Consider the following 114646-nt stretch of genomic DNA (forward strand, 5'->3'; position numbering starts at 1 on the left):
GCTGCGCCATGCGCGCACTTGTTTCCACCCCGATCACGCCAAGCGTTTGATCTGACTGGTGAAAACGTGGGGAAACCTCAGGGTCAGGTTCACTTCTGAACTACTGACCCCAATCCTGGCTCCGTGTTGTCGCGGGCTACATCACCCGCACTTGCTGTACCCACAGTTCAAACACGTCGCACACCCGTCCATCAGCACCAGCGCCTTCGTGCTGCACTTGTGGCACATCGTCGCGGACGGCGGGAAGCTCGCGCCGTCGCCGGTGATTGCGATGTCTTCGGGGTGATCGTCGGTAGATGCGAAAGCGCCCTCACCCCGGCCCTCTCCCGCCGATGCGGGAGAGGGGGAAGATCGGCTTACATCACTGTTTTTTTTTGAGCCTTCGCGCAGCGCGATCTGCTTGCGCTTCTCGGCGATCAGGGCTTTCTGCGCGTCGGACATTTCCGGGTCGTGCATCATGCCGATGGACTTCAGATGGTCCTCGACGATCATGCCGAGCTCGGCGACCAGCGACGGCATGTACACGCCGCCGGCCTTGAAGTAGCCGCCCTTGGGGTCGAACACGGCGCGCATTTCCTCGACGAGGAACGTCACGTCGCCGCCCTTGCGGAACACGGCGGACATGATGCGCGTCAGTGCGACGATCCACTGGAAGTGATCCATCGACTTGGAGTTGATGAAGATCTCGAACGGGCGGCGCTGTTCGTGCTCGGAACCGGCGTTGAGCACGATGTCGTTGATCGTCACGTACATGGCGTGTTCGACCAGCGGCGACTTGATCTTGTAGGTGCTGCCGATCAGCACTTCCGGGCGCTCGATGCGCTCGTGCATGTGGATCACATCGGCCTTGGGGAGTTCCGCCTCGACGACCTCGCGCGGGACGGACGTCGCTTCGACGGCCTTGTCTTCCGGTTTGACGACGGCGTATCCGGTGATCTTGCGGTCGATCTTGACGGCCATGGCGGGTGTCCTGGGTGGGGCTGTGTTGGTGTTGGCTGGTGGGCGTTTGGGGTTGCGGGGGACTGCTGCCCTCACCCCAACCCTCTACCTCGGCGGGCACGTAGTCCCAGGGGGAGAGGGGCTTTGAAACTGAGTGGGTGGAGATTGGGACGTCGTTCTTCCCTCACCCCAACCCCTCTCCCAGAGGGAGAGGGGCTTTGAGCTACCGCGCGCTCATCGAGAGCGCGGCGTTGAAGCGGTTGGATCAGGCCTTCTTCGACGCGCGCTTGGCGGCGCCCTTCTTGGCGGCGACCGAACGCTTGGCGGTCTTGACCGTCTTCTTGGCGACGCCCTTGCGGGCGGCGACGCTGCGCTTGGCGGTCGCGGTCTTGGCGGCGGCCTTCTTGGCGACCTTCTTCACCGCTTTCTTGACGGTCTTCTTGGTGGCGTTGACCTTGCGGGTGGTCGCGGCCTTCTTGGCGGCGGTCTTGCGGGTTGCCGACTTCTTGGTGGCGGCCTTCTTCGCCGATGCCTTCTTGGCGACCGACTTCTTGGCGACGGCCTTCTTCGCGGTGGCCTTCTTCGCCGTCGTCTTCTTGGCGGTGGTCTTGGTCGCCTTCTTCGCGGTGGTCTTGCCGGCGCCCTTGCGCTTGAGCGCGGCGATCTCGGTCGAGGCGGCGGTCTTGGCGGCGGCGAGCGACTTCTTCACCGCGGTCACGCGCTTGCTGACGGCCTTGCTGGCCGTTTCGGCGCGCTTGGTCGCGGCCTTGCGCACCTTGGTGACGCGCTTGGTGACGGTCTTCTCTGCGTCCTGCGCGCTCTTCTTCGCGGATTTCGCGACAGCGCTGGCGCGCTTCTTGACCTCGGCGACGATGTCTTTCGCCTTCTCGGCGACATCTTCGGCGGCGTGCGTCAGGGTGTCTGCAACCCCGTTTCCGTTACTCATTCTGGGTGTCCTCGTCAGTGATCTTTACGGAGCACTTCGTCCGCGGCGGAAATGTAGCGCGAAGCCGGTGCACAGGGGAGCAGCAATTGCGGGTGCAGCGGTGATGCGAGTGCGGCGTGGGTTGCCGTTTCTGCGCCGGCGTTGCCGCCGACGCGTCGGGGCAGTGCTCAGAACTTGCCGTAATACCCTTCCTTCAACGCATCGAACAGATTGGCGGCGGTGTGCATTTCGCCGTCGTATTCGATCTGTTCGTTGCCGGCGACCTCCAGCACTTCGCCGCCTTCCAGCTCGAAGCGGTAGGTGGTGTTGGCGAGATCCGCTTCCTTGACCAGCACGCCCTGGAAGGCGGCGGGGTTGAAGCGGAACGTCGTGCAGCCCTTGAGGCCCTGCTGGTGGGCGTAGCGGTAGATGTCCTTGAAGTCCTCGTAGGGGTAGTCCGTCGGAACGTTCGCGGTCTTGGAGATCGAGCTGTCCACCCAGATCTGCGCGGCGGCCTGCACGTCGACATGCGCCTTGGGGGTGATGTCGTCGGCGGCGATGAAGTAGTCCGGCAGCTGCGCGTCAGGATCTTCCGAGTACGGCATGGCCTTCGGATTGACGAGCTCGCGGTAGGCCAGCAGCTCGAACGAGAAGACGTCCACCTTCTCTTTGGACTTCTTGCCTTCGCGGATCACGTTGCGGCTGTAGTGGTGCGCGAAGGACGGCTCGATGCCGTTGGAGGCGTTGTTGGCCAGCGACAGCGAAATGGTGCCGGTGGGTGCGATCGAGCTGTGGTGGGTGAAGCGCGCGCCGGACTCGGCCAGCTGGTCGACGAGATCGGGCGCGACCTCGGCGATCTTCTGCATGTAGCGCGAGTACTTGGCGTGCAGCACCTTGCCGGGAATCTCCTGGCCGATCTTCCAGCCGTCGGCCGCCATTTCCGGGCGCTTACGCAGCATGGCCGCGGTGACTTCGAAGCGTTCTTCCATGATCGGCGCGGGGCCTTTTTCCTGCGCCAGCGTCAGGCCCATTTCCCAGCCGGCGACCGCCATCTCGCGCGCGATGCGCTCGGTGAACTCGCAGGAATCGGGCTCGCCGTACTTCATCTGCAGCATGGTGACCGTGCTGCCGAGGCCGAGGAAGCCCATGCCGTGCCGACGCTTGCGCATGATCTCGTCGCGCTGCTTCTGCAAGGGAAGCCCATTGACCTCGACCACGTTGTCGAGCATGCGGGTGAACACGCGCACGACTTCCTTGTATTCCTCCCAGTCGAAGCTCGCTTCGCGGGTGAACGGCTTGCGGACGAACTTGGTGAGGTTGACCGAGCCGAGCAGGCAGGCGCCGTAGGGCGGGAGTGGTTGCTCGCCGCACGGGTTGGTCGCGCGGATGGTCTCGCACCACCAGTTGTTGTTCATTTCGTTGACGCGGTCGATGAGGATGAACCCCGGCTCGGCGTAGTCGTACGTCGAGACCATGATCATGTCCCACAGGTGCCGCGCGCGGACCTTGCCATAGACCTTGCAGGCGACGAGGCCGTCTTCGCGCGACACGTAGCTGCTGGTCTGCGGCCATTCGCGCCAGATCACCTGTTCGGGATCGGCGAGGTCGAAATCGGCGGCTTCCTTCTCGTTGATCGGGAACACCAGCGGCCAGTCGGCGTCGGTGTCGACGGCTTCCATGAAGCCGTCGGTGATCAGCAGCGAGAGATTGAACTGGCGCAGGCGGCCGTCTTCGCGCTTGGCGCGGATGAAATCGCGCACGTCGGGATGGCTGACGTCGAAGGTGCCCATCTGCGCGCCGCGGCGACCGCCGGCCGACGACACGGTGAAACACATCTTGTCGTAGATATCCATGAAGGACATCGGGCCGGACGTGTATGCACCGGCGCCGGCGACGAACGCGCCCTTGGGCCGCAGCGTGGAGAACTCGTAGCCGATGCCGCAGCCGGCCTTCAAGGTGAGGCCGGCCTCGTGCACCTTCTCGAGGATGCCGTCCATCGAATCGACGATGGTGCCCGACACGGTGCAGTTGATCGTGCTGGTCGCGGGCTTGTGCTCGAGCGCGCCGGCATTGGACGTGATGCGGCCGGCGGGAATCGCACCGCGGCGCAGCGCCCACAGGAAGCGCTCGTGCCAGTGGCGCTGCTTCTCGACGGTGGTCTCGGCATCGGCGAGCGCCCGGGCCACGCGCTGGTAGGTGCCGTCGATGTCGGCATCCACGGCCACGCCCTGCTTGGTCTTGAGGCGGTACTTCTTGTCCCAGATGTCATCCGACGCGGGCTGCATCGGAATGTCGGGACCGGTATCGGACTTCACCGCCGCGAGGCGAACCGTGCTCATGCTGCTGTGCGCTCCTGGAATCGCGCCGGCCTGAGCCGGGCGCCTGTCGTGTACGTCGTGCGAATGCGATGCAACCGGGGACGCATCAGGCGCCGTCGGTCGTTGCGGATGTCGAAAGCGGGGAATGCCTGTGGACGCAGCGCCAGTGGCGGCCGGAAACCGTCATTTCCTTGGCATTCGAGCCCATCGCGTGCATCCCCTTTGCTGCGAAGTGTCGCTGATCGTGGAAAGCCCCACGTGTTGGGAATTTCCAACGCCGGCACCCAATATGTAGTGGCGGCAACGGGGGTCCACGCTACGCCCGCACTCCGACCGGTGTCAACCTGAAACCGGGGCGACCGGCGATTCCCCGCGCGCCGGATGACAGCCGTCGGACCGCGCGCGGATGAATGCGACTTTCAACACCGATTCAAATGCCGCGGCGCACACTGGCACGCCTCGACGGCAGCCGTTAGGGTCGCCCGTCGAACCACATCCATGCAGGCGTCGACCACGACGCATCGCCCAGGGGACGTTCCATGCGCGCCAAGACCACCCTCCTCGCCCTGACCTGCGCCGCCGCGTTCGGTGGCTTCGCCGCCACTGCGATCCGCGATGTGGTGCAGCAACCGGCCGGCGCCACGCCCGGCGGGCTGACCGCGGTGCCGACGATGGCCGCGCTGCCGACCGCGGTCGATGGCGCGCCGCTGCCGTCGCTGGCGCCGATGCTCAAGACGGTGACGCCGTCGGTGGTGTCGGTGCATACCAAGCAACGCGTGCGCGTGAGCCCGTTCGGCAACGACCCGTTCTTCCGCCGCATGTTCCCCGAGCTGAGCCAGGAGCGGATCAACGAATCCCTGGGCTCGGGCGTGATCGTCGATGCGCAGCAGGGGTATGTGCTGACCAACCACCATGTGATCGAAGGCGCGGACGATGTGTCGGTGACGCTGGCCGACGGGCGCACGGTGGAAGCGGAATTCATCGGCTCGGACATGGACACCGATATCGCGCTGATGCGGATCAAGGCCGACAACCTCACCGCGATTCCGCTGGCGCAGGATGCGAACCTGCAGGTCGGCGACTTCGTCGTCGCGGTGGGCAATCCGTTCGGCTTCGGGCAGACGGTGACCTCCGGCATCATTTCCGCCGTCGGCCGCAGCAACGTGCCGGGCGTGGGCTTCCAGAATTTCATCCAGACCGATGCGTCGATCAACCCGGGCAACTCGGGCGGCGCGCTGGTCAACCTGCGTGGCCAGCTGGTCGGCATCAATACCGCGAGCTTCAATACGCAGGGCAGCATGGCCGGCAACATCGGCCTGGGTTTCGCGATTCCGATCGGCCTGGCCCGCAACGTGATGACCCAGCTGGCGACGACCGGCAGCGTGCAGCGCGGCACGCTGGGCATCGACACGCAGACGGTGGATGCGCGCATCGCCCAGGGCCTGGGCCTCGATGACCCGCGTGGCGCCGTGGTCACACGCGTGTACGGCGGCTCGCCCGCAGCGCGCGCGGGCCTGCGCACCGGTGACGTGGTGATCTCCGCCAACGGCCAGCGCATCGACAACAGCGAATCGCTGCGCAACTTCCAGGGCCTGCAGGCGATCGACACGCCGGTGACGCTGGACGTGCTGCGCGACGGCCGCACGGTGAAGGTGGACACGCGACTGACCGCGTTGCCACGCGACGGCGCCAGCGTCGACGCGCGCCTCACCGGTGCACTGTTCGCCGACCTGCCCGAAGCGCTGCGTCGTCAGAACCAGCGCGCCGGTGGTGTGCTGGTGGAGAAAGTGGAACCGGGCAGCCGCGCCTTCCAGAGCGGTCTGCGCGATGGCGATCTGATTTTCGCGGCGAACAGCGGGCAGTTCCGCGACCTCGCCGGCTTCCGCGACTCGCTGGCCGACCGCCCGGCCGATCTGGTGCTGCGCATTTCACGCCGTGGACGCATCAACGACGTGATCATGCGTTGACGCCATTACCCCCGTGCCTCGCCTTCCGCGGGGCATCGTTCAACTGACAGGAGCACGACCATGAGCCCCACTTCGACCGACGCGGTGAAGACCCATCTTGGCGAGGCAGGTTCGCACCTTGCCCAGGCCGCCCGCGATGCAGGCGCCGCAGTCAAGAACGCCGCGAACGTGGCCGGTGACGAGCTCAAGCTCGGCCGCGCGACCGTGAAGTCCGATCTCGCCGATTCCGCGATCGCCGGCGTTGCCGCATTCGAGGAAGGTGGCACCGCCGCCAAGGAACAGTACGACGTGCTGCTCGACAAGGGCCGTGACTTGGTCGAAAGCGCTGCCGACCTGATCCGCGAGCGTCCGATCGCTGCGTTCGGCACTGCGTTTGCGGCAGGCTGGATCATCGCCAAGCTCGCGCGCAGCAAGTAAGCGCGGCGTTTCGTGACCGAGCGCGTGACCGGGGAAGACCCGCGCGAGGAACCCGCCGGCAGCGCAGAGCGTGCGCCCGGCGAAGCCCCACACCTCGACGAAAGCATCCGCCGCATCCGTGCGGCGGCCACTGAAACCTTCAGCTCCGGACTCGACAGCGGCCGCGCCCTGCGCAAGCTGGTGTCGGCCGACTTCGCCTTGTCGCGCAGCGCCCTCGGGCGTGCGCTGGCGTGGGCGGCGGTGTCGGTGGTGTTCGGTGCATCGGCATGGCTGCTGGCGATGGGCGCGGCGATTGCATTGCTGCAGTCGTGGGGCCTGTCGTGGCTGGCGTCGATTTCCATAGCGACGCTGATCAGCCTGATCGTCACCGCGATCGCCGCCTGGCGTGTCTCGGTGTTCTTCGACTACGCCGGCATGCACGCAACGCGTCGCCAGCTCGCGCGGCTGGGCATGTTCTCCGAAGCCGGGCACGACGATGACGACGAGGAAGCAGGCCTGCCCGCTTCCACGGGCGCATCCGACAAGGCGAAGACGCCATGAATTTCGAAGGCCTCAAGAATCGCGTCGATCGTGCCGAGGCGCTGGTCGATGGTCGCGTGGTGCAGACCACGGACCGCTACCGCGCCCTGCGCACCAGCTGGCGCGAAGCCTGGACACCGCCGCGCATCCTGATCGCCGGTCTGGTGATGGGATTTGCGACCGGGCATCTGGAACCGCGACGCGCATTGACCAAGCTCGGCAAGCTAGGCGGACCGAAGTCCATCCAGTTGCTCAGTGCATTGTCGGGACTGCTGACCTCGGTGCAGGCGACCGTGGCAGCGGCCACTGCCGAGAAGGCCGCAGAGACGGCGGACGATGCGGCGCAGACCGCGGACGAGGCGGCCGACAACGTCGCGGCGAAGACTTCCGGCACGACCGATACGCAAGCGGCCGCCGCTGCTGGTGCCGCTGCGGCGGTGCAGGTGCAGCAGGCCGCCTCCGGCGCGACGCAACACCAGTCCGCCGGCGCCCAGACGCAGTCGGGCGCGCCCCCCGCTGCAGATGCATCGACGCCGCGACCCGATCGCAGACGTCCCGATCCGGTGCTGTCGGAACAGCCACGTCCCGCTGAAGCGGCGACTGAGCTGTCGGAATCCGGGCGCTGAGCAGCGCCCGCTTCCCTGACCGCCTGGAATCATCGCGATGAGTGTGCCCACCGTACCGCCGCCGGACGACGACGCGCCGCTTCCCGTGCCGATGCCGGTCGAACCGCGGCCGCGCGCATCCACGGCACTGGTGGTGCTGACCACGCTCGCGGTGCTGGTGACACTGTGGGCCGCGCAGGGCGTCTTCCTGCCGGTGCTGCTGGCGATGTTCTTCGCGCTTGTCGGCAATCCCGTGTTGCGGGGTCTGCGCCGGCTGTGGATCCCGCGCTTTCTCGGTGCATTGCTGGTGCTGTCGGCCGGCCTGGTGGCGGCCGGCGCGCTCGGCGTGCAGCTCTATGGGCCGGCCAGCGAGTGGGTGCAGCAGGCACCCAAGCAGCTGCGCACGCTGGCACCGAGGCTGCAGTCGATGACCCAGCCCGTGCACCAGGCCAACCAGGCGGCCGAATCCTTCGCGCGGGCGACCGAGAACCGGCCGCAGCGGCGTGTGCAGTTGGTCGAGATCCAGGACAACGCCTCGTGGCGCACCCTGGTCGCGACGCCGAAGATGCTGGCCTCCGTACTGGCTGTCGTGTTGCTGACGTTCTTTTTCATGGTCTACGGCGAAAACCTGCAGCGCAACGCGATCGCACTGCTGCCCGACCGGCAACGCCGCAAGCTCACGGTCGACATCATGCATTCGATCGAACGCGAGATCTCGCGCTACGTCCTGACGATCTCGATCATCAACACCCTGCTCGGTGCGACCTTCGCCGGTGTCCTGCTCTGGATGGGGTTCACCCTGCAGGACGCCCTGCTGTGGGGCACGGTGGTCGCGCTGCTCAACTTCGCGCCGTACGTGGGCCCGTTGATCGGCCTGCTGCTGATGCTGCTGATGGGCTTCATCAGCTACGACGGCGCCTGGCCCACCGCGGCCTGGGCGCCCCTGGTGCCGGCGGCGATCTATCTGCTGTTGCACACGATCGAAGGCCAGTTCGTAACGCCGATCGTGCTCGGCCGACGCATGGCCTTGTCGCCACTGTTGCTGGTGCTGGCGCTGCTGGTGTTCGGCTGGATGTGGGGCATCATCGGCCTGCTGCTCGCCGTGCCGCTGCTGGTCTGCGTGAAGCTGGTGCTGCAGCGCGTGGAAGGCTTCGACGGCTGGGCGCGGCTGCTTGGGTGAGCCATGCCGGCGGTGCCGGCATGGGTCTAATCCTCACCAGCTGAAGCCGGCACCTGCCGACACGCTGCTCTCGCCGCCAGCGACAGCGCCACCGAACGAAATGCTCGCGCGATTGCCGATTGCACGCTGGTAGCCGACCGCGATCGCCTGCTCACCGCCTTGTCCACCCACGCCCACGCCCACGCGGTTGCGTCCGGCCAAGCCCGAGGTGTTGAGCGCCATGCCCGCGTACGCACCACTCATCGCGCCCATGCGATCAATGCGACGGTCCTGGTGGCGAAGCCGGTCGTCGATCTCGCCGCGCAGGGCAGAGAAGTTGTCATCCCAGGCGGCGAAGCGGCTGTCGGTATAGGCGTTGGCGTCCTGCAGCGTGCGCGCATCCCCAGCATCCACCTGCGCGACATTGGCAGCGTCAGTCTCACGGATGCCTTCGGCGACATTCGTGATGCGACGCTGTTGCTCGGCGTTGCCGACCGACACCGTATCCGCTTCGTCGGCAATCGACCCCTGACCGAGCGCGACCGCACCTTCGGCGCTCACGCGCGCATCCTGTCCGACGGCGGTGCCTGATGCCGCCTCCACGCGCGCGTCGGCTCCGACCGCGACCGCATTGGATGCGTCCGCAGTGATCGACGCGTTGCTGCCGAGTGCAGTGCCGCCCTCGGCCTCGACGACCGCGCCATGTCCGACCGCGGTGTCGTTGCCGTCGACCGCGACACTTTCATTGCCGACCGCCACGCCGTCGCCGCGTCCAGACGGCGGCGCGTTGACGCCACCGCCACCGCCGGTTTCCAACGCGCCGATCCGCCCATCGAGGCCGGCGATCACGCCGTCGAGCGCGCCCAGCGCGTCGCCGACATTGCCGTAATGGCTGCCCTGGACCGTGAACACACTGCCGATCAGGCGACCGCCGGCGTCGACGACGGTGCCGCCGCCGAAGGCGGTCGCGACCGATTGCATCGACGCGTGCACCTGCGCGCCATTGACCGCATCGCGGCTCGATGCATTGATCGCGCCGGCAGCCACATTGCCCAGTCGCGTGCCGTCTTCGCCTGCCAGGGTGACGCTGTCGCGATTCTCGCTGTCGTAGGCCACCGCGTTCGCGGTCACGCCCTCGATATCGCCAATGCGATCTTCGATGCCGTCGACACGGCCTTCGACCGCGCCCACGCGCTGGTTGGTCTCGAACAGCTGGTTGCCGGTCACCGCATCGGCACTGTCTGCCGCGACTTCGCCATCGGCGAGGTTGGTCAGCAGCGTGCCCTGCTCGCCGGCGAACGTCACCTGGCCGCGGCTGGCATCGTCATAGCCGATCGCGTTGTCGGCGACTTCGCCCACACGCGCGGCGACCGCGCTGAGCTGGTCGAAGTTGACCGCATCCGTGCCCTGCGTGCCGGCACCCACATTGACCAGTTGCCGCTCCGCGCCCGCGGCGCCGATCGACACCGTGCCCGCACGATCGGCGACGGCGTTGGCACCGAGCGCCACACTGCCGGCCGCGATCGAAAACGCATCGGCGCCGAGCGCCATGCTGCCATCGCCCAGCGCGAGACTGCGGAACCCCAGTGCCACGCTCTGGACACCATGCGCTTCGGCCACCTGGCCGATCGCCGTCGCGCTGTCGGCGAACGCACCGGCGCCGCCGCCGACTGCCAGCGTGCGCATCGCACCGGTCCTCGCTCCTTTGCCGATGGCGGTCGAGTGATCGGCGCCCGCGGTCGCCATCACGCCGACTGCGGTCGACGAGTTCCCGATCGCACTGCCGCCAACCGACACCGACTCCTCACCACCGGCATAAGCACCTGCACCGATCGCCGTCGACTGATATTCCAGCGCGCGTGCACCGGCGCCGACCGCCGTGCTTTCGCGACCCGACGCAGTCGTCGCGAATTCCTCCATCTCCCAGGTTTCGCCGTTCATCACGTACAACTGGCCGCCAATTGCGGTCGCGCTGTCGGCTGCGGCCTGGGCACCGGCGCCGAACGCGCTGGCGTAGTCGGCGGACGCCGCACTGTTGAAGCCCACCGATGTCGTGTGCTTCTCGTACGCGAACGCACCGCTGCCAAAGGCCGATGCGCCGAGCGACGCGGCCAGCGCGCCGGATCCTGCCGCCGTCCCGTAGTCGCCCATCACGGTCGCGGGTTGCTGGTTGTCCGCGTCACCAGTGGCCTCGAAGAAATCGGCGTATCGGGTCGCGTCGCGCAGCTGGGCGAGATTCACCGCATCGGTGTCCTCGGTACCTGCCGCCACGTGGATGATCTGGCGGTCGATCGCCTCGACGTCCGTCGGAAAGGGATTACCGCCGAAATGCTGCCGCGCGTGCGTGCCGACCGACACCGCGTTGTCGCGATCGACATACGAGCCCGCGCCCAGCGCCACCGCATTGTTGTAGCCATCGGCCACCATGGCATTGCGCCCGAGCGCCAGACCACCGGCGCTGCCCGGATGCACGATGCTGTTGGACCCCATCGCCACACTTCCGTGACCGCCGGCAGCACTCCAGTTGCCCAGGGCCAAGCTGTTCTCGCCGGAGGCGTAGGACAACAGGCCGAACGCCGAGCTACGCGCGCCGTGCGCCTCGGCGCTCGCCCCCACGGCGGTCGAATGGTCGGCGTAGGCACGTGCTTGTCCACCGATCGCAATACTGTCTTCACCCCGGGCGGTACTTGCGGCGCCCAACGCGGTCGCACCGATGCCGCTGGCCTCGGCCGCCATGCCGACCGCGGTGGCGTTGGACGCGGTCGCCTGCGCAGCCGCGCCAATCGCGGTGCTTGCGTGGCCCGAGGCGACCGTTGAAACGTCCACCTCCACCCAGTCCCATTCGCCCGGCGAGCCGATCAGCATTCTCAGTTGCCCACCGACGGCCACCGCGCTCGTTCCCGTCGCCTCGCTGAAAGCGCCATAGCTCGTGCTCCACTGCTCGGACGCCATGGCGTTGTAGCCGCTGGCGGTGGCGAAGTCGCGGATGGCGAGCGCGCCACTGCCGAATGCGGAGGCGCCCAGCCCGCCCGCGACCGCGCCCGAGCCGGCGGCGGTTGCGAATTCGCCCGCTGCCGAGGCGCCGGTGTCTCCACTGGCCTGGAAGTAATCGCCGGCGTCGGCCGCAGGATCGTCTTCGGCAGCGTCGACGGTGTTGGTTGCCATCGCCCCGGTGGGGGTCTGCGTGGTATCGACCGTATCGACCGGCCCCACCAGATTCACGTCCGCGGACGCATCGGCGCCTGCAGCTCCATGGTTGACGATCGCGGTGTCGCCGGAAGCCGGGAATCCGACTTGGGGCGTCTGCGCCTGTGCGTGCGGTAGAGCGGAAACGAGTGCGGCAATGGCCAGCGCCAGGGTCGTACGGGTCATGTTGGGCCTTCCCTCGGAATAAGGCGGCGGAGCGGGGGCTCCACCTGCTCGCCGCGACACGCGGCACTCCCGATCCTTGGCGCGCGGCGCCGGAGAACGCCATTCCTGGCCCATTACCGATCCGTTACATCTCTATTTTTCCGTTGTCCTTCAACGGCCTGCATCATTCGTCGATGGCGGCGCCTGCAGCTCGACCGGGATGGCGCGCTCGCCGGCCAGGCGCTTCGCATCCTGCAAGGCGATCGACCAGGCATCGGCCTGCCCCAACGCATGAAGCAGTCGGGTCTGCAGCAGTGCCAGATCGAAATCCTGGCGCGCCCACGGCGCGATGCGCCCGACCAGCGCGGTCGCTTCTGCGCGATCGTCGTGCGCCAGCAGCCACGTCGTGCCGGCATAGACGGCCTGCGCGACTTCCTCCGGCACGCCATCCTGCTCGGCGCGTGCCACCGCGATGCGGTAGGCCCGGCCCGCATCGGCATCGCGGTCCTGCGCCTGTGCGGTCATCGCCACCAGCAACCAGTCCCAGGCATAGCCGGTGTCGGCCGACGCCGGCTGCGGCGCGGCATCGGCGCGCAATGGCAGGCCGGCTTCCAGCGCGGCTTGGTGCCGCATCCATCGCACCCGGAACAGCCGCTCGGCCCGCGCGTCTGCGTGCCATCGGGCCAGCACGCCGTCGGCGATCCGGACCGCCGCCGCGGGGTCACCACGCCGCCACGCCATCTCGACCCGCAACGCATCGGCGCGATGCAGGTCGCTGGCCAGGGTCGGGCCGTCCGCATGGGACTGCAACATCGATTCGGCGGCGGACAACTGGCCCTGGCGGACCATCGCCTCGGCGCGGCCCAGGGCGATATTGGTCAGCTGGCTCGGGTCGGAAATGCGCGCACGCAGCGCCCAGGCCTGCTCCATGCTCGCGCGGGCTTCGTCGGGCTGCAGTAGCAACAGCTGGGTTTCGGCCAGCGCGACCGACATCGAGACCAGTTCGTAGATCGCACCGAAGCGGCGGAACTCGCCGAGCGTGCGGGCGATGTATTCGGCGGCCTGGGCCGGTCGGCCACGGACCTTCTCGAGAAAGCCGAGGCTGGCGTCGACCCGGGCGACCGCCAGCGGATCGCCGGTCCGGGTCATGAGGATCCGCGCCCTGCCCAGGTCCGCGAGCGCGCCCTCGTAATTGCCGAGCAGCGCCCGGGTCATGCCGCGCCCGTTGAGCGCATCGCCCTGCAGCGCGACGTCGCCGTCCGCTCCGACCAGCGCGAGGACTTCGGTGTAGTCGCGCTCGGCCGAGGCCCGTTGATCGAGCCGCCGGTCGATGCCGGCGCGCAGCAACAGCACGTCGGCGCGGAACAGCGGATCAACCGCGGCCTCGGTCGCGAGCAGACGCTCGACGTCTTCGCGCACCTTCCCGTAGAGCCCTGCGCGGAAGTCGATCTGGGCCATGCGCAACCGCAGCCGAGGATCCGCGCGTTGCGCCGCCGGCGCCTCGGCCAGGATCCGTCTGGCGGCCTCCAGTTCATTGCTGAGCAACGCCGCCTGCGCCCGCTGCAGACGCTCGCTGAGACTGGCATCGACATGCGGCCCATCGGCGTTGCGTCCCAGTGCCGCCAACAGGCGACCCGATGCCTGATCGGCCGCATGCAGTAGGTCGGCATGCTCGCCGAAGGCGTGCCGCGCTGCGGCGTCGCGTCCCTCGGCGGTGATCTCAACACGCCATCCGGCACCGCGCCGCGTCGCGCGACTGCGGATCACCCAGTCGCCGGACACCTCATCGCGCAACTGCGCCGGTGTGAAATCCACGCCCTGGTGGGCGTGCAGCAGCGACAGCACGCTCTCGCTGCCGGCGACCGGCAATCCCGCGCGCCGCAGGCGATCACCGATGAAATCCATCAGGCCCAGGCGCGCCCATGCCACGTCGGGCGCCTCCACGAGTTCGGCGGGCAGCACGACGATCGCACCGGCAACCGCCGCCGGATCGCCGTCGGGGGCCGATCGCGGCAGCGCCCACCACGCGAGTGCGGCGAGCAGGCCGAGCACGACCAGTGTGGCAGCGCTCCAGCGCATGAGGCGCCCGTGCCGTGGCGCGGGTCGCGCCGATTCGATCGCACTTTGAGGACCCGGATCGCCCGTCGGCACCGGACCGTCGGGCAGGTGTGGCTGTGCGTCCTGCACGATCGGCGCCACAGATGCAGACGGCGATGCAGCGTCGGGCGCCTCCAGCACTTCGACCTCGGCGACCCAGCGGAACCCGTAGCTGGGCACGGTGCGGATGACCCGCTGCTCCTGCCCGTCGTCACCGACCGCCCGGCGCGCACGCAGAATGATCTGGCTCAGCTGCGCATCGGAGACGTTGTCACGCGCGAAGACGGCCATCGCCAGCTCGTCGCGCGCCACCGCCCGCTCGCGGTGTTCGAGCAGATGCTGCAGGCATGCGAACACGCGCGCCGGCACGGCGACCGGCCGGCCGTCACGGCGCAGTTCGCGTGCGTTGCAATCAAGGAGGTAATCGCTGAATCGATAGGAATTCGACATGGGTTCCGGAAGGCGAACCGTCCGATGGCGCCGTGACTCGCCGGATACGGTTCCGGCCACCTTCGAGTATGACCGATGGCAACAAGCGCCTCCGGCTGCTCGCGGATACGGCGCCGCGCCTTTCGACGGCGCTCGCAGTCATTCACGACGCGGATTCGCCCCACCGCCGAAAGGCGTTTCGCACGCACTCGTTACAATGCCCGCATGACCTTCCCGATCCGCGCCATCACGCTCGATCTCGATGACACCCTGTGGCCGTTCGCGCCGATCGGCGCGCGGGTCGAGCAGACACTGGATGCCTTTCTGCGCGAGCACAGTCCTCCGACCGCGGACATGTATCCGATCGAGAAGATGCGCGACCTGCGCACGCGGGTGTTCGCCGAGAACGCGCACCTGATGCACGACCTGTCCGCGCTGCGGCAGCTCACCATCGAACACGCGCTGCGCGACAGCGGCGGTGATCTTGGTCTGCTGGATGCGGCGTACGAGGTGTTCTACGCCGAGCGCAACAAGGTCGAGTACTACCCCGACAGCCTCGCCGCGCTCGAACGCATTGCGGCGCAGGTGCCGGTGGCGGCGGTGACGAACGGCAATGCGGATCTCGACCGCGTCGGCATCGGCCATCTGTTCGCGTTCACCCTCGGCTCGCGCGAGCACGGCGTGGCGAAGCCGGACGCGAGCATCTTCCACGCCGCCTGCGATCGGCTGGGCTGCGCGCATGGCGACGTGCTGCACGTCGGCGACCACATCGAGATGGATGTCGCCGGCGCCGCGCGTGCGGGGCTGCGCACCTGCTGGATCAACCGCGAAGACCGGCGCTGGGAACACCCGACGCTCGCGCCCGATCTCGAATTCGACACGCTCACCGCGCTCGCCGACTGGCTCGATGCCGTACCGACCGTCGCCGACCGCGCCTGACACGCTGCACTTGAAACAGGTTCCCCCAATGACCGACACCACGACCGACCTCTTCGCCACCACCTCGCAGGACGCACGTCCGCTGCACATCGTCGCGCGCGACGGTTACGCCGCCTGGCGCGACACGCAGCCGGCTTCGGTGCAGGCCTGGCTCGACGCGCAGGCCTTCGATGCGGCGCCGGGCGCGCTGGCCCTGTTGCCGGGCGATGGCGGTCTCGAAGGCGCGGTGCTCGGCATCGGCGACGCGCTTGATCCCGACAGCTACGCGCATGCGGTCTACGGCCTGCCGGAAGGCGACTGGCGCGTGGCCGGCGCGCACGACGCGGCGACGCTGCAGCTCGGCTGGGGCCTGGGCGCATATCGCTTCACCCGCTACAAGACGACGGCGCGCAAGCCGGCGCGGCTCGCGGTCGATGCGCCCGATGCCGAAGCCGTCGACGTGATCGCGGCGACTACGCGCGTGCGCGATCTGGTCAACACGCCGACCGAGCACATGGGTCCCGAACAGATGGAAGCCGTGGTGCGCGAGATCGCGGACGCACACGGCGCGCGCTTCGAGAGCATCGCCGGCGATGCATTGCTCGAACAGAACTTCCCCGCGATCCACGCAGTGGGCCGCGCCTCGCATCGCGCGCCGCGCCTGCTGCACCTGCGCTGGGGCGAGGCGTCGCATCCGCATGTCGCGATCGTCGGCAAGGGCGTGTGCTTCGACACCGGCGGACTCGACATCAAGCCGGCCGACGGCATGCGCAACATGAAGAAGGACATGGGCGGCGCGGCCCATGCGATCGCGCTGGCCGAACTGGTGATGGCGCGCAAGCTGCCGCTGCGCATCACCTTGCTGGTGTCGGCGGTGGAAAACGCGATCGGCCCGGATGCGTTCCGCCCGGGCGACGTCATCGCCACGCGCAAGGGCATCAGCGTCGAGATCGACAACACCGACGCCGAAGGCCGGCTGGTGCTGTGCGATGCACTGACGTTCGCCGGCGAGCAGTCGCCGGATGCGATCCTCGATTTCGCCACGCTCACCGGCGCTGCGCGCATCGCGCTGGGCCCGGACCTGCCGGCGCTGTTCTGCAACGACGATGCGCTGGCGAATGCCTGGATCGCCGGCGGCGAAGCGACGCGCGATCCGGTATGGCGCATGCCGCTGTGGCGGCCGTACCTGCGCTACCTCACCAGCGGCATCGCCGACATCGCCAACGCCGGCTCACGCATGGCCGGCTCGGTCACCGCCGCGCTGTATCTCGAACGCTTCGTGTCGGCCGACACGCCGTGGGCGCACCTCGACACCTATGCCTGGAACGACAGCAGCCGCGCGGGCCATCCGCAGGGTGGCGAGGCGCTGGGCCTGCGCGCGGCGTGGGCGATGCTGAAGTCGCGCGTCTGAGGCGGCGTCAGCGCAACCAGCCGCGACGTGCGGCGCCGCGCGCGAACAGCCAGACCGCGGCGACGACCAGGATCAGCAGCAGCGGGAACCCGAGGCCGCGCAGCCCGGTCAGCGACCAGACCGGCGTCAGCGCATAGCTGGCCAGCATCTGCACGACGATCGCAACGAATGACACCCGCAACATCGGCTCTGCCCAGCGACGCGCGAACAGCAGCGCAACCGAACCGGCCGATCCCGCCAGCGTCGCCAGACCGAACAGCCCGTAGATCCAGACCGGCATCGCCGCGTTGATCTGCTGCTGATCGAGCGGCAGCGCGGCACGCTGTTCGGGCGTCATCGACACCTGCAGCGCGAACACCAGCAGGCCGAACAGGTTCCACAGCAGCGCGGTCAGCGCGACCACACGGGCGCCCAGCGGCATTCGGGTCTGCATCGGGTGGTCCTTGGTCTGCGGCAACGATGCATAGCGTAGCAGCGAGGGACTTTCGGCCCATCCAAGGGCCGGCGCCTGAAGCGGACACGACGCCGTTGCGCGCGAAGTTCCCGAAGCCGCCGCCGGCAGGCGAAAATGGGCGCTTCGCCGGGCACCGCCCGGTCCTCCATCCGGTCCCCGATGAACGCTTCGACGCAGCTGTCCCCCGACGAGATCCGCAGCCTGTTCGCGCAGGCGATGTCACGCATGTATCGCGACGAAGTGCCGCTGTACGGCGCGCTGATGGAACTGGTGTCGGAGGTGAACGCTGCGACGCTGGCCGACGACCCCTCGCTCGCCGCGCGCCTGCAGCGCAGCGATGCGCTCGACCGGCTCGATGCGGAACGTCATGGCGCGATTCGCGTCGGCACGCCGCGCGAGCTGGCGACGTTGCGGCGCCTGTTCGCGGTGATGGGCATGCAGCCGGTGGGCTACTACGACCTCGCCGTCGCCGGCGTGCCGGTACATGCGACCGCGTTCCGCCCGGTCGAGGCTGCGGCGCTCGCGCGCAATCCGTTCCGGGTGTTCACCTCGCTGCTGCGGCTGGAACTGATCGAGGATGCTGCGCTGCGCGAGGAAGCCGCGGCGATTCTCGACGCGCGCGAGATCTTCACCCCGCGCGCGCTGGCGTTGATCGAACGCTTCGAGCAGGCCGGCGGGCTGAGCGCCGATGAGGCCGACGAGTTCGTCACCGAAGCGCTGGAGACCTTCCGCTGGCACAGCGAAGCGACCGTCTCGCACGCGACCTACCAGGCACTGCTGTCGGCGCATCGCCTGATCGCCGATGTGGTCTGTTTCCGCGGCCCGCACATCAATCACCTGACTCCGCGCACGCTCGACATCGACGCCGCGCAGGACGCGATGCAGGCGCGCGGCATCGATGCGAAGGCCGTCATCGAAGGGCCACCGCGCCGCCGCTGCCCGATCCTGCTGCGCCAGACCAGCTTCAAGGCGCTGCAGGAGCCGGTGCTGTTTCCGGCCGGCGACAGCGCCGACGCCGGCACGCACACCGCGCGCTTCGGCGAGATCGAACAGCGTGGCCTCGCGCTGACGCCCAAGGGCCGCGCGCTCTACGACAGCTTGCTCGCGCGTGCACGCGAGTCGGATGGGGCCGGCAGCACCGGCGATTATGCCGCGCGCCTGGCCGCGGCATTTGACGAATTTCCGGACGACGACGACACGCTGCGTCGCGACGGGCTGGGCTATTACCGCTACGCGCTGACCGATGCGGGACGTGCGGATCCACCGGCCGTCGCGCGCGGCAATGTGGACGATGCGATCGCAGCCGGCCTGGTGACGGCCGACCCGGTGGTCTACGAGGATTTTCTGCCGGTCAGCGCGGCCGGCATCTTCCAGTCGAACCTCGGCGGCGGCGAACAGCGCGCGTATGCGGCGCAGGCGAACCGCGACGCGTTCGAAGCGGCGCTGGGTGCGAAGGTGCATGACGAATTCGGGATCTATGCACGGATCGAGCGGGATTCGCTGATGGCGGTGGGGCTGGAAGGCTGAGGCGCTTTCAGCCCTCCCCCGCTTGCGGGGGAGGGTTGGGTGGGGGCAATCCGTCCGACGCTTGAAACCCAGGTACGTTCGTCGACCCCAGAGACCAAATGGTTTCTCCGCAACCTGGCCTTTCGCCCCCATCCCATCCTTCCACCCGTAAAGGGCGCAATGCCCCGCGAGCGGAGGAAGGCGCCTGTTAGTCGCACGCGTCAGGCCACGCGTGATCTACAACCACCCTTTCTGCCGCGCCAGCCGATACGCCTCGATCCGGTTCCCCACACCCAGCTTCCCGATCGCCTCCGACAGGTAGTTGCGTACCGTCCCGTGTGAGAGCTTCAACTGCGCGGCGATCTCGCTGGCGCTCATGCCCTGCCCGGCCAGTCGCAACACCTGGCGCTCGCGTTCGCTCAGCGGATCGGGTTCGCTCCAGGCTTCCAGCGCGAGCTGCGGATCGATCGCGCGGCCGCCGTCGTGCACGCGGCGCAATGCCTCGGCGAGTTGTTCGGCCGGTGCGTCCTTGAGCAGGTAGCCGCCGACGCCCGCATCCAGCGCGCGGCGCAGGAAGCCGGCGCGGGCGAAGGTGGTGACGATGACCACGCGCACCGGCAGTTCATGGCGCTGGATGCGCTGCGCGAGTTCCAGGCCGGTCAGGCCTGGCATCTCGATGTCGGTGACGAGGATGTCCGGCGACAGGCGCTGCAGTTCGCGCCACGCCGATTCGCCATCGCCGACGCTGCCGACCACCGACAGATCGTCTTCGAGATTCAGCAGCGCGGTCAGCGCGCCACGCAGCATCGCCTGGTCCTCGGCGATGAGGATGCGGATCGGCGCTTCGGGGGTGGGCATACGCGGCATGGCGAAGACGGTAGCAGGCAAAAATCGGACGAAGGACGAACGACGGCTTTTGATGCGCTTCAGTGGTCCCCCTGCGTGAGCGTCGGGCCCAGCGGAATGACCGCATCGATCCGCGTTCCGTCGGCGCCGCTGTCGACGCGCAACTGGCCACCCACTGCCTCGATGCGCTCGCGCATTCCGGACAGGCCATTGCCGGGCACGATCGCACCGCCGCGCCCGTCGTCGCTGACCTGCAGCCGGATCGTGTCGCCTTCGCGCGTGAACTGCGCCTGCGCGGTGTGCGCGTGGGCGTGGCGCTGCAGGTTGGTGACCGCTTCGCGCAAGGTCATCGCCAGCGCGGTCTCGACATCGGGCGACAGGCCGGCGCCCGCGACGTGTTCGTCGAGGCTGTAGGCGAACGCCACGCCGTCGGTTTCCAGCAGCAGGCGCGCGGACGCGAGTTCCGCCGCCAGGCCTGCGGCGCGGATGCCGCTGACGGCCTGTCGCACCTGCGCCAGCGCATCGCGGGCGATGCCACCGACCTCGCCGATCTCGCGCTGCGCCCCATTGGGATCGCGCTCGACCAGCCGCGCGGCGAGATCGGCCTTCAGCGCGACCATCGACAGGGTATGGCCGAGCAGATCGTGCAGGTCGCGGCCGATGCGCTCGCGCTCGCCGACGGCGGCCAGTCTGCGCACCTCGTCGTGCGACAACCGCAGCGCGGCGTCCTGGCGGTTCTTCAGCCGCTCCACGTGCACCAGCAGGCCGATCATCACCGTCGTCACCGGCATCCAGGCCAGCGCCGCCCAGGGATAGCCGAGCGCCCGCGCCCAGGTCAGCAGCACCGCGTTGAAGACGATCAGCGCCAGCACGTAACGCCAAACCGACGTGCGCGACAGCGCGCCGAGGAACACGCAGCCGAACACGAAGTAGCTCAAGCCCGACACGTACCAGGGAAGCAGACCGAAACACAGCGCGATCATGCCCAGCGCACACCACGGCGAGCGGCGCGCCGGCAACAACAGCGCGCCGGCGAACAGGGCAATGAAGAGCGGATACGACAACAGCGTCAGCAGCAGCCACTGCTGGTCGTAGCCGCGCGGCGAGAACATCGGCACGACGAACACCCACACCGACCAGAACACGTGGATGCCTTCGCTCCACGCCGGCCGGCCCTGCCGCAGCGCGGCCCCGATGACAGAATCCGGCGCTGCCCGCAGGCCTGCGAAGGTGCGCATCGTCGCCGCCGTCGGGTCGGTCTTCATGTGGGGCAGCGTAGCCATCTCAGGCCCCGACCAGAAGCGGCGCCGGTCGCCGGCCCTGCATACCGATGCGCCGGCCGCGTCCGCGTGCCGGCGTCACTGCACATGCCCGGCCGTCGAAGCGGACACGCTCAGACCGCGCGCGCGAGGCGGCGCAGCGCGAGCACGCAGCAGGCCACGGTCACGAGCCCAAGCACCAGCAGGTGCAGCCACGGCGATGTGGTGCCTGCCTGCCCGGTCACGCCCAGTGCGACCTGTGCCAGATGCCAGGCCGGCCACAGCGGCGCGAGCTTCGTGAACATATCGGGCAGCATCGACAGCGGCAGCCACAGGCCCGACAGGAAGGCCATCGGCAGGAACAGCAGATTGACCCACGCCGGCGCTGCGTTCGCACTGGCAATGCTGCCCAGCAGCAGGCCGATCGCGCAGAACGGCAGCGCGCCGAGCACGGTCACCGTCCACAAGGTCGCCCATTGCCCCGGCGCCAGCGATACGCCGCCGAATACCGTCGCCAGCAGTGCAAGCTCCAGCACGATGCCCAGTGCGAACAGCATCGCGATCAGCATCCGCGCGACCAGCCATGCACTGGGCGGCGCCGGCAGTGCGCGGCGCAGGGCGAAGAAGCCACGCTCGCGGTCGATCGCCAGCGTGACCGAAAACCCGAACAGGCCCGCGCCCATCGCACCGAACACGCCGTAGGTGGCGAGCAGGTAACGCGCCGCCTCGCCGCCGCTGCGCCCGCCCATCAGCAGACCGAACATGGCGTAGAACAGCGCTGGAAACAGCAGCGTGGGAATGATGTACATCGGCTCGCGGAGCAGCCGCAGCAGTTCGCAGCGCGTGTCGAGCAGATAGCAGCGCCTCAAGGACACGCGCGTGCCGGTATCGATCCTGGTGTCCATCACGCGGCCTCTTGCTTCGAATCGGACATGGGTTCGGCGGGCGCAGTCATCGCGACAAAGGCCTCGGCGAGCCCGGCGCGCTGCACTTCGAGATCGCCGAGCTGCGGATCCGCATCCAGCAGCCGGCGCAATACGGATTCCGCATGCTCGGCCATCACCACGAGTTGCCCGTCGATGCGCTTCGCAGTGCGCACGCCGGGCCAGCTCGCGACGACCTCGGCCGGCACGACGCTCGTGCAGCAGATACGCCGCTGCGCGACCTGCGCCCGCACGTCGCCGACGCTGCCGTCGGCGCGCACGCGTCCCGCATCGAGCACGACGACGCGATCCGCCAGCGCTTCGGCCTCTTCCAGGTAATGCGTGGTCAGCAGGATGCCGACGCCGTCGGCGACCAGGCTGCGGATCGCGCGCCACACCTGCTGTCGTGCGCCGATGTCGAGCCCGGTGGTCGGTTCATCGAGGAACAGCAGCTTCGGCCGCCCGCACAGCGCGAGCGCGAACTGCACGCGCCGCTGCTGCCCGCCGGACAGCCGACCGTAACGCCGGTCCAGCAAGCCATCGAGTCCAGCCAGTGCGACGCAGTCGGCCACGCTGCGCGGCTGCGGGTACCAGCTGCGCGTCAGCGCGAGCAGCTCGCCGACCTGCAGGCGTTCCGGCAGCTGCGCCTGCTGCAGCATCACGCCGATGAGGCGCCGCGCGTCGAGATCGGATGGAGGCCGGTCGAGCAGCGTGACTTCGCCGCTATCGGCCGGCTGCAGGCCGAGCAGGACCTCGATCGCCGTGGTCTTGCCGGCGCCGTTGACGCCGAGCAGCGCGGTGACCTGGCCGGCAGGCAGCGCAAGATCCACGCCATCGAGCGCCTGCACGGCGCCGCGGCGACGGCGTACGCCCGTGAGACGGGCCAGTGGCGCAAGTGGCGTTGCATTCAGGGCCATCGACCTGCCTCCGGTGAGTAGGCGGCCAGTCTTTCGCCCCAACGACGGTTCCGGCAGTCGCGTGCGTCACATCCTGCGCATGACAGTCGTCAGGTGTAGCGGGACACGGTGATACGCACACTGACGCCGTCGTTCCGAATGCACCGACCGGGTCACGTTGTGACGTCCGGCAGGTTGGAAACCACGAGGATGCGCGGTCACACTGGCCCCGCTCCTTCCGTCCAGGGTTGCAATGAACACGAACGCCGATCTGCTGAAGGAACTCCGCATCGACCGCAGTGCGCCACCGCCGCCATCGCGACGTGGCCTGTGGATCGGCCTCGCGGTCGCTGCGCTGCTGCTGGTGCTGCTGGTGGTCGGCGTGCTCGTGCTGGGCAATCGCGCGATCGAGGTCGACACCACCGTCGTCGCCGCGCCCGTCGCCGCAGGCGCGGCCGGCGGTTCGGTACTCGATGCCAGCGGTTACGTCGTCGCCCGGCGCATGGCCACCGTGTCGGCCAAGATCACCGGCCGCGTACGCGAGGTGCGCATCGAGGAAGGCCAGCGCGTCGAAGAAGGCGAGATCCTCGCCACGCTCGATCCGATCGATGCCGATGCGCGGCGCGATCTCTCCGCCGCCCAGCTCGACGCCGCGCGCAGCCAGGTCGCCGGCGTGCAGGCGCAGCTCACCGAAGCGTCGGCGAACGCCGATCGTCTGCAGACGCTGGTGGGCCAGCAGCTGGTGTCGAAGGCGCAGTACGAACAGGCCGTCGCCCAGCGCGATGCCCTGCGTGCCCAGCTCACGACATCGCGTCGCAACGCGACGGTCGCCAGCGAACAGCTGCGCATCTCCGCGATCGGCGTCGACGACACCTTCGTACGCGCGCCGTTCGCCGGCGTGGTCATCGCCAAGGCCGCCCAGCCGGGCGAGATCGTCTCGCCACTGTCGGCCGGCGGCGGCTTCACCCGCACCGGCATCGGCACGCTGGTGGACATGGAGTCGCTGGAAGTCGAAGTCGATGTCGGCGAGTCCTATATCGGCCGGGTCAAGCCGGGCATGCCGGTGGAAACCACGCTCAATGCCTATCAGGACTGGAAGATTCCCGGCAGCGTGATCGCGATCGTGCCGACCGCCGACCGCGGCAAGGCGACGGTCAAGGTGCGCATCGCGCTCGACGCGAAGGACGGGCGCATCGTGCCGGACATGGGCGCGACGGTGAGCTTCCTCGAGCAGGCGCGCCCGGCCCAGGACGGCGACGCGCCGCGCCTGCCGCGCGTGCCCGCGGCGGCCTTGTCGGAGCGCGACGGCGCGCAGGTGGTCTTCGTCGTCGACGGCGACGTGGTGCGCCAGCGGGCGGTGGAACCGGGCGAACGTGTGGGCGGCAATGTGGAGATCGGCAAGGGCGTGAGCCCTGGCGACGAACTGGTACTCGACGCACCGGATGCGCTCGAGGATGGCAGCCGCGTCCGGGTGAAGCCGTAACGAAGTCTCTTGTAGGCGCGCGCTTGCGCGCGAATGGCATTCCCGGTAACGCCCATCGCGCGCAAGCGCGCTCATACAGAAGCAGCAGCACTTCCAGATCACAAAGGGGAATGACGATGGCACTGGTGTCGATCCGCAACCTCACCAAGACCTACCAGCGCGGACCGGAAAAGGTCGAAGTGCTGCACGGGGTGAACCTCGATATCGCCGAGGGCGACTTCGTCGCACTGATGGGCCCGTCGGGCTCCGGCAAGACGACCCTGCTGAATCTGATCGGCGGCCTGGATACGCCGAGTTCGGGCGAGATCGATGTCGCCGGCGAACGCATCGACCGCATGAGCGGCGGGCAGCTGTCGGGCTGGCGCAGCCGCAACGTCGGCTACGTGTTCCAGTTCTACAACCTGATGCCGGCGCTGACCGCACAGAAGAACGTCGAACTGCCGTTGCTGCTGACGAAGCTGTCGGGCGCGCAGCGCAAGCGCAATGCGGAGATCGCGCTGACGCTCGTGGGCCTGGCCGACCGTACGAAACACAAACCCAACGAACTCTCCGGCGGCCAGCAGCAGCGCGTCGCCATCGCACGCGCGATCGTCTCTGATCCGACGCTGCTGATCTGCGACGAACCGACCGGCGATCTCGACCGCCAGTCGGCCGAAGACATCCTCGGCCTGCTGCAGACGCTCAACCGCGAACATGGCAAGACCATCGTCATGGTGACCCATGATCCGAAGGCTGCCGAGTACGCCAGCCATACATTGCATCTGGACAAGGGCACGCTGGTCGGCGCGCACGACGCGGCGGCTTGAGGGATCCAGGCCCGCCCCCCGCCTGCGGGGGAAGGCGTCGATCCGGCCTGATTCAAGGTCGCTCTCTTCTGAAAGCACAACAGCAGGACATCCGATGAAATACCTGCACCTGATCTGGGCCGCGCTGATGCGGCGCAAGACCCGCACCGCGCTGACGGTCGCGTCGATCGTCGCAGCGTTCCTGCTGTTCGGTCTGCTCGACGGCATCCGCGTGGCATTCACCCAGCTTGGCCAGAACGCCGATGGTGCACAGCGCCTGCAGACATCCTCGCGGCTGTCCTTCATCGAAACGCTGCCGCAGGCGTTGGGCAAGCGCATCGAGATGGTCGACAACATCGAGGCGGTGACCTACGCCAACTGGTTCGGTGGCACTTACCAGGGGCCGCGCAACCAGCTTTTCAGCTTCGCGGTGGCGCCGAACTATCTCGATCTGTACCCGGAGATCGTCGTCGACCCCGCCGAGCGCGATGCCTTCGCGCGCACGCGCACCGGCGTGCTCGTCGGCGAAAAACTGATGCAGCGTTTCGACTGGAAGGTGGGCGACCGCATCCCCCTGCAGTCATCGATCTTTCCCAACAGCGACGGCTCGCTGAACTGGTCGTTCGACATCGTCGGCGTGATGCGCAACGAGGACGCCAAGGCCGGCGGCTTCAACGACCGGCTGCTGCTGATGCACTGGGAGTACTTCGCCGAATCCACGCCTTACGTCGACAGCGACGTGGGCTGGTACATCAGTCGCGTATCCGACGTGCGCCGCGCCGACCGCGCGGCCAAGGCGATCGACGCGCTGTCGGCGAACTCGCCCAACGAGACCCGCACGATGACCGAGGCCGCGGCGTTCGCCTCGCAGCTCAAGCAGATGGCCGACATCGGCCTGATCGTCGGCGCGATCATGGGTGCGGTGTTCTTCACCCTGCTGCTGCTCACCGGCAACACGATGGCGCAGGCGGTGCGGGAACGCACCTCGGAACTCGCGGTCCTCAAGACCATCGGCTTCTCGAGTACCAGCGTACTGATGCTGGTGCTGGCCGAGTCGGTGGTGCTGGTGCTGTTCGGCGGCGTGCTCGGCCTTGGCCTGGCCGCGGTGGCCAGTGCGCTGGTGAACGTGGTCGCCGGTGACATGATCCGTCTGCCGGGCATCGGCTGGCACAGCTGGGCCCTGGGGCTCGGCCTGATGGCCGCCATCGGTATCGTCGTCGGCGCGCTGCCGGCCGTGCGCGCGATGCGCCTGAATATCGTCGACGCCCTCGCGGGCCGCTGAGGACACTGCGATGCCTTCCCTGATGAAATCCGTATTGCAGAACACCGGCCTCGGCTTCGGACTGCTGATCGCGCTGGTCGTGTGGATCCTCGCGCCCTGGTATGTGCTGCTGGCCTTCGCCATTGCCGCCGTGTTGTGGATGCTGCTCAGCCGCGGCGGCCGCCAGGCGGCCTCGGTCAGCCATGTCGGCATCAGCACACTTGGACAGCGCCTGGGCGCGTCGTCGGTCGTCGTGATCGGCATCGCCGGCGTGGTCGCGGTGCTGGTCGCGCTGTTGTCGATGGCCGAGGGCTATCGCCACACCGTCGGCAACACCGGCGATGCGTCGACGGCGATCGTGCTGCGTGGTGGCTCCGCCGCCGAGGTCATGTCGGTCATGGACCGCGCCCTGATCAGTACCGTGATCCAGGCGCCCGAGATCGCGCGCGATGCGGAGAACCGCCCGCTGGCCTCGCCGGAACTCGTCGTCGCAGCCAACCTGCCGCTGCGCGGCGGTGCGCCCGACGACGACGGCAGCGTGCAGTTCCGCGGCGTCGGCGAAATGGCGTTCCAGGTGCGGCCGAATCTGCGCATTGTCGAAGGCCGCATGTTCGAGACCGGGCGCCGCGAACTGATCGTCGGGAAGGGCGCGCGCCGACAATTTGCCGGTCTCGAACCCGGACAGACGGTGCGACTGGGCAGCGATACCTGGGACGTCGTCGGCGCGTTCGAATCGAACGACGCGATGGATTCGGAAATCTGGGGCGATGCCGAAGTCGTTGCGACGACCTACCGCCGCGGCGCGAGCCGCGCGTCGGTGACCGCGCGCCTGACCAGCCCCGATGCGTTCAAGGCCTTCAAGGCGACGCTGGACGCCGATCCGCGCACCCAGGTCGAGGCCAGCACCACGCTCGACTATTTCGCCAAGCAATCCGAGGGCATGAGCAAGGTGCTGCGCATCATCGGCATCGTGGTCGGTTCGATCATGGCGGTGGGCGCGGTGTTCGGCGCGCTCAACACGATGTTCGCGACCGTTGCCGCGCGTGCACGCGAGATCGCCACGCTGCGCGCGATCGGCTTCCGTGGTCTTCCGGTCGTGGTCGCGGTCATGCTGGAGACGATGCTGCTCGCCCTCGCCGGCGGCCTGCTCGGCGGCTTCATCGCCTGGGTGGTGTTCGACGGCTACGGCGCTTCCACGCTGGCTGGCGGTGTCGGCCAGATGACGTTCGAGTTCCTGGTCACCCCCGCGCTGCTGTGGAGCGGCCTGAAGTGGGCTCTCGCGATTGGCTTCGTCGGCGGTCTGTTCCCGGCGGTGCGCGCGGCGCAACTGCCGGTGACCGCGGCCCTGCGCGCGGCATGAACGTGGCCGATCCGGATACGTTGTCGAACGCCGACATCGCACGCGAGATCCAGTCGTTGCAGAGGCGCGCGTTCGAGCGCTACGAGGACGCCGCGCTGCGCGCCGAGGCCGATCCGGCGCGCGCGGAGGCTATCTACGCCCAGGCCGAACGCGACACCGCCCCGTGGATCGCACGCGCCACTGCGCTCAACGACGAACGCGTCGCCCGCTATCGGCGGCGTGCGAAACGCTGGCGCAACGCAGCGCTGGTGATCGGTGTCGTCGGTGCGGCGTGCGTGGTGTGGATGATGGCGCGTGCGGGCTGATTGGCACCCGTAGGAGCGCGCTCGCGCGCGATGTGTCGATCCGGGAAATCTGCACGCATGACGACAGAGGGGTGACCACGCGCCTGATGCTTGAAGACGCCATCAAAGCGCCGCAACGTCTAGCACGTTAGACCCCGCGATCCAGCAACCCGTCCGCCAGCGCCTGCTGCACGTCATCCGATGTGTCGATGTCCTGCGCGAGCGACGGCGCCTGCAGCCGGAACAGTTCCTCTTCCGGCAACGCCGCCAGCAGGGCGCCGAATCCCCGATCACCTTGCAGCGCATCCACCTGCGCGAACAGCGTGTGCGACAGCACCGCCGGCGCGCCGGGGCGTTCGCCGTGCATCACCGCCGCGCAGCCCGAACGCACGCTGCGCGCGCCATCCAGCAGCGCGCGCAGATGAAGCGCATTGAGCGCAGGCTGATCGATGCCGGTCACCAGCACCGGCCCGCGATGCGCCTGCAGCGCGCGCGATGCGGCGACGAGGCTGGCGGACAACCCTTCGCGCCAGTCCGGCACTTCGTGCAGTTCGACGACGCTGTGCGGCGACGGCGCGAGTTCGGCCGCGACGGCGTCGTGATACGCGCCGAGCATCACCACGAGCCGGCAGGGATGGGTGTCCGCGACCAGTCGCACGACACGCGCGACCAGGCTTTTGCCATCCTGACGCAGCAGTTGTTTGGGCCGGCCGAGCCGCGTGCTGCCGCCGGCGGCGAGCACGATCGCGGCATGCGCAGCGATCATCAGATGGGTCCGGGGCGAGAGGTCGACATGGCCGCACTGTGCCAGAAGCCCGGTGCAGCGACCGGCGCACATCGATGAACGGCGACCGTCTGTCATGCAGTTGTCATCGCGGTGCGATAGCGACGCCCGGGGACGCGTCGATAGTCTGCGCGGCCGCCCCGCTCCCGCCCCCCGCCATGCTTCGCCTTGCCGTCCTCCTCGCCGCCTGCCTGCTCGTCGCCGGATTTTCGTCCTGGCCGGGCATGGCGTATTCGCTGGCATCGAAGCTGGTCGCGCCGCCGGGTGCATCGCCGCTGTTGCAGACCGATCGTGTCGACGCCGCTTTTGCGCGATTGCCGAACCGTAGCGGACACGTCACCACGTCCGCCGGCGTGCCGCTGTTCTGGCGCGCGCTCGATCCGGGCGACTACGGCATGGATTACGCGTGGACGCGCCCGGTGGACGATCCGCACGGCGTCGACTTCTCGCTCGATTTCCATGCCCCCTCCGCGCCGTCCGCCACGCCGCGCGGCACGGTGGTGCTGCTGCACGGCTGGATGATGGATGGCGGCTCGCTGCTGCCGTGGTCGATCGCGCTGGCCGAAGCCGGCTATCGCACGATCACCCTGGACCTGCGCAATCACGGCCGCTCGGGCCATGCGCCGTCGGGCTATGGCACGCGCGAGGCCGGGGATGTCGTCGACGCGGTCGTCGCGCTCCGCGATCGCGGCGAGATCATCGGCCCGTTGCATGTATTCGGCGTGTCCTACGGCGCCGCGACCGCGCTGTTCGCATCGGCCGATCCGCGCCTGCAGGCCGAACGCGTAGTCGCGCTGGAATCCTTCGACAATGCCGGCGCCGCAATCCGCGACATGGTGCCGCACATGCTGGGCGAAACCGGCGGCAGCTGGCACGCGCAGCTCACCCGCCGCTGGCTGCGCTGGCGCATCGATGCCTCGGTGCTGGATGCGGCGATCACACGCGCAGGCGACACGCTGTCACTGCCACTCGACGGCGTCGATGTCGGCACCGCCCTCGCACAGGCGCCGGGCTGCGTGCTGCTGGTGCACGGCGATGCGGATCGCCACGTACCGGTCGAACACGGCCGTGCGCTCGCGGCCGCGATGCCCGGCGCACGCTATCTGGAACTCGCCGGCGAAGATCACCTCAGCCTGCCGATGCGGCTCGACACGCTTGCGCCGACCGTCGTCGACTGGTTCGACGCGCCGGCCTGTCCGCAGACCGCGCTCGCTGCGCGCTAGACCCGACTGTAGGAGCGCGCTTGCGCGCGATGGGCCTTCCCGGAGAGCTTCATCGCGCGCGAGCACGCTCCTACGAAGGGCTTCAGGCAGATGTCCCGAATGCAGACCTCACGCCTGCTGCGCGACGATCCGCCGGCGCGACTGCAGATAGCCGTCCACTGCAAACACCACCAGCCCCACCCAGATGAAACCAAAGCCGACCGCACGGTCGATGCCGAAGGCCTCGCCGAAGAAGAACACGCCCAGCAGCAACTGCAGCGTCGGCCCGATGTACTGCAGCAGGCCGACGATCGTCAGCGGCACGCGTCGCACCGCATAGGCGAAGCAGATCAACGGAATTGCGGTCAGCGCGCCACCGAGCACCAGCAGCACATCGGTCCAGCCACCCCAGCGCAGCGAGAAGAAGCCACCGCCGCCCTGGGTTTCGAACCACACGAGCGCGAGCAGCGCGGGACCGAACACGAAGAGGTTCTCGACGCCCAGTCCCTGCACCGCTTCGACCGCCGCGAACTTGCGGATCAGTCCGTACAGTGCGAACGAGGTCGCCAGGCACAGCGCGATCCACGGAAAACTGCCGTAGTTGAAGGTCAGCCACGCGACGCCGCCACCGGCGAGCGCGACCGCGATCCACTGCGGCAGCGACAGCCGCTCGCGCAGGAAGACCACGCCGATGACCACGTTGAGCAGTGGATTGATGAAGTAGCCCAGGCTCGCCTCGACGACGTGGCCGCTGTTGACGGCCCAGACGTACAGCGCCCAGTTCGCGGCGATCAGGCAACCCGATATCGCGAGCATGCCGGCGAGCTTGGGTTGCGCGAGGATCTCGCGCAGCCAGCCGCGGCCCTGGCGGACGGTCAGGAACGCGGCCACGAGAATCGCGCACCAGATCGAGCGGTGCAGCACGATCTGCAGCGACGGCACGTCCCGCAACAGATACCAGTACAGCGGCATCAGGCCCCAGATCACGAAGGCTGCGACCGCGATCCACAGGCCGCGGCGGCTCTGCGCGGCGTCGATCATGGATCCTCTCCAGCGACTGCCGCGGCCGGTGTCGGCACCGGCTTCTTCGCGCGCGCGCGGCCCAGCGTGATCGCGACCACGGCGACCAGGATCACCGCCATCGCACCGAGATCGTTGACGTGGAAACGCTCCGACGCGAGCCACGCACCGAGCAGCACCGCGATTGCCGGATTCACGTAGGCGTAGCTGCCGGCGAGCGTCGGGCGCACGTTGTGCAGCAGCCACACGTAGGCAGTGAAGCCGATGATCGAACCGAAGGAGGCGAGATACGCGACCGACAGCGTGCCCTTGAGCGTCGGCAGTTCGTGGAAGCGTTCGCCGATCAGCAGGCCCACCGCGAGGATGATCACGCCGCCGGCGAGCATCTGCGCCGCGGCCGCCATGAACGGCGACGGCAGATCGCGGCCGCGGCTCCATACCGAACCGAAGGCCCAGGCGAGCGGCGCGATCAGCAAGGCGATGAGACCGGTCGGGGTCGCGGTCAGCGAACTGCCGGCGTTGAGCCACAGCACGCCGGCGAACCCGACCGCGAGGCCGGCCCATTCGATGCGCGATGGCCGATCGCCACGGATCGCCGCGAACAGCGCGATCCAGATCGGCGCCGACGCGACCGCGACTGCCGCGAGACCCGACGACACGCTCTGTTCGGCGATGCAGACCATGCCGTTGCCCAGACCGAGCAGCAGCACGCCCATCGCGAGCAGGGTCTTCCACTGGTTGCGCGTGGGCGCCGGCACACCGCGCAGCCGCAGCGCCGCGTACATCAGGCCACCGGCGACGATGAAGCGCATGCCCGCCATCAACAGCGGCGGATAACCCCCCTCGAGGGCGAAGCGGATCGCGAGATAGGTCGACCCCCAGACGAGATAGACGGCCGCCAGCGCCAGCGCGATGGCCAGGACCGAGGCGGGACGCGACACCGGCGCGACGCTCATGGGGCTTCCGAAAGAGGAGACGACCGCGGATGCGGGAGCGGAATTCTACGCCTGCGGCCCGTTGCACGGCTGGAACGGTGGTGTTGCAGTCCTGCTGTAGGCGCGCGCTTGCGCGCGATGCGGCGTTACCGAGGGAAGCCCGATCGCGCGCAAGCGCGCTCCTACAGATATGAAAAAGCCGCCGCGATCACTCGCGGCGGCTTCGTTTTCGAACGTGTCAGCGGATCAGCGCGCCCAGCGGCCCGGCGCGGTCGAGACCGGCAGCACCGTCGCCGACAGGTCGCGGTCCGCGTTGAGCAGACGCACCGCGTCGGCCAGGATCGCCGCCGACTCGCGCAGCAGCGGATCCGGGCGATCTTCGGCGGCCTTCTCGAGGCGGTTCTGCTGGGCGATCGCACGCTCGCTGGCCTGGAGGCCGTCGTCGTCGGAATCGTCGGCCAGCGGATCGAGTTCCAGACCCAGCGCGCGACGCTCCTCCTGACGCACCTGACGCTTCTCGGTCTGGCGGTCACGCTCGGCGCGGCGCTCGGCTTCGTTGAGCGAGACGAACTTCTTCTCGCGCTCGGCGCGGAACTCGGCGATGTCCTCGGCCCACCACACGAATTCCTTGTCCGTCGCCACGCGCGTGTCGTGCAGCGCTTCAAGACGCGGCAGCAGTGGCGCGAAGTCGCCGTACTGGGTGTGCGGCACGGCGGCGATGCGCGTCCACGGCAATGCATTGTCGTAGGTGCTCTCGCCGAACTCGGTCGCATCGACCGTCACCGGGAAGTGGATGTCCGGCTCGACGCCCTTGTTCTGCGTGCTGCTGCCGCCCGGCAGGAAGAACTGCGCGATGGTCAGCTTGACCTGGCCAAAGCGCTTGGTCTCGTTCGCCGGCCAGCGGTCGAGGTCGACCAGGTTCTGCACCGTGCCCTTGCCGAAGGTGGTCTCGCCGATGATCAGGCCGCGGCCGTAATCCTGAATCGCACCGGCCACGATCTCCGACGCCGAGGCCGAGCCGCGGTTGATCAGCACCGCCAGCGGACCGTCCCAGGCCACGCCGGGATCACGATCGCCCTGCACGCCGACACGGCCACCCGATTCGCGCACCTGCACCACCGGGCCCTGGTCGATGAAGAGGCCGGTCAATTCGACCGCCTCGTTGAGCGAGCCGCCACCGTTGTTGCGCAGATCGAGCACGACGCCGTCGATGTTCTTGGTCTTGAACTCTTCCAGCAGGCGCGCGACGTCGCGCGTTGCCGACGCGTATTCGCCATCGCGGTTCCGGCGACCTTCGAAGTCCTGGTAGAAGGCCGGCAGCTTGATCACACCGATCTGCTTCTCGCGGCCACCTTCGGTGTCGGCCGGCAGGGTCAGCGTCTCGGCCTTGGCCGCCTGTTCTTCCAGGCGCACGCGGGCGCGGGTGAGCGTGATGCGCACCGGCTCGCTGTCGAGCGTGGCCTCGGCCGGCACCACGTCCAGGCGCACCTGGGTGTCCTTCGGGCCCTTGATCTTGTCGACGACATCATCGATGCGCCAGCCGATCACGTCTTCCATCGGCCCGTTGGTGCCCTGGCCGACGCCGACGATGCGGTCGCCCGGCTTGAAGCGGTTGCTGATCGCAGCGGGACCACCGGCGATGACCTCGCGGATCACCACCACGTCGTCCTGCTTCTGCAGCTGCGCGCCGATGCCTTCGAGCGACAGCGACATGCTCTGGTTGAACAGGCGCGCCGCGCGCGGATTGAAGTAGTCGGTGTGCGGATCGATCGAGCCGGTGTAGGCGTTGAGGAAGCTGCTGAAGGCGTCCTCGTCGTTGAGCGAGGCGACCGTGTTCGCGGTGTTGAGGTAGCGACGGTCCAGCGTCTTGCGGATCTCGTCATCGGCCTTGCCTGCGAGCTTCAGGCGCAACCAGTCGTTGCGCACTGACTGGCGCCACAGGGTGTCGAGCTCGCTGGCGTCGGCCGCCCAGGGCGCGTCCTCGCGGTCGTATTCCCAGCGGTCGCTGCCGCTGAAATCGAAGATGTCCTGCTTGAGCAGTTCACGTGCGCCGGTGATGCGCTCGGCGACGCGCTGCTTGTAGAGCGCGAACACTTCCAGGGCCGGTGCCACGTTGCCATCACGAACGGCCGCGCCCATGCCAGTACGCAGCGGTTCGAAGCGGGCGATGTCCTGTTGGGTGAAGAACAGCTTGCCGGCGTCGAGGTTCTCGAAATAGCGGTCGAAGATCTCGCCCGAGAGGCTTTCGTCAAGCGCGCGCGGGCGGTAGGCGTAGCGGCTGTCGGACAGCAATCCGTAGACCAGCTTCGACGCGGCCACCTGGTCGGCGTTCGGCGTCGCCGGCACATTGGCGATGGCATCGGGCCTGGCCATCAACGCGAGCGGCACCGCCAGCGCGAGAGCGATCAGGGAGCCGGAAACGACGCGGGAAGCTTTCATGCAGGGTCCTGGATTGCGGATACGGTCATCATGCGACATGCCTTCGAGCCTGTCGCGTGAACAGACGCGTCGACAGTGCCGAAAGTTGCACGTTGCATGCAACGGACTGTACGGAAACCGGATGAATCGCCGCTGCGTTCATCGCGGCGTCATTCGAGCGGGGCGGATCGGAAGCCGGCTGGAGCGTCCCACTCTCTCGACTTTCTCGCACGCACCTGCGCCGTTTAATCGAGGTGCCCCACGGAAGCGGATAAGGGCGCAACCTGGAATGTCCCAAGACGTCCCCGCCCTCACCCGACGCGCTCCGCGCGTCGACCTCTCCCAAAGAGAGAGGTATGAGGTTTCTGCCCGAGTCTAGATGACGCGTAAACGAACTGGGCCGATATACGGATCAGGCGGCGACGCCGGCGTCCATCGCCTGCTGGTCGGCGTGGTAAGACGAACGCACCAGCGGGCCGGAGGCGACGTGGCTGAAACCCAGCGCCATGCCGTAGTCCTCGAGCGCGCGGAACTCGTCCGGCGTCCAGTAACGCAGCACCGGATGGTGGTGCGCGCTGGGCTGCAGATACTGGCCGATGGTGACCATGTCGACATCGTGCGCGCGCAGGTCGCGCAGCGTGCCCTGGACCTGCTCCATGGTCTCGCCGAGGCCGAGCATGATGCCCGACTTGGTCGGCACGTCCGGATGCTGGGCCTTGAACTTCTTCAGCAGGTCGAGCGACCACTGGTAATCGGCGCCGGGACGCACGTTGCGATAGAGATCCGGCACCGTCTCGACGTTGTGGTTGAACACGTCGGGCGGATTGGTCTTGAGGATCTCCAGCGCGCGCTCCATGCGGCCCTTGCCGCGGAAGTCGGGCGTGAGCACCTCGATGCGGATGTGCGGCGACTGCTTGCGAACTTCGCGGATGCAGTCGACGAAATGCTGGGCACCGCCGTCGCGCAGGTCGTCGCGGTCGACCGAGGTGATCACGACGTACTTCAGGCCCATGTCGGCAATCGTGTTCGCCAGGTTCAGCGGCTCGCTCGCATCCGGCGGCTTGGGCCGGCCGTGGGCGACGTCGCAGAACGAGCAGCGGCGCGTGCACACCTCGCCGAGGATCATGAAGGTCGCGGTGCCGTGGCCGAAGCATTCGTGGATATTCGGGCAGCTGGCTTCTTCGCAGACCGTGACCAGACGGTTCTCGCGCAGCTTCGACTTCAGCGCGGCGACCGCGCCGTTGGACGGGATGCGCACGCGGATCCACGAGGGCTTGCGCAGCACGGGGGCGTCGGCGAACTGCACCGGCGAGCGCGCGATCTTGTCGCCCGCCACCTGCTTGACGCCGGTCTGCAGCGACGCCGGCGGCGGCGCGGAAACCACCTGCAGCGGGATCGATTTGTCGACGGAAGAGGACATGGCGGCCAGGACTGCGGGCGGAGGTTCATTGTAGGCCCCTGCCCCGGCAGTGTCTTGCCGGGCGCTGGGGACGCTGCGTGTCATTCAGTGGGTGCGAGCGTCGGCGGCGGGCCGGCGGTCATCGCCAGGCCGAACTGCGCGGCCAGGTTTTCCAGCAGCATCGGCGCAACCGCATCCGCCGAGGACGGCCCGCCGAGATCGGCCAGCGACACCACCTGCAGGCCTGCATACCCGCAGGGATTGATGCGCTGGAAGGGCTCGAGATCCATCGCCACGTTGAACGCCAGGCCGTGGAAGGTGCAGCCGCGGCGCACGCGGATGCCCAGCGCGGCGATCTTGGCGTCGTTGACGTAGACGCCCGGCGCGCCATCGCGACGCACGGCTTCGATGTTCCAGTCGCCGAGGGTGTCGATGATCGACTGCTCGATCTTGCAGACGTACTCGCGCACGCCGATCTTGAGCCGCGGCAGGTTCAGCAGCGGATAGACCACCAGCTGGCCCGGGCCGTGATAGGTCACCTGGCCACCGCGATCCACCTGCACCACCGGAATGTCGCCAGCTGCCAGCACGTGTTCGGGCTTGCCGGCCTGGCCGAGGGTGAACACCGGATCGTGCTCGACCACCCACAGCTCGTCGGCGCCGTCGGCGCCACGTGCATCGGTGAAGCGCTGCATTGCCCGCCAGACCGGAGCGTAGGGCTGTCGGCCGAGCTGGCGGACGATGGCCGGCAAGGTCACAGCACGCGCTCCAGCGCCCGCGCGCAGCCCAATCCACCGCTGGGCACCGGCGCACCGTGCAGGAAATCGCGCATCGCCGCGGCGACACGATCGTTGCGGGCAGTCTCCAACCGCGCGAGCGCCTGCGTATCGGTCTCGATGCCATCGAACAGCGGCGTCTCGCCGTCCATCAATGCCTCGCTCCAGGCCATGCGCGAGCCGGGCAACAGCGGGGCGGTGCGTTCGGCGCGGACCATCAGACGTACCTCGCAATGGCGGGGATCGGACGCGATCCGTGCATACAGCGCGTCGACGGCCTCGGCCGGACCTTCGAGCAACTGCATGAACAATCCGTCCTGCAACAGCAGCATGCCGCCGATGCCATGACGCGCGTTGTAGGCGCGCGACTTCAGCAGCAGACGTGTCATGTCGGCCGCGGTGAACTCGAACAGCTGGCCGCTGCGATAGAGCAGCTGGCGGATCATGCGCTGGCTTCCGTTCGAGGCGTTACAGCGTCCACTTCACTTCGGGATGGTCGCGCAGCGCCGCGTGCGCGGCGTCGTACTGCGCGCGCGAATCGGCACGGATGCTGAGCTTGATCGACACGTACTTGCCGCCGCTCGACTCGCGCGCAGTGACCGTTTCGTGGAGCACAGCGATACCGGCGGCGGTCAGCAGGCGCGGAATTTCCACATCGAGCCCGGCAGCGGCCGGCCCCATCGCGGTGATCTCGAATACGCCGGGGAACTGGAAGCCGTGGTCGGGGTTGTCGGAGGTGATGTCCATCGCGGGATTATCGGGGCAGTGGCGGCCGAACCCAAGCGGTGGGTGCCGGATTTTCATGACCGGTTGGAGTTATCTCGCTGGCGCCGCCGGACGCTCTACAGCCAGCACCTCTCCCTCTGGGAGAGAGCCTGCCCCGGACCTGATCCGGGTCGACGCGCGCAGCGCGTCGGGTGACGGGACGGGGCCTCAGCAGAAGGCTCTGAAAAGAGCGCCCTCATCCGCCCCCCCGCCTACGCGGGGGCAGGCTCTTCGGGCACCCCGTATCAAGTACGGGGCAGGCTCTTCCCCCAGAGGGGGAAGGGTCAGAGCAAGCCTGGCGACTTCTGCCAGACCGCGAAGCACCCGCTCTTACGCGTTCCACCACATCAGGAACTCGTGCCACAGGCGCTTGAAGAAGCCGGCCTCTTCCACCGCTTCCAGCGCCACCAGCGGACGCTCGGCGATGACCTTGCCGTCGAGTTCGACGCGCACTGTGCCGATGGCCTGGCCCTTTTCGATCGGGGCTTCCAGCGTCTGCGGAATGTCCATCGACGGCTTGAGCTGTGCGTACTTGCCGCGCGGCATCGAGACCAGCATCGGCTCGGCGACGCCCAGCTGCACTTCGTTGGCCTTGCCCTTCCAAACCTTCTGTGTGGCGACGGCCTTGCCGGCGTCGTAGACGGCATGGGTCTCGAAGAAGCGGAAGCCCCAGTTGAGCAGCGCCAGCGAATCGGTGGCGCGCTGCGCCTCGCTGGTGGAGCCCATGACGACCGAGATCAGGCGCTGGTCACCGCGCAGGGCCGAGGCCATCAGACAGTAGCCAGCGCCGCTGTGGTGGCCGGTCTTGATGCCGTCGACGCTGTCGTCGCGCCACAGCAGCCGGTTGCGGTTGTGCTGGGTGATCGGCCCGACGGTGAATTCCTTGATCTTGTTGTGCGCGTATTCCTCGGGGAAGTCGCGCACCATCGCGCGGCCCAGGATCGCCAGATCGCGCGCGGTCGAATAATGCTCCGGGCCGGACAGGCCGGTCGCGTTCTCGAAGTGGCTGTTCTTCATGCCGATGCGCGCGGCGTAGGCGTTCATCAGCTGGGCGAAGGCTTCCTCGCTGCCGGCGACGTGCTCGGCAAGGGCGATCGCGGCGTCGTTGCCCGACTGCACCACCATGCCGATTTCCATGTCCAGCAGCGGCGCACGCTGGTTGACCGGGAAGCCGCTGTAGCTGCCGTCGGTGCCGGCGCCGCCCTTGCGCCAGGCGTTCTCGCTCATCAACACCTGGTCGTCGGTCTTGATCTTGCCGGCGGCGAGTTCGGCGGCGATCACATAGCTGGTCATCACCTTGGTGATGCTGGCCGGCTCGACACGCTCATCCGGGTTGTCGCCCGCCAGCACCTGGCCGGTGGCGTAATCCATGATCACCCAGGCGGTGCCGGTGACGGTCGGCGGGGGCGGCGTCGGCAGGTCGTCGCTGAGCGCGGGCGCGGCGGCTGCAGGCGCGGCAGGCCGGGGCGCGGGCTGCGGCGTGGGCGCGGGATCCTGCGCGACGGCGATCCCCACCGTGGCGGCGGCCAGCGCGGCCAGCAACAAGCGCGAAACGACTACGGACACTTTCATGTAATGCACAACTCCGGGGAACCGGCCGCGTCGACCGGCGGTTGATGAAAAGGATTCAGTCGCGCACGACGGTCGGCGCGCCGAAGCCGAGACCGGCGACGCGCGAGGACACATCGGCGACCTGGGTGGCCTCGACCGGACCCACGCGCAGGCGCCAGACCGGCTTGCCGGCGGCGGTGCCGTCCTGCAGCTGCGCGGCAGCGATACCGGCGCCGCGCAGCGTCGCAAGCGCGCGCTCGGCATTGGCGCGGGCGCCGAAGGCGGCCACCTGCAAGGTCACGCCGCCCAGGGCGGCGCCTGCCGTGCGAACCGGCGCAGGTGTCGGCGCGGCAACAGCGGCGACCGCAGTCGGTGCCGCGGCGACAGGCGCGGCAGCTGGCGTAGCGGCGGGCTGCGGATGCAGCGGCACCTGACGGCCGTTTTCGAGCTTGATCCCGCGCGAGGCGAGCCAGGCGTCGAAATCGTCGGCGGTCATGACCTTGCCGTTCTGGTACATGTTGAAACGGCCGTCCGCCGGATCACCCTGCGGCGCAGGTGCCGGGCGTTCGCCGGCCTGGGCGGTGGCGATCGGCAGGGCTTCGACGATGGCGTCCATCGCGCTGCCGGCGGCCGAAGGCGTGGCAGCGGGCGTCACGGACGCGGTGGCGGTCGCCGGAACGGCCGTCGCGCGCGGCGCAGCGGCCGGCGGCGCACTGGCGACGGCGTCGTACTCGTTGCGGGCGTTCTCGCCCGGACTCAGCGCGCGCACTTCCACGCGGCCGGTGCCGGCCGGATGGATGCCGATCTTCACCGCCGCGGCGTAGCTCAGATCGACGACCCGGCCTTCATGGAACGGGCCGCGATCGTTCACGCGCACGACCACCGACTTGCCGGTATCGAGATTGGTCACCCGCGCGAAGCTCGGCAACGGCAGCGACTTGTGCGCGGCGGTGAACGCGTACATGTCGTAGACCTCGCGGTTGGAGGTCAGGCGGCCGTGGAACTTGGCGCCGTAGTAGGACGCGGTACCGGTTTCGGCGAACTCGCTATGGTCGTCGAGCACGCGATAGCTCTTGCCCAGCACCTGGTAGGGGCTGCGGTTGCCGACCGGGGAACGCGGCAGATCGACGACCTCCGGCTCCGGGATCAGATCCACATTGGGCAGGTAGTCGGGCAGGCTGTCGGGCACGCCGGGGCGATACAGGCCGCCGGCGGTGTAGTGACCGCGGGTGTTCGGATCTTCCTGCGCGGGCGCATACGGCGAGACGCCGCGCTGACCCGATGCCGGCCGGTGCGTACTGCCGCCATGTGCCGGCGGCGCGGACGCGGTGCCGCCCGCTCCAGGCGCATCGCCGCGCTTGGCATTCCCCGCGCAGCCCGCCAGCAGGGCCACCGCCGCCAGCGGCAGCAGCCATCGGATCACGGACCGACCCCGGCCCGGATCGCCTGCGCGAGCTGGTGCACCGACAGCGAATACATCGGCGAGCGGTTGTAGCGGGTGATCACGTAGAAGTTGCGATACGCCAGCCAGTACTCCATGCCGGCCTCGCCATCGAGCGACAGCAGGGTCGCGCCTTCGCCGGTCGGCTGCCCCGGCGCCGGCGTGTAGCCGCGCTTGGCCAGGTCGGCCAACGGATACACCGGATCCCAGTTCTCGGGTTTGAAGTCGGCCGCCGACTGGTCGCGCAGGGCGCGGGCGACGACCGGGCCGCCTCGCTGCCAGCCGTGTACGACGAAGTAGTTGGCGATCGAGGCGAACACATCGGGTTTGTGGGTCAGCAGGTCACGGCGGCCATCGCCGTCGCCGTCCTTCGCCCACAGCCGGTAGCTCGATGGCATGAACTGGCCCATGCCCATCGCGCCGGCGTAGCTGCCCTTGAGTTCGAGCACATCGAGCTGCGGCTCGGCCTTCTCCAGCGCGAACAGCTGCGCGAGTTCGCCGGCGAAGAACGGTGCGCGCGGCGCGTAATCGAATGCCAGCGTGTACAGCGCGTCGAGCACTTTCCAGTTGCCGGTGATGCGGCCGTAGCTGGTTTCCACGCCGATGATCGCGACGATGTATTCGGCCGGCACGCCGGTCTCGGCGGCGACGCGGTCTAGGGCTGCGCGGTTCTCGCGGTAGAACGCCACGCCGCCGTTGATGCGCGCGTCGTTGATGAAGATGGGTCGGTAGTCGCGCCACGGGCGCACGGCTTCGGCCGGGCGGCTGATCGCGGTGAGGATCGGCTGCTGCACCTTCGCCTGCGCCAGCACGCTGCGCACGTGCGCCGGATCGGCGCCATAGGTCTGCACGGTGTAGTCGACGAAGTTCTCGACACGCTGCGCGCGCGGGATTGCCGGATCGGTGACCGAGGTCGGCGCGACCGGGCGTTCGGGCGGCTGCGGCACCGGGGCCAGCAGGGCACCTTCGGTGCGCGCAGGCTCGGGCAACGGCTTCACCGCACCGTAGTCCTCGGCATGGCCATCGGACGGGTTGACGGGGGTCGCACACGCTGCCAATGCAATCGGCAGCGCGGCCACGGCGAGTCGGAAAAACGGGCGTCGGCTCATCGGCGGCGAGGTTAGCACGCACGTGCGCGCGGCATGCACCGTTGCGCCGATGCAGTCAGGACCGGTAAGGCTTGAGAGGTGACTCAGCGACGCCGCGTCGCGCTCGCCTGCACGGCCATCACCACACCAAAGCCGGCCAGCAGCGAGACCGCCGCGGTGCCGCCGAAACTCAGCAGCGGCATCGGCACCCCGACCACCGGCAGCAGGCCGGAGATCATGCCGCCGTTGACGATGACGTAGACGAACAGCGCCAGCCCGAGGCTGCCGACCAGCAGACGCGAAAAGCCGTCGCGCGCCTCGCTGGCGATCCACAGGCAGCGGCCGACGATAAACAGGTACAGGCCCAGCACGACGCTCACCCCGAGCCAGCCGAACTCCTCGCTCAGCACGGCGAAGATGAAATCGGTGGTGTGCTCGGGCACGTAGTTGAGGTGCGACTGCGAACCGTCGCCCCAGCCCTGCCCCGAGAACCCGCCCGAGCCGATCGCGATCTTCGACTGGATGATGTTCCAGCCGGTGCCCAGTGGATCGGATTCGGGATCGAGGAAGGTCAGGATGCGGTCCTTCTGGTACTGCTGGAAGTACCAGAACCAGGCCGCCGGCGCCGCCACCGCGAAGGCCGCGGCCCCGCCGATGAACCACCACCACGACAACCCGGCCAGATACAGCGCGAACACGCCCCCCGAGGCCACCAGCACCGCGGTGCCCAGATCGGGCTGCAGCAGGATCAGACCGGTCGGCAGTCCGATGATCAGCGCGGCGACCGCGACCGTCCCCAGCCGCGGCGGCGTGGGCTGCTGGCCCAGCCACCAGGCCGCCATCATCGGCAGCGAGAGCTTCATCAGCTCCGCCGGCTGCACGTAGAACACGCCGAGGTTGATCCAGTGCTGGCCGCTGCGCCCGGTACCCATGAACAGCACAGCGACCAGCGGCAGCAGCGAAGCGACGTACGCGGCCGGCGTGAAGCGGCGCAGCTGCACTGCGGGAATGCGCGACAGCACCCACATCGCGCCGAGGCCGATGACGAAACGGCTACCTTGGGATACGACCATCGCCACGTTCTGGTTGGTGGCGCTGTGCAGGACCGCCAGGCCGATGCACATCAATGCGAGCAGCGCGGCAAGCAGCGGCCAGTCGAGAGTGCGGGTGAAGCGCTGCAGCATTTCCAGTAGCCAGCGCAGGATCACGTTCATGGCGTCGGCTCCGTCGGCGCTGCATCGCCGTTCGAAGGCGCGCTGGTCGCGGGCGCGCTCGCCGGCGGCACACCGGGGAACTTGCCGTTCGCATCCCGCGGGGCGGTGCGCACACCGGCGACGACCGCCTCGAACGACGGCTCGGGCGCAAGCTCGGCTTCGGGCACGATCGCGGCCACCGCGGCCGGCGCGCCCGTCGCGGCGTCGATTTCCACTTCGGGCATCTTGCCGAGCAACCAGGCATCGAAGATGCGACGCGCGATCGGTGCAGCCGTGCTGCCACCGTAACCGCCGTGTTCGACCGTGATCGCCACGGCGATCGTCGGATTCTCGGCCGGCGCGTAGCCGACGAACAGCGCCTGATGGCGCAGGTGATACGGCAGGTTGCGCGGGTCCGTGCTGGCGTTGCCGCGGCGGCTGACCCGCTGCGCGGTGCCGGTCTTGCCGGCCATGCGGTACTCGGCGCCGATGGCCATGCGCGTGCCGGTACCGCGGCCGTGGATCGTGGTCACCATGCCTTCCTGCACCGCGCGCAGATGCGCGGGGTTGTCGGTGATCGAGGTCGATGGTGGCCGCGGGACCAGTCGCCACGGCGCGTCGAAACCGTCGCGGCGTTCGTTGGCCAGGTGCAGGGTGTTGAGCTGGCCGCCGTTGGCGATCGCCGCGGTGCCGCGCGCGAGCTGCAGCGCAGTCGCGATCCAGTAGCCCTGGCCGATGCCGGCGATCACCGTTTCGCCGGCGTACCAAGGCTCGCGCGTCCGCGAGGCCTTGAAGCGCGGCGACGGCACGATGCCGGCGTTCTCGCCGAGCAGATCGATACCCGTGGGCTGTCCGAAGCCGTAGCGCGTCATGTACTGGTCGAAGCGCTCGATGCCCATCTCGTAGGCGAGCTGGTAGTAGTAATAGTTCACCGAACGCGCGATCGAATCGCGCAGGTCGGTCCAGCCGGCGCCACGCGCGGCATCGCGATAGCCACGGCGCTGTCCGGGAATGAAGAACTCGCCGGTCGAGAACACACGCGATTCCGGCGTGCGCAGGCCGCTGTCGACACCGGCCAATGCGACCAGCGGCTTGATCGTCGATCCCGGCGGGCCGCCGCCGAGCACGTTGCGGTTGAACAGCGGACGCGCCGGATCGTCCATCAGGCTGCGGTAGTCGTCGTGCGAGATGCCGTTGACGAACAGGTTGGGGTCGAAGCTCGGCAGGCTGACCATGCCGAGGATGTTGCCGGTCGCCGGATCCACCGCCACAGCCGAGCCATGCAGGCCACCGAAGGCCAGCACCATCGCCTGCTGCAGGTCGGCATCCACGCTCAGGCGCAGGTCGGCGCCGGCCGTCGCGGGCAGCAGACCGAGCCGGCGCAGCGCGCGGCCTTCGACATTGGTCTCGACCTGTTCGTAGCCGATCTTGCCGCGCAGCGCTTCGTCGTAATACCGCTCCAGGCCCGTGCGCCCGGTCTGTGGATACAACAGATGCGCCTGGCCGTAACGCGTGACGTCGCTTTCGTCGGTGCGGCCCACGTAACCGACCACGTGCGCGAACAGATCGCCATATGGGTAGTAGCGGTTGAGATACGGGACGACTTCCACGCCCGGGAAGCGCCAGCGGTCGAGCGCGAAGCGCGCCATCTCGTCCTCGCTGATGCGCAGTTTCAGTGTGACCGCGCGGAAGCCGCGCTGGGCCTTGCGCTCGCGATCGAAGCGGGCGATGTCGTCGGGCGACAGCGCGATGATCCGCGACAGCTCGCTGATCAGCCGACGCGTGTCGCCCGCTTCCTCGGGCGTGACTTCGAGCCGGTAGGCCTGCTCGTTCTCGGCGAGGATGCGGCCCTTGCGGTCGAGAATCAGCCCGCGCCCCGGCACCACCGGCCGCGGCTTGATGCGGTTGGCTTCCGAACGCTTGGCGTAGATGTCGTGGTCGACGACCTGCAGCTTGAAGTACCAGCCTGCCAGCACGCCCAGCGCGAGCACCACGGCGCCGAATCCGATCACCGCGCGCGTACGGAACGCCGCGGCCTCGGCAGCGTTGTTGCGGATGTCGGGACGGCGCCCGCGCCTGGCCATGCCTAGGGCCTGTCAACGCTGATGACGCATATCGCACCGGCCCTGCGGACATGCGCAGCACGAAAGAGCGACGGCGCGTATGTCGATACGCAACGGAGCGATGACACAGCTGAGCGTGTCCGCAGGGTCGGCCCTTCGGGTGCCTTCCCACTGGCCGCCATGCGGCGCCGCGCGGCTTGACCTGACGGCCAGTCAGGCGCTGCGCCACGCAACATCACCTGACGGCCAGTGGGAAGGCATGCGATATGTGTCATCAGCATTGGTAGGCCCTCCCCTACGACTTGCGCCCGAAGCGCAGTGCGTCCATCACCAGATACAACGGGGCCCACAGCAGCATGCCGATCAGCGGCGCCAGCCAGTAGGCCCACGGCAGCTGCGGCACGCCGAGCGCGACGTGGATCGCCGCGCTGACGATGCGGTCGTTGAGCAGCAGGCCGCCGATCGCCAAGGCCTGCTGCGTGACGGGAAAGAAGCGCAGCTGCGAGCGGAAGCGCTGCAGGATGAAGGCCATGATCACCAGACGCAGCGCCTGCTCGCCAAGCAGGCCACCGAACGCGAGATCGGCGATCAGGCCCATCGAGAACGCGAAGCCGAGGCCCGCGCGGTCGGGATCCTCGATCACCCAGTAGGCGACGACCAACGCCAGCCAGAACGGCCGGAACGGCTGCAGGCCGGGCGGCAACGGCAGCAGTCCCAGCAGCAAGGCCACGAACAGGCTGACCGGCAGAATCCAGGGATTGCGGCGACGGCTCATCGCTGCGGCACCTGCGCAGGGGGTGTCGCCGACGGCGCCGGGGCGTCGTTGGTCGGCGCCGGTGGCACGTCGGTTGGCGGCGAATCGCCGGCATCGGCGCCGCCCGCCCCGGCGCCGTCTGCGGGCGTGGCTGCAGCGTCCGCGTCGGCCTGCGCGCGCGCGGCCGCTTCGCGTTCGACCGCCGCAGCTTCGAGGTCGGCGGTCGTCACCGGCACCACGACATCGCGCAGCAGCAGCACGTCGCGACCGCGATCGAGCTGGGCCGCCGGCGCCAGATCGCCGATCAGGAATGCGCGACTGTCATCAGGCTGCAGATCGGTGATCGTACCGACCGGAAAGCCCGGCGGAAACCGCCCGCCCAGGCCTGAGGTCACCACGGTGTCGCCGACTTCCACATCCGCCGACAGCGGCACGCTGCGCAGCGCGAGATGATCAGCGCGGCCGCTGCCGTAGGCGACCAGGCGCACGCCGTTGCGGGCGATGATGACCGGCACCGCGTGTTCGAGATCGGTCACCAGCAGCACGGTCGAGGTCAGCGGCGTGACCGTGATGACCTGCCCCAGCAGCCCGCCGGCATCAATGACGCTCTGGCCGACCCGCACACCGTTGCGGCTGCCCGCGTTGAGCAGCAGACGCTGGCGCGTGGGGTCCTGGTCGACATCGAGGATCGGCGCCAGCTGCACGTCGAGACTGCCCTGCTCCACCGCGCCGAGCAGCGCGCGCAGCCGCGCGTTCTCGACCGCCTCCACGCGCAGCCGCGCCTGGCCGGCGTTGAGCAGCAGCAGTTCGTTGCGCAGGCGGCGGTTGTCGGCCGACAGCTGGGTGCGCGTGGCGGCATCGTTGCGCATGCTGTCACCCAGTCGCGACGGCAGACCGGCCAGCCACCACAGCGGTTGCATCGCCACGCTGGCCTGCTGGCGGAACTGCGACAGCCAGCCGCCCTGGTGATCACTGACCACCAGCGCGCACGACAGCGCGAGATAGGCGAGTAGACGCAGCGTGCCGGCGACGTCGCCGGGCCTGGGCGCGGGAGAGCTGGCGTAGGAGGACATCAGGGGCGGTCGCTCGGCGTCATCTCGGACGTGGGCTCAACAGTCGAAGGCCGCATTGTCGTCGCCCCAGCGCAGGCTGGGGCCCATCTTGATCCTGGGAGCAGCCCTTGCCCGGACAGCCAGCCGCCGGTTGAACACCAGCAGTACCGCGGGTCCTGCGAACGCGTCGCAGCGTCGGCGCTGGAGGACATCGACGACCGGGTGGCGACCAGAACTTCGCGCCGATCGCCGGTTCCGATGCCATCAGTCCGCGAAGAACTCGTTGCCGTGCAGGTCCAGCAGTTCCAGCGCCCGACCGCCACCGCGGGCGACGCAGGTCAGCGGATCCTCGGCAATCTGCACATGCAGGCCGGTGGCCTCGCTGATCAGGCGGTCGATATCGCGCAGCAGCGCGCCACCACCGGTCAGCACGATGCCGCGCTCGGCAACGTCGGCGCACAGCTCCGGCGGGGTCTGCTCCAGCGCCTGCTTCACCGCTTCGACGATGCCCGACAGCGGCTCGCGCAGCGCGTCGAGCACTTCGTTGGAGCTGATCGTGACGATCTTCGGCACGCCCTCGGCCAGATGGCGACCGGAGACTTCCATCTCGATCGCATGTTCCTGCGGATACGCGCAGCCGATCTCGAGCTTGATGCGCTCGGCGGTGGATTCGCCGATCAGCATGCCGTGGTTGCGGCGCACGTAATTGATGATCGACTCGTCGAAGCGGTCGCCGCCGATGCGGGCCGACTGCGAGTAGACGATGCCGTTGAGCGCGATCACCGCGACTTCCGTGGTGCCACCGCCGATGTCGACGACCATCGAGCCGCGCGCCTCGGTGACCGGCAGACCGGCGCCGATCGCGGCGGCCATCGGCTCTTCGATCAGCGACACGTCACGCGCGCCGGCCTCGAGCGCCGAATCCTTGATGGCGCGCTTCTCGACCTGGGTGGAGCCGGCCGGCACGCAGATCAGCACGCGCGGGCTGGGCCGCAGGAAGCGCGACTTGTGCACCTTCTTGATGAAGTACTTCAGCATCTCCTCGGTGTAGGTGAAATCGGCGATGACGCCGTCCTTCATCGGGCGATGCGTGGTGATGTTGCCGGGCGTGCGGCCGAGCATCTGCTTGGCCTCCGAACCGACCGCGGCGACGACCTTCTGGCCGGCGGTGCGATCCTGGCGCACGGCGACGACCGACGGCTCGTTGAGCACGATGCCCTGGCCGCGGACGAAAATGAGGGTATTTGCAGTGCCCAGGTCGATGGACAGGTCGTTGGAGAAGAGACCGCGGAACTTCTTGAACATCGGGAGAGGGCGTCCGGCAGAGAGGCGAAACGAAGCGGATTAGCCTAGCAAAAAACAGGGCACTCCGCGGCCCCGGGACACCCCCAGTTGCGCGCCCGCCCAGGCACTGTTGCGGTCCGGTGCGACGCCGCGCAGCGGGCTTCGCGCTGGCCTCGCGCCCCCCGCGCCGGTACCCTGTGCGGCCTTTCCGCGCGAGCTTCCGCCCGATGTCTGCACTGATCTGCGGCTCCCTGGCCTACGACACCATCATGGTGTTCCCGGACCAGTTCAAGAACCACATCCTGCCGGACAAGGTGCACATCCTGAACGTCTCGTTCCTGGTGCCGCGGATGCGTCGCGAGTTCGGCGGCTGCGCCGGCAACATCGCCTACAACCTGAAGCTGCTCGGCGGTGACCCGATCCCCATGGGCACGGTCGGCCAGGACTTCGGCCCCTACCGGGAGTGGTTCGAGGAACACGGCATCGACCTGTCGCAGGTTCGCGAGATCCCCGACCTCTTTACCCCCCAGGCCTTCATCACCACCGACCTGGACAATAACCAGATCACCGCCTTCCATCCGGGCGCGATGATGCGCAGCCACGAGAACCACGTGAAGGACGTGCCCAACGTGACCATCGGCCTCGTCGGCCCGGACGGGCGCGACGGCATGCTGCAGAACGCCCAGGAATTCCATGAGGGCGGCATTCCCTTCATCTTCGACCCCGGCCAGGCGATGCCGCTGTTCAACGGCGAAGAGCTGCGCAACTTCATCGAGCTGGCCGACTATGTTGTCGTCAACGACTACGAGTCGAACCTGCTGCAGGAGCGCACCGGCTGGGACGAGACCGTCATCGCCGGCAAGGTGCGCGCCTATATCTGCACGCGCGGCCCGAAGGGCGTCGTCATCCACGCCGAAGGCCAGACCCACGACATCCCGCCCGCCCACGAGCGCCGCGTGACCGATCCCACCGGCTGTGGCGACGCCTTTCGCGCCGGCCTGCTGTTCGGTATCGAAAAGGGCTGCGACTGGCTGACCATCGGCCGCATCGGCAACCTGATGGGCGCGCTGAAGGTCGAACACCCCGGCACGCAGAACCAGCGTTTCGATTACGCCGAGTTCTCGCTGCAGTTCCGGCAGCAGTTCGGGTATGCGCTGGAAAGCAAGACGACGGCTTGAGTTGGGGCGCTATCGCGAAGAGATACAAACAGGGCGCCCCTCGGGGCGCCTTTTTTTTGATCGATTTAACGTCAGCCGCCGAAGAGTGACGCGTCCAAATGCGTTTCGCCAGCCCAGCCACCAAGGAATAAAGCGTTTGGCCATCGCCGGCTGTCCACGTTACATCCTGACTTCCGCCGTATAACGCCGCCCACTGGCGCTTACGTGATAACGCAGCCAGCCCCGCGAACACAAAGACGGGCATACACGCGGCAGGTCATTGAATCTGTGGATAAGCCCTCGCCTTTGCGACGGGCCCGCCTCCAACGCATACTCGACGCAACACCCCGCATTCGGGGTCGAATACTAGTTAGCCATCATGACAGAACCGAGCAGCAAATTTCGAATCAGCGAGAATGCTTGGCTCACGACCATCCCCGTCGTGGCAACGTATTTGGTTTTTCTCTTCCAGAGTATTTACTTCTCCTACTTCGGCGTCCCAGTTTCGATGGTGGACGTAGACGTGCCGAAGATCATCTTCTCAACGGCAGCCTTAGCACTTGCGGCGGTCTTCTTGATTGTCCTTTTCGCCGCTGTAGCTGATCTTCTGAGTTCGCAGAACCCTGTAGTGCAGATCGTCGGCAAAGGCCTTACGGGTGTGGTCATCTTCCTGCCATTAATTCTTGCCTCGAAGAGCGTCTTTACTACAGCGCAATTGACCACTTATGGAATCATATTCTTTGGCCTTTGGCTTACGAACTTCTGGCCACCCGCGCGTAAAGAGGGCGAAAGCAAGAGCTACATCGAGCGCCTTCGCGCGCAGGAAGAGGCTTACACGAAAGCGATCAAGTCAGAGCCTCGCAATATCAAGCAGGCAGTCGGAACTAACGTCCTGGGCCCCTTTTCGATCCTGTTCTTTCTCTCAATCTACGTGATGATGCTTGGAACGTACTGCGCATCAGTATTCGGTGGGGGCACCTACCTGAGGGAGAACCCGGATGCCCTGTACGTGGGAAGGACAGGCGGTGCGTACATCTTCACGATTGTGGACCCAGAAACGAACACGTTTGGAAAAGAAGTGCTGCTAAAAGATGCCGGAAGCACCATCGAGCTAATTCGCTCAGAAAGGAAGGCGAGGCGCGAGTGACGGCTAACAATTCACTCAAGCCGATGCCGCTTCGCGGCACGGCTTAATTCTGGCGTTAGCTGTGATGGATGATTCCGGATTCTGGTCCGAAGTTCGTAGGCGACGGAACCACTTCTTCTTATGGTGGCTCGCTTGGATACCGGCGGTTCTCGCCTTCACAACCGCTTTCGACCTGATATTTGGGCAACCACCTTCCGCGCCTTCACTAGTCGCATTTGGGTTTGTTTGGTTCAGCGCATGGATCTACCTTGCGCTTCGTATTTCGTTCTTGCGCTGCCCCCAGTGCGACAATCGCGCTATCTCTCATCCTATATTTTTCATGAAGCACGCGCGCTGCAAGAGTTGTGGGTTCGCTTTCTCTGCGCTCGCGGGAGCAAGCAAGGATGTCACTCACAGCTAACAATTCACTCAAGCCAACGCCGCTTCGCGGCGCAGCTTAACTCAAGCGTTATGCCGCAGGAGATAGATCATGAAAGATTCAACAGCCGTTTCAGGGCGAAAGATCGCAAGGGTCTTTGTTCTGAGCGTCCTCGCGGCATCTGCAGGCACGTTGCTGGCTCATCTATTTGGTTCAACTCTGCAAACCTCACCAGCCTGGCTTGGCCCTGCAGTCGTCATTGCTGCGCTCACAGCGCTGATTGGCGCTTTGCTGTTGCTGCCTACATTCGTACGGGCCCTGAGGGCCAATGGACATGGGCCAGCGGCCTAACGATTCGTTCAAACCGAGCACGCATCTTCGCTGCCTCGACCTGATGGTCGGTCAGTGCGGGCCGGCTTAACTCAGGCATCAGGAGCCAGTTGGGGGGTACCGGCATGCGAGTTCTTGCAGTCCTTGTCACGGTTGCGCTTTCGGGTTGCAGCACAAGTCTTCCATTCGCACTAGCACCCGAAACGACGGTACACGTGAGGTTTCTTGGCAACGCGAGCCACGAATGCGTCATTGAGCCTTTCAGCGACGCACATCGCAAGCTTCAGAACTGGATTTCTGAGAATCAAGCTGGTTGGTCGCTGCTCTATTACACACCGCCAACTGGAGGGATTCTCCTATCCGCTCCAGAGATACATCTCCACCTCTTTGGGGATACCGCGTATGCCACCATCCCAACGGGCATCCTCACAAAGCAGATTTCGAAGTCTGAGTATGCGTTTGTCGTCTGCTAGTCTGGCGCCCAGCAGTTCATTCGGGCCGCCGCCGCTTCGCAGCGCGGCTTAGTTCGGGTGCTGGACCGCACAAGCTTCCGTGGACTCCCACATGCTTAAAGAACTTTACTGGAACGCGCTCGTACCCGAACTCACGGTCGACCAGATTGAAGTCTCACTTCGCTTCTACACAACTGCCGGATTTTCTGTTCGATTTAGGCGGCACGACCCCGCATTCGCCTACCTCGAACTCGGGCAAGCTCAGCTGATGTTGGAACAACAGCACGAGCGCGGATGGAATATCGCCCCTCTTGATCGCCCGCTTGGGCGGGGCATCAACTTCCAGATCGAGGTGCCGGACGCCGATGCGGTCCGTGCTGCCTTGGTGGCTATCGGCGCGACCATATTTGGAGAAGTCAAAGATACGTGGTACTCGGTCGCACCCGATACACAAAAAGGGCAGCGCGAGTTTCTCGTTCAAGACCCGGATGGCTACCTACTTCGTTTCGCGCAGCACCTCGGGAGTCGTGGTGCGGCCTGACAGTTCGTTCAAGCCAAACCTGCTTCGTTCCGGCAACGGCGTGGCCGAAAATCTTGCCACGCCGCCACCTGCACTACGCAGGTCGGCCCAACTCAATCGTTAGGTAGCCAGGGAAATCACGTGGAAGGCCCAACCAACAAACTCCTTATCGTGGGCGGCGCACTGAGTGGCCTTGCAGCTCTGATGCATCTGGCGTGCCTAGTAGTGGGAGCGCCGCTCTTCCGCCTTTTGGGCGCCGGAGAGCAGATGGCGCAGCTTCACTCTGCAGGCCACTGGTACCCCACAGTGATCACGCTCGCGATCGCCACCGTCCTCGCTGTCTGCGGCGCGTATGCACTCTCGGCCGCTGGCGTACTCCGGCCGCTTCCGCTGCGTCGAACAGTTCTTACTGCGGTCACAGCTGTTTACATCGTTCGCGGTGTGGCGTTCGTCCCGGTCATGGCCTACTTCCCAGGCAACAGCATCACGTTCTGGGCGGTGAGCTCGTCGATCTGTCTCGCCATTGGTCTGGTGCACCTCGTGGGGCTTCGCCAGTCGTGGAGCCGGCTCCGACGGCATGCGGCCTGACAATTCGTTCAAGCCGACGCCGCCTCGCGGCGCGCTCAATTCAGCAAATTCTCGTGCTTCTCGGCACACAAAGGCGCCTTTGGATCCGGGACGACTCGGCAACCACTTCTCCCGCTCCACGCATCTTGCTCCTGGCCACGCTTCGACTGGCGAGCGCAATGCACAGCGTGCTGGCCGGGGCATATGCGCCGCCGTGACTGACGGCAGGTTCCGTGCGTAGCCAGCGAGGGCATGTTGTCCTGACCTGGAGACCTGGAGATCTGGCGTGCGGCGATGCATACAGAACGTCACGCTGCTGGTGACGTGCGGGCTGGCGAGCATGGCGGGGGCGCAAATGCCCGTGGGCCTGATGGCGGTGGACACCCGTGAGCCGGTCACCGATACCGCAGTGCCGGCCGCGGTGTTCTATCCCGCGCTCGCTTCAGGCGAGCACGCGGGATCCGTGATGGCGGGCCCGTATCGGGTGGAGGCCACATCGGGCGCTGCGCCGGCGCCTGGCCGACACCCCTTGCTGGTGCTGTCGCATGGCAATGGCGGCACTCGTTACGGACATCATGATCTGGCGGTCGCGCTGGCCCGCCAAGGCTATGTGGTGGTCGCGCCCGAACATGCCGGCAACCACCACGGCGACCAGAGCGGATTCGGGACCGATCGGGTGTTGCTGGGTCGCGCATGGCAGGCCAGTCGTGCGCTCGACGCGGTGCTGTCCGACGACCGACTGGGCCCGCACGTCGACGCAGCTCGCATCGGTGCCGTGGGCTTCTCTGCCGGCGGTTACACCACGTTGCTGCTTGCCGGCGCGGTACCCGACTTCTCGCGCTTCGACCGATTCTGCGAGGCGCATCCGGGTACGCCGGAACTGTGTGACCCGCCGCCTGCAGGCGGCATGCACACGCTGTCGAACCCGCCGCCGACCGCAGACCGTCGCGTGCGCGCGGCCTTCGTCATGGCGCCGCTGGCGCTGGTGTTCGACAGCGCCGGCGTGTCCGCCATGCACGCGCCTGTCTTTCTGCTGACCGCCGAACACGACGAGGTGCTGATGCCATCTGCCAACGGCGATCACCTGCGGTCGTTGTTGCCCGATCTTGCAGGGTCGCGCGAGATCGCCGGCGCCGGCCATTTCGTGTTCCTCGCGCCATGCCCGCCACCACTTGTAGACGCGCTCCCCCACCTGTGCGTGGATCCCCACGGGATCGATCGCGAGGCCGAGCACGCCCGGATCGCAGCCGATGCGTTGGCGTTCTTCGACCGCTATTTGCCGGCGGAAGGGTAAATTGATGGGGCTGCGGTGCCGGATCCGCTCACGGCAATACGAGTGCCAGCAAGACATTGGGCGGCTATCGAAGACGCGTCCCGTCTGACAAGCGCGTGCCCACCTGCCTTCAGGCCGCCCGTCGCTTGGTGGCCCGGCATGCGGCAAGCATCAGGTGGTGAATGTTCTATCGAAACAGAACCCGAAAGAAAGACTTGAGTGCCGCATGGGCAGCTGGATATGTCTTGCTCGCTGCGCTCGGCGTCTATTCGCTCTACATTGGCGGCGCTGCCATCGCATCGCTTGAGGTCGCGACTTTTACGCGCTTCAACCGGGACGTCATCGTGTACGCCGTGCAGCCCGTTACGTTCTGCCTGAACGTCATGCTTTGGTTGGCCGGCGGGCTTTTCCTGATCGGGCTTGCCGTGTTTGGTTGGCGTACGGCGAGCACCTGAAGATGTTTCCAAGCGGTGCCATCGCGCAGCGCAGGAACCGCCGCCGTTTTCAGGGCGCGCAGGTTTCGGCGCCCCAGGCGGTGACGGCGCGACGCTTACACTAGCGGCATGCAGTGCATCACCAGCCCTCTTGACGACACGGATCGGGCAACACTTCACGTCGCTCTCCGGCGCGAGCGCCTTTACGCTTTCATGCACCTGCTCGGTGCCTTCGGCGCCGCGGCGCCGGCGATCGTGGTGGCATTTCTGGAGACCGGTCTGCCTTTGGCGCTTACCGTCGCTGCGGTCGCGACCGGCGTGTGCGCGTGGCAGCTGCGGCGTTTTTTTCATTGGCGCACGACGTCGGCGCGCTTGCGTCGCGCCTTGGCGATGGGCATGAAATCCACCACGCATGGCGCGCTGTCTGGCGTCGAGGTCGTGCAGCCCGGGCAACTGCGTTATCGCGTCGACGGCGATGTCCTGATCCTGCGCCCGCTCGCCGCCCCGCTCGAGCAGGCCGACACCGCGGCGCATATGCATGTCACCCGCTTCGAGCATGTACAGGCCACCGACGTGGTGCTGCACTGGGTGCCGCTGACTGACGGACGCGGCGCGCTGCTGGGTGTCGAGTATTCCGCGCTTCCGGCGCCGGAGCGTGTCGACGTGACAATGGACGCCGCCGCCGTCGAGCGCAGCGGCTGGCAGGTGCGCCAATTGGCGATCCTGCTGAGCGTGGGGCTGCTGGTCGCGATGTTGACCCACGGCATGAGCTATGGATTCGGCTTGAATCAGCTTCTGCAGACGCTTTGTATCGCCGCGGGCGCCGGGGCCGTGATCTTCGCGTGCAATCGCGTGCGCGTCCGACGTCTGCTTCGGCGCGGCACGCAGATGACCGTCATGCGCGGGGTGGTCAGCGAAGTCCTCAGTGCCCGCGTCCGCTCGGGGCGGAAGACGCTGCACCACACCTGGTATCGCGTCGGCAACATGCTGGTGTGCCCTCCCACCTCCATGCGTGGCGCGTTCGGTGTCGGCAGCCCGGTCACGCTGGAGTACATCGCCAGCGACGCTCCCGGACTTGCGGGCACGCTGGTGTCGCTGTCTTTACGTGCCTGACGAAGACGCGCGGTCGATGCCAGGTGCACTGGAGTAACGCACTGCAAATCCGCATCAACGCAGATTGACGAACCCGTCTGCGTCGACATCACCTGCCGCGATGCGATTCCGCATATCCGCGGTGCTCAGGCCGCTGTCGAGCTGGAAGTGCGGGCGGTCGACGAAGGTGGTCCAGTTGCCGCCCCACTCCAGACCCATGTCGGTGCCGACGCGGCCGATGGCCTGCCAGTCGGGGCTCCAGTTGATGCTACCGTCCGGGCGCACTTCGACCACGTCGAAGGCGGTGCCGAAGTTGTGGTTGCTGTAGCCCGCGGGCACCTGGGTGACGATGCCGCCAGGTGCGGTACGGCCCTGCGCGTAAAGCGCGTCCTGCTCGGCATACGTACGCATGCCCGACGTCACGCGCAGGGTAATGCCGAGTTCCTGTTCGACGCGGTTGACGAACTCGGCCGCTTGGCCGCGGAGTTCGGGATGCAGGGTGGCGATGCGGGCGTTGCTCGGGCCGTCGGTGACCTGGGCGACTTCACCCGGCGCGACCGGTTCGGCTGCCGGCGGCGTCTCGACCGCAGGCGCGCCGTTGAGCTGTGCCCAGGTGTTCGGGCCGACCACGCCGTCGACCTCGATACCGCGGCTGGCCTGGTAACTGCGCACGGCGCTCTCGGTACGGGCGCCGAAGATGCCGTCGGCCGTGCCCGGACTGAAGCCCGCGGCCGCCAATCGGGTCTGCAGATCGGCGACGGCCGGGCCGCGATCGTCGCGTTCCAGCGTCGGCGTGGCCGATGCCGACGCGCTTTGCTGCACCGGCGCCGCACCTTCGGTGCGGGCGCCGCCATTGAACGGTGTGCCCAGCAGGCCCTGCGCCTGCGCGTCGGCCACGGCAGCGCGAGCTGCGGGCACATCGGTGTTGTAGGTATTCGCCAGCCCCCTGTACGCGCCCCACGGCGAGAGGTCGGTGCCGTTATTGGACAGTTCGAAGGCGACGCGCGCATTGGTCTGCGGGTCGAACAGCTGCTCGTTCGAGGTCAGGCCGAAGGCCTCGCGGCGCTCCGGGCCCATGCCGTCGAGCATGTTGATCTGGGTCAAGCCATAGGACTGGTCGCCGGTGGCGCGGTTGCCGTTGAACGCGGCCGGATCGCCGGTGGATTCGCGCATCGAGATCGCGACCATGCTCACCAGGTTCTCGCCGCGGAAGCCGGCTTCGTGGAACAGCTGGGCCAGCTGGGTACGATCCAGCGGTCCGCCGGAGTAGGTGCCCTGAGGCGTGCTGACCGGCGCTGCGCCATGCACCGATCCCGCGTGCCCGCCGAGCGGCTGGGTGCCGGCAGGCAGGACGATCGCCTGGTCGGGATAGATCACATCGGGATTGTTCACCTGCGGATTCGACGCCAGCAGGCCTTCGAGGCTGATGCCGTGGGCCTTGGCGATCTCCGACAGCGTGTCGCCGCGCTGGGCGATGTAGGACTGCTTCGGGTCGCCCGCAGGCGGCAGGTCCTGCAGGCGCTGGGTGGTGTCGGATGACGAGACGGCGTTGAGACTCACGGCAGGCTCCTGATCGATTGGGCACATCCCCGATAGATGCAGTTTCCCGACACCGGAGCGAGCGCGACAGATGGGGGGTGCCCCAGCGTGCAGGGGTCACAGTTCGGGCGGTGGCCGTTTGGAGCCCTCCCCTGCTTGCGGGGCATTGCGCCCTTCATGGGTGGGGGTCGGGTGGGGGTCGGGTGGGGGCAAACCTTTAGACGTGAGCGGACATCAGGTTCCAAACGGCACCTTTCGCCCGAATTTGAGAACAGAGTTCGCCACGACTTGGCCGTCCGCCCATCCCAACCTTCCATCCATGAAGGGCGCGATGCCACGCAGGCAGGGAAAGCGCTGATCTTGGCCCCGCCCTCACCCGAAGCGCTATGCGCTTCGACCTCTCCCAGAGGGAGAGGTGCTTTAGCAATGCGGCCTGTTCTTGACAGGGCAGTTTCACGTCAGGGGCCCGCGCATCCTCACCGCACCGCGATCCGCTTCCCGATTGAATGCGCGGATGCCGAAACGCCGATCTGCCGCCACCCCTGCCCGCCCGGGCGATCTGACCCGGGGAGCGATCGGCCCCACCCTGTTTGCGTTCGCGCTGCCGATCCTCGGTGGCAACGTCATGCAGTCGCTCAACGGCTCGGTCAACGCGGTCTGGATCGGGCGCTTCCTCGGCGAGGGCGCACTGGCGGCGATCGCAAACGCCAACAACATCCTGTTCCTGCTGCTGGGCGCGGTGTTCGGTGTGGGCATGGCGGCGACAATCCTGGTCGCGCAGGCGATTGGCCGCGACGATCTGCCGGGCGCCAAGCGCGTGATCGGCACCAGCGCGACGTTCTTTCTGACCGCCTCGGTGCTGGTCGCGCTGGTGGGTCTGCCGCTGTCGCGCCACGTGCTGCTGTGGATGGGCACGCCGGCCGATGCGCTGCCGCATGCGGATGCCTATCTGAAACTGATCTTCCTCGCGGTGCCGTTCCTGTACGCGTTCGCGTTCCTGTCGGCGATCCTGCGCGGCGCCGGTGATGCGCGTACGCCGTTCCTGTTCCTGCTGCTGGTGGTCGCGCTCGACATCGTGCTGGTGCCGATGCTGATGCTCGGCGTCGGACCGCTGCCGGCGATGGGCATGGCCGGCGCAGCACTGGCGAGCCTGATCGCGAACGCGCTTGGGCTCACCGCCCTGCTCGCCTGGCTGCGGCATCGCCGGCACCGGCTGTGGATCCACCGCACCGAGCGGCATCTCTACAGGCCCGACTGGACTATCGTGCGTGCGCTGCTGGCCAAGGGCCTGCCGATGGGCCTGCAGATGGTGATGCTGTCGGCGGCGATGATCGCGATGATCTCGATGGTCAACGCACACGGCGTCGACACCACCGCGGGTTATGGCGCTGCGCTGCAGCTGTGGACCTATGTGCAGATGCCGGCGATGGCGATCGGCGCGGCGTGTTCGACGATGGCGGCGCAGAACGTCGGCGCCGGCCACTGGGACCGCGTGTCACGGATCGCCGCCACCGGCGTGGGTTTCAACGTGTTGATGACAGGCGCACTGATCGGCCTGTTGCTGCTGCTCGACCGCGCCGCGCTGTCGCTGTTCCTCGGCGATGCCAGCGTCGCGCTGGACACCGCGCGCCATCTCAACCGCATCGCGATCTGGTCGTTCCTGTTCTTCGGCGTGACCTTCGTGCTGTTTGGGGTGGTGCGCTCGACCGGCGCGGTGCTGCCGCCGCTGGTGATCCTCGCGGTCACGCTGTGGGGCGTGCGCGTGCCGTTCGCGACGCTGCTGCAGCCGACGCTCGGCGTGGATGCAATCTGGTGGAGTTTCCCGGCCAGTGCGCTGCTGGCAATGCTGTTGTCGATCGGCTACTACCGCTGGGGCGGCTGGCGCCGCGCGCGCATGCTCGACGGCGTGGCGCGCGAGCCGGTCGCGATGCCGGCCGAAGTGCCGGCGCAACCGCCGGCGCCGCTGGCGAGTTTCGATCCGAATGACACGCAGGACGGGCGTCGCCGTGCACTTTGATGGTGTGCCAGCCGGCCCGCGCCTGAACCTGTGGACCGCGCTGCATTGACCTGCCTGCATGGCGACGGCATCTAGAACGTTCGAACGCGATGTTCTGCGTGTATCCGGACCGTTCCATGCGCACTCCACTTCTGCTGACGCTGCTGATGGCCACCGCGATTGCGCCCGCGTTCGCGCAGCAGCTTCGCAATCCGGCCGATCCGCCGCCGCGTGCCGCCCCGGCGCTGCGTCAGGTTGAGGCCTCCCAGCGTCTGCCCACGCATGTCGGCGCGAATGCCGCACGCGATGCCGCGCATGACCGCTGCGTGCAGACCGCGTCGCGCACGATCCAGCCGACCAGTGATGCTCGTGTCGCCAGCGCGCAGCGTCGCGCCGCGGCCATCGAAACCAGCGCGCCGCGCGCGGCGGCGATGCGCGCGACCCCACCGATCAAAGTGGCCTGCGCGCGCAGCGCGATGCGCAACAACGTGCTGCGACGCGCGAGCGCAATGCGGCGAGCCAGCGACTGGCCATCGCGCAGGCCAACTGCCGCTGAGTCAGCGGCGTGGCAGTGCGCACCACGCGAGCGTCAACAGCGTGCCGTAGAGCGTCGCTTCGCCCGTTCGCTGCAACACACCGCGTATGGGTTCGAACGGGGGCAGGACCATCGCGAAGAACAGCAGCAGCCACAGAATCGCCACAACCAGCAGCAAAGCGCGCGTGCTCGATCTCAGCCCGGTGCCGCAGGCCAGCAGCACGACGCCCACGCATGTCCCGAGATACGTCAGCAGGCCGAGCAGGTTGTGCAGCTGCTGGCTCAGTGATCCGTCCGCTGGACAGCCGGCATCGCAGGGTGCGAATGCCGACCCGATGTAGGCGACGGCTTCGAGCAACAGCATCCAGTAGCCCACGCGGGCGATGCCGCGGATCGGCAGCAGTGGCGCCGCGAGCATCAGCAAGATTGCCAAGAGCAGCCCGAAGGGCACGAAGCCGAACAACCCGATCTGCCAGGCGTGGGGCGTGCCGATGGCGTTGAGCTCGCTGATGTATTGGGAGACGTGCGAGTAACCGGGCTTGAAGGCACTGCTGCCGAAAAGCATCAGCAGCCAGGCTGGCACGACGGCGAGGATGGCGATGCGGGTCAGGCGGATGCGGGTGGCGCTGTGCGTTGCGGGCAGCGGTGGCGGGTGCATGCGTGCCTTCCGGGATGGCTTGGGGTGAGGCTAGGTGGCATCAGGGGCTGCGGCGTGTGCCATTGGGCATGTGGTTCGTCGCGCGCTTACGTTGTCACTCCGATTGCGCATCACCCCGGCGACTCTGCCGTCATCCCGGCGAAGGCCGGGATCCAGTGCCTCTGCCTTATGTCGAAGGGCCCGTCAGATCCGCTCATGCGGCATTGCGTGAAGGACCAAGGCGCTGGATTCCGGCGTTCGCCGGAATGACGGATTCAAGGATGGCGGCGAACTTGAAGTAGTTACGACGCCCAGGGCGCCAAGTCACACATCTCGTCATTCCAGCGGCTTTCAACAGCCGAATGGCTGTTCAAACTGAAATCCAATTTCGCGGGGGCTCTTGCCACCCACGTCAGCTCGCGAACCAAGGAATCAAATTGGGTTACAGCGTCTGCTACGAGCCATCAGCGTGCCAAGCGATTAGCAACGAAGATCAAGATGGGTGACCAGCACTTCGTGCTGTTGAACAGCGCTTCCAGCTTTACCAGACATGCGTCTGTTAAAAGCCGCTGGAACGACGGAATCGGAACTCTGACAAGCTTCAAGGCGGGCAGCACCGCTTACCCCCACTTCGGCAACTTCCCTCGATCCAACCCCGCCACCTCGAACACCGCGGTCCGCGTGCCACCCGCCTTCACCGGAAACTCGATCGACACCGTCTTCGCGCCGTCGAGCAGGCGCCACAGCGCGCGCTCGTCGTCGATGAACATCGCGATGGCTTCATCGGTCTGCGGTCGGTTGGCGGCCATGCGGCGTGGTTCCCCGTCGTCGACGCGCACGCTGACGCGGCAACTGGGGTAGCAGTCGAAATCGCCGGCCTGCAGCACGAGGTAACTGCTGCGGCCCCAGGACGGGTGGTCGCGAAAGATCAGTTGCACGCGCTTCGCGCCGGTGCCGTCAACGTCGATGGTGTCCTTGGCGTAGATCGCCGCCGACAGTTGCTCGCCGCCTTCGACGTTGGCGGTGTTGTAGCTCCACAGGGCCTGGGTACGCGCGTCCTCGCGCACCGCGTCACCCTTCGCCGCAACGTCGTCGAACTTCGCGCGGACGCGCTCCGCGGCGGCGGTGTCGGGATAGCGGGCGAGCAGCACGTCGGCCTGCGCCTTGGCCAGCGCCCAGTTCTCGATTGCAACGGCGGCTTCGAAATCGCGCTCGCCGGCTTCGGCCTGCGCTTCGGCCGCGGCGGCCTGGGCCTGCGCCTGGGCGGCGGCCTGGGCCTCGCGGTCCTGGCAGGCGACCAGCGGAAGCAGCGCGGCGAGCAAAGCGGTGGCGAGCAGGTGTCGGGATGTCATGCGGGCGTTCCTCGTTCGATCAGCCAGTGCACCGCGTCGGCGACCTCGCGCGGTTGCTCCATCAGGGTCATGTGGCCGCTGCGGTCGAGCAGGACCTGACGCGCCTGCGGCATGCGTTGAGCGTACAGGGCCATCGCGCTCGGATCGATCACCGCATCGTGCGCGCCCCAGATGAGGACGGCCGGCTGGCGGATGTCGCCGGCGGCATCGCCGGGCGCGAACCGTTCGTCGCTGCGACCGATGCGGTCGAGCACGGATTGTTCGAACGCAGCCTCGGCGCGGCGATGGCGTACGAACGCGATTGCGCCCGGCCACGGCAGCGGCGGCCGCGCGCTCCGCTCATGGAACAGCACGGACATGTACTGCTCCATCGACGCGGTGTTCTCGATGCCGAAGGGATTGCGACCGTCGAGCACGGCGAGACCGAAGGCGTTGTCCTCGAAGTGCACGCCGGCCGCATCGAGCAGACCGACGCGTGCGACGAGATCCGGATGTTTCGCAGCGACCAGCGCTGCGATGCCACCACCCATCGAATGCCCCAGCAAAACGACCGGGCCGGCATCGAGATGCCGCAGGAAAGCGGCGACGTGCGCGGCTTCGGCGACGAAGCCGTGGTCGGCATCGGCAATGCGTTCGCTGTCGCCCCAGCCCGGCAGGTCCGGCATGACCAGGCGATAGCGTGCATCGAGTTCGGGCACCAGCCGGTACCAGTTCTCCTTGCTGCCGGTGTAGCCGTGCAGCATCACGAGCGTTGGCGCGGATGCGTCTGTACCCGTGCGTTCGGTCCAGCACCAGCGCAGGCCGTCGATGCGCACGCGATGCACGGCCAGCCGCAACCGTCGACGCTGGCGTCCGTACTCGGCGCGGATCAGTTGCCGCGGCTGGCGCAGCAGCACCCACACGAATACAGCGACACCGATGACCACAACGCACGCGGCCGCCACGAGGGCGGCCGCGAACGGTTGGCTCAATGCCTGCATCGCCTCAGTTGGCGGGCGCCGGCGCCGCCGCATCGGCAGGCGCGGCCGCATCGGCCGCAGGCACCTCAGCCGGTGCCGGTGCGGGTGCCGGCTTGGCCTCGTTGATCAGCGTCTCCACCGAACCGGTCGTGATCGGGTGATACCCCGGACGCGCGGTTTCGAAGATCTGCTTGGCCAGCGCGAGGCCGGCTTCCGTCTGCACCAGTGCGGTGTAGATCGGCATGATCAGCTTGCGACGACCGACGCGCGCGGTGAACTCGGTCAACGCCTCGTTCGCCTGCGTGTAGCCACTGCGCACGGCCAGCGGGTACCAGCGCATCGCGATCTCACCGTTGTCGGTGCCGGTGAAGGTGTAGGCCTCATCGAGCTGGGCCAGCTGTTCGACGGTCAGCGTCGGCGGCAGGCTTTCGAGGAAATGCAGCCACTCCTGCGTGGACCACGCGTCGGCGATCTGACGCGGCGGCAGCTGCGCGCTGCCCAGCCACGCCAGACGCGCGGAATCGACGATGCCGAAGTTGCGCGACATCACCTGCGGCGCGTAACCCGGAATGCCCGGCGCGTAGACCCACTCCTGGATCTCGGCATCGGTCACGGTGTCGGGGAACTTGTCGAACAGGTTTTCTTTCGCGTAGGCGAGGAACTGCTCGGTGGTGATGCTCTGGAACGCGAAGTGGTCGAAGTAGCCACGCAGGAACGTATCGAAATTCTCGCGGCCGAACCGCTGCTCGAGGAACTGCAGGAACCACGCGCCCTTGTCGTAGGACACCGCGCTCAGCGCGTCGTCGGCATCGAGTGCAACATCCGGCTTGACCGCCAGCGCCTGCGTGCCCTCGGGCATCGACGCGATGTTCTCGCGCAGGGAATTACGCGCGATCACGTACTCCATGTCGCTGACTTCCTTGCCGTACAGCGATTCGACGATGCGGTTCTCGACGTAACTGGTGAAGCCCTCGTTGAGCCAGCCGTGCTTGGCGCTGGAGAAGGTCACCAGGTTGCCCGACCAGCTGTGCGCGAGCTCGTGCGCGATCAGCGAGACCAGCGACTTGTCGCCGACGATGACGGTCGGGGTGATGAATGACAGGCGCGGATTCTCCATGCCGCCATACGGGAACGACGGCGGCAGGATCAGCAGGTCGTAACGCTCCCAGCGGTAGGGGCCGTAGAGCTGCTCGGTGACCTCGATCATCTTCTCGGTGTCGGCGAATTCCGCCACCGCGCGATCGATCATCGCCGGCTCGGCCCACACGCCGGCGCGGCCCGAGATCTCCTGGAAGACCAGGTCGCCGGCCGCGATCGCCATCAGGTACGACGGAATCTTCTGCGGCATCTTGAAGCTGTAGTCGCCGTCGCGCTGGGCGGCCGGATCGTTGTCGGCGCTCATCAGCACCATCACGTCCGGACGCGCGGTGACGTGCGCGGTGTAGGTGTAGCGGATCGCCGGCGTGTCCTGCAGCGGCACCCACGAGCGCGCATGGATCTGCTGCGACTGGCTGAACATGAAGGGCAGTTGCTTGCCTTCGGTCATCTCCGGCGTGAGCCACTGCAGGCCCGACGCGTCCGGCGAGGTCACGTAGGTCACGCGGACCTTGGCGTTGCGCTCGGGCGTTTCGATGGTGAGCTTGCTGCCGAGCGTCGCGTCGGCATCGGCCAGTGCGTACTGCAGCGGCTGCCACTGGCCGCCGGCGGCTTCGCCTTCGACTTTCGAGATGGTCAGGTCGCGCGTATCGAGCACCAGCTGCGTCGCCGCCTGGTCTTTCCACTGCAGCGTGTAAGTCGCGGTACCGGCGATGGTCTTCGCATCGAAGTCGAGCGCGATATCGAGCGCCAGGTCTTCGGTGACCACCTTGTCGGGCTCGGCGTAGGAGTGCTCGTCGCGGTCGACGGCGGCAGCCTGGGCAGGCGGCGTGGCCGGCTCGGCGGCAGGCGCTGCATCACGGTTGCATGCGGTCAGCGCAAGAACGGCCAGTGCCAGCAGGCCGGCGGCGGAACGGAATGGGCGCATCAGGAAATCCACGCGGGGGACAAGCCGCCGATTCTACCGTGCGCCCTGCCCTGCTCTCCTGCCGCAGCGCCGCGTCAGCGACGCGAGGTCGTATTCAGGCCTTGTACCCGTCGTGGATCGCGACGATGCCGCCGCTGAGATTGCGGTACTTGCAGCGCGCGAAACCGGCCGCTTCCATCATGCCCTTGAGCGCGTCCTGCGGCGGATGCTTGCGGATCGATTCCGACAGGTACTGGTAACTGTCGCTGTCGCGCGCGAACAGCTTGCCCAGCCGCGGCATGATCTGGAAGGAATGGAAATCGTAGATCGGCTTGAACCACTCGGCCTTCACTTCCGAGAATTCCAGCACGCGCGCCTGGCCACCGACTTTCAGCACGCGCAGCATCTCGCGCAGCGCGGCGTCCTTGTCGGTCACGTTGCGCAGGCCGAAGGCGATCGTCACCAGGTCGAAACTGGCGTCCGGGAACGGCAGCGTCTCGGCGTTGCATTGCACGTACTCGAAGCCGCGCACGTTGCCGCGATCGGTCATGCGGTCGCGGCCGACGCGCAGCATCGAAGCGTTGATGTCGCCGAGCACCAGTTCACCGGACTCGCCGACGCGGGATTTGAGCAGCGCGGCGATGTCGCCGGTGCCGCCAGCCAGATCGAGCACGCGGTCGCCGGTGCGCACCTGCGCGGTGGCGGCGAAGTAGCGCTTCCACACCCGGTGGATGCCGAGGCTCATCAGATCGTTCATCAGGTCGTAGCTGCCTGCGACCGAGGAGAACACCTCGCCGACCAGCTTCTGCTTCTCGCCGGTGGGCACGTCGCGGAAACCGAAGTGGGTGGTGCCGGGCTTGCTGGAGTCGTCGTTCATACGTCGATTATCCCTCATCCGCCGGCGCGCGCCCGTGTATGCCGGCTCGACCCCGCGGGCCGCTGCGGTCAGACTCATGCGCCATTCGCCGAGGATGTGCCCGATGATCGCCACGCCCGACTACCGCGCCCTGCTCGACACCGCCATCGCCGAAGCCCGCCAGGGCCTGGCCGAAGGCGGCATCCCGATCGGCGCCGCGCTGTATCACCAGGACGGCCGCCTGCTCGGCTGCGGCCACAACCGCCGCGTGCAGGAAAGCGACCCGTCGATCCACGGCGAGACCGATGCCTTTCGCAAGGCCGGGCGCCAACGCTCGTATCGCGACACGATCATGGTCACGACCCTGGCGCCGTGCTGGTACTGCAGCGGCCTGGTGCGCCAGTTCGGTATCGGCACCGTGGTCGTCGGCGAATCGCAGACCTTCCAGGGCGGCATCGACTGGCTGCGCGAGAACGGCATCGAGGTCATCGACCTGCAGAGCCAGGAATGCGTGGACCTGCTCGGCGGTTTCATCGCCGCGCATCCCGAAGTCTGGAACGAGGACATCGGCGAGGACTGAGCGCCAGCCGCGCGACGACGCGCGGCACCCTCGATTACACTGCGCGCCTCGACGATGCCTGCGTGGCATCGGCCCGCCGCTCCGAATCCCTGCCTTGATGACGATCACGCCGCCATAGCATCCGACGCCTGCCGCTGACGCGGCCGTCTCCTGCTGGCTGCATTTCGATCTCACACCCCGGACCCGCGTCCGGGCGTTACCAGGGCATTCCATTGAATTTCTCCCCCACGCTGCGCCAGGAATGGTTCGGCAATATCCGCGGCGACCTGCTCGCCGGGCTCGTCGTCGCGCTCGCGCTGATTCCCGAGGCGATCGCGTTCTCCATCATCGCCGGCGTCGATCCGAGCGTCGGCCTCTATGCCTCGTTCTGCATCGCGGTGGTCATCGCCTTCACCGGCGGCCGCCCGGGCATGATCTCGGCCGCGACCGGCGCGATGGCGCTGGTGATGGTCACCCTGGTGCGCGACCACGGCCTGCAGTACCTGCTGGCGGCCACGCTGCTGACCGGCGTACTGCAGATCGTCGCCGGCGCGCTGAAGCTCGGCGTGCTGATGCGCTTCGTCTCGCGCTCGGTGATCACCGGCTTCGTCAATGCGCTGGCGATCCTGATCTTCATGGCGCAGATCCCCGAACTCATCGGCGTACCGGCGCTGGTGTATCCGATGGTCGCGCTGGGCCTGACGATCATCTACGGCCTGCCGTGGCTGGGACGGCTGACGTTCCCCGGAGTGGGTTTGTTGCTGCTGGTGATCGGTTTCGCGCTGACCTTCGGCAGCATGGAGCCGCGGCTTCTGTACGTCGTCGCGGTGCTCGGCCTCGCCGCCGTGGCGCTGCTGTTCCGCTGGACCCGCAACCTCGTGGTGCCCGCGCCGCTGGTGGCGATCGTGCTGCTGACCGGGCTGGCGCTGTACTTCGGACTGGTGGTGCCCACCGTCGGTGACAAGGGCGCGCTGCCCGACAGCCTGCCGGTGTTCCTGTTCCCCGACGTACCGCTGACCCTCGAAACGCTGTGGATCATCCTGCCGGTCTCGCTGACGCTGACCGTCGTCGGTCTGCTGGAATCGCTGCTGACGGCGCAGATCGTCGACGATCTCACCGACACGCCCAGCAACAAGAACCGCGAATGCGCCGGCCAGGGCGTGGCCAACATCGCGGCGGGCTTCCTCGGCGGCATGGCCGGCTGCGCGATGATCGGCCAGTCGGTGATCAACGTGAAATCCGGCGGCCGCGGACGCCTGTCGTGCCTGGTTGCCGGCGTGGTGCTGCTGATGCTGGTGGTGTTTGCCGGTCCGTGGGTCGCGACGATCCCGATGGCGGCGCTGGTCGCGGTGATGGTCATGGTGTCGATCGGCACCTTCAGCTGGAGCTCGATCAAACAGTTGCGCACGCATCCGGGCACGTCGAGCATCGTGATGCTCGGCACCGTGATCGTCACCGTCGCCACCCATGACCTCGCCAAGGGCGTGCTGACCGGCGTGCTGTTGTCGGCGCTGTTTTTCGCGCGCAAGGTCAGTCGCGTGCTGCACATCGGCTCCACCGTCGACGCCGACGGCGCGGCGCGCACCTACGTCGTCACCGGCCAGGTGTTCTTCGCCTCGTCCGAGCGTTTCGTGTCGGCCTTCGATTTCCGCGAAGTGCTCGAGCGTGTGACCATCGATGTATCCGCCGCGCACTTCTGGGACCTCAGCGCGGTCGGCGCGCTGGACAAGGTGGTGCTGAAGTTCCGCCGCGAAGGCACGCATGTGGATATCGTCGGCCTCAACGAAGCCAGCGCCACCATCGTCGACCGCCTCGGCGTGCACGACAAACCCGACGCCGAACGCCTGATGGGCGGCCACTGAGGAGCGATGCAGATGACTGACGCACCCCTGATCCCCACCGGCGGCCGCGTGCTGGCCGCCATCGACGCCTCCGCCCACGCACGCGGCGTCGCCGACCTCGCTGCCTGGGCCGCGCAGCGTCTCGGCGTGCCGCTCGATCTGCTGCATGCGATCGAGCGTGACCCGGCCTCGACCCCGCCGGCCGACTTCAGCGGCAGCCTGTCGCTGGGCAGCCAGGAAGCGCTGCTGGCCGAGTTGGCCGCGCACGACGAACAGCGCGGCCAGCTGGCGCAGCGCCACGGCCGGGCGCTGCTCGACCAGATCCGCGCCCACCTGCGCGACACGGCCGGACTGGAAGCCGAACCGCGCCTGCGTCACGGCGCGCTGGTGGATGCGTTGACGGATGTCGAAGCGGATGTGCGCCTGTTTGTGCTCGGGCGCCGCGGCGCCCATGCCGACGGCGCCAGCGGCCATCTCGGCCGCAACCTGGAACGCGCGGTCCGCGCGGTGCATCGCCCGGTGCTGGTCGCCACGCGCGCGATGCAGCCGATCACGCGCTTCGCGATCGCCTTCGACGGCAGTGCCACCGCACGCCGCTGCTTGGCCATGGTCGCGGCGAGTCCGCTGCTGCGTGGACTCGACTGCCACCTGATCACCGCAGGCCGCGAGGATGCCTACGCCGCCGAACGCGCGGACGCGATTGCCGAGCTGTCCGCGGCCGGTTTCCAGGCGCAGACCCATTGCGTTGATGGCGACGCCGAGTCGGTGCTGCCCGCCTTTCTCGACAGCCACGCGATCGACCTGCTGGTCATGGGCGCCTACGGGCACTCGCGCATCCGCAGCTTCATCGTCGGCAGCACCACGACGCGGGTGCTGCAGACGAGTGCGGTGCCGGTGCTGCTGCTGCGCTGACCGACTGTCGCCAGGCCGTCCGCGGGGCGGCATGGCGATGCCGCGTGGATACTTGCGTCAGTCGTGCATGACGCCGGCTGCAGCGGCCGTCGCGCCGAACACGTCGCGCCATGCGGCGTAGGCAACCAGCCCCAGCGGCAGCAACAGCGGCAGGATCCAGGGCTGATAGGCCAGGCCCAGCAGCAGGCCGACGTTGGCGATCATCCAGCCAAACAGCGGCGCCGGATTGCGCCGCAGCAGCCGCAGGTTCTCGCCGATGGCGGTGAACACCGGCACGCCGTCCAGCACGATCCGGCTGCCGGCGAAGAACAGCAATGCGACGGCCGGTATCGCCCCGGACGCAATGCTGATCGCCCCGTCCAGTCGGGTCAGCGACGTGAGATTCGCCGGATCGGGGGCGATGAGCGCCATCGCGCCGGCAGGCCCGGCGAGCAGAAGCAGCACCAGCCACTGGAATGCAAACACTGCCGCGCTCAGCAGGACGAGCCCCGGCAGCGACCGGCGGATCCGCCACAGCGCGCGTAGCGCGCCTGCCGCATCGGCACGTTGACGCGTGATCACCCCGTGCGCCATCAGCACGGCCCATGCCGAGAACACCGGCACCACCAGCTTCGACAGCACGACGCCTGCACGCGGCACACCGACCTGCAAGACAATCTCGACCAGCATCGGCAGCACCGCCAGCGCATACAGGCGGATCGGCGCGCCGCGGAACAGGCGCCAGGCGTCGGTCAGCCAGTCGCCCAGGCGGCGCAGCGGCCAATGGTGGGATCCGGCACTGGAAACAGGGGTGTACAACATTGGCGCGCTCCAGCTTGGAATGTATGGACAAGACGCGGGCGACGCGCGCGTTGTGACCGGCGTGGCGTCGTCCGCGCTTCCTGTTGACGTCATCGCTCCGTGAAATCCGCGGCCGGCGCCGCCACAACGCTGCATGCCGCGTGGGCGGCTTGCTCGCCTTCGAGGCCCCGCCCAGACTGGTGCCATGTCGAGCCCGCCGCCCTCCATGCCGCCCTCCGCGGTTCCGGACCAGGCCGTCGTGCGCGCCGACCGCTATGCCCCACGCGAGTGGGCGCCGCACGAGCGGCCGATGATGCCGGGCTCGCCCTCGACGCCGCTGCACTCCACGCGACGGCGCATTGCGTTCGGCCTTGTCGGGTTCATCGTCGCGATCACCGGTGGCCTCGGCAATGCATTGGTCACCGCGAACCTGGTCAACCTGCAGGGCGCGCTCGGCGCGTACGCATCGGAGATCGCATGGCTGCCGGCGGCCTACGTGATGACCAACGTGTCGATGAACATCCTGCTGGTGAAGTTCCGCCAGCAGTTCGGCCTGCGGCTGTTCACCGAGGCGTTCCTGATTCTCTATGCGCTGATCACGCTGGCGCATCTGTTCGTCAACGATCTGGGCTCGGCGATCGCGGTGCGCGCCGGTCATGGCATCGCCGGCGCGGCGCTCAACACGCTGGGCTTGTACTACATGCTGCAGGCGTTTCCGCAGAAGCATCGCCTGCGCGGTCTGGTAATCGGCCTCGGCATCGGGCAGCTCGCGTTGCCGCTGGCGCGGGTGTTCTCGACCGATCTGCTGGAGTTCGGCGAATGGCGCGGGCTGTACATGTTCGAACTCGGGCTGGCGCTGGTCGCACTCGGCGGCGTATTGCTGCTGAAGCTGCCGCCGGGTGATCGCCACAAGGCCTTCGAACCGCTGGACTTCGTGACCTTCGGGCTGTTCGCACCCGGCATCGCGCTGCTGACCGCAGTGCTCGCGCAAGGGCGCCTGGCGTGGTGGACGGAAACCGCGTGGCTGGGCTGGGCGCTGTCCGCATCGGTGGTGCTGGTGACGGCGGCGATCGCGATCGAACATTTCCGCGCGCGGCCGCTTCTCAATACGCGCTGGCTCGCGACCGGTCCGATGCTGCGGCTGGCGCTGGCGATCGTGCTGATCCGGATCGTGCTGTCGGAACAGGCGACCGGCGCGGTCGGGTTTCTGCAGGCGCTGGGTCTGGGCAACGAACAGATGCGCACGCTGTTCGTGATCGTGCTGGTCGGCAGCGTTGCCGGGCTGGCGACCAGCGCGTTGACGATCGATCCGGCGAAGACCTGGCAACCGGTGCTGATCTCACTCGCGCTGATGATGACCGGCGCGCTGATGGACGCGCAGGCCAGCAACGTCACCCGGCCCGAACAGATGTACGTGAGCCAGTTCCTGCTCGCGTTCGGCAGCACGTTCTTCCTCGGGCCGATGCTGATCGCCGGCATCGGCCCGGTGATCAGCCAGCCGCGCAACCTGATCAGCTTCGTCGTGCTGTTCGGCATGACCCAGAATCTCGGCGGCCTGCTGGGCTCGGCGCTGCTGGGCACATTCCAGACCATGCGCGAGAAGTTCCATTCCAGCGTGCTGACCGAGCACCTGACGCTGCTCGATCCGCTGGTCGCCGCGCGCGTGCAGGCCACCGCGAACGGCTACGCCGCGACCATTGCCGATCCCGCGCAGCGCAACGCACTCGCGGTACGCGCGCTCGGCAGCGCGGCCACGCGCGAGGCCAATGTGCTGGCCTACAACGATGTCTTCCTGCTGATCGCCTTCATCGCGTTCTGCACGCTGTTGTGGATCATCGCGTCACGGGTCTGGGCGCGTCTGCGCGCCACGCCGGCGACGCCCGCACCACCGCCTTCTTCCGCACCGGAGTCCGCATGAGCGCACCCGCCCCGTCGCCACCACCCGAACAGCCGGCCGCGCCGCCGCGTCGCCGTCGCGTGCTGCAGATCGCCGCGTTCGCCGCAGTCGCGCTGACCGGCGTACTGCTGGTGCTGTATGCCTGGCGCCTGCCGCCGTTCGGCAGCAGCGTACAAAGCACCGAAAACGCGACTGTGCGCGGCCGCGTCACGTTGATCGCGCCGCAGGTCTCGGGTTACGTCACCGAGGTCGCCGTGCAGGATTTCGAGCCAGTAAAACGCGGCCAGCTGCTCGTGATGATCGATGACCGTATCTATCGCCAGCGCTTCGAACAGGCGCAGGCCAATCTGCGCGTGCAGCAAGCAGCACTGGCGAACGCCACGCAGTCGCGCCGCAGCGCCGAAGCCGGCATCACCCGCAGCGCGGCCGACATCGCCGCGACGCGTGCGCAGTCGGACGTCGCCGCGATCGATCTGCGCCGCATCGAAGAGCTGGCCGCGCAACAACTGATCTCCGAACACGACCGCGATCTCGCCCGTGCCAGCAATGCGCAGGCGCGTGCATCTGCAGCGCAGGCCCGTGCATCGCTCGACATCTCCGAGCAGGACGCGCGCAGCGTCGATGTCAATCGCGAGAGTCTGGAGGCGGCGGTCGCCAGCGCCGAAGCCGCGGTGCGGCTGGCGAAGATCGATCTCGACAACACACGCATCACGGCGCCCGACGACGGCCTGCTCGGCCAGGTCACCGTGCGCCAGGGCGCACTGGTCAACGCCGGCACGCAGCTGATGGCCGTGGTGCCGGCGGATGTCTGGGTACTGGCGAACATGAAGGAAACGCAGATGGTCGACATGCGCGTCGGCCAGCCGGCGAGCTTCACTGTCGACGCGCTCGGTGGCGCGCGGTTGACCGGTCGCGTCGAACGCATTTCACCGGCGACCGGTTCGGAGTTCAGCGTGTTGCCCGCGGACAACGCGACCGGCAACTTCGTCAAGATCGCGCAGCGGATTCCGGTGCGGATCGCGGTGGACCGCGATCAGCCGCTGGCGGCGCGGCTGCGGCCGGGCATGTCGGTGGAAGTGAGTGTGGATACGGGGGCGGTGGTGCGGGAAGACGCCGCCGATGCGCCGACGTCTCCCGCGCGTTGAGGCTATCGCTCTTGCTCGTCATTCCGGCGGCTTTCAACGGACGCATGTCCGGTCAGGCCGGAGGCGCTTCTAAACAACGCGAGGCGTTGGTCATCCAGTGACTTCAGCGCGACTCGCGTCATGCCATCGATATTGGCCTCGGTTCCAGTAAGACACTGGATGACCGGACATGCGTCCGTTGGAAGCCCGGCTTTCGCCGGAATGACGGGGTCCGAGGGGCGACGGGTAGCCAGAGGACGCGGCATCCAAGCCGCCCTAGAAACCCAACGCCGCTTCCAGCACCGGCTTCGCCCACTCCGGCGTCTTCGCCAGCGCCTCCAGATCATCCGCATCCGGCACCACCAGCGCGCCGTCGATCACCTCCAGCAGCAGCACCGGATCCGGCACTGCTTTGCCGCGCGCGACGTCGACGCTGTTGTCGTAGACCTGCAGCTGCGCGAGCACCGGCATCAGCGCGATCAGGTTTTCGCGGGCGCGGGTCCAGCGTGCGCGGATGCTGGCTTCGGGAATATCGTGCCCGCCGACCGCGACCCGTGCCTGCACGCGCGCGATGTGCTGCTCGGCGGACGACAGACCGCAGAACCACATCAGCACATCGTGCGTGCGCGTGGCCTCGGCGATGCGCGCCGGCACGGTGTTGCCGCCGAGCGTGGTTTCGAATGCGTAATCGTGACCCTTGGCCAATGCGACATCAAGCCGGCGCATGCCTTCCTGCCAGGCTTCCGCATTCGCTTCGGTCATCGTGCAGGTGGTCGCCGCGGCCAGTTCGCGCGCGAAGGTGTCCGGGTTGAACCACGTCATGCCGGCGCGTTCGAGCAGATGGCCGCCGACCGAACTCTTGCCGGCGCCGTTGACGCCGGCCAGCACGTAGAGGACCGGACGCGCCACGTTCAGCAGGTCGCGCCGGCCTTGACCTTGCCACGCAGCCGCGCAGGGCCGCGCATCGCAGCGCGCAGGCGCGCGCCGGCGTCATCGGCCTGCAGCGCGGCCAGACGCGCGTCGAAACGCGTGCGCAGGGTGTCGAGCGCCGAACGCTGGGCCGCACCGGCCGCGTCGAGCGCCTGCAGGATCGCGCTGTACTCTTCGGCCGAGAGGATCACCGCCTCGGGCGTGTTGTGATTGGTCACGACAACCTTGCCGCCGCGGGCGATGGTCTTCATCACGCCGCGCCAGCCGAGTTTCTTGACGTCGGAGGCCGGCGTGCGCGGCAGCGCATCGAGGGCATCGAGCTTGAGGGACATCGTCATCGCGGTCGCTCCTGCGGCGGGTATGGGCAATATACCCCAATTGGCCTATTTTCCCTTTTGTATCCCGCCAGGCATTCCGGTCCGGCTCAGCGGCGGGCGAAGCGCAGCACCAGCCACAATCCCAGGGCGAGCAGGTTCACGCCCAGGATCGCGGTCGAGGGACCGGCGAGCGCCAGCCGGAACGCTTCCGAGGGCACTGCCCAGTCGAGGTCGAGCACCACGTTGCGCCCGAACCGGAACTGCAGCGGCACGGTCGCGCCGGCATGCCAGGCGTAGCTCAGCCACGGCGTGGCGATGACCGGAATCTGCAGGGCCAACGCGATCCGCGACAGACGCTCGCCGAGCGCGTCGCCTTCCAGCAGCAGCACGCCGGCGATCATCGCGAACGTCGACAGCAGCAAGCCGATCACCAGCACCAGTACCGCGCCGCCACCGGCGCCGCCGGAAGCCAGCCGCATCAGCGTGCTGGCGAGGCCGTAGAAACCACCGGCGATCTGCAGGATCGCGACGAGTCGAAGCAGGACGGACATGGGCAACGCACCGGACAGGGCGGGCGATTGTGGCAACGTCGCCCGACGGGCTCAAGGCACGTGGGCAGGGTCGGCCACGCGCCACAGCACCGGCCAGTCGTCGGCGGCCAAACCACCACACTGCTGCATCTCGGCGTAGTGCGAGAGCTGGAACGCCTGCCCGTCGAACTGCCAGGCCGCCTCATAGCCGCAATCACCGATGCCGCGGCCCTTGGCGAACTGGGTCAGCGTGCCGGTAGCCGAATCAAAGCCCGGGCTGACCAGCAGGTCGAAATCTTCGCTCACATTGACGCTGTCGTCGGAGAGCTTGGGCGCCGGCAGCGTCAGAGCCACCACCTCGCTGCCGTCGCGCGACGCGCGGAACACCAGACTCGAGCTTTGATAGGCGCCGCTGTAGCAGGTGATGAAGACCAGCGCATGATCCGCATCGAGCGGATAGGCGGCGTCCTGTTGCGACACATCGAAATCGCCGCCCGCATCGTTGCATTCGTGCACGCGGAGCGCGGCGGTCTGCGTATCACGCACGCTGCGCATCAGGCGCGTGGCGGCGGCTTCGGGCAGCGCAGGCGGCTTCGATACGGTGGGTGCGAGAACGGGCAGCGCCGGCGCGTCGGGGACGGCCGCGGCATCCCGCTCGCCACGTCGCGCCCACGCATCGGGCGTGTCGAGTCGCTGCTGATGGTCGTCGATGTAGAGCAACGCAGCGTTGAAACCCGACAGCGACACGCTGCGCGCCTGGTTGTCGCCCAGACGCGCGCCATCGCGCACCAGATCGATGAAGCGCGCGATCGCCGCCGGATCCTTGATGCGCAACGCTGCGGATTCGCCTGCGTCGCGCTGCCACGGCAATCCGGCAATCGCGGGCGAGGCGACATCATCCAGTCGCAGCGTGGACACATCGAGGTCGGACCCCGGCGCGCGCAACAGCAGCGCCTGCGCGCCGTCGGCGCCCGCATCGCGGACCAGCAACAGCACCAGGCCCGACGCGCTGTCGTTGACGCCGATCGCGGCGCAGCGGCGGATGTTATCGCAGGCCACCACGACATCGCGGAAGGTGCGGTAGACCGGCGCGGTCGGTCTGCCGGGCGGCGCGGCCTGCAAGTCGGACGCATCTACGGAAGACGCCGCGTCGGAGTCCGGTGCCGTCACGGGCTCGGCGGCGGATCCCGGCGCCGCCGCATCGCGCTGTGTGCACGCAGCCAACGAGGCCAGCAGACCTACCAGAACAACTGTCTTGCCCGCAGCGTTCGACATCAGAGGATGTAGCGGCTCAGGTCCTGGTCCTGCACCAGATCGCCCAGTTGCTGGTCGACATACGCGCGGTCGATGCGCACCGTGCCGCCCTTGTCGGGCGCCTCGAAGCTCAGCGAATCGAGCAGGCGCTCGAGCACGGTGTGCAGGCGACGCGCACCGATGTTCTCCTGCCGCTCGTTGACGTGCGCGGCGATCTCGGCAAGCCGCTCCACCGCATCCGGCGCGAACGTCAGGCCGACGCCTTCCGTCTTGAGCAGTTCCACGTACTGCGTGGTCAGCGCGGCCTTGGGCTCGGTGAGGATGCGGACGAAATCGTCCTTGGTCAGCGCGGTCAGTTCGACGCGGATCGGGAAGCGGCCCTGCATCTCGGGAATCAGGTCACTGGGCTTGGCGAGGTGGAACGCGCCCGAGGCGATGAAGAGGATGTGGTCGGTCTTCACCGAGCCGTACTTGGTGCTGACCGTGCTGCCTTCGACCAGCGGCAGCAGATCACGCTGCACGCCTTCGCGGCTGACATCGGCGCCGCTCGCGCCGCCCTCGCTGCGCTTGGCGACCTTGTCGATTTCGTCGATGAAGACGATGCCGTGCTGCTCGCAGGCTTCGATCGCGGCCTCGCGCACATCATCCTCGTTGACCAGCTTGCCGGCTTCTTCCTCGATCAGCTGCGGACGCGCGGCGCGGATGGTGAGCTTGCGCTTGTGGGTCTTGCCGCCGCCGAGGTTGGCGAACATCTGCCGCAGCTGCTGGCCCATTTCTTCCATGCCGGGCGGGGTCATGATGTCCATGCCCTGCCCCGCGCTGAGTTCGAGTTCGATCTCGCGATCGTCGAGCTCACCGGCGCGCAGCTGGCGGCGCAGCTTCTGCCGCGTCTCGGATTCCTTCGACGACGGTTCGGCGCCAATGTCGACGGTCGCGCTTTGCGCGCCGAAACCGAACGCGGGCTGCGGCGTCTCGCGCTTCGGCAACAGCGCATCGAGGATGCGGTCTTCGGCGCGCTCCTCGGCCTGCGTGCGCACGCGCACCTTGGCCTGTTCGCGGTAGAGCTTGACCGCGGTGTCGGCGAGGTCGCGGATGATCTGCTCGACGTCCTTGCCGACGTAGCCCACTTCCGTGAAGCGCGTCGCCTCGACCTTGACGAATGGTGCGTTGGCCAGCGTCGCCAGACGGCGCGCGATCTCGGTCTTGCCGACGCCGGTCGGGCCGATCATCAGGATGTTCTTGGGCATGACCTCGTTGCGCAGATCGTCGTCGAGCTGCGCGCGGCGCCAGCGGTTGCGCAACGCGATCGCGACCGCACGCTTGGCGGCGTTCTGGCCGACGATGTGGCGGTCGAGTTCCTGCACGATCTCGCGCGGGGTCATGGAGGAAGAGCTGGAATTGGACATAGGGGATTCTGGTTTCGTAAGGGCGGAGGGTCGCGCGACTCGGGATCCGCGGACGGGATCGGCGGTTGCGAATCCCCTATCCCGAATCCCCAATCCCGCCTCAGAGTTCTTCGACCACCACGTTGCGATTGGTATAGATACAGATGTCGCCGGCGATGTTGAGCGACTCGACCGCCACCGTGCGCGCATCGAGTTCGGTGTGCGCAAGCAGTGCGCGCGCGGCCGACAGGGCGTAGGAGCCACCGGAACCGATCGCGATGATGCCGTCGTCGGGCTCGATGATGTCGCCGTTGCCGCTGATGATCAGCGAGGTCTCCGCATCGGCGACCGCGAGCAGCGCTTCGAGCTTTCCGTAACGGCGGTCGGTGCGCCAGTCCTTGACCAGCTCGACCGCGGCGCGCACCAGCTGTCCACCGTGCTGCTGCAACTTGCCTTCGAAGAGCTCAAATAGGGTGAACGCATCAGCCGCGGCGCCGGCGAATCCGGCAAGCACCTTGCCGCCTTCGCCCAGGCGACGCACCTTGCGTGCGTTGCCTTTCATGATGGTGTGGCCGAGCGTGACCTGGCCGTCGCCAGCGACGACCACCTTGCCGCCCTTGCGGATCGACACGATGGTCGTGGCGTGGAATACGTTGGGATTCTGGCTGGGGTCCATGCGGCCTCCAAGGATCGAATCCACTGGATGGGGCCGCGGCCACGCGGATCAAGGCATCCGGGGCTGCGTCATTGCGTCGCGTCGGCCGCAGGCCCGCACACGTGGCGGTCGCGCCGGGGTCCCGCGCACGCCCAGCACGGTTGTGATGCCTGAAATGACGATCGCCATCGCGTTCGCACTCGCCGCCTTCGCGTAGGTGAACTTGCCCGCCAACGAGGCGCTGCACCACGAGCACGCTCGACACCTCGCCCATCGCCCACCGCCGCTTGCATGAACCGCTGCCGCGCGGCAACGACACCACACGTTCCACGCCCGCAATGCGATCACCCCCGCTTGCAGCGCGGTCGACACCGGCGCCACGCCGGAGGGCAGCGGCGAAAGACGCGGCCAGCATGCCGAGCATGCTTCTACAAATAGACCGACATCGCGAGGCCCATCACAATGCGCAGGTTCGTAGGACGGCTCAGATAGATGTACAGGCGGCGTACCCCCACGCCGAATCAGCCGCCGACGGGAGACAGACAGGATTGAGCGGCGCCCCCGGGCACTACCGTGTAGCCGAGTGTCTGTCGACCGTCGAGGTGCTCACGTTCAATGCGATAGCGGCCGGGCGTCAGCCACAGCAACGCCGAGCGGGCACCCTTCGGAACGCGCACCTGGTCGCGCGCGATCGCAAGCGCTGGATCGCCCGGCGAGAACGCGCGCAACAAGGTTTCAGTCTTCGTCGGCGCGATGCAGATCCGCGTCGGCGCGCCCAGTACCGACTTCGCGTCGTCGACTGCTGCGGGTGGATGCAAGACCATCAGATCGGCATGTCCCGAACCGCGCATCGGCACGCCAGCGCGGAACGCGACTAGAGCCGATGCCGACTGGACCGGCCATTCGCCCGCAGTCTCCGGACAGGCCGTCGCGGACTGCTGGATCGTCAGCGGGTCGATGCCCGTGTCCGCGATGAAGCGCGCGGCCATCCAGCCGTCGTCGGCCACTTTGGAGATGTGGGAGCCACCGGCATACACCAGCAGGCGACGCTCGGGATTGCGTTCGAGCCAGTCGGCGAGATTGCGCGCCTGCCCCGCCTCGCGCGCGGCGCGATCGTTGTCGCGCATCGCCTCGTAGTGGACGAAGTCCCAGCCCAGCCCCTGTGCGCGACGCATCGCAGCGGCGAACACGGGGTCCGGCGTGTAGAAGCCGGTGTCCACATCCACCGGGCCGTTCCGGAGTTGCGAAGGTGCCCTGCTGTTCAAGGTCTCGGCGGCCAGCGCATCGAAACCCTGCGCATGCAGGCGTTCGATCACACGCAGCAGGAAGGCGCGATGCACCGTGCGGAAATGCGATTCGTTGAGCATCACCACCCGGCGCCCGGATGCGGCCTCCGTGATGGTGTCGAGTGCATCGCGATACTCGGCGTCTTCGGGAAACGCAAGCCTGCCGAACAGGGTGCAGCCCCCTGTCTCGTCACCGACGAACACGCCGATCTGCGCCGCCACCTGATCCATCCCCGGCATCTGCCGCACACCGTGCAATGCGGCAAGCGGGCGATTCTCCTGCAGACGCTTGTACCAGTCGGACGGTGGTTCGGCTGCTGTCGCAGTTGCGCACGCGACGATCATCAGAAACGCGACCCGCAGCGCTGCGGTTGGGGATATCGGCATTTCGGCTTCCTCCATGAAGCATGAGCGATCAGGCCTTGCGTCGTTTCGCCCGCGGATGCGCAGCGTCGTAGACCTTGGCCAGATGCTGGAAATCGAGATGGGTGTAGATCTGGGTGGTCGCGATGTCGGCGTGGCCCAGCAGTTCCTGTACGCCGCGCAGATCGCCCGACGATTCGAGCACGTGGCTCGCGAACGAATGGCGCAGCAGATGCGGATGCACGCGCTTGAACAGACCCTGGCGCTGCGCGAGCAAGCGCAAGCGCAGCTGCACCGCGCGCGGGGTGATCGGCGCGCCACCGCGACCGGGGAACACCGGTGTCGCCGACGTGCCGCCACTCTCGGTGCGCCACTCGGTCAACGCGCGCAGCGCATGACTGCCCACCGGCACGCTGCGCTGGCGGCTGCCCTTGCCGAGCACGGTCACCAGGCCGCCGTCGAAATCCAGGTCGCGCCAGCGCAGGCCGACCAGCTCCGACAGGCGCAGGCCGGACGAATAGAACAGTTCCAGCAGCGCACGGTCGCGCAGGCCCAGCGGCGCGTCGACCGGCACCTCGACCAGTTGCGTGGCTTCGTCGACATCCAATACCTGCGGCAGCTTGCGCGGCGCCTTCGGGCCACGCACGCCGGCAGCAGGATTGGCGCTGACGTGACCGTGCTTGAGCAGCCATTGATAGAAGCTCCGGCAGGCCGACAAGCGTCGCTGCAGGCTCTTGGGCGACAGCCCCCCGCGATGGCCGGCGGCGATGAAGGCACGGATGTCCTCACCATGCAGTCCGCGCAGATCGCCGCGCGCCTGCGCGTCGGCCCAGTCGACCAGCGCGGTCAGATCGCGGCGATAGGCGTCGAGCGTGTGCACCGACATCCGCCGCTCGATCTGCAGATGGTCGAGGAACGCGTCGACGTCGGCGTGCATGCGGGTGCGCTCAGGCGGCGGTGTCGAACCGTCGCATCGCAGTCGCGAACGCCTCGCCCATCATGCGCAGGAACAGCGTGCCCATGCCGGGATAGAAGCGGTTGGCGTCGCGGCTGCCGACCGCGACCAGGCCGATGTCGGCCAGCGGCAGCAGCGCACTCGAATGCACTTCGTCGACGCGCGGTCCGTACAGCAGCGACTGCTTGTCGGGATGCAGACGGCCGCACAGTGGCTCTTCATCCTTGAGGCAATCGGCGAAGGGCTGTAGCGCACGGTCATCGCGCGCGACGACCTGCACCCAGTCTTCCTCCAGTCCCGGCACCGGCGCGAACAGCACGATGCGCACCAGATCGCCGTTGAAGTCCTCGGCCAGCGTCGCGGCGAGCGCGCGCACCGTGGCCGCCGGATCGGACTGGCGCATCAACGCCAGCGTGAGCTGATGCGTGCGCACGGCGAGGCGCTCGTTTTCCTGCGAGATCGCGAAGAGATCGCGCAGACGCTTGGACAATTCGCGGTTCTTGTCGCGCAGCACTTCGAGCTGGTAGCTCGCCAGCGATGCGGCCGGGCCGTCCTCTCGCGGCACCACAAGGGTGAGTGCCAGATCCGGGAACTGCTGCAGGAAGCTCGGGTGACGACGCAGCCACATGGCGACTTCGTGTGCGCCGAGTTTCTCGGTCGTTTCGCTCATCACAATTCCCCTTCAAAAACGAATGCGGCCGGCCCGGCCATCGACAGGGCGACGTCGTCGGCCGGCCAGTCGATATGCAGCGTGCCGCCGGGCAACGATACGGCGACGCTGCGCCCTGTGCGACCACGGCGCGCGAGCACCGCAACCGCCGCGCAGGCCCCACTGCCGCAGGCCAGCGTCTCGCCGACGCCGCGCTCGAACACGCGCAAGCGGATGCGGTCATCCGCGACGACCTGGGCGAAGCCGACATTGACCGATTCGGGAAACCACGACGACGCCTGCAGCGCGCGCCCGATGCGCGCCACATCCGCGACGTCGACATCGTCGACTTCGATCACCGCGTGCGGATTGCCCATCGACGCTGCGCCGAACGCGAGCGTGCCGACGCCGTCGACCGGCAGCGTATACAGCGGTTGCACTGCATCGACACCGGCCATCGGAATGCGCGCCGGCAGGAATTCGGGAACGCCCATCGCGATGCGGTAGCCGGCGCCCTCGCGGGTCACACGATGCAGACCGGCCGGGCTTTCGAGCACGAAGTCGTCTCCGCCCACGCCGTCGCGCACCAGCCACGCCGCCACGCAGCGCGCGCCGTTGCCGCATTGCTGCGAGGCCGAGCCGTCGGCGTTCCAGATGCGGTAACGCGCGAGCACGCCGGCAACGCGCGGGGTCTCGACGGTGAGGATCTGGTCGCAGCCGACGCCGGTGTGGCGATCGGCCAGCGCGCGGCACAGCGCGGCATCGGGCGGCGGCACCTCGCCGCGCAGGTCCAGCACGACGAAGTCGTTGCCGGCGCCATGCATCTTGGTGAAGCGCAGCGGGGAGGCGGTCCGGGACATCAGATAAGACAGCGGTGCAAACGGATGTCGCGACGGATCACGGCGTTCCGGTGGCCGGCGGCACGTCGAGGATCAGCGGCACCGGCTGCGCAGGCGGCGTGCCGGTCGCATCGTCCGTCGCATCATCAGTCGCGTCGTCAGTCATGCCGTCGTCGCTGCTGTCTTCGCCGGCCTCGTCTTCCCATGCCGCGTCCTCTTCGGCGTCGAGCTGTTCCTGGGTCGGAATCGAGGATTTGAAGATATAGCGGCCGCGGTCTTCCGGCGGCACCTGGCGGGGCGACAGGAGGTCGGCCTTGTTGCCGCAGGCGGACAACAACAGCGTGGCGGCGAGGATCGGCAGAAGACGGGTATGCATGGGCGGAAGTGTAGCCCGCCGCGTGGCGGGCGACATCACCGGCGTTGCCGTTCAGATGACAGCACGATGACTGCGCACCAAGGGTCGGCCCCAGATTGTCCGGGGCCGCCGGCCCGCCCAGACTTTGGCCAATCCGCGCCGACAGGACCGCACGATGGGCATTCTCGATGGGCTGGGCAACGCTGCGTCCCAGGTAGGCGGCGTCTTCAAAGGCGCCGGTGAGGTGTTGTGGGAGACGGGCGAAGGTGTGGTCAACCTCGGTGGCAGCGCGCTGAAGGCCAGCTACGACCTGAGCCCCGCCGGCCTGGCCGTGGACGGCGTCACCGGCCTGTACGAACACGCTACAGGCGACACCCTCGATGCGCCGGACTGGCTGCCGTCGGCCGCACGCGGCGGCGAGCGCATGGAAGCCGCTGCCGAGGTCGTGTCCACACTCGCCCGCAATCCGGGACTGCTGGTCGACGCAGTGGTCGATCCGATCCAGGCCGACTGGCAGGCCGGCAACTACGGCGAAGCCATCGGCCGCGGTGCGACCGAACTGGTGCTGGCCGTGGTCGGCACCAAGGGCGCCGACAAGGCGGCCAAGGGCGCGAAGGCGGCCGATGCTGCCGACACGGTTGCCGACGCCGCGCGCGTCGCCGAGCGCACGGATGATCTGGGCGACGCGGGCCGTACAACCGCCGCACGCGGCGCCGACGAGGCGGACCTGGGCGACATCCTCGCCGAAGCCGAGACCGGCCGCACCGTCGGCGGGCGTCCGGTGCTGGCGTTCGAGTCGATGGACGACTTCAACCTCGCCGCCAATGCCGCGCGTCCCGACGCTGTCTACGAATTCGGCAACTACCGCTGGACCACCGACGACCAGGCGCGCGTGATCCGCGCCGAAGGCCGCGTGGATCTGGAACCCATCGGCCGCAACGATGCCGGTCTGCAGCGCGACATCGGCAACGAAGGCCGGGACACCGACGTCGGCTTCCACATCATCGCCGACCGTCTCGCCGGGCCGACCAATCGGCTGAACGTGGTGCCGGGCAACGGCAAGCCGATCGGCGATGGCCTGCCGAACCTCAACAACGGCGAGTACAAGCGATTCGAGAACGAACTCGCGCGGCTCGCCGGCGACGGGCACGAGGTGGATATGCGGGTATCGCCCCAATACAATCCGGGCAATACCAGCAACCGCCCCGACACCTTCGTTGCGGAATACCGCGTGGATGGCGGCGACTGGATCGACCAGACCTTCCCCAACAAGTGATGCGACTACGCCATGGATGATCTCAATGCCGCCTATGCCGACACCGTGCGTGCCGTCGCGGCGAGCGTCCGTGATGTGAACGACGGCGAATGGGGCGCGCGCGACTGGCTGCGCCTCGTGGTCGATTTCGAATCGCTGTCCGAAGATGGCGGCGCGCCGCGTACCAGCAGCATCTCGTTCGCGATCGCACGCGAGGGCGACGGTCCGCTGGAAAAGGTCGCATTCCGCCTGTCGCCCGAAGCCAAGGCCGGCTTCGCGCAGATCGGCCGGATCATGCACGCGCAGAAGGGCCAGGACTGGACCACGAGCACGCTGGTGGTCGAACGCGACGGCCAGTACGACTTCCAGTTCGCCTACACCGCGCCGTATCGCCTGTCGGGCAACCTCAACGACACGCGCTACCGCGATTATCTCGAGCGCTACAAGGCCGAGACCGGCACGCCGTAGAGCCATGTAGGAGCGCGCTTGCGCGCGATTGCCGTTTGTCGGTGGAGCCTCTTCGCGCGCAAGCGCGCTCCTACCGCAGTTCAGGCCGCCGGCGGCTCCGGCCGCAGCCACAACCACGCCGCGACCGCAGCCATGCATGCGATCGGCAGTGCGGTCATCCACCAGCGGTGCGCCGGAATCCACAGCATCAGCGCGATCAGAATCGCTGCGCACACGGTCATGGTGCCGGTCGCCAGCCATTTCGCGCGGCGACTGACCGCGCCGTGCGCCTGCCAGTCGCGGATCGACGGGCCGAAGCGCGGATGTGCAAGCAGCCAGCGGTGCAGGCGCTCAGACCCGCGCGACGCGGCCCAGGCCGCGATCAGCACGAACACCGTCGTGGGCAGGCCCGGCACGAACACGCCCACGATACCGAGACCGAGACTGGCGTAAGCCAGCAGCCACCAGGCCCAGCGGAAGCGCGTGCGTCGTTGCATGACGCGCATTCTATGCGCGACGCCCGTGATCAATGGGCGCCGCGCCCGGAACGGATTATTCGACGCGGCTCGCGTCGGTCATGCGCGCCGGATCGCCTGCCGACTGCGGTACGCGGCGGATCTTGGACATGTCGTAGCCCAGCGCGCGGATACGCGCCATGTGGGCCGCGTAGTCGGCCTCCGAGATGACCGGCGTACGCGCCATCAGCCACACGTAGTCACGCTTGCTGCGCCCGACAATGGTCTGCTGGTAGTCCTCGTCGACATAGACGATCACGTACTCGGCCTTGATCGGCCAGACGAACTGCATGCCCCAGATCGCATTGCCGGTCCCTTCGCGCACGGTGCCGGTGGGGTGCAGCGTCTTGATCTTCTCGTCGAAGCCGCCATCGCGATACCGAAACGTCGTATCGACCTTGCCGTCCTCGCGCAACGTGTAGGTCTCGACCGAATCGAAGGCCTCTCGCTCCAGACGCGTCGGAATCTGCGCGATCACATACCAGTCGCCCATGAAGCGGGGGACGTCGACATGCGCCACCGGGGGAATCTGTTCCTTCACGTTGCCGCCTCCACAGGCCGCGAGCATGCCGGTGGCGATGCCCGCGAAAATCAGGCCGGCGGCAAACCGCCGGTTCGTAGTCGTCATGAAAAGCTCTCCTGCCGTGAGTAGGGCCTCGGACGCGGTCAGCCCGCGCGTGCAAACCGGTAGTGCGCGACCAGCCACTGCTGGCCATGTTCGTAGCCGAACAACTCGGCGCAGGACATCCAGAACATGCGCCAGCGCTGGAACCACAGTTTCGCGCCCTCCCGGCCATAGGCCTGCTCCAGCACAGCCATTACTGCCTCGCGGTTGCGGTCCTGGTTGGCGAGCCAGTGGTTGGACGTCTTCTCGTAATGCGTGCCGTCGAGCAGCCAGCGCTGCTCGATGCCGAGATCGCCCTGCTGAAAATGCAGCAACGTGTCCGCCGCCGGCATCAGGCCGCCAGTGAAGAAATGCCGACCCATCCAGTTGTCTTCGCCCGCGGTCTCGTAGGGATACATCAGCGTGCGGTGGGCGAAGATGTGCACGAACAGCTTGCCGCCCGACCGCAACCACGTGCCGATGCGCGTCATCAGGACCTGGTAGTTCCGCATGTGCTCGAACATCTCGATCGACACCACGCGGTCGAATGCTTCGGTGTCGAGCTCCAGCTGGTTCACATCGCAGGTGAGCACCCGCACGTTACTGAGACCGCGCGCCGTGCACTGCGCTTCGATGTGCTCGCGCTGCGGGCGCGAGTTCGACACCGCGGTGATGCGCGCACCGGGGAAGTGCTCAGCCATCCACAGGGTCAGCGAGCCCCAGCCACAGCCGAGCTCGAGGATGTCCTGGCCGTCGGCGAGTTCGGCGCGCGCGCCGTAGAGCGCGAGCATCGCGTCCTCGGCCTCGTCGAGCGTCTCCTTGCCGGTCGGGTAGTAGCAGCTGCTGTACTTGAAACGACGCCCGAGGCACAGCGCGAAGAATTCCGGCGGCAGCTCGTAGTGCTGGGTGTTCGCCGCATCGGTATGGATGGCGACCGGGCTGGTGCGCAGCGCCTGCAGCAGGGTATCGAAGCGCAGCGACTGCGCCTCCATGCTGCCTTCGGTCTCCTCGGCCAGGCGCTGCGCGCACAGGCGGCGGATGCCAAGGCGCAGCGCGGCGTCCGGCACCAGCCCCCGTTCGGCCATGCCGATCAGGCCGGACGCAGCGGTGTCGCGTTCGAGTTCGGGGCGAGCCACGGCATTCATGCGGAAGGTCCTTCGGAATCGGAGCGGGCGGATTCGGATCGGGGAAACCACGGAAACAGCATCGGCGTGGTGCGCTGGTAGTCGCGGTAGTCGTCGCCGCGCGAGCGCAGCGCCTGCTGCTCGGTGTAGGGAATGCCGCTGACATATCGCAGGAACAGGTACATCAGCAGCGGCCCCACCAGCGCCAGCCACCACAGCGGCGAGCCTGCCGCGAGCACCACGTAGGTCAGCCAGTGCAGCCATTCGAAGAAATAGTTCGGATGCCGCGAATAACGCCACAACCCTTCGCGACAGGTCTTGCCGCGGTTGCCCGGATCGGCGCGAAAATCGGCGAGCTGCCGGTCGGCGACCGCTTCGCCGCCGACGCTGATCAACCACACCGCGATCGCGGCGAGCAGGCCGAGCGAGGACACCGGATTCGTTGCCACCGCGAGGAACGGCAGCGCGAACAGTGCGACCAGCAGCGCCTGCGCCTGGAAGAACAGGAAGAACTTGCGCTGGTCGCCCTGCCAATGCTTGCGCAGATAGGCGTAGCGACCGTCCTCGCCCTCCCTGCGGACGCGCTTCCACAGATGCGCGGCCAGCCGCAGGCCCCACAGCCCACCGAGCACGGCGAGCAGGATCCGCGGCAACGGCGCGCCGTCGCCGAGCAGCGCGACAACGACCGCCGCGCCGCCGACGCCGCACGCCCAGACGACATCGACGATGCCGGCGTTGTCGCGTGCCTTCTGCCAGCGCCAGGCGGCGGTCATCGCAATCGCCGCAAGTACCCAGACCAGCAGCAACGTCCATGGCGGGCTCACGACGCGAACCTCCGTATGTGGTCAGGCTTGCCGAACAGCAGATGCGAGACGCCGATCGATCGTTCGCGGAAGCCGCCCTCGCAGTACGCGAGATAGAAGGTCCACATGCGCTCGAAACGGGTGTCGAAGCCCTGCTTGCGGACATCGGGCAGGCGCGACAGGAAGCGCTCGCGCCAGAGCTGCAGCGTGCGCGCGTACGAGGGACCGAAGTCGTCCTGCTGCAGCAACTGCAGGTCACTGGCGGCAGTCTTGGCCTGCAGCATCGCCGAGATCGACGGGATGAAGCTGCCGGGAAAAATGAAGCGCTTGATGAAGTCCACCGAATCACGCGCCTGCACGTAGCGATGGTCTTCGATGGTGATCGCCTGCACCAGCGCCGCGCCGTGGGGCTTGAGCAGGCTGCTGATCTTGCCGAAGTAGGTCTCCAGATACTGCGCGCCGATCGCTTCGATCATTTCGATCGAGACCAGCCTGTCGTAGCTGCCCTCAAGGTCCCGATAGTCCTGCAACAGCAGCGTGACCCGGCCCTGCAATCCGGCTTCGGCAATACGCGCGCTGGCCAAAGCGTGCTGCTCGCGCGAGATCGTGGTCGTGGTGACGTGGCAGCCGTAGCGCTGTGCGGCGTGCAGCGCGAAGCCGCCCCAGCCGGTACCAATCTCGAGCACCCGGTCACCTGGCCGCAACGCCAGCCGCTCGCAGATGCGATCGAGCTTGCGCGTGGACGCGACTTCCAGCGTATCTCCATCGCGCTCGAACAGCGCCGACGAGTACATCAGGTCCGGCGATAGGAACAGCGAGAAGAAATCGTTGCCGAGATCGTAATGCGCGGCGATGTTGCGCCGGCTGCCGTCACGCGTGTTCCGGCGCAGCGCGTTCCAGCCGCGCATCGCCAGTCCGCCCAGACGCGCAATGCCGGTTTCCATGCCGTCGAGCAGATCGCGGTTGCGCACCAGCAGGCGCACGAGGCCGACGAGATCGTCGCAGTCCCAATGCCCGTCCATATAGGATTCGCCCGCACCGACGCTGCCGGTGGCGGCGACCAGACGGTAGAACGCGGGGTCGTGCACGCGCACCTGCACCGGTCGCAGCTGCGCGTCGCCGAAGGTCTCGCTGCCGAGGGCGTCGTCGAGTTGCAGCGCCCCGCCCTGCAGTTGCGCGAACTGCGCGACAAGCCGCGCACGCAGCGCACGTTCGAGCGCGCCGAACGCACGCGGCGTCACATGGGCGGCGATCTGGTTCATCGGAAAGGCTCCTGTTCGGCGCCCGGCAGGCGCGGATGGTCGTGCACCGGGTTGCGCTTGAGCCATAGCCGCAGCGCCTGCCAGTGGATCGCGGCGACAACCTGCACGGTCATCAGCGGGTAGCGCCACAGCACGCGCGCCAGCGCAGACGCATTCAAAGGTCGCCGCTGCAGCGTCATGGTGGCGTCGAATTCGCGCACGTCGTCGCGCAACACATCCATGTGGATGTGCAGATCCTCCACCGGTGGCGTCAGGCGCCAGCGATAACCGTGATCCATCGCCATGAACGGCGAGACGTGGAACGCCTTGGCGAAGTCCCACTGCAATGCGCGGCCATGACGTTCAGCGTCAGCAGCCGGCAGCACGTAGGCGTGACGCTCCTTCCACGGCGTATTGGTGATCTCGGCGACGATGCAGTCGAGCGTCGTGCCGTCAGCGCGATAGCAGTAGTAGAAGCTCACCGGATTGAAGACGAATCCGAAGTAGCGCAGATGCGTGAGCAGCCGGATCGGACCGTCGGGCCTGCGCCCCAGCGTGGCTTCGACACGCATGCGCACGGCCTCGGCAAGCGGCACGTCGGTCGGGCCGAGGTAGTCGGCGCGGCGGAACCGCGCCAGCGCCGGGCGCCGGGTCGACCACAACCAACGGCTGTCGAACACGCGATCGAGTTCGTCGAGATCCAGCCACAGGTGCGCGACGCGATACGAGAATGCGTGCGGCACCGGACGGTACCGGCGATGCCGCACCACGCCTTCATACACCGCGCTCTGCAACGGTGCGACGCGGGGCGCGCGATCGCCGTCGCCACTCATGCGACAGCGCTCACCGGCATCGGCATCGCTTGCGCGCGACCGGCGGCGGCCAGCGGGCCGAGTCCGAACGCGCGCGCGACCTGCGCCGCGCTGCGGATGCCGTCTTCGTGGAAGCCCCACCCCCAGTACGCACCGGCGTACCAGGTGCGACGCTGGCCCTGGATCTCGTCGCGCCTGCCCTGCGCGGCCACCATCGCCGCGTCATAGACCGGATGCGCGTAGCGCATACGCGCGATGACCTTCGCCGGATCAATCGCCTCGCTGCGGTTGAGCGTGACCACTAGCGGCTCGGGCGTGTCGAGAGACTGCAGCTGATGCATGCAATAACTCACCGTGCATGCGGCATCGGCTGTGGCCGGCACGTGCGCATTCCACGCGGCCCAGGCCTTGCGGTCGCGCGGCAGCAGGCGTGCATCGGTATGCAGCACGGTCTCGTTGGTCTGGTAGCGGATCGCGCCGAGGATGCTGCGCTCGGCCGCGCCGGCATCGTGGAGCAGCGCCAGCGCCTGGTCGCTGTGGCAGGCCAGCACGATCTGGTCGAAACGCTCACTGCCCGCCGCGGACACCACATGCACGCCCGCCGTATCCCGGCGCACCGCATCAACCCGGCAGCCGACGCGCTCGGTCACCGACCAACGTGCGCGCAAGGCATCGATGTAACGCGACGAACCACCGCGCACCACGCGCCATTCCGGCCGACCGGTCAGCTGCAGCATGTGGTGGTTGGCCATGAACTGCACGAGATACCGCGCCGGAAATTCGAGAATGCCCGCGCTTGGCGACGACCACAGCGCCGACGCCATCGGCACCAGATGCAGATCGCGGAACGCCGCGCCGTAGCGGTTGGCCTGTAGATATTCGCCGAGCGTCGGCCCGGCATCGTCGCCGTCCAGCAGTGCCGGCGCTTCGCGATAGAAGCGCTTGAGGTCGCGCAACATGCCCCAGAACCGCGGCGATAGCAGATTGCGGCGCTGGCAGAACAAGGTGTCGAGTGAGGTTGCGTTGTACTCGAGACCGTCGGCCTCGTTGTGCACCGAGAAGCTCATCGTCGTCGGCTGAGAGGCGACATCCAGCGATTCGAAAAGACCGCTCAGCAGCGGATAGTGCTGCGGATTGAACACGATGAAGCCGGTGTCGACTGCGTACTCGCGGCCGCCCATCCGCACGGCATGCGTGTGCGTGTGACCGCCCAGGCGCGTATCGGCTTCGAACAGCGTCACCGCATGGCGCTGCGACAGCCACCACGCAGTGGCGAGGCCGGCGATGCCCGAACCGACGACGGCGATGCGCTGACTCATCCTCGCGCCTTTCCATGCACCCAGGCGGGCACCGGCTTGAGATCGCGCACCAGCCCCAACCAGGACATGAGCTTGAGCCCGTACCAGGTCAGATCGATCTCCCACCAGCGGAAGCCCTGACGCACGGTGCCGGGGAAGAAGTGGTGGTTATTGTGCCAGCCTTCGCCAAAGGTCAGCAGCGCCAGCCAGAGGTTGTTGCGGCTGTCGTCGCCGGTCTCGAACCGCTGACTGCCGAAGCGGTGCGACAGCGAGTTGATCGTTACCGTCGCGTGGAACAGCACGGTGGTCGAGATGAAGAAACCCCACACCAGCATCTGTCCGCCGCTCGTGCCCAGGCCCGGCGCGACGCGTTCAAGAAGAGCACCCAGGCCGAACAACACGGCCGCGAGCAGCACCGGGACCAGCGTGTCGAAGCGATCGAGCCAGCGCAGTTCCGGGAACTTCGCCAGATCCGGAATCCGCGACCAGTCGGTGCGGAAGCCTTCCCGGGTCAGGAACCAGCCCATGTGGCTCCACCAGAAGCCGTGCACGCGCGGCGAATGCGGATCGAGTGCGGTCTCGGTGTGGCGATGATGATTGCGGTGATGCGCCGCCCACCACAGCGGGCCGCGCTGCACACAGGACGCCCCGATCAGCGCGAACACGAACTGCACCACGCGCGAGGTGCGGAAGGTACGGTGCGAGAAGTAGCGGTGATAGAAACCGGTCAACGCGAACATGCGGATTGCGTACAGCGCGACCGCCACGATCACCGCGATCGGCGACACGCCCACCCAGAACGCCAGCAGACAGGCCAGATGCATCGCCACGAACGGCGTCGCGCGTAGCCAGTCGATCCGGTCGTCGCCCTCGCGCACTTCGTGCGTCTGCGCGCCGGTATCGAACCAGCGGTTCAGACTGGCGCGCAAACTGCGGGGACCGGCCGCATTGCGGCCGGGGGCGCTCGACATGGAAACTCCTGCGGTTGTGGCCTACCCGGGGCATACGCGCAGGCGTAAAGAACGGATGCATGGCGCGCGCATGCGTTCACCTGCGGACGCGCAACGCAGCGTACAGCGAGGGCCGCCGCCAGGGCGCGAACGACCTCGCCAGGCGGCGCAAGGCACGGCGTCAGGAGGTAGTCGCGATCAAGGCGCGTCCACGGCCTGGCGCGCAAGCGCGGGGTCGTCGGCGAACAAGCCATCGACGCCGGCATCGAGATACATGCGCATCTCCGCGATGGCGCCCGTCTCGTTGCGCGCATGGCCGCCGCCGCTGCGCAGCGCGCTGGGCAGATACGGATTCTCCGGCCGGAACGTGTACGGCATCACCTGCAGACCGGCGGCGTGCGCATCGGCGGTCAGCGTGGTGGCTTCGAAGCGGCCGCCGCGGCCGACCTCGCCGACCTGCGACTTGTGCGGCCCCAGCATCGACGCGTATTCGGCGATCGCGCGCAGGCCATCCGCGGTGAGCATGTCGCGATAGCGCAGATCGCCGCCCGCGGCATCCACGTCCGCCGGGCGCGTGCGCGGGTCGCCGATCAACTGGAGCAAGCGCAGCTCCGGCAGTACCGGGGCTGCAAGGCCGCGCAAGGTGCGCAGGCTGGTCGGCTCGAACGACTGCACGACCAGCGGCACGCGCGTGGCTATCTCGTGCGCCGCGAGCACGTCGAGCAGCGCCTGCTCCATCGGCAGACCGATCGCGCGGAAGTGCGTCGGGTGCTTGATCTCGGGAATCAGGCCGACATCGCGGCCGGCGTCGCGCACCAGATCGTCGAGCAGCACCATGATCTCGTGCAGCGTCGGCACCGCAAACTGGCGGTCGTACCAGACACCGCGCAGGGCAGGCAGCGGTTCGCGCGCACGCAGCGTCTTGAGCTCAGCGAGCGTGAAGTCCTCGGTGAACCAGCCGGTGACGTCGACGCCGTCGATCCGCTGGGTGCGCTTGCGGTCGGCGAACTGCGGATACAACGCGACATCGGTGGTGCCGCCGATCTCGTTCTCGTGGCGCGCGACCAATACGCCGTCGCGGGTCATCACGAGGTCGGGCTCGATGAAGTCCGCGCCGTCCTCGACCGCGCGGCGATAGGCCGCCAGCGTGTGCTCGGGCATGCGCGCACTGGCGCCGCGATGCGCGATCACGCGCGGCGCGTCGGCAACGGGCGTGGCAGCGGAGGCGACGCGATCGGGCAGGGTCATGGCGGCAGTGGCGAGCAGCAGGGGGATCAGGAAAGACGTTCGGGACATCGGAGATCGACCGGGGAAGCGAAGACCGGCGAGCGTGGCAGCCGGGCATGTCAGTGCCACGACGATTGCCGCGCGGGCGGCCACGCCCGAGAATGCGCGCATGGACATTTTCAAGGTTTTCACCCTCGAGGCCGCGCACCGGCTGCCGAACGTGCCGCCGGGCCACAAGTGCGCGCGTCTGCATGGACATTCGTTCCAGGTCGAGGTGCACGTGTCCGGCGAGCCCGGCCCGGAAACCGGCTGGATCATGGACTTCGGCGATCTAAAGGCCGCATTCGCCCCGCTCTACGCCCAGCTCGACCACCACTATCTCAACGACATCCCCGGGCTCGAGAACCCGACCAGCGAACGTCTGGCGATCTGGATCTGGGAACGCCTCAAGCCTGCACTGCCCGCGCTGAGTGCGATCGTGATCCGCGAAACCTGCACCTCGGGCTGTCGCTACACCGGTCCCTGAATCGCCCTCGCCAACTGAAAACGGTTTCAAGTCTTTGATCCATATACGAAACTGAATGCATGACGACCGCCTGTCGGGATTTTGTTGCAATGCAACATGGCTGGGATATGCTGCATCGCACAAACCCGGCAGACCGCCGGCTCACGCAGGTAACCGCCATGTCTTATCAGTTCAACGAGCAGTTCACCGCCGCGTCGCGCCAGTTCGCCGATGCAGCCGCCCAGTTCAACCGTCTGACCCTCGAGAACGCCGAGACCCTGTTCGGTCTCCACCTTTCGACGTTCAACGACAACACCCATGCCACGTTCGCGTTCATCAACGAAGCGATCGAAGTGCGTGATATGGATGGCTTCAAGGCTCTGTTGCCGAAGGGCGCGCAGGTTGCCCGCGAGAACGTCGAGCGTCTCGTCAGTGCCGGCCAGGAAACCCTGGGCCGCACGGTGAAGACCAACGAAGCCATCGCAGGCCTGGCCAAGTCGCACGTCGAATCGGCCACCGCCGACGTCCGCGCCGAAGCCGAGAAGGTCGTCAAGGCGACCGCGAAGGCCACCAAGCGCTGAGACGCGCTGCGGCGCCCTGGCGCCGCGACCTGAACTCCGGGCGATCCCTCCCTCGCCCGTAGCCGACCCGGCAGCCCCCACGCTGCCGGGTTTTTTTTTATGCGCCGCGCACCGGACCGGGTGGCAGCACCATGCGCGCCAGCAGGCGAGCGCACAGCCCGTCGGGATCGGCGGTGCGGCCGGTGTGCACCGGCGAGACCTGGATCACCGAGCTGCGCCGCGCAGTGAGCCAGTGAAACCGCGCGCGGGCGGGCAACGCGGCGATCGGCCCGCCATCGGCATCGCCGCGACAGATGCGCACGATCGCATCGAGATGCCGCTGCAGCGTGGCGATATCGGCATGCGGATCGAGCGCGTGCAGCCGTGCCGGATCCAGCGCGACCGCTGCGGCCAGCGTGCGCGCGCCCTGGCAGGACACGATCACGCCCACGTTGATGAACTCTTCGCGTTCGACCCGGGGCACGACCCGGATCACCGCGTAGTCATAGACCCGCTGCATGCGCACGCTGCGCCTCCCCGACGAACGCCGACCGGTGCGCCAGGCGCGTGCAGAAGAACTCGACGTAGGCTGCGCGATGCACGTCCGCATCGGCGAACCGCGACTCGCCGGCCAGCCACGCGTCGGGCACCAGCGCCACGATGCGGCGGATGTCGGCCTCGGTGATGCGTGCCGACAGGGCCGCATCGGCGGCGTCGAGGGCAGTCGCAAACGGCAGCAGCACGTGATCGGCGATCCGCGCGAACGGGCCGGTCGCGATGCGCGCGGCGCTGTCCCAGTCGTGGTGGAAGTACAGCGCCGCGCCGTGATCGATCAGGGTCAGCCGGTGGTGCCAGACCAGCAGATTGGTATTACGCGCTGTGCGGTCGACATTGCAGACGAAGGCATCGAACCAGACGATCCGCGATGCGAGATCGGCATTGGGCGGCTCGACCGCGGGATCGAAGTTGATCGCACCGGGCAGGTAGTCCAGCGCGAGATTGCAGCCTGCACTGGCGCGGATCAGGTGCTGGATCTCGGAATCCGGTTCCGTGGCAGCCAGGTCCGGATCGAGATCGATGAACACGATCTCCGGCATCGGCAGACCCAGCAGGCGCGCGAATTCGCCGCCGATCAGTTCGGCGACCAGCGCCTTCGCCCCCTGCCCCGCGCCGCGGAACTTCATGACGTACATGCCATCGTCGTCGGCTTCCACGACCGCCGGCAGCGAGCCGCCTTCGCGCAGCGGCGTGACATAGCGCGTGGCCTCGACGCTGCGGATCATGCGTCGAGCGCCGAGCGCATCGGCAGCGACCAGTCGATCTGGGCGATGCCGCGTTTGCGCAGGAAATTGTTGGTCTTGGAGAAATGCCCGCTGCCGAGGAAGCCGCGATACGCAGACAGCGGCGACGGGTGGGTGGTGCGCAGCACGCAGTGGCGATTGGTGTCGATGACCTTGCCCTTGGCCTGGGCGTAGCTGCCCCACAGCAGGAAGACCAGATCCTCGCGCTCGCGGTTGAGCACGTCGACAACATGATCGGTGAAGCCTTCCCAGCCCTTGCCCTGGTGCGCGCCGGCCTTGCCCTCTTCCACGGTCAGCACCGCATTGAGCAGCAGCACGCCGCGCTTGGCCCAGGGCATCAGCCAGCCGTGGTCGGGCCGCGGCAGGCCGAGATCGCGTTCGAGTTCCTTGTACATGTTGTCCAGCGACGGGGGCACGCGCTGGTCCGGACGCACCGAGAAACACAGGCCATGTGCCTGACCGGGCCCGTGATACGGGTCCTGGCCGAGGATGACCACTTTCACCGCGTCGAATGGCGTGGCATCGAACGCCGCGAAGATCTCGGTGCCAGGCGGATAGATCCGCGCACCCGCTGCTTTCCTCTGACGCAGGAATGCGGAGAGCGCCTGCATATCGTCGCGGCGCAGCCAGTTGCCGACGTGGGCTTTCCAGGAAGGTTCGAGGCGGATGTCGGACATGGGTCAACCGTGGATGGACACCCTTGCCAGCGTAGCGGCACAGCGGTGCGTGAGGTTGTGGGAGTGCACGTGCGGCGCGATGGCGGCATCGGCAACGCCGCATCGCGCGCCTACAGGGGGAGGTGCGGCTGCATCGCGGACAGACGCAACTGGAACAGCGCTTTGGTCGCCAGCACCCGTTCCTCGGCCGGCTTGACGACCAGATCGTTGGCACCGGCGCGCAGCAGCGCGACCTGGTTGTCGTGGTTGCCGTCGCCGGTCATCACCAGCACCGGCAGGCGCCGCTTGCCGTAACCGAAATCGCGACGGACCGCGCGCAGCAGGTCGTGCCCGCTGAGCTCGCCCTTCAGATACACGTCGGTCAGCAGCAGGTCGGCGCCGGGAGCCCCCGGGCCGTCGCGATAGGCGTCCAGATAGGCCAACGCGTCCTCCGCGCTGAGCACATGCGTCACGCGCATCTGCTGCGCTTCGAGAATGCGCCGGGTCGCCAGCGCGACCGTGCGGCTGTCCTCGACGTAAAGCACGTGCGCGTCGGGAATCGCTTCCGGCTGCACGTAGCCGCGGATGAATTCCGCGAGCGCGCGGTGTCCGAGGGCCTTGTCGAAATGGTCGGTGACGTCTTCGGTGAAGCGGCGGGCCTCGAGATGCGACTGCGCGTCGCCCGAGACCACGATCACCGGCACGTAGCGCTGGCCCGTGGCCTCACGTACGCGGCGTGCGAGCTGGAGGCCGTCGCCATCGGGGAGCGACAGCGCGGTGCTGACCAGATCGACCGGCGCCGCATCGAGCGCGACGGCCGCATCCAACAGACCCGTGCATTCGATCACTTCGACATCGGCGAGCGCCTGCCGCAGCACGTCACCGATCAGCCGGCGCACCAGCTTCGAGCCGTCGACGACCATCACCCGGGGCGCGTCGCCGGCCAAATGGCGAAGGTCGTGCATGGATCAGGTGTCGGTGGGCCGCGTCTGGCGCAGGAAATGCCCGGTGACGATGCCGCCGCCACACCAGCCCAGCGCGGTCGCGCCGGCCAGTACCGCCAGCACACCCATCGGGCCGAACCCGCGCAACGCGAACGCCGCGCCATAACTCGCCGCGAGTTCCGCCAGCGGCGGCTGCAGGGCGAGACCGGCCAGAGCAAGCAGACCGAGCGCGACCGCGCCGGCAGCCAGCCCGTACCAGGCGCCCAGATACAGGAACGGCCGGCGGATGAAGCCGTCGGTCGCGCCGAGCAGCTGCAGCACGCCGAGTTCGTCGCGGCGCGACTGGATGTCGAGGCGCACCGTGTTGCCGACCACCAGCAGCGCGCCGATGCCGAGCAGCGCAGCGAGCACCCAGACCACGCGACCGCCGAACCGCAGCCAGCCATCGAGGCGCTCGCGCCATTGCGCATCGTGCTGGACGAGTTCAGATTCCGGCAGCGTGCGCAGCGATTCGGCCAGCAGCATCTCGTCGCCACCGGGCGTCACGATCAGCACGTGCGGCAGCGGGTTCTCACCGAGCACGTCGATCGCATCGCCGAACTCGCCGCGCTCGCGCAGTTCCGCCAGGCCTTCGTCGGGCGAGCGATGCACGACGCTGCCGACATCACTGCGACCACGCAGTTCGCCGGCCAGCGCTTCAGCGCGTGGGCCGTCGACGTCCTGCTTGAGGAATACGCTGATCTCGCGCGAGGCGTCGATGCTGCCGCCCAGGCGCCCGACGTTGTCGAGCACCAGCCACAGGCCGAGCGGCAGTGCGAGCGCGACCGCCATGACGCCGATCGTCAGCGCCGCCGACCACGGTTTCTTGAACAGCCGGCCGAGGCTGGCGAGCACGCTGTAGACGTGATGGTCGATCCAGGTGCCGACCGGCGAGCTGCCGCTGCGCGCGGGCTGGTTGCGGGGCGCCTCAGGCATCGGCCAGGTCCTCCGGCGAAATGTCGTCGGCCAGCGTGCCGTGGTCGAGCACCAGCGTGCGCTTCTTCATGCGCTTGACCAGACCGAGGTCGTGACTGGCGATCAGCACACTGGTACCCCTCTCGGGGAGCTCGGCGAACAGCGCCATGATTTCGGCCGACAACGTGGGATCGAGATTGCCGGTGGGCTCGTCGGCGACCAGCAGCATCGGCTCACCGACGATCGCGCGGGCGATGCCGATGCGCTGCTGCTCGCCGGCCGAGAGCTGGGTGGGCAACGCACGTTCGCGCGCGCCCAGCGCCAGACGCTCCAGCACGCTGCGCACGCGCTTGCCGATCTCCGGCCGACGCATGCCGCGCAGGATCAGCGGCAACGCGATGTTGTCGAACACGGTGCGGTCGGGCAGCAGGCGGTGATCCTGAAACACGACGCCAATGTCGCGGCGGTGCATCGCAACCCTGCGGCCGCGCACCTTGAGCAGATTGCGCTCGCCGAACACCACCGCGCCGCGGCTCGGCCGCTCGGCCAGATGGATGAGTTTCAGCAGCGTGCTCTTGCCCGCGCCGGAGTGTCCGGTGACGAACAGCATCTCGCCGGCCGCCACATCGAAACTCACTTCCGACAGCGCCACATGGCCGCCCGGATACTGCTTGCTGACGTTGTCGAATCGCAGAACACTCATGCGCGACAGTATCGCAGGGAATGTGCACAACAGCGTCATAAGGAAGTGGAAGGTTGGGGATGGGGGCGAAGGGTCAGGGTCGGTCACGATGGAGATCGGAAGGCCTACAGCGCTTGGCTTTGTGTTCGTAGCGGCGTCAGATGTGGAAGCGCTTTAGGGCCGCCCCCACCCAACCCTCCACCCGTAAAGGGCGCAATGCCCCGCGAGCGGGAAAGGCTCAAGCGCCAGAGGCGCACCCACAAAAAAACCCAGCCGAAGCTGGGCTTTTTTGCGCTCGCGCACTGAAGCGTGCGATCAGCGCTTGTCGTCACCCGACACGAGGCGACGCAGGCCCCGACCGATGCGGCTCAGCAGCGACGGTGCCTGCTCGGACTTCAACGCCGGCGCCGGACGCTGGGTCGGGCGCACTTCGCGCGGACCCTTGCCCCCGTTGCCCTGCGCCTTCTTCGACGCGTCGGCTGCCGTCGTCTCGCCGGTCTGCGGCGCCGCCGCGCCTTCGGCACCTTCGATCTTCTTGCCGGCGCGACGGCGGCGACGCTTGCGCGGCGGACGCGACTCGTCCGGCATCGCCTGCGCAACCGTGCCGGGGGCATCGATCATCGGCTGCGGCGCGGCCACGACCGGCGCAACCGCCGCTTCTTCGCCTTCGACACGCGGCGGACGCGGCTTGCGCGGTCCACGCTCGCCACGGGCTTCGCCGCCGCCCGCCGGACGCGGACCGCGCGAACCGGGCGCACCCCGACCACCGGCACCCGCACCACGGCCGCCGCCACGCTTGGCGTCTTCGACCGCGCGTGCTTCGCGCACTTCCTTGAAGATCTCGTGGATGCTCTCGCCGTCCTCGTCATCGAGCTCCACACCTTCGCGCGGCTTGCGCGGCAGCGCGGTCAGCAGCTCGGACGTCACCGGCTCCACCGGGATCTTCTGCTCGATGTAGGCCTCGATCTCCGGCAAGCTCTGCGCATAGCGCTCGCAGGCGAAGCTGATCGCATCGCCCTCGGCGCCGAGGCGCGCGGTGCGGCCGATGCGGTGGACGTAGTCCTCGGCATCGAACGGGAGATCGTAGTTGTAGACATGGCTGACGCCGTCGATGTGCAGGCCGCGCGCAGCCACGTCGGTCGCCACCAGCAGCTCCAGCTGGCCCGCCTGGAACTTCTTCAGCAGGCTTTCGCGCTTCTTCTGCGGCACGTCGCCCGACAGCACGCCGACCCGGTAGCCGGCCTTTTCGAGCGCACGTGCCACCCGCTCGATGAACGCCTTGGTGTTGACGAACACCATCGTGCGCGCGCCTTCGCTGCGCGACAGCAAGCCCAGCAGCAACTGCAGCTTTTCGTCATCGGCCGGGAAATACATCACCTGCCGGACCTTGGCATTGGTGATGAACTCGGTCTCGACGACCAGCTTCTCCGGCTCGTTCATGTGCTCGTAGGCGAGCTCCAGTACGCGATGGCTCAGCGTCGCCGAGAACAGCAGCGTCTGGCGCTCGGTGCGGATCGGCATGCGCCGCAGCAGGAAGCGGATGTCCTTGATGAAGCCCAGGTCGAACATGCGGTCGGCCTCATCCAGCACGCACATCTCGCAGGCGTGCAGGCTGACGACCTTGTGCTGCTTGACGTAGTCGATCAGCCGGCCCGGGGTCGCGATGATAACGTCCGCGCCCTCGGTGAGGATCTGCCGCTGCTTGTCGTAGTCGACGCCGCCGTAGACCAGGGCGAACTTCAGCCCCAGCTGACTGCCGAACTTGACCGCGTCCTTGTGGATCTGGATCGCGAGTTCGCGGGTCGGCGCGAGAATCAGCGCGCGCGGATCCTCCGGCTTGCGGTCGGCCAGCGCCGGCTTCGACAGCAGGCGGTTGATCACCGCCACCAGGAAGGCCAGGGTCTTGCCGGTGCCGGTCTGGGCCTGGCCGGCGACGTCGCGGCCTGCGAGGGCCAGCGGCAGCGTCAGCGCCTGGATGGGCGTGCAGCGGGTGAACCCGGCCTCTTCCAGCCCGGCGAGCAACGCCGGATGCAGGTCGAAGGACGAGAAGGTGATGTCGGTAAGAGGCTTGTCGCTCATGCGTAGGAAGGTGTCCGGGCGTCGCCGACTTGGAGGGCGCCGCGTGCTTGCGTGGGAGGCAGTCGCGACGGCAGACTGCCTGGGCGCAGGACGCGTGGGTCGTCCCGCAGGAGCGCCACCTTGATTCCGGGCGGCGATTCCCCATTTTACATCCATCCCGGCGCCGCTGCTTCGAAGCGCGCCCCAGCCCCCCCGGAGCCCCCCGTGACCGATGCCGTCATCCATGCCAGCGATTCCGATTTCGACTCCACCGTGCTGCAGTCCGATGTCCCGGTGCTGGTCGACTTCTGGGCCCCCTGGTGCGGCCCCTGCAAGATGATCGCTCCGGCGCTCGACGAACTGGCGGGCGACTACGCCGGCCGCGCCAAGATCGTGAAGATCGACGTCGACCAGAACCAGGCCACGGCGCTGAAGTACCACGTGCGCTCGATCCCGATGCTGCTGCTGTTCAAGGATGGCCAGGTGCAGGGCACCCAGATCGGCGCCGTGGGCAAGCCGCAGCTCGCCCAGCTGATCGACAAGGCCCTCTGAGGCCCGGTCCACCACCGCGACAGTCCGCCCCTGGGCGGCCTGTCGCCTGAACCGACCGCGCGGGTATCGCTTGCCGCCGGTCGGACGCAGTGCTAGGTTTGCGCTGCTCCGGCGTGTTTTCAGCGCGCCGCACCCATCTGGCGTCACTCCCGACTGTCCGTTTCCCTGCCGCCGCCCGTCCCGGGCGCTCGCAACCGAGCGAGGATTTTCCGCTTGTCCGACAACACATCCGATCCCGGCACGCCCGAGGGCGACACCGCCGTGAAGCGCGTGCGCAAGCCGCGCGTGGCCAAGAAAGCCACCGACTCCGCGCCTCCCGATTCCCAGTCCCAGTTGCCGTTGGCGACCCAGGACACCGCCGCGCCGAAGGCCCCGCCCGCCAGCGCACCGCCGCCGCAGGCATCTGCACCGCAGTCCGATCCGCAGCGTGCGCCCAGCGAGTCGGGCCAGGGCGATGCCCAGCGCGGCAACCAGGGCAACCAGGGCAACCAGGGCGGCAACAACGGGCAGCCGAATGGCGGCCAGCACCACCCCCAGCAGGGCGGCGAGCCGCGCCAGCACGGTGGCGGGCAGCCGAACCAGAACCGCGGCAATCCCGGCAACAACAACAACAACAACGATCAGGGCGGCAACAACCGCCGCGACCGGTTCAAGAACCGGCGTGATCGTCCGCGTGGCGGTGGCCGCGACGACGGCCTGCCGCAGGACGGCGGCAACGACCACGTCCAGCGCCTCCCGCCCCCGAACATCCCCGAAGGCTTCCCGCAGTACACGCTGAGCGACCTCAAGCGGATGCCGGCGCACAAGCTGCTCGACATCGCCGACCAGCTCGCGATCGAAGGCGTGGCCCGCGCGCGCAAGCAGGACGTGATCTTCGGCCTGCTCAAAGTGCTGACCCGCCACGGCGAGGGCGTCGTCGCCGACGGCGTGCTCGAGATTCTGCCCGACGGCTACGGCTTCCTGCGCGCGGCCGAGGCGAGCTACCTCGCCGGCCCGGACGATGTCTACATCTCGCCCAGCCAGATCCGCCGCTTCAACCTGCGTACCGGCGACCACCTGCTCGGCCGTATCCGCTGGCCCAAGGACGGCGAACGCTATTTCGCGCTGTCGGTCGTCGACACGATCAACGGCGAGCCGCCGGAAGCCAGCAAGGGCAAGGTGCTGTTCGAGAACCTGACCCCGCTGTTCCCGCGCAAGCGCTTCAAGCTCGAACGCGGTGACGGCTCCAGCGAAGACATCGCCGGCCGCATCCTCGATCTGATGGCCCCGCAGGGCAAGGGCCAGCGCGCGCTGATCGTCTCGCCGCCGAAGGCGGGCAAGACGATGATGATGCAGCAGATCGCCAGCGCGATTACCTACAACCATCCCGACGTGCACATGATCGTGCTGCTGATCGACGAGCGTCCGGAAGAAGTGACCGAGATGCAGCGCACCGTGCGCGGCGAAGTCATCTCCTCGACGTTCGACGAGCCGGCTGCGCGCCACGTGCAGGTGGCCGAAATGGTCATCGAGCGCGCCAAGCGCCTGGTCGAGCACAAGAAGGATGTCGTCATCCTGCTCGACTCGATCACCCGCCTCGCCCGTGCCTACAACAACGTCGTGCCGAGCTCGGGCAAGGTGCTGACCGGTGGTGTCGACGCCAATGCAATGCATCGCCCGAAGCGCTTCTTCGGCGCCGCGCGCAACGTCGAGGAAGGCGGTTCGCTGACCATCATCGCCACCGCCCTGGTCGACACCGGCAGCGCGATGGACAAGGTGATCTACGAGGAGTTCAAGGGCACCGGCAACTCGGAAGTGCACCTCGACCGTCGCATCACCGAGAAGCGCGTCTATCCGGCGATCAACGTCAACCAGTCGGGCACGCGCCGCGAGGATTACCTCATCGAGCCGGACCTGCTGCAGCGGATCTGGATCCTGCGCAAGCTCCTGCACCCGATGGACGAGATCGCCGCGATGGAATTCCTGCTCGACAAGATGAAGAGCACGAAGTCCAACGACGAGTTCTTCTCGTCGATGAAGCGCTGACCCATAGGGTCCTCGCTCACGAAAAAAGCCCCGCTTCCGCGGGGCTTTTTTTGGCTCCGGTCCGGCCCGGTCAGCCTTCGAACGGCGTGAGCAGGCGGAAGCGGGACTGCCCCTGATGCAGCGCGCCGGCGACCTGCGCGTCCGGGCTGAAGCCGGGCGGGTCCGGCATCGCCCAGGTCGGACGGGTCTGCGCGCCGGGCACGTATCCGAGCCATTGTCCGTAGGCCGCACCTTCCGGAAGACGGGCGCCATCGGAAAGCGAGAAGTCGACCGGCACACGGACGACCCAGTGATCGCTGGAAACGGCGTCTCCCGTGGTCGGTGGCACGAACGTCCACTCCCTGGCCTTGTCGATCGCCGCCTTCTCCAGACCGCGGCGGATCATCTCCATCTGCCGCGCCGTGCCGAGCGCCGTCAGGTTGGTCTGCTCGGCTGCCACGTCTTCCACCCGGCCATCGCGTGCGACCTTGACCAGCAGGTAGACAGTGCCCTTGCCGCCCATCTGCGCGATGTTCATGGGATACCGCGGCGGCTTCATCTCGATCGAGCGGACGCGTCCTGTGTCGTCCGGATCATATTCCTCGCCGAAACTCGCGCTCTTGATCGCGATGTTCATGTTGCCGTCGTCCGCGGGCGTCGCCACCAGCCGGATGGTCATCTTCGCGCGGGCCAGCACCGGCGCGCCGTCGACGAGCACCGGTTCGAAGCGCAGCGCAGGCATTGCGCGCTCGATCAGACGCACGACGTAGTCGGGAAGCTTGTCCGGTTGATCCAGCGTGTGGGTACTGACGCTGCCATCGAGCGCGATGTCGACATGCCCGGTCACCAGCATGCTGCCCTCGACCTGTTGGCGCATTTCGCGTGCGCTCTGCGCCGCAGTCAGCGACGGTACGAGACACGCCGTCGCGAGCAGCACACCCAGCACTCTTTGAAGTGTCATCACGGATCCATCCTTGAGCGAGGACCCGACGTTACTCCCGGCCCCCTGCGTGGACAAGCCGGGGTAAACCCGAGTGCCGTCAGCGCTGCTCGCGCAGGAACCTGGCCATCGACACGCCGTCGCCGCTCTGCGGCGGTGCGAATTCCGCGGCGACGTCGATGAAGCCGCGCATGATCGCGATCTCGCGCGGCGTGCGGTTGAGCGTGTCGCGCAGGTCGGGATCGGCGCCGGCGCGCAGCAGGCGGCGGGCCAGGCGCAGCTGGCCGTGCAGGCCTGACAGGTGCAGCGGGCCGAAGCCGCGCTGGTCCTGCGCGTCGAGCGAGACACCCTCATCGAGCAGGTGCTCCATTGCAGCCAGCACCACGTCCTCGTCGCAGGGCGTGCCGGGCTCGGCCCGTGCACCGAGCAGCAGCAACAGCGGCGTGACGCCACCGGCCGCGGGCGCGTCGACCTCTGCGCCCGCCAGCAGCAGGGTGTCAAACAGCGCGAGCAGACGTGGACGATCGCGCGAGGTGAACCCGTAGAGCGCGGCGCAGTGCAGCGGGGTCAGGCCCTGCGCGTCGGTCGCGTGGATGTCGGCGCCAGCGGTCAGCAGACGCGCGGCGAGATCGGGCAGGCCCAGGGCAGCGGCGAGCATCAGCACGCTGACTTCGCCCGGCAGGCGCTGGTCGAGCGAGACGCCCGACGCCAGCAGGCGATCGACGATTTCGGCGTGACGCATGCTGACCGCCGCCGACAGCGGCGTCGCGCCGGACTGCGCAGCGAGCGCGGCGTCGGCCTCGCGTGCCAGCAACAGATCGACGACCTCGCGATGTCCGCCACCGGCGGCGCGCAGCAGCGCGGTGCAGCCCTGTGCATCGACGGTGTCGACCGCGAATCCCAGATCGAGCAGACGGCGCACGGCCTCTGCGTCGCCCGCGTTGGCGGCGGCTGGCAGATCGGTCGGTTCCAGCGCACGTCGCGGCAGCGCCCAGCCCCGCCAGTCCAGCCAGTCGGCGAGGTCGCGTCGCCCGGCGGAGAGTGCGACACCCAGCGGCGTCTGGCCATCGGCGGCGCAGGCTGCCGGCGAGGCGCCCTGACGCACCAGCACCTTGAGCGCGCCTTCGCGTCCGAGTGCGGCGGCGAGATGCAACGCCGTCATGCCGCGCGCATCACGGGCATCAAGATCGACGCCATGACCGACCAGACGCTCGATCAGCCGCAGCCAGCCCAGCCGCACGGCCAAAGCCAGTGGCGGATCGCCCGCGGGCGACGGCGCGAACGGATCGGCGCCGCGGGCCAGCAGGTCGAGCGCAAAGGTCTCGTACGCCCGCGCGGCCTGATCGTCGTCGCTGCAGGCGGCGAGATACCGCGCCAGCGTGCCGGCGCCGCCGGGCGACGCGCCATGCCGCAGCAGCGCCTGCAGGATCGACAGGTGTTGCGGCGCTGACGACAGCAGCGCGCACAGCGGCGGCACGCCGGCATCATCGGTGACTTCGACATCCGCCCCCTGGGCGAGCAGCCATTCGATACGGTCCAGCGATGGCGGCATCTCGGGATCGAGCAGCAGACCACCGAGATCGCGCGCGTTGAGCAGGCGCAGCAGCGGACCCTGATCGTCGAAGCGGCCTTCGCGCAGGCTGGCGCGCAACAGCAGCACCGGCGTGCGGTCACTGGCCGACGCGCCGTCTTCGTCCTCGCCGATGCCCAGATTGGCCGGCAGCGGATAGTCGGGATCGAGCAGGCGCACCAGCGTCCAGCGCCCGGTTTCAGCGGCGCGATCGACCGGCTTGCGGCCATCGGCATCGGCGATATCGGCCGGCACGCCGAGTTCGAGCAAACGCTGCAGCACCGCGGCCGACGGCAGTTCGGCGGTGCAGGCCAGCATCACCGCATTGCGGCCCGCGGCATCGACCGCGGCGACATCGGCATTCGCCGCCAGCAGCGCTTCGAGCGCGGACAGACGGCCGCCGCGCGCGGCTTCGAGCAGGGGCGTACGGCCGTCATTGTCGCGACCGCGCACGTCGGCGCCAGCGCCGAGCAGCGCGGCGAGGATCTCGTCGTGGCCCTGGAACGCGGCGACATGCAAAGCGCTTCGACGCAATGCATCGCGCGCATCGACGCGCGCCTTGTGCTTGAGCAGCAACTGCACGCCGGCGGCATCGTCCTCGTCGCCGCCGGCCGCGGCCAGCAGCGCCGGCGTGCCACCGTCGACCTCGGCGCGGGCGCCACGTTCGAGCAGGAACTTCGCCAGACGCCAGTTGCCGACAGCGCAGGCCATGCCTAGCGGCGTCAGGCCATCGTGGTTGCGCGCTTCGAGTTCGGCGGCGGCATCGCGCAGCAGCGCGGCGACGCCGGGGTCGGAACTGCGCGCGGCCAGATGCAGCGGCGTGTTGCCTTCGTGGTCGGTGATCCGCGGATCGGCCCCGTTGGCCAGCAGGGTCATCACCGCATCGGGGCGGCCGTGCCAGCTGTCGCGGGTCGCGGCCAGCAGCGGGGTCATGCCGGCGTGCGCAGCATTGACGTCGACGCCGCGTGCGATCAGTTCGCGCAGCAGGCGCAGGTCCGGCAGCACCGCAGCCAGCACCGGCAGGCTGCGCTGGTCGCGGTCGTCGCTGGCAGGCAGCGCGTGCACGTCGGCGCCGGTCTCGATCAGCGCCAGCGCGCGGTCGACACGACCCGCGCGGGCCGCGGTGTACAGCGCGACATCCGGCGCTGCATCGAACGGTTCTTCCGACAACGCGACCGCGGGATCGCCCTGCATCTCGACGATCTGGATCGGCAACGCGGCAGGGGGCGCAATACGCTGCAGGACCACATGCAGGCCGAGCGAAGCGAGCACGGCCATGATGGCGAGCCCGGCGCGCGGGCCGATGCCGCCGGGCGGCAGCCAGGCCGGCAGCAGCACGAGCGCAACAATCGCAGCCACGCACAACGCGGCGCCCACACCGCGCCAGTTGCCGGTTTCGCGCTCCGAAAGCGTGCGCCAGTGCGTGCGCAGATCACCGCCGTCGCGCTCGATCGCATGCCACAGCGGCCACGTGCGCCAGAAGCCGATGACCGCAAGACCGATGGCGACGCTCAGCGCCAGTGCTGCGCCGAGTTCACCGCCCTGCCGCAACGCCGACAGCGGCCAGGCGACGAGCACGGCGGTCGCGACCGTGGCACCACTCCAGGCGCCGGCCAGCGACAGCAGGTCGGTCCGCAGCGTGGCGCCCGCGGGCACGGTGCGCGTGCGCCAGCCGCGGATGACCAGCGCGAACGCGGGCTGCGCCAGCGCGCCGGCAACCGCGGCGAGCGGGCCGCCGACGAGCGTCAGCGCCGCCAGGGCGATACCGGCCAGAAGCACGAAGATCAGGGATCGGGCGAACGCGGACAACGGCCGCTGCGCGGACTCAGGCATCGGTGCCCCAGTCCTCCGTCAGTGGATCGTGGACCAGGCGCGGCGGCATCTGCAGATGGAACTTCTGCGTGCGCAGCTTCTCGCGCACGGTCGCGACATCCTCGCGCGCGAGCTTTCTGTCGGGCGTCAGCGCCACGTCCAGCACGAAGATCAATTCGCCCAGCTGCGCACGCACCGGATCAGGCAGGACGTCGAACGCGTCGCGCTCGGCGAGGTACACGTAAGTGTCCGCCTTGCGCTGGCTTTTGTAGACGTAGGCGTGCATGGCCGAAGAACCGCGGAAACACGCTCGATTGTGCGGCATATCCACGGACTTGGGTATCGCAGCGTCCTCGCAGCGCGGACATTCGACAACGCGGGGTTCAGTGATAGCCGGCGTCGGCGGCCACCTTGCCGCGGAACACGCGATACGACCATGCGGTGTAACCGAGGATCAGCGGCAACAGCACGACCAGTCCGGCCAGCACGAATCCCTGCGACGACGGCGGCGACGCGGCCTCCCAGATGCTCAGCGATGGCGGCACGATGTTCGGCCACATGCCCAGCACCAGTCCCAGAAATCCGAGCCCGAAGAAACTCAGCGTCAGCAGGAAGGGACGCGCATCGCGACCCTCGCGCATCGCCGCGCGCCACAGCCAGATCGCGTTGACCAGGGCCAGCACCGGCACCGGCGACAGCCACCAGAAATTCCCGCCCTCGAACCAGCGCGCCATGATCTGCGAATCGAGGAACGGCAGCCACGCGCTGACCACACCCATGAACGCGGCGACCACCAGCACCAGTGGCCGGGTCGCCTTGCGCGCCAGCTGCTGCAGCCGGCCCTCGGTCTTGAGGATCAGCCAGCCGCTGCCGAGCAGTGCGTAACCGGACACCACCGCTGCGCCGGTCAGCATCGAGAACGGGCTGAACCAGTCCAGCGCGCCGCCGGCGTATTTGCCTTCCTGAAGCGGCATGCCCTCGACCAGTGCACCGAGAATCACACCCTGGGAGAACGCCGCCAGCAGCGAGCCCACCGCGAACGCCGCGCCCCAGAAGCGCTTGCCCCGCTGCGCCTTGAAGCGGAATTCGAACGCCACACCGCGGAACACCAGTGCGATCAGCATCAGCAGCACCGGCAGATACAGCGCCGACAGCACGATCGCGTAGGCGCGCGGAAACGCGGCCAGCAGGCCGGCGCCGCCGAGCACCAACCAGGTCTCGTTGCCGTCCCAGATCGGCGCGGCGGTGGTCATCATGTGGTCGAGCTGATCGCTGTCCTCGGCGAACGGCGCCAGCACGCCCAGGCCCAGCACGAAGCCGTCGAGCAGCACGTACATCAGCACGCCGAAGCCGATGACGCCGAACCAGATCACCGGCAGCACGGTCTGCAGGTCGAGGTCCATCAGTCGTCTCCCACCGGGCCGTCGGCGGCTGAAATCGGCCGCATCGGCGTACGTTCGCCCTCGTCGCGATCCGGGCCGTCGTCGAAGGGTTGCGGGCCCTTGCGGATCATCTTGAGGATGTAGCCGCCGCCGGCACCGAACACCACCGCATAGGCGATGACGAATGCGGTCAGCGAGATGATCACGCTCGTACGGTCGATGTCGCTGACCGCATCCGCGGTACGCAGCAGTCCCTGGATCGCCCACGGCTGGCGGCCGACCTCCACGACGAACCAGCCGGCCAGCACCGCGATGAAGCCGCTTGGCGCCATCAGCCGCCACGAATCGAGCAGCCAGCGCGATTCGAAAAGCCAGCGCCGTCGCCACGCCCACAGCGAGACGACGGTCAGCAGCAGCATCGCCATGCCGATACCGACCATGACCCGGAAGGCATAGAACACCGGCACGACCGGCGGGCGTTCGTCGCGCGGGACCGCGGTCAACGGCGCGATCGTGCCATCCCAGCTGTGGGTCAGGATCACGCTGCCGAGTCGCGGGATCGCGATCTCGAAATCGTTGCGTTCTTCGTCCACATTCGGCACCGCGAACAGCACCAGCGGCACGCCTTCGCCGGGGGCGCTCTCGTGCCAGTGCGCCTCCATCGCCGCGAGCTTGACCGGCTGCACTTCACCGGTCTTCAGACCATGCAGATCGCCGACGAAGATCTGCAGCGGCACGGTGATCGCCGCGAACGCGACCGAGAGCTTGAGCATCCGCGTCGCCGCATCGACGTGTTCGCCGCGACGCAGATACCAGGCGGCCACGCCGCCGATGACGAAACACGTGGTGATGAACGCCGCCAGCGCCATGTGCGCCAGCCGGTATGGGAACGAGGGATTGAAGATGATCGCCATCCAGTCGGCCGGATGGAACACGCCGTCGATCAGCTCATAGCCCGCCGGCGTGTGCAGCCAGCTGTTGGCCGAGAGAATCCAGAACGTCGAGATCAGCGTGCCCACGGCGACGAGACACGTCGACAGGAAATGCAGCTTCTCAGACACCCGGCCCCAGCCGAACAGCATCACGCCGAGGAAGCTCGCTTCCAGGAAGAACGCGGTCAGCACCTCGTAGCTCAGCAGCGGCCCGAGGATGTTGCCCGCCGCGATGCTCAGCGCCGACCAGTTGGTACCGAACTGGAAGCTCATGACGATGCCCGACACCACGCCCATGCCGAACGACACCGCGAAGATCCGCATCCAGAAGAAATACAGCTCGCGCCACACCGGATCGCGCGTGCGCAGCCAGCGGAATTCCAGGAACGCCAGCCAGCTCGACAGGCCGATCGTGAAGGCGGGAAACAGCACGTGGAAGGAGATCACGAATCCGAACTGGATCCGCGACAGCAGCAGGGCGTCCAAGCGGAGCTCCAGTGGAATGGCGCACGGTGAGTCTGGGGGCGGCGACGTGAAAGCACGATGCGGCACGCCGTCGCGCGACGGAACGACGCGGACCATGACCTTCGCCAGAGCAGCCCCGAGGACCCGGCCCGTTACACTTCGGCCTCCTTGTCCGTGATGGAACCGTCGAATGCGTCGACTGCCGCTGAGCTGGGTGCTTGCCTGTGCCCTCGTGTCTCCCGCCGTTCTGGCACAACCGGCGCAGCCGCTGACGATGGAGCGGATCATGGCCGATCCGGACTGGATCGGCGCCCCGGTCGAAGGCGCGTGGTGGCGCTGGGACGGTCAGGCGGCGTACTACACGCTCAAGCGCGAAGGCAGCAGTGTCCGCGAGACCTGGCAGCAGCCCCTGGCCGGCGGGGCGTCGGTCCGTGTCGAGGATGGCGCGCGCGCCGATCTCGATGCGCAGAACCCCATCACCGATGCCACCGGCACGCGCATGGCGTTCCTGCGCAATGGCGACCTGTTCGTGCGCGATCTGCGCACCGGCGCGCTGACCCAGGTCACGCGGACGGAAGCCCAGGAAGCGCAGCCGCAGTGGTCGACGACCGGCGGCCTGGTCTGGCGCGCGGGCAACGACTGGTTCGGCTGGGACGCGCAGCGCGGCACCACGCAGTTGGCCAGCCTCAAGGCCGAGGACGATCCGGCCAAGCCGCCGAAGGACGACGACCTCCGCGACCGTCAGCTGCGCATGATCGAAACCCTGCGCGTCGAGCGCGAGCGTCGCGACGGGCTGCGCATGCAGAACGAGACCTGGCGCCGCAGCGATGCCACGCGCGCGCCCGGCCCGGTGTTCCTGGGCAAGGACGTCACGATCGCCGGCAGCGCGCTGTCGCCGGCCGGCGACCGGCTGATCGTCGCCACCACCGCCAAGAGCGGTGACGCGGGCCAGGCCGGCAAGATGCCGCGCTACGTGACCGAATCGGGCTACGAGGAATTCGAGGACGTGCGCACGCGCGTGGGCCGCAACGACCCGCTGCCGCACACGCTGTGGCTGGTGGACGTCGCCAGCGGCCAGGCGCGTGAGCTGAAGACCGGCACCCTGCCCGGCATCGGCACCGACCCGCTGGCCGACCTGCGCCGCGCGGCCGGCAAGGACGCGCTCAAGGGCAATCGCCCCGTGCGTCTGGAACTCGACGGCCGCGGCGGTGGCGGCGGTGCGATCCGCTGGAGCGACGACGGTCGCAGCGTCGCGCTGTCGATCCATTCGGTCGACAACAAGGACCGCTGGCTCGCCACCGTCGACCTGGCCGGCGCCACGCTGCACAGCCGCGACCGCCTGACCGACAACGCGTGGATCAACTGGGATTTCAACGAATTCGGCTGGCTGCCCGACAACCGCACGCTGTGGTTCCTGTCGGAGACGTCCGGCTACTCGCATCTGTATCTCAACGACGGCGGCCGCTCGCGCGCGCTGACCTCGGGCCAGTGGGAAGTGTCCTCGCCGGTGATGTCGCGCGATGGCAGCCGCTTCTTCTTCCTGTGCAACCAGCAGTGGCCGGGCCGTTACGAGGTCTGCAGCGCGAACGGCGGCGCCGTCAGCGAACTCACGAAGACCGGCGGCATCGAGGACTTCGCGCTGTCGCCCGATGAAACCCGCCTGCTGCTGCGCACCTCGAGCAGCTACACGCCGCCGCAGCTCGCCGTCGCCGATGTCGCCGGTGGCGAGGTGCGCGTGCTCACCGACACGCGCACCGCCGAGTTCAAGGCGCACGACTGGCTGCAGCCGGAATACGTGCAGATTCCGTCCAAGCATGGCGCCGGCACGGTCTGGGGCAAGTTCTACGCGCCTGAGAACTACGAACCGGGCCGCAAGTATCCGGTCGTGCTGTTCGTGCACGGCGCCGGCTACCTGCAGAACGTCAGCGACCGGTATCCGAACTACTTCCGCGAGCAGATGTTCCACAACCTGCTGGTGCAGCAGGGCTACATCGTGCTGGATCTCGATTTCCGCGCGTCCGCCGGCTACGGCCGCGACTGGCGCACGGCGATCTACCGGCAGATGGGCCACCCGGAGCTCGAGGATTACCTCGACGGCATCGACTGGCTGGTCGCCAACCACCAGGCCGATCGTGACCGCGTCGGCATCTACGGCGGCAGCTACGGCGGCTTCATGACGTTCATGGCGCTGTTCCGCGAACCCGGCGTGTTCAAGGCCGGCGCCGCGCTGCGCCCGGTCACCGACTGGTCGCAGTACAACCACGCCTACACCGCGAACATCCTCAACACGCCGGACATCGATCCCGAGGCGTATCTGAAGTCCTCGCCGATGGAATACGCCGACCGCCTGCAGGACAACCTGCTGATCGCGCACGGCATGATCGACGACAACGTGTTCTACAAGGACTCGGTGATGATGGCCCAGCGCCTGATCGAGCTGCGCAAGGACAAGTGGGAACTGGCCAGCTACCCGCTCGAGCGTCACGCCTACCAGCACCCGGCGTCGTGGTACGACCAGTACCGCCGCATCTACGAACTGTTCGAGCGCACGCTGAAATGACCGCGCCCGGCCCGTTGCCGGCGGTCGAGCTGCTGCGGCCTTCGCCGTGGAAGATGCTCGCGCTGCTGGCGATTTCGGCCGGGTTCGTGTGGATGGCGCTCGTCATCGGCGAACGCCATCCGCTGATCGCATGGCTGTGCGGTGGATTCTTCGGGCTGTGCGCGCTGGTCGCACTGGTGTCGCTGCTGCCCGGCGCGAACCACCTGCGGCTCGATGCCGAGGGCATCGAATTGCGCTCGCTGTTCCGGGTCACCCGCTGGGGCTGGCGCGACGTCGTGCGTTTCGGTCCGACGCGCGTGGGTCTGCACACGATGGTCGGCATCGACTTCGCCGACCACGTGGAAGCCGCCGCGCGCCTGCGCCGCGTCAACCGCGGGCTGACCGGTTTCGATGGCGCCTTGCCCGACACCTACGCGCACAAGGCATCCGCACTGGCGGCCAAGCTGGAACGCTGGCGCCAGACGCACGCCTGATCCCCTCGGGCATTGACCAGAATCAACGTCGCCACACGGGCGCCGCCTACAATGCGGGCCATGAACGATTTCGACACCGTCCGCGACTATCTCACCGGCCTGCAGGACCGGATCTGCCATGCGATCGAAGGCGCGGACGGCCGCGCCCGTTTCGTCGAAGACCTGTGGCAACGCCCCGAAGGCGGCGGCGGACGCACCCGCGTGCTACGCGATGGCGCAGTGTTTGAGCAGGCCGGCATCGGCTTCTCCGATGTATCCGGCACCGCCCTGCCGCCGTCGGCCAGCGCCAACCGGCCCGAACTCGCCGGCGCCTCGTGGCGCGCCTGCGGCGTGTCGCTGGTGTTCCATCCGCACAATCCGCACCTGCCGACCACGCATGCCAACGTGCGCCACTTCCGCGCGATGCGCGACGGCGAGACCGTAGCCTGGTGGTTCGGCGGCGGCTTCGACCTGACGCCGTTCTACCCGCTCGACGAAGACGTGCTGCACTGGCACCGAACAGCGCGCGCGCTGTGCGAACCCTTCGGCGGGCAGGCGCGCTACGACGCCCACAAGCAATGGTGCGACGAGTATTTCTTCCTCAAGCACCGCAACGAGACGCGCGGCGTCGGCGGCCTGTTCTTCGACGATCTGCACGGCGATTTCGATGCCGACTTCGCCTATATGCGCGCGGTCGGCGACGGCTTTCTCGATGCCTACCTGCCGATCGTCGAACGCCGCAAAGACACGCCCTGCAGCGAGCGCGAGCGCGAGTTCCAGCTGTATCGTCGCGGGCGCTACGTCGAATTCAACCTGGTCTACGACCGCGGCACGCTGTTCGGCCTGCAATCGGGCGGCCGCGCCGAATCGATCCTGATGAGCCTGCCGCCGCGCGTGCGCTGGGAGTACGGCTTCGCGCCGGAGGCAGGCAGCGAGGAGTCGCGACTGGCCGCATACCTGCATCCGCGCGACTGGCTCGCCGAGCTGGCCTGAGCACGCTGGATGCAACCGGTGACCGCATCCGAGGACGCCACCCATCCGGACGTCGCGCCGGACTGCCTGCGCGTGCTGCACGAAGACGCGCATCTGTTGGCCTTCGACAAACCCAGCGGCCTGCTGTCGGTGCCCGGCCGCGGCGCCGACAAACAGGACTGCATCGCGACCCGCGCCCTGGCGCAATGGCCGGACGCACGCGTGGTGCATCGACTGGACCAGCCGACCTCGGGGGTGATCGTGCTGGGGCGGGGGCCGAGGATGCAGCGCGCGCTGGGCGACGCCTTCGCCGAGCGCCGGGTCGACAAGCGTTATGTCGCCATCGTCGACGGCTGGCCCGACACGGATGACGGCGTGATCGACCTGCCGCTGCAGGCGGACTGGCCCAACCGGCCGCGACAAAAGGTCGACCTTAACAGCGGCAAGTTCGCACTGACCCACTGGCAGGTCCTGTCGCGCACGCAGACGGCCGATGGCACACCGTGCACCCGGCTGGCGCTGATACCCGAGACCGGCCGTACGCATCAGTTGCGCGTGCATCTGCAGGCGATCGGTCATCCGATCCTCGGTGATGCGCTTTACGCCCCGTCCGAGGTGCAAGCGCGCGCGCCGCGGCTGCTGCTGCATGCGGAATTGCTGACGTTCGAGCACCCTGCAACAAGTGCACGGCTACAAATCGAATGTCCGGTGCCGTTCTAGAGGCCTCTGTAGGAGCGCGCTTGCGCGCGAACGCGCTGATCGGCAAAGCCCCATCGCGCGCAAGCGCGCTCCTACAGAGCAACGGATCGGCAAATCGCAGACATAAAAAAGCCCCGCAGGCAGGGGGGGCCTACGGGGCTCAGGGAACCGGGCGCGGGGAGACGCCTGATGGTTCCGGTCGATCACTCCAGGGGAAGGAAGCGATCTGCGACAGACCTTGCATCTGTCGAGGGACATAAGACCATTCTGCGGATGGATGGATCGTGAAGATTATGGTTAATTTTCTGTTGGATTCAGGCCGCATTTACCCATAATCCTCGCATTCTCCCGGGGCGCCAGAAGCGGCACATTCCGAGGCGATGGACAGGCCTCAATGGGCCTCGTCCCAGTTGTCGCCCACGCCACTGTCGACGACCAGCGGCACCCGCAGTTCGGCGGCGCTGGTCATCCGGCTTACGACCTCGGCCAGCAGCGTGTCGACAAAATCCAGGTCCGCTTCGAACACCAGTTCATCGTGGACCTGCAGGATCATCTTCGCGCGCTCCGCGTGAGCGGAGATCCATCCATCGATGGTGATCATCGCGCGCTTGATGATGTCGGCTGCGGTGCCCTGCATTGGCGCGTTGATCGCGGCGCGCTCGGCGCCCGCGCGTTGCGAGGCGTTGCCCTTCTGAA

The 114646-nt window shown here is 67.8% G+C and carries 104 protein-coding genes (1 of these 104 cut by a window edge); 37 read left to right on the forward strand and 67 right to left on the reverse strand.

The window, feature by feature from the left end:
- Positions 1-141: 141 nt before the first annotated feature.
- The 3 genes from J2W68_RS10575 to J2W68_RS10585 form a co-directional block, all read right to left on the reverse strand.
- Complete coding sequence (locus J2W68_RS10575; RefSeq protein WP_310235583.1) at positions 142-960, reverse strand: NrdJb; 819 nt, start codon at positions 958-960, stop codon at positions 142-144.
- 244 nt (positions 961-1204) lie between these two features.
- On the reverse strand, positions 1205-1885 hold the full coding sequence (locus J2W68_RS10580; protein WP_310235586.1) for a hypothetical protein: 681 nt from the start codon (positions 1883-1885) through the stop codon (positions 1205-1207).
- A 167-nt stretch (positions 1886-2052) separates the two neighbouring features.
- Positions 2053-4203 carry an adenosylcobalamin-dependent ribonucleoside-diphosphate reductase gene (locus J2W68_RS10585; protein ID WP_310235589.1) on the reverse strand — a complete coding sequence of 717 codons (2151 nt, stop codon included), beginning with the start codon at positions 4201-4203 and terminating at the stop codon, positions 2053-2055.
- A 518-nt stretch (positions 4204-4721) separates the two neighbouring features.
- Between J2W68_RS10585 and J2W68_RS10590 the strand changes: the two genes are divergently transcribed.
- The 5 genes from J2W68_RS10590 to J2W68_RS10610 are packed head-to-tail and all read left to right on the forward strand — an operon-like array spanning position 4722 to position 8870.
- Positions 4722-6149, forward strand: coding sequence for a Do family serine endopeptidase (locus J2W68_RS10590; RefSeq protein WP_310235591.1), 1428 nt, complete (start codon positions 4722-4724; stop codon positions 6147-6149).
- 60 nt (positions 6150-6209) lie between these two features.
- Complete coding sequence (locus J2W68_RS10595) at positions 6210-6566, forward strand: hypothetical protein (RefSeq protein WP_310235593.1); 357 nt, start codon at positions 6210-6212, stop codon at positions 6564-6566.
- Between the two features lie 24 nt (positions 6567-6590).
- Positions 6591-7106, forward strand: coding sequence for a phage holin family protein (locus J2W68_RS10600; protein ID WP_430539717.1), 516 nt, complete (start codon positions 6591-6593; stop codon positions 7104-7106).
- Positions 7103-7711 carry a hypothetical protein gene (locus J2W68_RS10605; RefSeq protein WP_310235594.1) on the forward strand — a complete coding sequence of 203 codons (609 nt, stop codon included), beginning with the start codon at positions 7103-7105 and terminating at the stop codon, positions 7709-7711. Before J2W68_RS10600 ends, J2W68_RS10605 begins: the two co-directional genes overlap by 4 nt.
- A gap of 37 nt (positions 7712-7748) precedes the next feature.
- Complete coding sequence (locus J2W68_RS10610; RefSeq protein WP_310235596.1) at positions 7749-8870, forward strand: AI-2E family transporter; 1122 nt, start codon at positions 7749-7751, stop codon at positions 8868-8870.
- A 33-nt stretch (positions 8871-8903) separates the two neighbouring features.
- Here the strand turns inward: J2W68_RS10610 and J2W68_RS10615 are convergent, their stop codons facing one another.
- Positions 8904-12221 carry a YadA-like family protein gene (locus tag J2W68_RS10615; RefSeq protein ID WP_310235598.1) on the reverse strand — a complete coding sequence of 1106 codons (3318 nt, stop codon included), beginning with the start codon at positions 12219-12221 and terminating at the stop codon, positions 8904-8906.
- Between the two features lie 150 nt (positions 12222-12371).
- The gene (locus J2W68_RS10620) at positions 12372-14747 is read right to left on the reverse strand and encodes a winged helix-turn-helix domain-containing protein (RefSeq protein WP_310235601.1); all 2376 of its coding nucleotides are present in this window, start codon (positions 14745-14747) and stop codon (positions 12372-12374) included.
- A 204-nt stretch (positions 14748-14951) separates the two neighbouring features.
- Here J2W68_RS10620 and J2W68_RS10625 point away from each other — a divergent pair, with 204 nt between their 5' ends.
- Together J2W68_RS10625 and J2W68_RS10630 are read left to right on the forward strand one after the other, a co-directional pair.
- The gene (locus J2W68_RS10625; protein ID WP_310235603.1) at positions 14952-15665 is read left to right on the forward strand and encodes an HAD family hydrolase; all 714 of its coding nucleotides are present in this window, start codon (positions 14952-14954) and stop codon (positions 15663-15665) included.
- Positions 15666-15693: 28 nt separating this feature from the next.
- Entirely contained in the window at positions 15694-17055 is a 1362-nt protein-coding gene (locus tag J2W68_RS10630; RefSeq protein WP_310235605.1) for a leucyl aminopeptidase family protein, read from the forward strand.
- A 7-nt stretch (positions 17056-17062) separates the two neighbouring features.
- Here the strand turns inward: J2W68_RS10630 and J2W68_RS10635 are convergent, their stop codons facing one another.
- Positions 17063-17488 (reverse strand): hypothetical protein, encoded by a 426-nt coding sequence (locus tag J2W68_RS10635; RefSeq protein WP_310235607.1) that lies wholly within the window; start codon positions 17486-17488, stop codon positions 17063-17065.
- Positions 17489-17668: 180 nt separating this feature from the next.
- Here J2W68_RS10635 and hglS point away from each other — a divergent pair, with 180 nt between their 5' ends.
- Positions 17669-19036: a 2-oxoadipate dioxygenase/decarboxylase HglS gene (gene hglS / locus J2W68_RS10640; protein ID WP_310235609.1), complete on the forward strand. Its 1368-nt coding sequence runs from the start codon at positions 17669-17671 to the stop codon at positions 19034-19036.
- Between the two features lie 216 nt (positions 19037-19252).
- Here hglS and J2W68_RS10645 read toward each other — a convergent pair whose 3' ends face one another.
- The 4 genes from J2W68_RS10645 to J2W68_RS10660 all read right to left on the reverse strand — a co-directional run bounded on the left by J2W68_RS10645 (position 19253) and on the right by J2W68_RS10660 (position 22960).
- Positions 19253-19873, reverse strand: coding sequence for a response regulator transcription factor (locus J2W68_RS10645; RefSeq protein WP_310235997.1), 621 nt, complete (start codon positions 19871-19873; stop codon positions 19253-19255).
- A 68-nt stretch (positions 19874-19941) separates the two neighbouring features.
- A complete protein-coding gene (locus J2W68_RS10650; protein ID WP_310235611.1) occupies positions 19942-21126 on the reverse strand; it encodes a sensor histidine kinase in 1185 nt (394 codons plus the stop codon).
- A gap of 128 nt (positions 21127-21254) precedes the next feature.
- Positions 21255-22025, reverse strand: coding sequence for an ABC transporter permease (locus J2W68_RS10655; protein ID WP_310235613.1), 771 nt, complete (start codon positions 22023-22025; stop codon positions 21255-21257).
- Positions 22025-22960: an ABC transporter ATP-binding protein gene (locus J2W68_RS10660; RefSeq protein ID WP_310235616.1), complete on the reverse strand. Its 936-nt coding sequence runs from the start codon at positions 22958-22960 to the stop codon at positions 22025-22027. The genes J2W68_RS10655 and J2W68_RS10660 overlap by 1 nt, the downstream gene beginning before the upstream one ends.
- A 232-nt stretch (positions 22961-23192) precedes the next feature.
- Here J2W68_RS10660 and J2W68_RS10665 point away from each other — a divergent pair, with 232 nt between their 5' ends.
- From J2W68_RS10665 to J2W68_RS10685, 5 genes are all read left to right on the forward strand, one after another.
- Positions 23193-24422: an efflux RND transporter periplasmic adaptor subunit gene (locus J2W68_RS10665; RefSeq protein ID WP_310235619.1), complete on the forward strand. Its 1230-nt coding sequence runs from the start codon at positions 23193-23195 to the stop codon at positions 24420-24422.
- Positions 24423-24538: 116 nt separating this feature from the next.
- On the forward strand, positions 24539-25228 hold the full coding sequence (locus tag J2W68_RS10670) for an ABC transporter ATP-binding protein (RefSeq protein WP_430539712.1): 690 nt from the start codon (positions 24539-24541) through the stop codon (positions 25226-25228).
- A gap of 94 nt (positions 25229-25322) precedes the next feature.
- Positions 25323-26489, forward strand: a complete 1167-nt coding sequence (locus J2W68_RS10675) for an ABC transporter permease (protein WP_310235622.1) — start codon at positions 25323-25325, stop codon at positions 26487-26489.
- Between the two features lie 22 nt (positions 26490-26511).
- Positions 26512-27828, forward strand: a complete 1317-nt coding sequence (locus J2W68_RS10680; protein ID WP_430539718.1) for an ABC transporter permease — start codon at positions 26512-26514, stop codon at positions 27826-27828.
- Positions 27825-28133: a hypothetical protein gene (locus J2W68_RS10685; RefSeq protein WP_310235627.1), complete on the forward strand. Its 309-nt coding sequence runs from the start codon at positions 27825-27827 to the stop codon at positions 28131-28133. Before J2W68_RS10680 ends, J2W68_RS10685 begins: the two co-directional genes overlap by 4 nt.
- Before the next feature lie 127 nt (positions 28134-28260).
- Here J2W68_RS10685 and J2W68_RS10690 read toward each other — a convergent pair whose 3' ends face one another.
- Positions 28261-28878 carry a nucleotidyltransferase family protein gene (locus J2W68_RS10690; protein ID WP_310235629.1) on the reverse strand — a complete coding sequence of 206 codons (618 nt, stop codon included), beginning with the start codon at positions 28876-28878 and terminating at the stop codon, positions 28261-28263.
- A 176-nt stretch (positions 28879-29054) separates the two neighbouring features.
- Here J2W68_RS10690 and J2W68_RS10695 point away from each other — a divergent pair, with 176 nt between their 5' ends.
- Positions 29055-30119 carry an alpha/beta fold hydrolase gene (locus J2W68_RS10695; RefSeq protein ID WP_310235631.1) on the forward strand — a complete coding sequence of 355 codons (1065 nt, stop codon included), beginning with the start codon at positions 29055-29057 and terminating at the stop codon, positions 30117-30119.
- A gap of 108 nt (positions 30120-30227) precedes the next feature.
- On the opposite strand, the gene rarD is transcribed toward J2W68_RS10695, so the two are convergent.
- The 15 genes from rarD to J2W68_RS10770 form a co-directional block, all read right to left on the reverse strand.
- Complete coding sequence (rarD, locus tag J2W68_RS10700) at positions 30228-31139, reverse strand: EamA family transporter RarD (RefSeq protein ID WP_310235635.1); 912 nt, start codon at positions 31137-31139, stop codon at positions 30228-30230.
- Positions 31136-32074 (reverse strand): drug/metabolite exporter YedA, encoded by a 939-nt coding sequence (gene yedA / locus J2W68_RS10705; RefSeq protein ID WP_232147795.1) that lies wholly within the window; start codon positions 32072-32074, stop codon positions 31136-31138. Before yedA ends, rarD begins: the two co-directional genes overlap by 4 nt.
- A 225-nt stretch (positions 32075-32299) precedes the next feature.
- On the reverse strand, positions 32300-34492 hold the full coding sequence (locus J2W68_RS10710; protein ID WP_310235639.1) for a carboxy terminal-processing peptidase: 2193 nt from the start codon (positions 34490-34492) through the stop codon (positions 32300-32302).
- A 391-nt stretch (positions 34493-34883) separates the two neighbouring features.
- A complete protein-coding gene (lipA, locus tag J2W68_RS10715; RefSeq protein WP_310235642.1) occupies positions 34884-35891 on the reverse strand; it encodes a lipoyl synthase in 1008 nt (335 codons plus the stop codon).
- A gap of 80 nt (positions 35892-35971) precedes the next feature.
- Entirely contained in the window at positions 35972-36661 is a 690-nt protein-coding gene (gene lipB, locus J2W68_RS10720; protein WP_310236000.1) for a lipoyl(octanoyl) transferase LipB, read from the reverse strand.
- Positions 36625-37092, reverse strand: coding sequence for a BLUF domain-containing protein (locus tag J2W68_RS10725; protein ID WP_310235644.1), 468 nt, complete (start codon positions 37090-37092; stop codon positions 36625-36627). Before J2W68_RS10725 ends, lipB begins: the two co-directional genes overlap by 37 nt.
- Positions 37093-37114: 22 nt before the next feature.
- Entirely contained in the window at positions 37115-37393 is a 279-nt protein-coding gene (locus tag J2W68_RS10730) for a DUF493 family protein (protein ID WP_310235645.1), read from the reverse strand.
- A 348-nt stretch (positions 37394-37741) separates the two neighbouring features.
- The gene (locus J2W68_RS10735) at positions 37742-38983 is read right to left on the reverse strand and encodes a D-alanyl-D-alanine carboxypeptidase family protein (RefSeq protein WP_310235647.1); all 1242 of its coding nucleotides are present in this window, start codon (positions 38981-38983) and stop codon (positions 37742-37744) included.
- A gap of 55 nt (positions 38984-39038) precedes the next feature.
- Positions 39039-40385 carry a septal ring lytic transglycosylase RlpA family protein gene (locus J2W68_RS10740; RefSeq protein WP_310235649.1) on the reverse strand — a complete coding sequence of 449 codons (1347 nt, stop codon included), beginning with the start codon at positions 40383-40385 and terminating at the stop codon, positions 39039-39041.
- Positions 40382-41512: a lytic murein transglycosylase B gene (gene mltB / locus J2W68_RS10745; protein ID WP_310235651.1), complete on the reverse strand. Its 1131-nt coding sequence runs from the start codon at positions 41510-41512 to the stop codon at positions 40382-40384. The genes J2W68_RS10740 and mltB overlap by 4 nt, the downstream gene beginning before the upstream one ends.
- An 83-nt stretch (positions 41513-41595) precedes the next feature.
- On the reverse strand, positions 41596-42705 hold the full coding sequence (gene rodA, locus J2W68_RS10750) for a rod shape-determining protein RodA (protein WP_310235653.1): 1110 nt from the start codon (positions 42703-42705) through the stop codon (positions 41596-41598).
- Entirely contained in the window at positions 42702-44768 is a 2067-nt protein-coding gene (gene mrdA, locus J2W68_RS10755) for a penicillin-binding protein 2 (RefSeq protein WP_310235654.1), read from the reverse strand. Before mrdA ends, rodA begins: the two co-directional genes overlap by 4 nt.
- A gap of 274 nt (positions 44769-45042) precedes the next feature.
- On the reverse strand, positions 45043-45522 hold the full coding sequence (mreD, locus tag J2W68_RS10760) for a rod shape-determining protein MreD (protein WP_310235655.1): 480 nt from the start codon (positions 45520-45522) through the stop codon (positions 45043-45045).
- Positions 45519-46574: a rod shape-determining protein MreC gene (mreC, locus tag J2W68_RS10765; protein WP_310235657.1), complete on the reverse strand. Its 1056-nt coding sequence runs from the start codon at positions 46572-46574 to the stop codon at positions 45519-45521. Before mreC ends, mreD begins: the two co-directional genes overlap by 4 nt.
- Positions 46575-46817: 243 nt before the next feature.
- Positions 46818-47858: a rod shape-determining protein gene (locus J2W68_RS10770; RefSeq protein ID WP_310156161.1), complete on the reverse strand. Its 1041-nt coding sequence runs from the start codon at positions 47856-47858 to the stop codon at positions 46818-46820.
- Positions 47859-48064: 206 nt separating this feature from the next.
- Between J2W68_RS10770 and J2W68_RS10775 the strand changes: the two genes are divergently transcribed.
- The 7 genes from J2W68_RS10775 to J2W68_RS10805 all read left to right on the forward strand — a co-directional run bounded on the left by J2W68_RS10775 (position 48065) and on the right by J2W68_RS10805 (position 55188).
- Entirely contained in the window at positions 48065-49015 is a 951-nt protein-coding gene (locus J2W68_RS10775) for a carbohydrate kinase family protein (protein ID WP_310235660.1), read from the forward strand.
- A 358-nt stretch (positions 49016-49373) separates the two neighbouring features.
- Positions 49374-50141 carry a hypothetical protein gene (locus J2W68_RS10780; RefSeq protein WP_310235662.1) on the forward strand — a complete coding sequence of 256 codons (768 nt, stop codon included), beginning with the start codon at positions 49374-49376 and terminating at the stop codon, positions 50139-50141.
- Positions 50142-51393: 1252 nt separating this feature from the next.
- Complete coding sequence (locus J2W68_RS10785; RefSeq protein ID WP_310235664.1) at positions 51394-51822, forward strand: bleomycin resistance protein; 429 nt, start codon at positions 51394-51396, stop codon at positions 51820-51822.
- Positions 51823-52068: 246 nt separating this feature from the next.
- The gene (locus J2W68_RS10790) at positions 52069-52389 is read left to right on the forward strand and encodes a hypothetical protein (protein ID WP_310235666.1); all 321 of its coding nucleotides are present in this window, start codon (positions 52069-52071) and stop codon (positions 52387-52389) included.
- A 265-nt stretch (positions 52390-52654) separates the two neighbouring features.
- A complete protein-coding gene (locus tag J2W68_RS10795; RefSeq protein WP_310235668.1) occupies positions 52655-53662 on the forward strand; it encodes an alpha/beta hydrolase family protein in 1008 nt (335 codons plus the stop codon).
- A gap of 224 nt (positions 53663-53886) precedes the next feature.
- Positions 53887-54096, forward strand: a complete 210-nt coding sequence (locus J2W68_RS10800) for a hypothetical protein (protein WP_310148747.1) — start codon at positions 53887-53889, stop codon at positions 54094-54096.
- A gap of 108 nt (positions 54097-54204) precedes the next feature.
- Positions 54205-55188, forward strand: a complete 984-nt coding sequence (locus J2W68_RS10805) for a hypothetical protein (RefSeq protein ID WP_310235670.1) — start codon at positions 54205-54207, stop codon at positions 55186-55188.
- A 54-nt stretch (positions 55189-55242) separates the two neighbouring features.
- On the opposite strand, the gene J2W68_RS10810 is transcribed toward J2W68_RS10805, so the two are convergent.
- Positions 55243-56727, reverse strand: a complete 1485-nt coding sequence (locus J2W68_RS10810) for a peptidoglycan-binding protein (protein WP_310235672.1) — start codon at positions 56725-56727, stop codon at positions 55243-55245.
- 493 nt (positions 56728-57220) lie between these two features.
- On the opposite strand from J2W68_RS10810, the gene J2W68_RS10815 reads away from it, so the two are divergent.
- A complete protein-coding gene (locus tag J2W68_RS10815; RefSeq protein WP_310235673.1) occupies positions 57221-58723 on the forward strand; it encodes an MATE family efflux transporter in 1503 nt (500 codons plus the stop codon).
- Positions 58724-58952: 229 nt separating this feature from the next.
- Here the strand turns inward: J2W68_RS10815 and J2W68_RS10820 are convergent, their stop codons facing one another.
- The 6 genes from J2W68_RS10820 to ubiE form a co-directional block, all read right to left on the reverse strand.
- Positions 58953-59186 (reverse strand): hypothetical protein, encoded by a 234-nt coding sequence (locus J2W68_RS10820; RefSeq protein ID WP_310235675.1) that lies wholly within the window; start codon positions 59184-59186, stop codon positions 58953-58955.
- Positions 59187-59259: 73 nt separating this feature from the next.
- Entirely contained in the window at positions 59260-59895 is a 636-nt protein-coding gene (locus J2W68_RS10825) for a DUF998 domain-containing protein (RefSeq protein WP_310235678.1), read from the reverse strand.
- A gap of 599 nt (positions 59896-60494) precedes the next feature.
- Positions 60495-61226: a hypothetical protein gene (locus tag J2W68_RS10830; protein WP_310235681.1), complete on the reverse strand. Its 732-nt coding sequence runs from the start codon at positions 61224-61226 to the stop codon at positions 60495-60497.
- Positions 61223-62197, reverse strand: coding sequence for an alpha/beta fold hydrolase (locus J2W68_RS10835; RefSeq protein WP_310235683.1), 975 nt, complete (start codon positions 62195-62197; stop codon positions 61223-61225). Before J2W68_RS10835 ends, J2W68_RS10830 begins: the two co-directional genes overlap by 4 nt.
- 13 nt (positions 62198-62210) lie before the next feature.
- Entirely contained in the window at positions 62211-64208 is a 1998-nt protein-coding gene (locus J2W68_RS10840) for a M1 family metallopeptidase (RefSeq protein WP_310235685.1), read from the reverse strand.
- Positions 64209-64302: 94 nt separating this feature from the next.
- Positions 64303-65064, reverse strand: a complete 762-nt coding sequence (gene ubiE / locus J2W68_RS10845; RefSeq protein ID WP_310148719.1) for a bifunctional demethylmenaquinone methyltransferase/2-methoxy-6-polyprenyl-1,4-benzoquinol methylase UbiE — start codon at positions 65062-65064, stop codon at positions 64303-64305.
- A 103-nt stretch (positions 65065-65167) separates the two neighbouring features.
- Between ubiE and J2W68_RS10850 the strand changes: the two genes are divergently transcribed.
- From J2W68_RS10850 to J2W68_RS10860, 3 genes are all read left to right on the forward strand, one after another.
- Positions 65168-65623, forward strand: a complete 456-nt coding sequence (locus J2W68_RS10850) for a nucleoside deaminase (protein WP_310235687.1) — start codon at positions 65168-65170, stop codon at positions 65621-65623.
- A gap of 212 nt (positions 65624-65835) precedes the next feature.
- Entirely contained in the window at positions 65836-67464 is a 1629-nt protein-coding gene (locus J2W68_RS10855) for a SulP family inorganic anion transporter (protein ID WP_310235689.1), read from the forward strand.
- 12 nt (positions 67465-67476) lie between these two features.
- The gene (locus J2W68_RS10860) at positions 67477-68355 is read left to right on the forward strand and encodes a universal stress protein (protein WP_310235691.1); all 879 of its coding nucleotides are present in this window, start codon (positions 67477-67479) and stop codon (positions 68353-68355) included.
- Between the two features lie 57 nt (positions 68356-68412).
- On the opposite strand, the gene J2W68_RS10865 is transcribed toward J2W68_RS10860, so the two are convergent.
- Positions 68413-69156: a hypothetical protein gene (locus J2W68_RS10865; protein WP_310235693.1), complete on the reverse strand. Its 744-nt coding sequence runs from the start codon at positions 69154-69156 to the stop codon at positions 68413-68415.
- Positions 69157-69361: 205 nt separating this feature from the next.
- Between J2W68_RS10865 and J2W68_RS10870 the strand changes: the two genes are divergently transcribed.
- Both J2W68_RS10870 and J2W68_RS10875 read left to right on the forward strand, forming a co-directional pair.
- Positions 69362-71053 carry an MFS transporter gene (locus tag J2W68_RS10870; protein ID WP_310235695.1) on the forward strand — a complete coding sequence of 564 codons (1692 nt, stop codon included), beginning with the start codon at positions 69362-69364 and terminating at the stop codon, positions 71051-71053.
- The gene (locus J2W68_RS10875) at positions 71050-72177 is read left to right on the forward strand and encodes an HlyD family secretion protein (RefSeq protein ID WP_310235697.1); all 1128 of its coding nucleotides are present in this window, start codon (positions 71050-71052) and stop codon (positions 72175-72177) included. Before J2W68_RS10870 ends, J2W68_RS10875 begins: the two co-directional genes overlap by 4 nt.
- 255 nt (positions 72178-72432) lie before the next feature.
- Here the strand turns inward: J2W68_RS10875 and J2W68_RS10880 are convergent, their stop codons facing one another.
- From J2W68_RS10880 to J2W68_RS10930, 11 genes are all read right to left on the reverse strand, one after another.
- Entirely contained in the window at positions 72433-73065 is a 633-nt protein-coding gene (locus tag J2W68_RS10880; RefSeq protein ID WP_310235699.1) for an AAA family ATPase, read from the reverse strand.
- Positions 73066-73067: 2 nt separating this feature from the next.
- Positions 73068-73424 (reverse strand): type II toxin-antitoxin system prevent-host-death family antitoxin, encoded by a 357-nt coding sequence (locus J2W68_RS10885; RefSeq protein ID WP_310235701.1) that lies wholly within the window; start codon positions 73422-73424, stop codon positions 73068-73070.
- Between the two features lie 86 nt (positions 73425-73510).
- Complete coding sequence (locus J2W68_RS10890; protein WP_310235703.1) at positions 73511-73954, reverse strand: hypothetical protein; 444 nt, start codon at positions 73952-73954, stop codon at positions 73511-73513.
- Between the two features lie 51 nt (positions 73955-74005).
- On the reverse strand, positions 74006-75208 hold the full coding sequence (locus J2W68_RS10895) for a DUF1176 domain-containing protein (protein WP_310235704.1): 1203 nt from the start codon (positions 75206-75208) through the stop codon (positions 74006-74008).
- Positions 75208-76593 carry an ATP-dependent protease ATPase subunit HslU gene (gene hslU, locus J2W68_RS10900; protein ID WP_310235706.1) on the reverse strand — a complete coding sequence of 462 codons (1386 nt, stop codon included), beginning with the start codon at positions 76591-76593 and terminating at the stop codon, positions 75208-75210. Before hslU ends, J2W68_RS10895 begins: the two co-directional genes overlap by 1 nt.
- Before the next feature lie 100 nt (positions 76594-76693).
- The gene (gene hslV, locus J2W68_RS10905; protein ID WP_159680638.1) at positions 76694-77248 is read right to left on the reverse strand and encodes an ATP-dependent protease subunit HslV; all 555 of its coding nucleotides are present in this window, start codon (positions 77246-77248) and stop codon (positions 76694-76696) included.
- A 500-nt stretch (positions 77249-77748) separates the two neighbouring features.
- Complete coding sequence (locus J2W68_RS10910) at positions 77749-78900, reverse strand: hypothetical protein (RefSeq protein ID WP_310235708.1); 1152 nt, start codon at positions 78898-78900, stop codon at positions 77749-77751.
- A gap of 28 nt (positions 78901-78928) precedes the next feature.
- Positions 78929-79813 (reverse strand): tyrosine recombinase XerC, encoded by an 885-nt coding sequence (xerC, locus tag J2W68_RS10915; RefSeq protein WP_310235710.1) that lies wholly within the window; start codon positions 79811-79813, stop codon positions 78929-78931.
- Positions 79814-79823: 10 nt separating this feature from the next.
- Positions 79824-80501: a DUF484 family protein gene (locus J2W68_RS10920; protein ID WP_310235713.1), complete on the reverse strand. Its 678-nt coding sequence runs from the start codon at positions 80499-80501 to the stop codon at positions 79824-79826.
- A complete protein-coding gene (gene dapF / locus J2W68_RS10925; protein WP_310235716.1) occupies positions 80501-81340 on the reverse strand; it encodes a diaminopimelate epimerase in 840 nt (279 codons plus the stop codon). The genes J2W68_RS10920 and dapF overlap by 1 nt, the downstream gene beginning before the upstream one ends.
- A 37-nt stretch (positions 81341-81377) precedes the next feature.
- A complete protein-coding gene (locus J2W68_RS10930) occupies positions 81378-81695 on the reverse strand; it encodes a hypothetical protein (protein WP_310235720.1) in 318 nt (105 codons plus the stop codon).
- Between the two features lie 154 nt (positions 81696-81849).
- Here J2W68_RS10930 and J2W68_RS10935 point away from each other — a divergent pair, with 154 nt between their 5' ends.
- Together J2W68_RS10935 and J2W68_RS10940 are read left to right on the forward strand one after the other, a co-directional pair.
- Positions 81850-82950, forward strand: a complete 1101-nt coding sequence (locus J2W68_RS10935; protein ID WP_310235723.1) for a DNA/RNA non-specific endonuclease — start codon at positions 81850-81852, stop codon at positions 82948-82950.
- A gap of 12 nt (positions 82951-82962) precedes the next feature.
- Positions 82963-83397, forward strand: coding sequence for a hypothetical protein (locus tag J2W68_RS10940; RefSeq protein ID WP_310235726.1), 435 nt, complete (start codon positions 82963-82965; stop codon positions 83395-83397).
- Between the two features lie 80 nt (positions 83398-83477).
- On the opposite strand, the gene J2W68_RS10945 is transcribed toward J2W68_RS10940, so the two are convergent.
- The 9 genes from J2W68_RS10945 to J2W68_RS10985 form a co-directional block, all read right to left on the reverse strand.
- Complete coding sequence (locus J2W68_RS10945) at positions 83478-83873, reverse strand: YbaN family protein (protein ID WP_310235730.1); 396 nt, start codon at positions 83871-83873, stop codon at positions 83478-83480.
- 55 nt (positions 83874-83928) lie between these two features.
- On the reverse strand, positions 83929-84459 hold the full coding sequence (locus J2W68_RS10950) for a lipocalin family protein (RefSeq protein WP_310236002.1): 531 nt from the start codon (positions 84457-84459) through the stop codon (positions 83929-83931).
- Positions 84460-84557: 98 nt separating this feature from the next.
- Entirely contained in the window at positions 84558-85640 is a 1083-nt protein-coding gene (locus J2W68_RS10955) for an SAM-dependent methyltransferase (RefSeq protein WP_310235733.1), read from the reverse strand.
- Positions 85637-86392: a DUF1295 domain-containing protein gene (locus J2W68_RS10960; protein WP_310236004.1), complete on the reverse strand. Its 756-nt coding sequence runs from the start codon at positions 86390-86392 to the stop codon at positions 85637-85639. Before J2W68_RS10960 ends, J2W68_RS10955 begins: the two co-directional genes overlap by 4 nt.
- A 47-nt stretch (positions 86393-86439) precedes the next feature.
- The gene (locus J2W68_RS10965) at positions 86440-87684 is read right to left on the reverse strand and encodes a cyclopropane-fatty-acyl-phospholipid synthase family protein (RefSeq protein WP_310235736.1); all 1245 of its coding nucleotides are present in this window, start codon (positions 87682-87684) and stop codon (positions 86440-86442) included.
- On the reverse strand, positions 87681-88496 hold the full coding sequence (locus J2W68_RS10970) for a DUF1365 domain-containing protein (protein WP_310235739.1): 816 nt from the start codon (positions 88494-88496) through the stop codon (positions 87681-87683). Before J2W68_RS10970 ends, J2W68_RS10965 begins: the two co-directional genes overlap by 4 nt.
- Entirely contained in the window at positions 88493-89794 is a 1302-nt protein-coding gene (locus J2W68_RS10975; RefSeq protein WP_310235741.1) for an NAD(P)/FAD-dependent oxidoreductase, read from the reverse strand. Before J2W68_RS10975 ends, J2W68_RS10970 begins: the two co-directional genes overlap by 4 nt.
- Positions 89791-90744, reverse strand: coding sequence for an acyl-CoA desaturase (locus J2W68_RS10980; RefSeq protein WP_310235744.1), 954 nt, complete (start codon positions 90742-90744; stop codon positions 89791-89793). The genes J2W68_RS10975 and J2W68_RS10980 overlap by 4 nt, the downstream gene beginning before the upstream one ends.
- A gap of 177 nt (positions 90745-90921) precedes the next feature.
- Complete coding sequence (locus J2W68_RS10985) at positions 90922-92019, reverse strand: glycerophosphodiester phosphodiesterase family protein (protein ID WP_310235748.1); 1098 nt, start codon at positions 92017-92019, stop codon at positions 90922-90924.
- A 100-nt stretch (positions 92020-92119) separates the two neighbouring features.
- Between J2W68_RS10985 and queD the strand changes: the two genes are divergently transcribed.
- On the forward strand, positions 92120-92476 hold the full coding sequence (queD, locus tag J2W68_RS10990) for a 6-carboxytetrahydropterin synthase QueD (protein WP_310235751.1): 357 nt from the start codon (positions 92120-92122) through the stop codon (positions 92474-92476).
- A gap of 158 nt (positions 92477-92634) precedes the next feature.
- On the forward strand, positions 92635-93036 hold the full coding sequence (locus tag J2W68_RS10995) for a phasin family protein (protein WP_310235754.1): 402 nt from the start codon (positions 92635-92637) through the stop codon (positions 93034-93036).
- Between the two features lie 97 nt (positions 93037-93133).
- On the opposite strand, the gene J2W68_RS11000 is transcribed toward J2W68_RS10995, so the two are convergent.
- The 7 genes from J2W68_RS11000 to rhlB form a co-directional block, all read right to left on the reverse strand.
- A complete protein-coding gene (locus J2W68_RS11000; RefSeq protein ID WP_310235757.1) occupies positions 93134-93535 on the reverse strand; it encodes a DUF3037 domain-containing protein in 402 nt (133 codons plus the stop codon).
- Positions 93519-94295: a HipA family kinase gene (locus J2W68_RS11005; RefSeq protein ID WP_310236006.1), complete on the reverse strand. Its 777-nt coding sequence runs from the start codon at positions 94293-94295 to the stop codon at positions 93519-93521. The genes J2W68_RS11000 and J2W68_RS11005 overlap by 17 nt, the downstream gene beginning before the upstream one ends.
- Positions 94295-94993 carry a uracil-DNA glycosylase gene (gene ung / locus J2W68_RS11010; protein ID WP_310235761.1) on the reverse strand — a complete coding sequence of 233 codons (699 nt, stop codon included), beginning with the start codon at positions 94991-94993 and terminating at the stop codon, positions 94295-94297. Before ung ends, J2W68_RS11005 begins: the two co-directional genes overlap by 1 nt.
- A gap of 110 nt (positions 94994-95103) precedes the next feature.
- Positions 95104-95937, reverse strand: coding sequence for a response regulator (locus J2W68_RS11015; RefSeq protein WP_310235764.1), 834 nt, complete (start codon positions 95935-95937; stop codon positions 95104-95106).
- 3 nt (positions 95938-95940) lie between these two features.
- Entirely contained in the window at positions 95941-96891 is a 951-nt protein-coding gene (gene ftsX / locus J2W68_RS11020) for a permease-like cell division protein FtsX (RefSeq protein WP_310235766.1), read from the reverse strand.
- On the reverse strand, positions 96884-97573 hold the full coding sequence (gene ftsE, locus J2W68_RS11025) for a cell division ATP-binding protein FtsE (RefSeq protein ID WP_310235768.1): 690 nt from the start codon (positions 97571-97573) through the stop codon (positions 96884-96886). Before ftsE ends, ftsX begins: the two co-directional genes overlap by 8 nt.
- A 294-nt stretch (positions 97574-97867) precedes the next feature.
- Positions 97868-99631 (reverse strand): ATP-dependent RNA helicase RhlB, encoded by a 1764-nt coding sequence (rhlB, locus tag J2W68_RS11030; RefSeq protein ID WP_310235769.1) that lies wholly within the window; start codon positions 99629-99631, stop codon positions 97868-97870.
- A gap of 204 nt (positions 99632-99835) precedes the next feature.
- Here rhlB and trxA point away from each other — a divergent pair, with 204 nt between their 5' ends.
- Positions 99836-100162, forward strand: a complete 327-nt coding sequence (gene trxA, locus J2W68_RS11035; protein ID WP_310235771.1) for a thioredoxin — start codon at positions 99836-99838, stop codon at positions 100160-100162.
- 213 nt (positions 100163-100375) lie between these two features.
- Positions 100376-102187: a transcription termination factor Rho gene (gene rho, locus J2W68_RS11040; RefSeq protein ID WP_310235774.1), complete on the forward strand. Its 1812-nt coding sequence runs from the start codon at positions 100376-100378 to the stop codon at positions 102185-102187.
- A gap of 70 nt (positions 102188-102257) precedes the next feature.
- Here the strand turns inward: rho and J2W68_RS11045 are convergent, their stop codons facing one another.
- From J2W68_RS11045 to J2W68_RS11065, 5 genes are all read right to left on the reverse strand, one after another.
- Positions 102258-103127, reverse strand: a complete 870-nt coding sequence (locus tag J2W68_RS11045; protein ID WP_310235776.1) for a TonB family protein — start codon at positions 103125-103127, stop codon at positions 102258-102260.
- A gap of 79 nt (positions 103128-103206) precedes the next feature.
- Positions 103207-106509: an ankyrin repeat domain-containing protein gene (locus J2W68_RS11050; RefSeq protein ID WP_310235778.1), complete on the reverse strand. Its 3303-nt coding sequence runs from the start codon at positions 106507-106509 to the stop codon at positions 103207-103209.
- A complete protein-coding gene (locus tag J2W68_RS11055; protein WP_310148614.1) occupies positions 106502-106774 on the reverse strand; it encodes a YcgL domain-containing protein in 273 nt (90 codons plus the stop codon). Before J2W68_RS11055 ends, J2W68_RS11050 begins: the two co-directional genes overlap by 8 nt.
- A gap of 97 nt (positions 106775-106871) precedes the next feature.
- Positions 106872-107891 carry a cytochrome d ubiquinol oxidase subunit II gene (gene cydB / locus J2W68_RS11060; protein ID WP_310235780.1) on the reverse strand — a complete coding sequence of 340 codons (1020 nt, stop codon included), beginning with the start codon at positions 107889-107891 and terminating at the stop codon, positions 106872-106874.
- Positions 107891-109288 carry a cytochrome ubiquinol oxidase subunit I gene (locus J2W68_RS11065; RefSeq protein WP_310235782.1) on the reverse strand — a complete coding sequence of 466 codons (1398 nt, stop codon included), beginning with the start codon at positions 109286-109288 and terminating at the stop codon, positions 107891-107893. Before J2W68_RS11065 ends, cydB begins: the two co-directional genes overlap by 1 nt.
- A gap of 178 nt (positions 109289-109466) precedes the next feature.
- Between J2W68_RS11065 and J2W68_RS11070 the strand changes: the two genes are divergently transcribed.
- From J2W68_RS11070 to J2W68_RS11085, 4 genes are read left to right on the forward strand one after another with little or no spacing between them, the layout of a single operon-like run.
- The gene (locus tag J2W68_RS11070) at positions 109467-111827 is read left to right on the forward strand and encodes a prolyl oligopeptidase family serine peptidase (RefSeq protein ID WP_430539719.1); all 2361 of its coding nucleotides are present in this window, start codon (positions 109467-109469) and stop codon (positions 111825-111827) included.
- Positions 111824-112300: a PH domain-containing protein gene (locus J2W68_RS11075; protein WP_310235786.1), complete on the forward strand. Its 477-nt coding sequence runs from the start codon at positions 111824-111826 to the stop codon at positions 112298-112300. The genes J2W68_RS11070 and J2W68_RS11075 overlap by 4 nt, the downstream gene beginning before the upstream one ends.
- 60 nt (positions 112301-112360) lie before the next feature.
- Positions 112361-113272, forward strand: a complete 912-nt coding sequence (hemF, locus tag J2W68_RS11080; RefSeq protein WP_310235788.1) for an oxygen-dependent coproporphyrinogen oxidase — start codon at positions 112361-112363, stop codon at positions 113270-113272.
- Between the two features lie 18 nt (positions 113273-113290).
- Positions 113291-113971, forward strand: coding sequence for an RluA family pseudouridine synthase (locus J2W68_RS11085; protein WP_345784586.1), 681 nt, complete (start codon positions 113291-113293; stop codon positions 113969-113971).
- 370 nt (positions 113972-114341) lie between these two features.
- On the opposite strand, the gene polA is transcribed toward J2W68_RS11085, so the two are convergent.
- Positions 114342-114646 carry the 3' portion of a DNA polymerase I gene (gene polA, locus J2W68_RS11090; protein WP_310235790.1) on the reverse strand. It continues 2440 nt past the right edge of the window, so 305 of the gene's 2745 nt are visible here — the last part of the coding sequence; its start codon lies beyond the right edge, outside the window; it ends in the stop codon at positions 114342-114344.

The organism is Luteimonas terrae (assembly GCF_031457535.1).
GTDB classification, from domain to species: Bacteria; Pseudomonadota; Gammaproteobacteria; order Xanthomonadales; family Xanthomonadaceae; genus Luteimonas; species Luteimonas terrae_A.

What these genes read in the sequence shown, in the direction of transcription:
- J2W68_RS10975 (WP_310235741.1), bottom strand. Translation starts at nt 89,794, where the DNA reads ATGAGTCAGCGCATCGCCGTCGTCGGTTCGGGCATCGCCGGCCTCGCC.
- J2W68_RS10630 (WP_310235605.1), top strand. Translation starts at nt 15,694, where the DNA reads ATGACCGACACCACGACCGACCTCTTCGCCACCACCTCGCAGGACGCA.
- J2W68_RS10965 (WP_310235736.1), bottom strand. Translation starts at nt 87,684, where the DNA reads ATGAACCAGATCGCCGCCCATGTGACGCCGCGTGCGTTCGGCGCGCTC.
- ung (WP_310235761.1), bottom strand. Translation starts at nt 94,993, where the DNA reads ATGTCCGACATCCGCCTCGAACCTTCCTGGAAAGCCCACGTCGGCAAC.
- J2W68_RS10840 (WP_310235685.1), bottom strand. Translation starts at nt 64,208, where the DNA reads ATGCGCCCATTCCGTTCCGCCGCCGGCCTGCTGGCACTGGCCGTTCTT.
- J2W68_RS10875 (WP_310235697.1), top strand. Translation starts at nt 71,050, where the DNA reads ATGAGCGCACCCGCCCCGTCGCCACCACCCGAACAGCCGGCCGCGCCG.
- J2W68_RS10995 (WP_310235754.1), top strand. Translation starts at nt 92,635, where the DNA reads ATGTCTTATCAGTTCAACGAGCAGTTCACCGCCGCGTCGCGCCAGTTC.
- J2W68_RS10635 (WP_310235607.1), bottom strand. Translation starts at nt 17,488, where the DNA reads ATGCAGACCCGAATGCCGCTGGGCGCCCGTGTGGTCGCGCTGACCGCG.
- J2W68_RS11055 (WP_310148614.1), bottom strand. Translation starts at nt 106,774, where the DNA reads ATGCACGCCTACGTCTACAAAAGCCAGCGCAAGGCGGACACTTACGTG.
- J2W68_RS10805 (WP_310235670.1), top strand. Translation starts at nt 54,205, where the DNA reads ATGCAGTGCATCACCAGCCCTCTTGACGACACGGATCGGGCAACACTT.
- J2W68_RS10940 (WP_310235726.1), top strand. Translation starts at nt 82,963, where the DNA reads ATGGATGATCTCAATGCCGCCTATGCCGACACCGTGCGTGCCGTCGCG.
- queD (WP_310235751.1), top strand. Translation starts at nt 92,120, where the DNA reads ATGGACATTTTCAAGGTTTTCACCCTCGAGGCCGCGCACCGGCTGCCG.
- J2W68_RS10685 (WP_310235627.1), top strand. Translation starts at nt 27,825, where the DNA reads ATGAACGTGGCCGATCCGGATACGTTGTCGAACGCCGACATCGCACGC.
- J2W68_RS11045 (WP_310235776.1), bottom strand. Translation starts at nt 103,127, where the DNA reads ATGACACTTCAAAGAGTGCTGGGTGTGCTGCTCGCGACGGCGTGTCTC.
- J2W68_RS10865 (WP_310235693.1), bottom strand. Translation starts at nt 69,156, where the DNA reads ATGTTGTACACCCCTGTTTCCAGTGCCGGATCCCACCATTGGCCGCTG.
- xerC (WP_310235710.1), bottom strand. Translation starts at nt 79,813, where the DNA reads ATGCACGCCGACGTCGACGCGTTCCTCGACCATCTGCAGATCGAGCGG.
- J2W68_RS10870 (WP_310235695.1), top strand. Translation starts at nt 69,362, where the DNA reads ATGCCGCCCTCCGCGGTTCCGGACCAGGCCGTCGTGCGCGCCGACCGC.
- J2W68_RS10665 (WP_310235619.1), top strand. Translation starts at nt 23,193, where the DNA reads ATGAACACGAACGCCGATCTGCTGAAGGAACTCCGCATCGACCGCAGT.
- J2W68_RS11015 (WP_310235764.1), bottom strand. Translation starts at nt 95,937, where the DNA reads ATGCACGACCTTCGCCATTTGGCCGGCGACGCGCCCCGGGTGATGGTC.
- J2W68_RS10775 (WP_310235660.1), top strand. Translation starts at nt 48,065, where the DNA reads ATGTCTGCACTGATCTGCGGCTCCCTGGCCTACGACACCATCATGGTG.
- J2W68_RS10595 (WP_310235593.1), top strand. Translation starts at nt 6,210, where the DNA reads ATGAGCCCCACTTCGACCGACGCGGTGAAGACCCATCTTGGCGAGGCA.
- dapF (WP_310235716.1), bottom strand. Translation starts at nt 81,340, where the DNA reads ATGTCCCGGACCGCCTCCCCGCTGCGCTTCACCAAGATGCATGGCGCC.
- J2W68_RS10945 (WP_310235730.1), bottom strand. Translation starts at nt 83,873, where the DNA reads ATGCAACGACGCACGCGCTTCCGCTGGGCCTGGTGGCTGCTGGCTTAC.
- J2W68_RS10590 (WP_310235591.1), top strand. Translation starts at nt 4,722, where the DNA reads ATGCGCGCCAAGACCACCCTCCTCGCCCTGACCTGCGCCGCCGCGTTC.
- J2W68_RS10885 (WP_310235701.1), bottom strand. Translation starts at nt 73,424, where the DNA reads ATGACGATGTCCCTCAAGCTCGATGCCCTCGATGCGCTGCCGCGCACG.
- J2W68_RS10680 (WP_430539718.1), top strand. Translation starts at nt 26,512, where the DNA reads ATGAAATCCGTATTGCAGAACACCGGCCTCGGCTTCGGACTGCTGATC.
- J2W68_RS10710 (WP_310235639.1), bottom strand. Translation starts at nt 34,492, where the DNA reads ATGAAAGCTTCCCGCGTCGTTTCCGGCTCCCTGATCGCTCTCGCGCTG.
- J2W68_RS10930 (WP_310235720.1), bottom strand. Translation starts at nt 81,695, where the DNA reads ATGCATACCCGTCTTCTGCCGATCCTCGCCGCCACGCTGTTGTTGTCC.
- mrdA (WP_310235654.1), bottom strand. Translation starts at nt 44,768, where the DNA reads ATGGCCAGGCGCGGGCGCCGTCCCGACATCCGCAACAACGCTGCCGAG.
- ubiE (WP_310148719.1), bottom strand. Translation starts at nt 65,064, where the DNA reads ATGAACGACGACTCCAGCAAGCCCGGCACCACCCACTTCGGTTTCCGC.
- J2W68_RS10935 (WP_310235723.1), top strand. Translation starts at nt 81,850, where the DNA reads ATGGGCATTCTCGATGGGCTGGGCAACGCTGCGTCCCAGGTAGGCGGC.
- mreC (WP_310235657.1), bottom strand. Translation starts at nt 46,574, where the DNA reads ATGTCCTCCTACGCCAGCTCTCCCGCGCCCAGGCCCGGCGACGTCGCC.
- lipA (WP_310235642.1), bottom strand. Translation starts at nt 35,891, where the DNA reads ATGTCCTCTTCCGTCGACAAATCGATCCCGCTGCAGGTGGTTTCCGCG.
- J2W68_RS10780 (WP_310235662.1), top strand. Translation starts at nt 49,374, where the DNA reads ATGACAGAACCGAGCAGCAAATTTCGAATCAGCGAGAATGCTTGGCTC.
- hglS (WP_310235609.1), top strand. Translation starts at nt 17,669, where the DNA reads ATGAACGCTTCGACGCAGCTGTCCCCCGACGAGATCCGCAGCCTGTTC.
- J2W68_RS10955 (WP_310235733.1), bottom strand. Translation starts at nt 85,640, where the DNA reads ATGAATGCCGTGGCTCGCCCCGAACTCGAACGCGACACCGCTGCGTCC.
- hslV (WP_159680638.1), bottom strand. Translation starts at nt 77,248, where the DNA reads ATGGACCCCAGCCAGAATCCCAACGTATTCCACGCCACGACCATCGTG.
- ftsX (WP_310235766.1), bottom strand. Translation starts at nt 96,891, where the DNA reads ATGCCTGAGGCGCCCCGCAACCAGCCCGCGCGCAGCGGCAGCTCGCCG.
- J2W68_RS10575 (WP_310235583.1), bottom strand. Translation starts at nt 960, where the DNA reads ATGGCCGTCAAGATCGACCGCAAGATCACCGGATACGCCGTCGTCAAA.
- J2W68_RS10670 (WP_430539712.1), top strand. Translation starts at nt 24,539, where the DNA reads ATGGCACTGGTGTCGATCCGCAACCTCACCAAGACCTACCAGCGCGGA.
- rarD (WP_310235635.1), bottom strand. Translation starts at nt 31,139, where the DNA reads ATGATCGACGCCGCGCAGAGCCGCCGCGGCCTGTGGATCGCGGTCGCA.
- J2W68_RS10690 (WP_310235629.1), bottom strand. Translation starts at nt 28,878, where the DNA reads ATGATCGCTGCGCATGCCGCGATCGTGCTCGCCGCCGGCGGCAGCACG.
- rhlB (WP_310235769.1), bottom strand. Translation starts at nt 99,631, where the DNA reads ATGAGCGACAAGCCTCTTACCGACATCACCTTCTCGTCCTTCGACCTG.
- J2W68_RS10815 (WP_310235673.1), top strand. Translation starts at nt 57,221, where the DNA reads ATGCCGAAACGCCGATCTGCCGCCACCCCTGCCCGCCCGGGCGATCTG.
- J2W68_RS10960 (WP_310236004.1), bottom strand. Translation starts at nt 86,392, where the DNA reads ATGACCGCCGCCTGGCGCTGGCAGAAGGCACGCGACAACGCCGGCATC.
- J2W68_RS10770 (WP_310156161.1), bottom strand. Translation starts at nt 47,858, where the DNA reads ATGTTCAAGAAGTTCCGCGGTCTCTTCTCCAACGACCTGTCCATCGAC.
- J2W68_RS11075 (WP_310235786.1), top strand. Translation starts at nt 111,824, where the DNA reads ATGACCGCGCCCGGCCCGTTGCCGGCGGTCGAGCTGCTGCGGCCTTCG.
- J2W68_RS10695 (WP_310235631.1), top strand. Translation starts at nt 29,055, where the DNA reads ATGCTTCGCCTTGCCGTCCTCCTCGCCGCCTGCCTGCTCGTCGCCGGA.
- J2W68_RS10625 (WP_310235603.1), top strand. Translation starts at nt 14,952, where the DNA reads ATGACCTTCCCGATCCGCGCCATCACGCTCGATCTCGATGACACCCTG.
- J2W68_RS10850 (WP_310235687.1), top strand. Translation starts at nt 65,168, where the DNA reads ATGATCGCCACGCCCGACTACCGCGCCCTGCTCGACACCGCCATCGCC.
- J2W68_RS10980 (WP_310235744.1), bottom strand. Translation starts at nt 90,744, where the DNA reads ATGTCGAGCGCCCCCGGCCGCAATGCGGCCGGTCCCCGCAGTTTGCGC.
- J2W68_RS10735 (WP_310235647.1), bottom strand. Translation starts at nt 38,983, where the DNA reads ATGAAAGTGTCCGTAGTCGTTTCGCGCTTGTTGCTGGCCGCGCTGGCC.
- cydB (WP_310235780.1), bottom strand. Translation starts at nt 107,891, where the DNA reads ATGGACCTCGACCTGCAGACCGTGCTGCCGGTGATCTGGTTCGGCGTC.
- J2W68_RS11050 (WP_310235778.1), bottom strand. Translation starts at nt 106,509, where the DNA reads ATGCCTGAGTCCGCGCAGCGGCCGTTGTCCGCGTTCGCCCGATCCCTG.
- J2W68_RS10610 (WP_310235596.1), top strand. Translation starts at nt 7,749, where the DNA reads ATGAGTGTGCCCACCGTACCGCCGCCGGACGACGACGCGCCGCTTCCC.
- J2W68_RS10860 (WP_310235691.1), top strand. Translation starts at nt 67,477, where the DNA reads ATGACTGACGCACCCCTGATCCCCACCGGCGGCCGCGTGCTGGCCGCC.
- J2W68_RS10580 (WP_310235586.1), bottom strand. Translation starts at nt 1,885, where the DNA reads ATGAGTAACGGAAACGGGGTTGCAGACACCCTGACGCACGCCGCCGAA.
- J2W68_RS10785 (WP_310235664.1), top strand. Translation starts at nt 51,394, where the DNA reads ATGCTTAAAGAACTTTACTGGAACGCGCTCGTACCCGAACTCACGGTC.
- J2W68_RS10660 (WP_310235616.1), bottom strand. Translation starts at nt 22,960, where the DNA reads ATGGCCCTGAATGCAACGCCACTTGCGCCACTGGCCCGTCTCACGGGC.
- J2W68_RS10890 (WP_310235703.1), bottom strand. Translation starts at nt 73,954, where the DNA reads ATGTCCGTCCTGCTTCGACTCGTCGCGATCCTGCAGATCGCCGGTGGT.
- J2W68_RS11000 (WP_310235757.1), bottom strand. Translation starts at nt 93,535, where the DNA reads ATGCAGCGGGTCTATGACTACGCGGTGATCCGGGTCGTGCCCCGGGTC.
- yedA (WP_232147795.1), bottom strand. Translation starts at nt 32,074, where the DNA reads ATGAGCGTCGCGCCGGTGTCGCGTCCCGCCTCGGTCCTGGCCATCGCG.
- J2W68_RS10970 (WP_310235739.1), bottom strand. Translation starts at nt 88,496, where the DNA reads ATGAGTGGCGACGGCGATCGCGCGCCCCGCGTCGCACCGTTGCAGAGC.
- J2W68_RS10790 (WP_310235666.1), top strand. Translation starts at nt 52,069, where the DNA reads ATGGCGCAGCTTCACTCTGCAGGCCACTGGTACCCCACAGTGATCACG.
- J2W68_RS10645 (WP_310235997.1), bottom strand. Translation starts at nt 19,873, where the DNA reads ATGCCCACCCCCGAAGCGCCGATCCGCATCCTCATCGCCGAGGACCAG.
- J2W68_RS10825 (WP_310235678.1), bottom strand. Translation starts at nt 59,895, where the DNA reads ATGCACCCGCCACCGCTGCCCGCAACGCACAGCGCCACCCGCATCCGC.
- hemF (WP_310235788.1), top strand. Translation starts at nt 112,361, where the DNA reads ATGAACGATTTCGACACCGTCCGCGACTATCTCACCGGCCTGCAGGAC.
- J2W68_RS10585 (WP_310235589.1), bottom strand. Translation starts at nt 4,203, where the DNA reads ATGAGCACGGTTCGCCTCGCGGCGGTGAAGTCCGATACCGGTCCCGAC.
- J2W68_RS10950 (WP_310236002.1), bottom strand. Translation starts at nt 84,459, where the DNA reads ATGCTCGCGGCCTGTGGAGGCGGCAACGTGAAGGAACAGATTCCCCCG.
- J2W68_RS10620 (WP_310235601.1), bottom strand. Translation starts at nt 14,747, where the DNA reads ATGTCGAATTCCTATCGATTCAGCGATTACCTCCTTGATTGCAACGCA.
- ftsE (WP_310235768.1), bottom strand. Translation starts at nt 97,573, where the DNA reads ATGAGTGTTCTGCGATTCGACAACGTCAGCAAGCAGTATCCGGGCGGC.
- J2W68_RS10920 (WP_310235713.1), bottom strand. Translation starts at nt 80,501, where the DNA reads ATGAGCGAAACGACCGAGAAACTCGGCGCACACGAAGTCGCCATGTGG.
- J2W68_RS10895 (WP_310235704.1), bottom strand. Translation starts at nt 75,208, where the DNA reads ATGTCGAACGCTGCGGGCAAGACAGTTGTTCTGGTAGGTCTGCTGGCC.
- J2W68_RS10615 (WP_310235598.1), bottom strand. Translation starts at nt 12,221, where the DNA reads ATGACCCGTACGACCCTGGCGCTGGCCATTGCCGCACTCGTTTCCGCT.
- J2W68_RS10725 (WP_310235644.1), bottom strand. Translation starts at nt 37,092, where the DNA reads ATGATCCGCCAGCTGCTCTATCGCAGCGGCCAGCTGTTCGAGTTCACC.
- J2W68_RS10730 (WP_310235645.1), bottom strand. Translation starts at nt 37,393, where the DNA reads ATGGACATCACCTCCGACAACCCCGACCACGGCTTCCAGTTCCCCGGC.
- hslU (WP_310235706.1), bottom strand. Translation starts at nt 76,593, where the DNA reads ATGTCCAATTCCAGCTCTTCCTCCATGACCCCGCGCGAGATCGTGCAG.
- mltB (WP_310235651.1), bottom strand. Translation starts at nt 41,512, where the DNA reads ATGAGCCGACGCCCGTTTTTCCGACTCGCCGTGGCCGCGCTGCCGATT.
- J2W68_RS10655 (WP_310235613.1), bottom strand. Translation starts at nt 22,025, where the DNA reads ATGGACACCAGGATCGATACCGGCACGCGCGTGTCCTTGAGGCGCTGC.
- J2W68_RS10985 (WP_310235748.1), bottom strand. Translation starts at nt 92,019, where the DNA reads ATGTCCCGAACGTCTTTCCTGATCCCCCTGCTGCTCGCCACTGCCGCC.
- J2W68_RS10650 (WP_310235611.1), bottom strand. Translation starts at nt 21,126, where the DNA reads ATGAAGACCGACCCGACGGCGGCGACGATGCGCACCTTCGCAGGCCTG.
- rodA (WP_310235653.1), bottom strand. Translation starts at nt 42,705, where the DNA reads ATGAACGTGATCCTGCGCTGGCTACTGGAAATGCTGCAGCGCTTCACC.
- J2W68_RS10605 (WP_310235594.1), top strand. Translation starts at nt 7,103, where the DNA reads ATGAATTTCGAAGGCCTCAAGAATCGCGTCGATCGTGCCGAGGCGCTG.
- J2W68_RS10675 (WP_310235622.1), top strand. Translation starts at nt 25,323, where the DNA reads ATGAAATACCTGCACCTGATCTGGGCCGCGCTGATGCGGCGCAAGACC.
- mreD (WP_310235655.1), bottom strand. Translation starts at nt 45,522, where the DNA reads ATGAGCCGTCGCCGCAATCCCTGGATTCTGCCGGTCAGCCTGTTCGTG.
- J2W68_RS10830 (WP_310235681.1), bottom strand. Translation starts at nt 61,226, where the DNA reads ATGACATCCCGACACCTGCTCGCCACCGCTTTGCTCGCCGCGCTGCTT.
- J2W68_RS10910 (WP_310235708.1), bottom strand. Translation starts at nt 78,900, where the DNA reads ATGCCGATATCCCCAACCGCAGCGCTGCGGGTCGCGTTTCTGATGATC.